The organism is Mariprofundus erugo (genome assembly GCF_005818865.1).
GTDB classification, from domain to species: Bacteria; Pseudomonadota; Zetaproteobacteria; order Mariprofundales; family Mariprofundaceae; genus Mariprofundus; species Mariprofundus erugo.
On record NZ_VBRY01000002.1, the window covers coordinates 1 to 113,470 of the forward strand.

Annotated in this window: 120 protein-coding genes, 1 tRNA gene, 1 other RNA gene and 2 pseudogenes; 77 read left to right on the plus strand and 47 right to left on the minus strand. The window is 56.5% G+C overall.

The features are described 5' to 3' along the window. Nucleotides 1–154, minus strand: a pseudogene (locus tag FEF65_RS01890) (IS5/IS1182 family transposase); the annotation flags it as partial. Between the two features lie 40 nt (nt 155–194). On the opposite strand from FEF65_RS01890, the gene FEF65_RS01895 reads away from it, so the two are divergent. Next, nucleotides 195–656, plus strand: a complete 462-nt coding sequence (locus FEF65_RS01895) for an SDR family NAD(P)-dependent oxidoreductase (protein WP_274595446.1) — start codon at nt 195–197, stop codon at nt 654–656. Between the two features lie 35 nt (nt 657–691). Here FEF65_RS01895 and FEF65_RS01900 read toward each other — a convergent pair whose 3' ends face one another. The 3 genes from FEF65_RS01900 to FEF65_RS01910 all read right to left on the minus strand — a co-directional run bounded on the left by FEF65_RS01900 (nt 692) and on the right by FEF65_RS01910 (nt 4,744). Next, nucleotides 692–2,518: an MFS transporter gene (locus tag FEF65_RS01900; RefSeq protein WP_138238108.1), complete on the minus strand. Its 1,827-nt coding sequence runs from the start codon at nt 2,516–2,518 to the stop codon at nt 692–694. A gap of 78 nt (nt 2,519–2,596) precedes the next feature. Then, nucleotides 2,597–3,577 (minus strand): glycoside hydrolase family 130 protein, encoded by a 981-nt coding sequence (locus FEF65_RS01905; protein WP_138238109.1) that lies wholly within the window; start codon nt 3,575–3,577, stop codon nt 2,597–2,599. A gap of 252 nt (nt 3,578–3,829) precedes the next feature. Further along, nucleotides 3,830–4,744 (minus strand): DMT family transporter, encoded by a 915-nt coding sequence (locus tag FEF65_RS01910; RefSeq protein WP_138238110.1) that lies wholly within the window; start codon nt 4,742–4,744, stop codon nt 3,830–3,832. 103 nt (nt 4,745–4,847) lie between these two features. Between FEF65_RS01910 and FEF65_RS13345 the strand changes: the two genes are divergently transcribed. Continuing rightward, nucleotides 4,848–5,003, plus strand: coding sequence for a hypothetical protein (locus FEF65_RS13345; protein WP_161595157.1), 156 nt, complete (start codon nt 4,848–4,850; stop codon nt 5,001–5,003). A 32-nt stretch (nt 5,004–5,035) separates the two neighbouring features. Here the strand turns inward: FEF65_RS13345 and FEF65_RS01915 are convergent, their stop codons facing one another. Next, nucleotides 5,036–5,314, minus strand: coding sequence for a peptidylprolyl isomerase (locus FEF65_RS01915; RefSeq protein ID WP_138238111.1), 279 nt, complete (start codon nt 5,312–5,314; stop codon nt 5,036–5,038). Nucleotides 5,315–5,428: 114 nt separating this feature from the next. Here FEF65_RS01915 and FEF65_RS01920 point away from each other — a divergent pair, with 114 nt between their 5' ends. Further along, nucleotides 5,429–6,220, plus strand: a complete 792-nt coding sequence (locus FEF65_RS01920; RefSeq protein WP_138238112.1) for an HDOD domain-containing protein — start codon at nt 5,429–5,431, stop codon at nt 6,218–6,220. Between the two features lie 15 nt (nt 6,221–6,235). Here the strand turns inward: FEF65_RS01920 and FEF65_RS01925 are convergent, their stop codons facing one another. Beyond that, the gene (locus tag FEF65_RS01925) at nt 6,236–7,150 is read right to left on the minus strand and encodes a radical SAM protein (protein WP_238701116.1); all 915 of its coding nucleotides are present in this window, start codon (nt 7,148–7,150) and stop codon (nt 6,236–6,238) included. A 94-nt stretch (nt 7,151–7,244) separates the two neighbouring features. On the opposite strand from FEF65_RS01925, the gene FEF65_RS01930 reads away from it, so the two are divergent. After that, nucleotides 7,245–7,790: a M48 metallopeptidase family protein gene (locus tag FEF65_RS01930; protein WP_138238114.1), complete on the plus strand. Its 546-nt coding sequence runs from the start codon at nt 7,245–7,247 to the stop codon at nt 7,788–7,790. A gap of 49 nt (nt 7,791–7,839) precedes the next feature. Beyond that, complete coding sequence (locus tag FEF65_RS01935) at nt 7,840–8,259, plus strand: CoA-binding protein (protein ID WP_138238115.1); 420 nt, start codon at nt 7,840–7,842, stop codon at nt 8,257–8,259. Between the two features lie 20 nt (nt 8,260–8,279). Here the strand turns inward: FEF65_RS01935 and FEF65_RS01940 are convergent, their stop codons facing one another. From FEF65_RS01940 to prmA, 3 genes are all read right to left on the minus strand, one after another. Continuing rightward, entirely contained in the window at nt 8,280–8,615 is a 336-nt protein-coding gene (locus FEF65_RS01940) for a DUF167 domain-containing protein (RefSeq protein WP_162847937.1), read from the minus strand. 56 nt (nt 8,616–8,671) lie between these two features. Next, entirely contained in the window at nt 8,672–9,361 is a 690-nt protein-coding gene (locus tag FEF65_RS01945; RefSeq protein ID WP_138238116.1) for an HAD family hydrolase, read from the minus strand. 115 nt (nt 9,362–9,476) lie between these two features. Next, nucleotides 9,477–10,328, minus strand: a complete 852-nt coding sequence (gene prmA, locus FEF65_RS01950) for a 50S ribosomal protein L11 methyltransferase (RefSeq protein WP_138238117.1) — start codon at nt 10,326–10,328, stop codon at nt 9,477–9,479. Between the two features lie 48 nt (nt 10,329–10,376). Between prmA and FEF65_RS01955 the strand changes: the two genes are divergently transcribed. The 11 genes from FEF65_RS01955 (at nt 10,377) to FEF65_RS02005 (ending at nt 19,573) form a co-directional block, all read left to right on the plus strand. Next, nucleotides 10,377–11,096 carry a ferredoxin reductase domain-containing protein gene (locus FEF65_RS01955; protein WP_238701117.1) on the plus strand — a complete coding sequence of 240 codons (720 nt, stop codon included), beginning with the start codon at nt 10,377–10,379 and terminating at the stop codon, nt 11,094–11,096. 4 nt (nt 11,097–11,100) lie between these two features. After that, on the plus strand, nt 11,101–11,595 hold the full coding sequence (gene ruvX / locus FEF65_RS01960; RefSeq protein WP_238701118.1) for a Holliday junction resolvase RuvX: 495 nt from the start codon (nt 11,101–11,103) through the stop codon (nt 11,593–11,595). Then, the gene (gene pyrR, locus FEF65_RS01965; protein WP_138238118.1) at nt 11,592–12,101 is read left to right on the plus strand and encodes a bifunctional pyr operon transcriptional regulator/uracil phosphoribosyltransferase PyrR; all 510 of its coding nucleotides are present in this window, start codon (nt 11,592–11,594) and stop codon (nt 12,099–12,101) included. Before ruvX ends, pyrR begins: the two co-directional genes overlap by 4 nt. Further along, on the plus strand, nt 12,098–13,030 hold the full coding sequence (locus tag FEF65_RS01970; RefSeq protein WP_138238119.1) for an aspartate carbamoyltransferase catalytic subunit: 933 nt from the start codon (nt 12,098–12,100) through the stop codon (nt 13,028–13,030). Before pyrR ends, FEF65_RS01970 begins: the two co-directional genes overlap by 4 nt. Continuing rightward, on the plus strand, nt 13,027–14,328 hold the full coding sequence (locus FEF65_RS01975) for a dihydroorotase (protein ID WP_138238120.1): 1,302 nt from the start codon (nt 13,027–13,029) through the stop codon (nt 14,326–14,328). The genes FEF65_RS01970 and FEF65_RS01975 overlap by 4 nt, the downstream gene beginning before the upstream one ends. Then, complete coding sequence (locus FEF65_RS01980) at nt 14,321–15,181, plus strand: dihydroorotate dehydrogenase electron transfer subunit (RefSeq protein WP_138238121.1); 861 nt, start codon at nt 14,321–14,323, stop codon at nt 15,179–15,181. The genes FEF65_RS01975 and FEF65_RS01980 overlap by 8 nt, the downstream gene beginning before the upstream one ends. A 67-nt stretch (nt 15,182–15,248) precedes the next feature. Then, the gene (locus FEF65_RS01985; protein ID WP_138238122.1) at nt 15,249–15,863 is read left to right on the plus strand and encodes a trimeric intracellular cation channel family protein; all 615 of its coding nucleotides are present in this window, start codon (nt 15,249–15,251) and stop codon (nt 15,861–15,863) included. Between the two features lie 38 nt (nt 15,864–15,901). Beyond that, nucleotides 15,902–16,393, plus strand: coding sequence for a SixA phosphatase family protein (locus FEF65_RS01990; RefSeq protein WP_138238123.1), 492 nt, complete (start codon nt 15,902–15,904; stop codon nt 16,391–16,393). A gap of 14 nt (nt 16,394–16,407) precedes the next feature. After that, nucleotides 16,408–17,679 carry a TAXI family TRAP transporter solute-binding subunit gene (locus FEF65_RS01995; protein ID WP_138238124.1) on the plus strand — a complete coding sequence of 424 codons (1,272 nt, stop codon included), beginning with the start codon at nt 16,408–16,410 and terminating at the stop codon, nt 17,677–17,679. Continuing rightward, on the plus strand, nt 17,679–19,040 hold the full coding sequence (trhP, locus tag FEF65_RS02000; RefSeq protein ID WP_138238125.1) for a prephenate-dependent tRNA uridine(34) hydroxylase TrhP: 1,362 nt from the start codon (nt 17,679–17,681) through the stop codon (nt 19,038–19,040). Before FEF65_RS01995 ends, trhP begins: the two co-directional genes overlap by 1 nt. 95 nt (nt 19,041–19,135) lie before the next feature. Further along, on the plus strand, nt 19,136–19,573 hold the full coding sequence (locus FEF65_RS02005; protein WP_138238126.1) for a tellurite resistance TerB family protein: 438 nt from the start codon (nt 19,136–19,138) through the stop codon (nt 19,571–19,573). On the opposite strand, the gene FEF65_RS02010 is transcribed toward FEF65_RS02005, so the two are convergent. Together FEF65_RS02010 and acs are read right to left on the minus strand one after the other, a co-directional pair. Further along, nucleotides 19,539–22,295 (minus strand): hypothetical protein, encoded by a 2,757-nt coding sequence (locus tag FEF65_RS02010; RefSeq protein ID WP_238701153.1) that lies wholly within the window; start codon nt 22,293–22,295, stop codon nt 19,539–19,541. The two genes, FEF65_RS02005 and FEF65_RS02010, sit on opposite strands and share 35 nt — an antisense overlap. Before the next feature lie 63 nt (nt 22,296–22,358). Then, nucleotides 22,359–24,302, minus strand: a complete 1,944-nt coding sequence (acs, locus tag FEF65_RS02015; RefSeq protein WP_138238127.1) for an acetate--CoA ligase — start codon at nt 24,300–24,302, stop codon at nt 22,359–22,361. Nucleotides 24,303–24,409: 107 nt separating this feature from the next. Between acs and cutA the strand changes: the two genes are divergently transcribed. The 8 genes from cutA to FEF65_RS02055 all read left to right on the plus strand — a co-directional run bounded on the left by cutA (nt 24,410) and on the right by FEF65_RS02055 (nt 28,311). After that, the gene (gene cutA / locus FEF65_RS02020) at nt 24,410–24,739 is read left to right on the plus strand and encodes a divalent-cation tolerance protein CutA (RefSeq protein ID WP_138238128.1); all 330 of its coding nucleotides are present in this window, start codon (nt 24,410–24,412) and stop codon (nt 24,737–24,739) included. Nucleotides 24,740–24,826: 87 nt separating this feature from the next. Continuing rightward, on the plus strand, nt 24,827–25,579 hold the full coding sequence (locus FEF65_RS02025) for a cytochrome c biogenesis CcdA family protein (protein ID WP_138238129.1): 753 nt from the start codon (nt 24,827–24,829) through the stop codon (nt 25,577–25,579). A gap of 61 nt (nt 25,580–25,640) precedes the next feature. Beyond that, the gene (locus FEF65_RS02030) at nt 25,641–25,925 is read left to right on the plus strand and encodes a hypothetical protein (RefSeq protein ID WP_138238130.1); all 285 of its coding nucleotides are present in this window, start codon (nt 25,641–25,643) and stop codon (nt 25,923–25,925) included. Beyond that, on the plus strand, nt 25,922–26,215 hold the full coding sequence (gene zapA / locus FEF65_RS02035) for a cell division protein ZapA (RefSeq protein WP_138238131.1): 294 nt from the start codon (nt 25,922–25,924) through the stop codon (nt 26,213–26,215). Before FEF65_RS02030 ends, zapA begins: the two co-directional genes overlap by 4 nt. Continuing rightward, nucleotides 26,201–26,377: non-coding RNA, 6S RNA (gene ssrS / locus FEF65_RS02040), on the plus strand. The genes zapA and ssrS overlap by 15 nt, the downstream gene beginning before the upstream one ends. A gap of 23 nt (nt 26,378–26,400) precedes the next feature. Beyond that, complete coding sequence (locus FEF65_RS02045) at nt 26,401–26,985, plus strand: 5-formyltetrahydrofolate cyclo-ligase (protein WP_138238132.1); 585 nt, start codon at nt 26,401–26,403, stop codon at nt 26,983–26,985. Next, a complete protein-coding gene (locus tag FEF65_RS02050) occupies nt 26,970–27,764 on the plus strand; it encodes a TIGR00282 family metallophosphoesterase (protein ID WP_162847938.1) in 795 nt (264 codons plus the stop codon). Before FEF65_RS02045 ends, FEF65_RS02050 begins: the two co-directional genes overlap by 16 nt. Before the next feature lie 163 nt (nt 27,765–27,927). After that, nucleotides 27,928–28,311: a hypothetical protein gene (locus tag FEF65_RS02055; protein ID WP_138238133.1), complete on the plus strand. Its 384-nt coding sequence runs from the start codon at nt 27,928–27,930 to the stop codon at nt 28,309–28,311. Nucleotides 28,312–28,683: 372 nt separating this feature from the next. Here FEF65_RS02055 and rpoD read toward each other — a convergent pair whose 3' ends face one another. From rpoD to rpsU, 4 genes are all read right to left on the minus strand, one after another. Next, nucleotides 28,684–30,666 carry an RNA polymerase sigma factor RpoD gene (gene rpoD / locus FEF65_RS02060; RefSeq protein ID WP_138238134.1) on the minus strand — a complete coding sequence of 661 codons (1,983 nt, stop codon included), beginning with the start codon at nt 30,664–30,666 and terminating at the stop codon, nt 28,684–28,686. A gap of 4 nt (nt 30,667–30,670) precedes the next feature. After that, nucleotides 30,671–32,404 carry a DNA primase gene (gene dnaG / locus FEF65_RS02065; protein WP_138238135.1) on the minus strand — a complete coding sequence of 578 codons (1,734 nt, stop codon included), beginning with the start codon at nt 32,402–32,404 and terminating at the stop codon, nt 30,671–30,673. 43 nt (nt 32,405–32,447) lie between these two features. Beyond that, nucleotides 32,448–32,885, minus strand: coding sequence for a GatB/YqeY domain-containing protein (locus FEF65_RS02070; RefSeq protein ID WP_170304406.1), 438 nt, complete (start codon nt 32,883–32,885; stop codon nt 32,448–32,450). Nucleotides 32,886–33,035: 150 nt separating this feature from the next. After that, a complete protein-coding gene (gene rpsU / locus FEF65_RS02075; RefSeq protein ID WP_138238137.1) occupies nt 33,036–33,251 on the minus strand; it encodes a 30S ribosomal protein S21 in 216 nt (71 codons plus the stop codon). A 150-nt stretch (nt 33,252–33,401) separates the two neighbouring features. Between rpsU and murJ the strand changes: the two genes are divergently transcribed. The 3 genes from murJ (at nt 33,402) to FEF65_RS02090 (ending at nt 36,261) form a co-directional block, all read left to right on the plus strand. Continuing rightward, entirely contained in the window at nt 33,402–34,988 is a 1,587-nt protein-coding gene (gene murJ / locus FEF65_RS02080; RefSeq protein WP_138238138.1) for a murein biosynthesis integral membrane protein MurJ, read from the plus strand. Further along, nucleotides 34,978–35,778, plus strand: a complete 801-nt coding sequence (locus FEF65_RS02085; protein ID WP_138238139.1) for a 3'-5' exonuclease — start codon at nt 34,978–34,980, stop codon at nt 35,776–35,778. Before murJ ends, FEF65_RS02085 begins: the two co-directional genes overlap by 11 nt. A gap of 75 nt (nt 35,779–35,853) precedes the next feature. Next, nucleotides 35,854–36,261, plus strand: coding sequence for a VOC family protein (locus FEF65_RS02090; RefSeq protein ID WP_138238140.1), 408 nt, complete (start codon nt 35,854–35,856; stop codon nt 36,259–36,261). 29 nt (nt 36,262–36,290) lie between these two features. Here the strand turns inward: FEF65_RS02090 and FEF65_RS02095 are convergent, their stop codons facing one another. The 7 genes from FEF65_RS02095 to FEF65_RS02125 all read right to left on the minus strand — a co-directional run bounded on the left by FEF65_RS02095 (nt 36,291) and on the right by FEF65_RS02125 (nt 43,324). Next, entirely contained in the window at nt 36,291–37,259 is a 969-nt protein-coding gene (locus FEF65_RS02095) for an HDOD domain-containing protein (RefSeq protein ID WP_161595158.1), read from the minus strand. A gap of 110 nt (nt 37,260–37,369) precedes the next feature. After that, entirely contained in the window at nt 37,370–37,822 is a 453-nt protein-coding gene (locus FEF65_RS02100; protein WP_138238142.1) for a copper chaperone PCu(A)C, read from the minus strand. An 18-nt stretch (nt 37,823–37,840) separates the two neighbouring features. After that, nucleotides 37,841–38,434, minus strand: coding sequence for an SCO family protein (locus FEF65_RS02105; RefSeq protein WP_161595159.1), 594 nt, complete (start codon nt 38,432–38,434; stop codon nt 37,841–37,843). A 69-nt stretch (nt 38,435–38,503) separates the two neighbouring features. Next, entirely contained in the window at nt 38,504–39,031 is a 528-nt protein-coding gene (locus FEF65_RS02110) for an MEKHLA domain-containing protein (protein WP_138238144.1), read from the minus strand. Further along, the gene (gene glyS, locus FEF65_RS02115; protein ID WP_138238145.1) at nt 39,015–41,087 is read right to left on the minus strand and encodes a glycine--tRNA ligase subunit beta; all 2,073 of its coding nucleotides are present in this window, start codon (nt 41,085–41,087) and stop codon (nt 39,015–39,017) included. The genes FEF65_RS02110 and glyS overlap by 17 nt, the downstream gene beginning before the upstream one ends. Continuing rightward, a complete protein-coding gene (locus FEF65_RS02120) occupies nt 41,084–41,944 on the minus strand; it encodes a glycine--tRNA ligase subunit alpha (RefSeq protein WP_138238146.1) in 861 nt (286 codons plus the stop codon). Before FEF65_RS02120 ends, glyS begins: the two co-directional genes overlap by 4 nt. Before the next feature lie 69 nt (nt 41,945–42,013). After that, nucleotides 42,014–43,324 carry a DEAD/DEAH box helicase gene (locus FEF65_RS02125; RefSeq protein ID WP_138238147.1) on the minus strand — a complete coding sequence of 437 codons (1,311 nt, stop codon included), beginning with the start codon at nt 43,322–43,324 and terminating at the stop codon, nt 42,014–42,016. Nucleotides 43,325–43,401: 77 nt separating this feature from the next. Here FEF65_RS02125 and FEF65_RS02130 point away from each other — a divergent pair. From FEF65_RS02130 to FEF65_RS02185, 12 genes are all read left to right on the plus strand, one after another. Beyond that, nucleotides 43,402–43,478: transfer RNA gene (locus FEF65_RS02130), tRNA-Ile, on the plus strand. A gap of 186 nt (nt 43,479–43,664) precedes the next feature. Then, the gene (locus tag FEF65_RS02135) at nt 43,665–43,904 is read left to right on the plus strand and encodes a BolA family protein (protein ID WP_138238148.1); all 240 of its coding nucleotides are present in this window, start codon (nt 43,665–43,667) and stop codon (nt 43,902–43,904) included. Next, complete coding sequence (grxD, locus tag FEF65_RS02140; protein ID WP_138238149.1) at nt 43,901–44,227, plus strand: Grx4 family monothiol glutaredoxin; 327 nt, start codon at nt 43,901–43,903, stop codon at nt 44,225–44,227. The genes FEF65_RS02135 and grxD overlap by 4 nt, the downstream gene beginning before the upstream one ends. Before the next feature lie 152 nt (nt 44,228–44,379). Beyond that, nucleotides 44,380–45,777, plus strand: a complete 1,398-nt coding sequence (gene rpoN, locus FEF65_RS02145) for an RNA polymerase factor sigma-54 (RefSeq protein WP_138238150.1) — start codon at nt 44,380–44,382, stop codon at nt 45,775–45,777. Nucleotides 45,778–45,852: 75 nt separating this feature from the next. Then, entirely contained in the window at nt 45,853–46,416 is a 564-nt protein-coding gene (gene hpf / locus FEF65_RS02150; RefSeq protein WP_138238151.1) for a ribosome hibernation-promoting factor, HPF/YfiA family, read from the plus strand. Nucleotides 46,417–46,432: 16 nt separating this feature from the next. Beyond that, complete coding sequence (locus tag FEF65_RS02155) at nt 46,433–46,870, plus strand: PTS sugar transporter subunit IIA (RefSeq protein ID WP_138238152.1); 438 nt, start codon at nt 46,433–46,435, stop codon at nt 46,868–46,870. Next, nucleotides 46,870–47,814 (plus strand): HPr(Ser) kinase/phosphatase, encoded by a 945-nt coding sequence (gene hprK / locus FEF65_RS02160; protein ID WP_138238153.1) that lies wholly within the window; start codon nt 46,870–46,872, stop codon nt 47,812–47,814. Before FEF65_RS02155 ends, hprK begins: the two co-directional genes overlap by 1 nt. 3 nt (nt 47,815–47,817) lie before the next feature. After that, nucleotides 47,818–48,699 (plus strand): RNase adapter RapZ, encoded by an 882-nt coding sequence (rapZ, locus tag FEF65_RS02165; protein WP_138238154.1) that lies wholly within the window; start codon nt 47,818–47,820, stop codon nt 48,697–48,699. After that, a complete protein-coding gene (locus tag FEF65_RS02170) occupies nt 48,696–49,109 on the plus strand; it encodes a PTS sugar transporter subunit IIA (protein WP_138238155.1) in 414 nt (137 codons plus the stop codon). Before rapZ ends, FEF65_RS02170 begins: the two co-directional genes overlap by 4 nt. Then, entirely contained in the window at nt 49,102–49,371 is a 270-nt protein-coding gene (locus FEF65_RS02175; RefSeq protein WP_138238156.1) for an HPr family phosphocarrier protein, read from the plus strand. The genes FEF65_RS02170 and FEF65_RS02175 overlap by 8 nt, the downstream gene beginning before the upstream one ends. Beyond that, nucleotides 49,371–51,077, plus strand: coding sequence for a phosphoenolpyruvate--protein phosphotransferase (gene ptsP / locus FEF65_RS02180; RefSeq protein WP_238701119.1), 1,707 nt, complete (start codon nt 49,371–49,373; stop codon nt 51,075–51,077). The genes FEF65_RS02175 and ptsP overlap by 1 nt, the downstream gene beginning before the upstream one ends. 82 nt (nt 51,078–51,159) lie before the next feature. Further along, complete coding sequence (locus FEF65_RS02185) at nt 51,160–51,834, plus strand: hypothetical protein (RefSeq protein WP_138238158.1); 675 nt, start codon at nt 51,160–51,162, stop codon at nt 51,832–51,834. A 10-nt stretch (nt 51,835–51,844) separates the two neighbouring features. On the opposite strand, the gene FEF65_RS02190 is transcribed toward FEF65_RS02185, so the two are convergent. After that, nucleotides 51,845–52,537 (minus strand): sulfite exporter TauE/SafE family protein, encoded by a 693-nt coding sequence (locus FEF65_RS02190; RefSeq protein ID WP_138238159.1) that lies wholly within the window; start codon nt 52,535–52,537, stop codon nt 51,845–51,847. Beyond that, nucleotides 52,537–52,713 (minus strand): cbb3-type cytochrome oxidase assembly protein CcoS, encoded by a 177-nt coding sequence (gene ccoS / locus FEF65_RS02195; RefSeq protein WP_138238160.1) that lies wholly within the window; start codon nt 52,711–52,713, stop codon nt 52,537–52,539. Before ccoS ends, FEF65_RS02190 begins: the two co-directional genes overlap by 1 nt. A gap of 223 nt (nt 52,714–52,936) precedes the next feature. On the opposite strand from ccoS, the gene FEF65_RS02200 reads away from it, so the two are divergent. Further along, on the plus strand, nt 52,937–53,323 hold the full coding sequence (locus tag FEF65_RS02200; RefSeq protein ID WP_238701120.1) for a c-type cytochrome: 387 nt from the start codon (nt 52,937–52,939) through the stop codon (nt 53,321–53,323). 73 nt (nt 53,324–53,396) lie between these two features. Here FEF65_RS02200 and FEF65_RS02205 read toward each other — a convergent pair whose 3' ends face one another. The 7 genes from FEF65_RS02205 to ccoN form a co-directional block, all read right to left on the minus strand. Beyond that, nucleotides 53,397–55,874: a heavy metal translocating P-type ATPase gene (locus FEF65_RS02205; protein ID WP_138238161.1), complete on the minus strand. Its 2,478-nt coding sequence runs from the start codon at nt 55,872–55,874 to the stop codon at nt 53,397–53,399. Then, a complete protein-coding gene (locus FEF65_RS02210; protein WP_138238162.1) occupies nt 55,875–56,375 on the minus strand; it encodes a FixH family protein in 501 nt (166 codons plus the stop codon). 95 nt (nt 56,376–56,470) lie between these two features. Next, nucleotides 56,471–57,871: a cytochrome c oxidase accessory protein CcoG gene (gene ccoG, locus FEF65_RS02215; RefSeq protein WP_138238163.1), complete on the minus strand. Its 1,401-nt coding sequence runs from the start codon at nt 57,869–57,871 to the stop codon at nt 56,471–56,473. 277 nt (nt 57,872–58,148) lie between these two features. Then, nucleotides 58,149–59,012 carry a cytochrome-c oxidase, cbb3-type subunit III gene (gene ccoP, locus FEF65_RS02220; protein WP_138238164.1) on the minus strand — a complete coding sequence of 288 codons (864 nt, stop codon included), beginning with the start codon at nt 59,010–59,012 and terminating at the stop codon, nt 58,149–58,151. After that, nucleotides 58,996–59,220 carry a CcoQ/FixQ family Cbb3-type cytochrome c oxidase assembly chaperone gene (locus FEF65_RS02225; protein WP_138238165.1) on the minus strand — a complete coding sequence of 75 codons (225 nt, stop codon included), beginning with the start codon at nt 59,218–59,220 and terminating at the stop codon, nt 58,996–58,998. The genes ccoP and FEF65_RS02225 overlap by 17 nt, the downstream gene beginning before the upstream one ends. Then, nucleotides 59,213–59,854 (minus strand): cytochrome-c oxidase, cbb3-type subunit II, encoded by a 642-nt coding sequence (ccoO, locus tag FEF65_RS02230; protein WP_138238166.1) that lies wholly within the window; start codon nt 59,852–59,854, stop codon nt 59,213–59,215. The genes FEF65_RS02225 and ccoO overlap by 8 nt, the downstream gene beginning before the upstream one ends. A 9-nt stretch (nt 59,855–59,863) precedes the next feature. Beyond that, nucleotides 59,864–61,282: a cytochrome-c oxidase, cbb3-type subunit I gene (gene ccoN, locus FEF65_RS02235; protein ID WP_138238167.1), complete on the minus strand. Its 1,419-nt coding sequence runs from the start codon at nt 61,280–61,282 to the stop codon at nt 59,864–59,866. Between the two features lie 204 nt (nt 61,283–61,486). Here ccoN and bioB point away from each other — a divergent pair, with 204 nt between their 5' ends. After that, nucleotides 61,487–62,473, plus strand: coding sequence for a biotin synthase BioB (gene bioB / locus FEF65_RS02240; RefSeq protein ID WP_138238168.1), 987 nt, complete (start codon nt 61,487–61,489; stop codon nt 62,471–62,473). A 96-nt stretch (nt 62,474–62,569) separates the two neighbouring features. On the opposite strand, the gene bioD is transcribed toward bioB, so the two are convergent. The 4 genes from bioD to FEF65_RS02260 are packed head-to-tail and all read right to left on the minus strand — an operon-like array spanning nt 62,570 to nt 65,940. Further along, nucleotides 62,570–63,202: a dethiobiotin synthase gene (gene bioD / locus FEF65_RS02245; protein ID WP_138238169.1), complete on the minus strand. Its 633-nt coding sequence runs from the start codon at nt 63,200–63,202 to the stop codon at nt 62,570–62,572. Further along, nucleotides 63,199–64,077 carry a malonyl-ACP O-methyltransferase BioC gene (gene bioC, locus FEF65_RS02250; RefSeq protein WP_138238170.1) on the minus strand — a complete coding sequence of 293 codons (879 nt, stop codon included), beginning with the start codon at nt 64,075–64,077 and terminating at the stop codon, nt 63,199–63,201. The genes bioD and bioC overlap by 4 nt, the downstream gene beginning before the upstream one ends. Then, entirely contained in the window at nt 64,074–64,799 is a 726-nt protein-coding gene (locus tag FEF65_RS02255) for an alpha/beta fold hydrolase (protein WP_138238171.1), read from the minus strand. Before FEF65_RS02255 ends, bioC begins: the two co-directional genes overlap by 4 nt. Further along, a complete protein-coding gene (locus FEF65_RS02260) occupies nt 64,792–65,940 on the minus strand; it encodes an aminotransferase class I/II-fold pyridoxal phosphate-dependent enzyme (RefSeq protein ID WP_138238172.1) in 1,149 nt (382 codons plus the stop codon). The genes FEF65_RS02255 and FEF65_RS02260 overlap by 8 nt, the downstream gene beginning before the upstream one ends. 19 nt (nt 65,941–65,959) lie before the next feature. Here FEF65_RS02260 and FEF65_RS13575 point away from each other — a divergent pair. The 4 genes and pseudogenes from FEF65_RS13575 to can form a co-directional block, all read left to right on the plus strand. Continuing rightward, nucleotides 65,960–66,166, plus strand: a pseudogene (locus FEF65_RS13575) (double zinc ribbon domain-containing protein); the annotation flags it as partial. A 9-nt stretch (nt 66,167–66,175) separates the two neighbouring features. Then, the gene (locus tag FEF65_RS02265; RefSeq protein WP_238701156.1) at nt 66,176–66,718 is read left to right on the plus strand and encodes a ComF family protein; all 543 of its coding nucleotides are present in this window, start codon (nt 66,176–66,178) and stop codon (nt 66,716–66,718) included. Continuing rightward, a complete protein-coding gene (grxC, locus tag FEF65_RS02270) occupies nt 66,715–66,975 on the plus strand; it encodes a glutaredoxin 3 (RefSeq protein ID WP_138238174.1) in 261 nt (86 codons plus the stop codon). The genes FEF65_RS02265 and grxC overlap by 4 nt, the downstream gene beginning before the upstream one ends. Before the next feature lie 5 nt (nt 66,976–66,980). Further along, entirely contained in the window at nt 66,981–67,640 is a 660-nt protein-coding gene (gene can, locus FEF65_RS02275) for a carbonate dehydratase (RefSeq protein ID WP_138238175.1), read from the plus strand. Nucleotides 67,641–67,719: 79 nt separating this feature from the next. Here the strand turns inward: can and rsmA are convergent, their stop codons facing one another. Then, nucleotides 67,720–68,514: a 16S rRNA (adenine(1518)-N(6)/adenine(1519)-N(6))-dimethyltransferase RsmA gene (gene rsmA / locus FEF65_RS02280; RefSeq protein ID WP_138238176.1), complete on the minus strand. Its 795-nt coding sequence runs from the start codon at nt 68,512–68,514 to the stop codon at nt 67,720–67,722. Nucleotides 68,515–68,943: 429 nt separating this feature from the next. Here rsmA and rpmE point away from each other — a divergent pair, with 429 nt between their 5' ends. From rpmE to rlmN, 24 genes are all read left to right on the plus strand, one after another. After that, nucleotides 68,944–69,156: a 50S ribosomal protein L31 gene (gene rpmE, locus FEF65_RS02285; RefSeq protein ID WP_138238177.1), complete on the plus strand. Its 213-nt coding sequence runs from the start codon at nt 68,944–68,946 to the stop codon at nt 69,154–69,156. 17 nt (nt 69,157–69,173) lie between these two features. Beyond that, on the plus strand, nt 69,174–69,482 hold the full coding sequence (gene rplU, locus FEF65_RS02290; RefSeq protein WP_138238178.1) for a 50S ribosomal protein L21: 309 nt from the start codon (nt 69,174–69,176) through the stop codon (nt 69,480–69,482). 3 nt (nt 69,483–69,485) lie between these two features. Beyond that, entirely contained in the window at nt 69,486–69,734 is a 249-nt protein-coding gene (rpmA, locus tag FEF65_RS02295; protein ID WP_138238179.1) for a 50S ribosomal protein L27, read from the plus strand. 187 nt (nt 69,735–69,921) lie between these two features. Continuing rightward, nucleotides 69,922–70,980: a GTPase ObgE gene (gene obgE, locus FEF65_RS02300; RefSeq protein WP_138238180.1), complete on the plus strand. Its 1,059-nt coding sequence runs from the start codon at nt 69,922–69,924 to the stop codon at nt 70,978–70,980. After that, nucleotides 70,977–72,155 carry a glutamate 5-kinase gene (gene proB / locus FEF65_RS02305; RefSeq protein WP_138238181.1) on the plus strand — a complete coding sequence of 393 codons (1,179 nt, stop codon included), beginning with the start codon at nt 70,977–70,979 and terminating at the stop codon, nt 72,153–72,155. Before obgE ends, proB begins: the two co-directional genes overlap by 4 nt. 6 nt (nt 72,156–72,161) lie before the next feature. After that, nucleotides 72,162–73,433, plus strand: a complete 1,272-nt coding sequence (locus FEF65_RS02310; RefSeq protein WP_138238182.1) for a glutamate-5-semialdehyde dehydrogenase — start codon at nt 72,162–72,164, stop codon at nt 73,431–73,433. Nucleotides 73,434–73,476: 43 nt separating this feature from the next. Further along, nucleotides 73,477–74,487, plus strand: a complete 1,011-nt coding sequence (nadD, locus tag FEF65_RS13580) for a nicotinate (nicotinamide) nucleotide adenylyltransferase (protein WP_238701122.1) — start codon at nt 73,477–73,479, stop codon at nt 74,485–74,487. Continuing rightward, complete coding sequence (locus FEF65_RS02325; protein WP_138238183.1) at nt 74,484–74,933, plus strand: 23S rRNA (pseudouridine(1915)-N(3))-methyltransferase RlmH; 450 nt, start codon at nt 74,484–74,486, stop codon at nt 74,931–74,933. The genes nadD and FEF65_RS02325 overlap by 4 nt, the downstream gene beginning before the upstream one ends. A gap of 41 nt (nt 74,934–74,974) precedes the next feature. Then, a complete protein-coding gene (locus FEF65_RS02330; protein ID WP_238701123.1) occupies nt 74,975–76,096 on the plus strand; it encodes a murein hydrolase activator EnvC family protein in 1,122 nt (373 codons plus the stop codon). 92 nt (nt 76,097–76,188) lie between these two features. After that, a complete protein-coding gene (locus FEF65_RS02335; RefSeq protein WP_138238185.1) occupies nt 76,189–77,514 on the plus strand; it encodes a S41 family peptidase in 1,326 nt (441 codons plus the stop codon). Between the two features lie 39 nt (nt 77,515–77,553). Continuing rightward, a complete protein-coding gene (locus FEF65_RS02340; protein ID WP_138238186.1) occupies nt 77,554–78,561 on the plus strand; it encodes a divergent polysaccharide deacetylase family protein in 1,008 nt (335 codons plus the stop codon). Then, nucleotides 78,558–79,199 (plus strand): DUF502 domain-containing protein, encoded by a 642-nt coding sequence (locus tag FEF65_RS02345; RefSeq protein WP_138238187.1) that lies wholly within the window; start codon nt 78,558–78,560, stop codon nt 79,197–79,199. Before FEF65_RS02340 ends, FEF65_RS02345 begins: the two co-directional genes overlap by 4 nt. Before the next feature lie 44 nt (nt 79,200–79,243). Then, nucleotides 79,244–80,242 (plus strand): L,D-transpeptidase Cds6 family protein, encoded by a 999-nt coding sequence (locus FEF65_RS02350; protein WP_138238188.1) that lies wholly within the window; start codon nt 79,244–79,246, stop codon nt 80,240–80,242. After that, entirely contained in the window at nt 80,226–81,503 is a 1,278-nt protein-coding gene (locus FEF65_RS02355; protein ID WP_138238189.1) for a L,D-transpeptidase family protein, read from the plus strand. The genes FEF65_RS02350 and FEF65_RS02355 overlap by 17 nt, the downstream gene beginning before the upstream one ends. Further along, nucleotides 81,500–82,615, plus strand: a complete 1,116-nt coding sequence (locus tag FEF65_RS02360; protein ID WP_138238190.1) for a DUF484 family protein — start codon at nt 81,500–81,502, stop codon at nt 82,613–82,615. Before FEF65_RS02355 ends, FEF65_RS02360 begins: the two co-directional genes overlap by 4 nt. Beyond that, the gene (locus FEF65_RS02365) at nt 82,605–83,495 is read left to right on the plus strand and encodes a tyrosine recombinase XerC (RefSeq protein WP_138238191.1); all 891 of its coding nucleotides are present in this window, start codon (nt 82,605–82,607) and stop codon (nt 83,493–83,495) included. Before FEF65_RS02360 ends, FEF65_RS02365 begins: the two co-directional genes overlap by 11 nt. Nucleotides 83,496–83,694: 199 nt before the next feature. Then, a complete protein-coding gene (gene leuC / locus FEF65_RS02370; protein ID WP_138238192.1) occupies nt 83,695–85,098 on the plus strand; it encodes a 3-isopropylmalate dehydratase large subunit in 1,404 nt (467 codons plus the stop codon). A gap of 12 nt (nt 85,099–85,110) precedes the next feature. Beyond that, complete coding sequence (leuD, locus tag FEF65_RS02375) at nt 85,111–85,752, plus strand: 3-isopropylmalate dehydratase small subunit (protein ID WP_138238193.1); 642 nt, start codon at nt 85,111–85,113, stop codon at nt 85,750–85,752. A 96-nt stretch (nt 85,753–85,848) separates the two neighbouring features. Then, nucleotides 85,849–86,826, plus strand: a complete 978-nt coding sequence (locus tag FEF65_RS02380) for a cytochrome-c peroxidase (RefSeq protein WP_138238194.1) — start codon at nt 85,849–85,851, stop codon at nt 86,824–86,826. Then, entirely contained in the window at nt 86,823–90,311 is a 3,489-nt protein-coding gene (locus FEF65_RS02385) for a response regulator (RefSeq protein WP_138238195.1), read from the plus strand. The genes FEF65_RS02380 and FEF65_RS02385 overlap by 4 nt, the downstream gene beginning before the upstream one ends. Beyond that, a complete protein-coding gene (locus tag FEF65_RS02390) occupies nt 90,308–91,342 on the plus strand; it encodes an HD domain-containing phosphohydrolase (RefSeq protein WP_138238196.1) in 1,035 nt (344 codons plus the stop codon). The genes FEF65_RS02385 and FEF65_RS02390 overlap by 4 nt, the downstream gene beginning before the upstream one ends. Nucleotides 91,343–91,351: 9 nt before the next feature. Beyond that, nucleotides 91,352–92,329: a diguanylate cyclase domain-containing protein gene (locus tag FEF65_RS02395; protein WP_138238197.1), complete on the plus strand. Its 978-nt coding sequence runs from the start codon at nt 91,352–91,354 to the stop codon at nt 92,327–92,329. Nucleotides 92,330–92,431: 102 nt separating this feature from the next. Then, a complete protein-coding gene (locus FEF65_RS02400) occupies nt 92,432–92,776 on the plus strand; it encodes a 4Fe-4S dicluster domain-containing protein (RefSeq protein WP_138238198.1) in 345 nt (114 codons plus the stop codon). A gap of 70 nt (nt 92,777–92,846) precedes the next feature. Further along, on the plus strand, nt 92,847–93,908 hold the full coding sequence (gene rlmN / locus FEF65_RS02405; protein ID WP_138238199.1) for a dual-specificity RNA methyltransferase RlmN: 1,062 nt from the start codon (nt 92,847–92,849) through the stop codon (nt 93,906–93,908). 4 nt (nt 93,909–93,912) lie between these two features. Here rlmN and FEF65_RS02410 read toward each other — a convergent pair whose 3' ends face one another. After that, entirely contained in the window at nt 93,913–94,575 is a 663-nt protein-coding gene (locus FEF65_RS02410) for a Crp/Fnr family transcriptional regulator (RefSeq protein ID WP_138238200.1), read from the minus strand. Further along, a complete protein-coding gene (gene ampD, locus FEF65_RS02415; protein WP_138238201.1) occupies nt 94,572–95,114 on the minus strand; it encodes a 1,6-anhydro-N-acetylmuramyl-L-alanine amidase AmpD in 543 nt (180 codons plus the stop codon). Before ampD ends, FEF65_RS02410 begins: the two co-directional genes overlap by 4 nt. A gap of 159 nt (nt 95,115–95,273) precedes the next feature. Between ampD and FEF65_RS02420 the strand changes: the two genes are divergently transcribed. Further along, nucleotides 95,274–96,182, plus strand: a complete 909-nt coding sequence (locus FEF65_RS02420; RefSeq protein WP_138238202.1) for a cation diffusion facilitator family transporter — start codon at nt 95,274–95,276, stop codon at nt 96,180–96,182. Next, complete coding sequence (locus FEF65_RS02425) at nt 96,179–97,084, plus strand: secretin N-terminal domain-containing protein (RefSeq protein ID WP_138238203.1); 906 nt, start codon at nt 96,179–96,181, stop codon at nt 97,082–97,084. Before FEF65_RS02420 ends, FEF65_RS02425 begins: the two co-directional genes overlap by 4 nt. Nucleotides 97,085–97,359: 275 nt before the next feature. On the opposite strand, the gene FEF65_RS02430 is transcribed toward FEF65_RS02425, so the two are convergent. Next, nucleotides 97,360–97,644 carry an EF-hand domain-containing protein gene (locus FEF65_RS02430; protein ID WP_138238204.1) on the minus strand — a complete coding sequence of 95 codons (285 nt, stop codon included), beginning with the start codon at nt 97,642–97,644 and terminating at the stop codon, nt 97,360–97,362. 131 nt (nt 97,645–97,775) lie between these two features. Between FEF65_RS02430 and FEF65_RS02435 the strand changes: the two genes are divergently transcribed. From FEF65_RS02435 to FEF65_RS02460, 6 genes are all read left to right on the plus strand, one after another. Continuing rightward, nucleotides 97,776–98,609, plus strand: coding sequence for a thymidylate synthase (locus FEF65_RS02435; RefSeq protein WP_138238205.1), 834 nt, complete (start codon nt 97,776–97,778; stop codon nt 98,607–98,609). Between the two features lie 110 nt (nt 98,610–98,719). Further along, entirely contained in the window at nt 98,720–99,313 is a 594-nt protein-coding gene (locus FEF65_RS02440) for a sigma-70 family RNA polymerase sigma factor (RefSeq protein WP_138238206.1), read from the plus strand. A 1-nt stretch (nt 99,314) separates the two neighbouring features. Beyond that, on the plus strand, nt 99,315–99,560 hold the full coding sequence (locus FEF65_RS13520; RefSeq protein WP_176582337.1) for an anti-sigma factor family protein: 246 nt from the start codon (nt 99,315–99,317) through the stop codon (nt 99,558–99,560). 243 nt (nt 99,561–99,803) lie between these two features. Next, nucleotides 99,804–101,957 (plus strand): FAD-dependent oxidoreductase, encoded by a 2,154-nt coding sequence (locus FEF65_RS02450; RefSeq protein WP_138238402.1) that lies wholly within the window; start codon nt 99,804–99,806, stop codon nt 101,955–101,957. A gap of 47 nt (nt 101,958–102,004) precedes the next feature. Then, nucleotides 102,005–102,241 carry a GDCCVxC domain-containing (seleno)protein gene (locus FEF65_RS13710; RefSeq protein WP_138238207.1) on the plus strand — a complete coding sequence of 79 codons (237 nt, stop codon included), beginning with the start codon at nt 102,005–102,007 and terminating at the stop codon, nt 102,239–102,241. Nucleotides 102,242–102,371: 130 nt separating this feature from the next. Further along, a complete protein-coding gene (locus FEF65_RS02460; protein ID WP_138238208.1) occupies nt 102,372–103,409 on the plus strand; it encodes a methyltransferase domain-containing protein in 1,038 nt (345 codons plus the stop codon). A gap of 157 nt (nt 103,410–103,566) precedes the next feature. Here FEF65_RS02460 and gltX read toward each other — a convergent pair whose 3' ends face one another. The 8 genes from gltX to FEF65_RS02500 all read right to left on the minus strand — a co-directional run bounded on the left by gltX (nt 103,567) and on the right by FEF65_RS02500 (nt 113,156). Continuing rightward, nucleotides 103,567–104,955, minus strand: coding sequence for a glutamate--tRNA ligase (gene gltX / locus FEF65_RS02465; RefSeq protein ID WP_138238209.1), 1,389 nt, complete (start codon nt 104,953–104,955; stop codon nt 103,567–103,569). A gap of 123 nt (nt 104,956–105,078) precedes the next feature. Next, nucleotides 105,079–105,405 carry a hypothetical protein gene (locus tag FEF65_RS02470; RefSeq protein WP_138238210.1) on the minus strand — a complete coding sequence of 109 codons (327 nt, stop codon included), beginning with the start codon at nt 105,403–105,405 and terminating at the stop codon, nt 105,079–105,081. A 134-nt stretch (nt 105,406–105,539) separates the two neighbouring features. Continuing rightward, nucleotides 105,540–106,325, minus strand: a complete 786-nt coding sequence (locus FEF65_RS02475; RefSeq protein WP_138238211.1) for a methyltransferase domain-containing protein — start codon at nt 106,323–106,325, stop codon at nt 105,540–105,542. A 170-nt stretch (nt 106,326–106,495) separates the two neighbouring features. After that, nucleotides 106,496–106,807, minus strand: coding sequence for an RHS repeat domain-containing protein (locus FEF65_RS02480; RefSeq protein ID WP_138238212.1), 312 nt, complete (start codon nt 106,805–106,807; stop codon nt 106,496–106,498). 352 nt (nt 106,808–107,159) lie between these two features. Beyond that, entirely contained in the window at nt 107,160–107,447 is a 288-nt protein-coding gene (locus FEF65_RS02485; RefSeq protein ID WP_138238213.1) for a hypothetical protein, read from the minus strand. Further along, a complete protein-coding gene (locus FEF65_RS02490) occupies nt 107,444–108,121 on the minus strand; it encodes a hypothetical protein (protein WP_138238214.1) in 678 nt (225 codons plus the stop codon). Before FEF65_RS02490 ends, FEF65_RS02485 begins: the two co-directional genes overlap by 4 nt. Nucleotides 108,122–108,902: 781 nt before the next feature. Beyond that, the gene (locus tag FEF65_RS02495; RefSeq protein ID WP_138238215.1) at nt 108,903–109,262 is read right to left on the minus strand and encodes a hypothetical protein; all 360 of its coding nucleotides are present in this window, start codon (nt 109,260–109,262) and stop codon (nt 108,903–108,905) included. A 3-nt stretch (nt 109,263–109,265) separates the two neighbouring features. After that, complete coding sequence (locus FEF65_RS02500; RefSeq protein ID WP_138238216.1) at nt 109,266–113,156, minus strand: RHS repeat-associated core domain-containing protein; 3,891 nt, start codon at nt 113,154–113,156, stop codon at nt 109,266–109,268. Nucleotides 113,157–113,470 lie beyond the last annotated feature (314 nt).

Consider the following 113,470-nt stretch of genomic DNA (forward strand, 5'->3'; position numbering starts at 1 on the left):
CGCCCGAATAACGGGCATGAAATGCCGACAGATCAAGTGAATCAACCGTGTCATTAATGAAATAGGCAAGGTGACCCGAAGGCAGCCAATCCGATAACGATGGCGGCAACAACAGCGACTGATCAGGGTGGTAGGGGCGATAACTCGTACTCATGCTTCATCCTAAACATGAATCATACGATCAGCACTAGCTTCTGCCGCGCAGACTCCTAGCCCCCAGTCATCTGACACAAACCTTTCTGCCGGCCATGCAGCAACGCGGCTTTGGTCGCATTCTCAATATTGCCTCAACCGCAGCCTTTCAGCCGGGGCCGGGCATGGGCGCCTATTTTGCCAGCAAGGCCTACCTCCTCTCCTACTCCGAGGCGCTCGCATTTGAACTGGAGGGAGGGGCTGTCACCGCCACCTGCCTCTGCCCCGGCGCGACCGAAAGTGAGTTTTTCGCTGTTGCAGCCATGGAGGATTCGGGCCTGGTGAAGGGAAAACTGCTGCCAACCGCTGCTGATGTCGCAGCGCTGGGCTATCGAGCCATGCAGAAGGGGCAGACACTGGCCATCCATGGCATCTTCAATCGTCTGCGCATACAGTCACTGCGCCTGGCCCCCCGGCGCATCGTCACCGCCATTACGGCAGCTATTTTAAAAAGAGAGCGCTGATCCACCATGACAGATGGCCCTGCGGCCACCCTCACTCATCCCTGACGCCGGCAATGCAGCTGCGACTGAATTTCCACCACCCGCTCGCGACTGAGCGGATAGCGCCACATCGATACCATCGCCAAACCAAGAAACAGCAGCGGAATGGCCAGATAGGCCACCCGCACCTTAAGCAGGGTATCATCGGTCAGCATCGACTCCTGCCCGACCACACCGGCCCAGGCCAGCAGCGCGCCACTGCCCAGTGCGACAATACCGATGGCTGTCTTGTAGACCAGCGCAAAAACAGCACTGTACACGCCCTCGCGCCGATGACCGGTATCAAGCTCATCCTCATCACAGATATCAGCAGCAAATGAGCCATTGACCGCCCAGCAGGCGCACAGTCCCCATGCTGCCACCACGACAGGAATGATCTGCAGCCACGGGTGCTCCGGCGTGAACAGCCACCAGCTGGAAGCATAGCCGACCATCGAAATGGACAGCCCGGTCAACAGAATCACCTTTTTATCGACACGGCGGCCGGCCCAGGCAATCAGCGGCATGGCAAGAAACTGACCGGTCACCTGAACCACTGTCATCGCACCACCAATCTCGGCCGCCAGCAGTTTGTCGCCCAGACATACATAATAGATCCCGATATAGGTCATAAACGGCAACGAGAAAAACAGCCCCATAAAAACGGCAAAAACAGATCCCATCAGCATGCGGAAGCTTTTATTGGCCGCCGTCAGCCGGATCGCCCTGAGCAACGGCAGGTGCTCTTTTTGTGCATCCTCACGGTGGGCAAAACGCTCCCGACACAGCAGTGCCGGGACCATCGTGGAGAGCAGCACCAGCAAACCGATCGCCGCACCGACAAGACGCACACCGGTCACCTCATCACCACCCAGCCATGCGCCCAGCTGTTGCGACCAGAGATAGAGGTAGCCCACCAGCAAACTGGCGCAAAATGATGCAACCAGCCGGTATATTTGCAAATTGGTACGTTCGGCGTAATCGTCGGTCAGCTCAATACCGAGCCCCGAGTAGGGAATGACAAATACAGAGAAGCTGAAATAGAAAAGCAGGCAGACCAGCGCAAAGGCAATAAACATCTGCAATGACGAATATGAGGTGATACCGGCACTCTGTAACAGCGGCACATCCAGCACATCAGCTGCCGGCAGGACACGAAGCACAACGTCCCCCTTGCTTGCTGCCGTCGCCGAAACCGTCACTGTCCCGCCTGCCTGCCAGTTCGCGGCAGTCAACAAAAGTTCCGCAGGCATCACCGTCACACCACGATCGCCACCATCATGGTCTGCCAGCTCAACCCTCAACCGGACATCGTGTTCGGGGGCGTGCAACAGGGCAACGGTGAACGTCCCCTGCTGTCCAGGCGCAACCGTCAGCTCCTTGAGGCTGACGCCATACCACTCCCGCGCATCGTGCTGACCATGGACGCCAACAGCTGCCTGTGTGACCGCATGATCCTGCGCCTGCAGGTGAACCGTCACCAGGCGAGGCAACTGCGGCATCAGCGCTGGCAGAAACCAGACCGCTGTAAAACAGAGCGACATCAATATCGATCCCGCAAACATCCACGGCCGCCGCCGCCCCCATCGTGAGCGGGTACGATCCGTCAGATTGCCAACGATCGGATCAATCACGGCATCGGCAATTCGCGAAACCGCCATCGCCAGACCGATGGCCAGCGTACTGAAGCCGAGTGCCACATTAAAGATGGGAAAAACCAGCGACAAAATTGCTGAGTTGGCAATATTTTCGCCAAAGCCACCCACCCCCCAGGCGAGCTTGCTACGCACCGGCAACCTTCCGGCGGCCGGTGGCGGAGCAAGCTCTGCGGGACGGGATTCCACAGACAAACGCTAGAACCTGTTCACACTGATTTTAATGGCCTTGCGCCGGCCACCATTTCCAGTGCGTATAGACACGCGCTAGTTACCCGCCTTCAGATGATCCACCACAGCCTCGGCAGTGGTAAAACAGAGTCCGGTCACCGTATCGGCACAACCATAATAGATGGCGATGCGACCGCTCGGGGCATCGGTCAGGGCGGCACAAGGGAAGGTCACATTCGGCACATCACCCACGCATTCATACTGCTCCCACGGTGCGATGAGGAATTTCTTCGAACGATGAATCACCTTCCATGGCTCTTCCAGATCAAGCAGGGCAGCACCAAAGCTGTAGACAAAACCGTTACAGGAGGTGAGCACGCCATGATAGAACATCAGCCAGCCTTCGCTGGTTTCAATCGGGATGGGGCCTGCACCGATCTTTGTCGATTGCCAGCCATCACTACGCCCCATCACATGACGGTGGCAGCCCCAGTGAATCATATCCGGGCTCTGACTGATAAAAATATCGCCAAACGGCGTATGACCGTTATCGCTGGGGCGGGACAACATCATATATTTGCCATTAATACGGCGCGGGAAAAGCACTCCGTTACGATTAAAGATCAGGAATGCGTTTTCAAGCTGATGGAACTCCCTGAAATCCTTCGTCCATGCCACACCGATGGTCGGGCCATGATAGCCATTACACCAGGTCACATAATAGCGATCCTCGATCCACACCACACGCGGGTCATAGCCATACTCCCAGCGGGTGACCTCCGGGTCCGGATTGATGAACTGAATACGCTCCGGGGTAATCTGCCAGTTAATGCCATCATCACTGAAGCCCACATGAATCTGCATCTCGCGGGCAGTGGAGTCACAGCGGAACACACCGGCAAATTTGCCGTTGAACGGCACCGCCGCACTGTTGAAGGTGCTGTTGGCACCCACAAAGGGATTGCGCGGAATGATCGGGTTATGACTATAGCGCCACACCACCTCTTGCGAGCCCTCAGGCTTATCTTCCCATGGCAGGTTGGGTAATGCATCGCCAATCACTTTTATCTGACTCATCTCAGTTCCTTTCTGCATGTCTTATAGGAAGCGCGGACTTCATCCTCGCTTCCGGACAGGCCATGGACGGCCTGTCAAAACCAGGCACTTACAGGAAAAGGAAACATCGCACTTTTCCCTTTTCCTGCTGAATAACTACCGGGACGCAGTGATTCAGGTACCATCTACACATTTACCGTGCCGATTATGACAGCCGCACAGGCAAGGTCCACAGTCGAGCCCCGCCGGTCATGCCCCCCCCATATGAAACGCTCAGCCCTTTCGTACGCCCAGCATCGACACCCCTCCAATAACCAGCAGGGCTCCGACCATCTGCATCCATGTCGCCGTCTCCCCCAGCAACAGCACAGCAAGCCCGATGGTCATCACCGGCCCCAGCGCTCCGACCACCGAAGCCGTGCCTGCCCCTACTCTCTGAATCGCGGCAGCAAGCAAAAATGCCGGTATGACCGTGGAAAAAACTGCCATGGCAAAACCGTAGCCATATACAGGCAGTGGCTGCTGGAAATCCGTCAGCTGCCGCAGCAGAACGAACTGGATCAATGCTGCGAGGCATGAAACAATCATCGCGTAAGCGGTAAAACGCCTGGCGCCGATTTTAGGAATCATCTCGCCACTGCCAATCAGAAACAGCGCATAACTGATGGTCGCTGCCAAAACCAGCAGTACACCCCGCCATGTATCGGCCCCTGAGAACTGAACATCGTGATACATGGCAATGGCAATACCTGCATAACATAACAGCAGCGCCATCACCTCCTCTTTACCGATTTTCTTACCTAAAAACAGTGCCGAGAAAATGACTACAAAGGCGGGGTAAACGAACAGAATCAGACGCTCCAGCCCGGCCGTAATGTATTGCAGCCCTGCAAAATCGAGCATACTCGACAGGTAGTAGCCGATCAGCCCCAGTATCAGGACCAGCAACATTGACCGCATCCCGACCGGCGCACTCGCCTTGCGCTCCTCAAGAAGCGCAATCACGATAAAAAATGGCAGGGCAAACAGCATACGCAACATCAACAGTGTCACCGCATCGACACCATACCGGTATGCCAGTTTTACAAAAACCGCCTTCATCGAAAAGCCAAGTGCAGCACCAACTGCCAGCATCAAACCGGCCAGACGGGGGCGTGAGGCACGCATATGGAATAATGAACGGAACATGGGCAACTCCTTTGTGAGGGAGCAACCGCGAGGCAGCAATCTATGTATGCGGGTGATCGATGAAGAACACTGGCAATACGCGATACACTACCGCGATTGCCGTGTGATGATTACAAACTCAGGTAAACGTCAGACAAGCGACAGCGCAGCCGATGGCAAAACACGCCATAGCCAGTGCGCTTTATTGAATACCCGTGAGTTGATCATGGTGACGTACTATGGTGATGACTCAACCGCTGTCCACACACAAGCCGATTGAGGACACCGGCACTGTGGCCGGAAGCCACACGTTCAGTTTCTGAAGTAAACAACCACCAGATGATAGCCGAACTGCGTTTTAATCGGCCCGTGCACCTGCAGCAACGCCTTTTTGAAAATAACCTGTTCAATCGGCCTGACCAGCTGACCGGGATAAATCTCGCCCAGGTCACCATCCCGCTTTCTCGACGGACACATAGAAAACCTGCGTGCCAGCCTGGCAAATGGCTCACCATTGGCCAGACGTTCTTTCAACACTTCAGCCTCAGCCTTCGTTTTCACCAGAATATGTTTTGCCATCGCACTTCGCATTCATACGAGTTCTTCAGCAGGCGCAGTCGGATGTCAAGACGGGGGTGGAAGCAAGTGGCATGGCACATGCTGGTACACGGGGATCCACCCCGATGATATTTGCAGGAGAGCCTGATGAACAGCATCGCGCCGATAGAGATGATCAAACATATTGATGCGCTGCCCGCACTGCCGGAGCACTACCTGGCTATCAAAAAGGTGATTGCCAGCCCGGAATATGAGATGAGTGCACTGGTCAGGGCAATCCGGCCCAATCAGACCGTTTCAGCCACCATTCTGAAATGTGTCAACTCAACCTTCTTCAACCCTGTCGGCGCCCCGATCGCGGATATCAGCAAGGCCATTGCCCGGCTGGGACTCAGGCAAACCGAACGACTGGCGCTGACGTCAGCCCTGATGGATGATTTCGGCACCCCCACCTCAAAAATAAAAACGCGCACGTTCTGGGCCCATGCCTATGCCGTCGCCCTGATATGTGAGCAGTCCGCCACCGCTCTTCACCTCAACCCTGAAGAGATGTTCAGCACCGGACTGTTTCACGACATCGGCCACCTGATTCAGGCCATCATCTGCGATGCGTCATTCTTTGAGGATGGCGAGAGCTGCATGAGTGATGCAGAGCGCCATGCCGCTGAAATCGAGCACTGCGGCATCAGCCATGCTGAACTGGGCGCTGCACTATTGCAGCAGTGGAATTTACCTGAATCCCTGTGTCAGGCCGTCGCCGCTCATCACGATGTCGATAGCGACATACTGCCCGCACGCCTGTGCCACATGGCCGACAACGAATCCCTGCAGATCATTGGTCATGAAACAGCATTCTCCGCCATTGAGTCCCTGATAAAAGAGCGCTTCACCCCCTGCATCAGCGAAGTGCTGAGTCGCTATGGACTCAGCAGCAGCTGATACATCCGCCACACACTACATGCCGCGCAGATACCATGGCCTGAGTTGCTGCTCGCCACGCATCGCCCGCTTGAGCTCAGCCAGCAGCTTTTCACGATCTCGCGGCAGATTGCCAGCCAGAGGGAATGCGTTGGATGCATGATCGGAACGGAATATCAGCGGCCGATTGAGGCCGGCAATCAGTCGCGCCTGCTCCCTCAGCATCCCCTGATCGTCCTGACACAGAAAGGGTTCACCGAATTTCTGATAAAACTCTCCGGCGATTGCAGGATCGACATACAGTTGCAGCGTGGACAGATAGTGAACCGGTGCCTCATTTAACAGCGCAATGGTCGCATCGATATGCTCCTGCCAGTATTGCTGGCCCCCGAGCCCCAGAATCACTGTTGCGGAAACCCTGATCCCGGCAGCAGATGCCGCCTGTATCGCCCTGGCAATGCCCTCCGGACTCGCCCCTTTACTCGTCTTGCGCAGCATCAGCGCGGAGCCCGATTCAATCCCCAGATAGAAGAGCCGCAGTCCCCGCTCCTTCAGCCATCTCAAATGCTGTGGCGACTTGTTCAGAATATTGGCCGGTGTGGCATAACATGAAACCCGGGCAAGCCCCGGCAGCCATACATGCAGGGCATCGAGAATGGCCAGCAACTGTGGCGTTGGCAGGCTGAGTGCATCTCCGTCGGCGAGAAATACCCGCCGGGTTTCAGGCCGGATGCGCGCCGCCTGCTGAATATCATTGATAACGGCCTCAAGCGAGCGCTGGCTGTACGGCTTGTCGCGGTACATCGCGCAAAAACTGCAGCGGTTAAAACTGCACCCCAGTGTTGCCTGAATCACCAGGTTATCCGCCTCCGCCGGAGGCCTGTACAATGGCATATGATAATGCAGTGGCATGACCGCATACTTGGTCCAGCCGACCGCATATGCATCCACTTTTTACATTGGAGACAAGCCGTCCTGTGCAGAGCCTCGATTGCAACGACAAAGGCAATTCCGCCGGTCACCATAAACAACTAGGCTGCAGGCCATGCAGCCACACGCCTCTCCAAATTACCTTGCCGGCTACCCGGCAGAGCTGACTGATCAAATCAAACGCATGATCGGGCAGAAACAGCTGGCCGACTGGCTGCTCCGGAAATATCCGTACACGCACAGCATCCGTAGCGATAAGGCTCTTTATGATTATGTGATGACCATCAAAAGCAGCTACCTGCGCAATGCCGGCAACATCAACCGGGTCGCATTCGACAAGTCACTGCACATCACCCGCAATGCGCTTGGCATCCACACCAGCAAATCACAGCTGCACGGCGGTAAACTCAAAGCCAAGTGTGAGATTCATGTCGCCACGATGTTCAAGGATATGCCGGCGGAATTTCTGCGTATGATTGTGGTGCATGAGCTGGCTCACATGAAAGAGAGTGATCACAACAAGGCGTTTTACAAGCTCTGCTGCAATATGGAGCCAGATTATCACCAGCTGGAGTTTGACCTGAGAGCCTACCTCACCTGGCTGGATGCCGGTGGAGAAGCGCTGTGGAGCCATCGGCAGCCACCCTCACAGGTGGCCTGAGGCACCAGCTCCCCGATCACACGTAATATTATATAGAGAGAGGCAGGGCATGCATCACTGGCACAATCCGAACCATCCCGAGCTGACCGTACTGCTGCGCGAAGCAAAAACCATTGCCATCGTTGGCTGCTCTCCGAAACCGGATCGCCCCAGTCACCAAATCGCCGCATTTCTGCAGAGCCGCGGCTATGATGTGATCCCTGTCCATCCGCAGGCCAAAACCATTCTCGGCCAGAACGTTTATCCATCGCTGGCGGAGATTCCCGTCACCGTGGATATCGTCAATGTATTCCTGCGGGCCGCATCCACGCCGGCTGTTGCCGAAGAGGCTGTCCGCACAGGCGCCGGAGCACTATGGCTGCAACAGGATATTATCAGCGATGAAGCATACCGGATTGCCACCGGGGCAGGACTCACCTGCATCATGGATCTGTGCATCGCCGTCATGCACCGTCTGCTGCTGCGCTGAACAGCTCCTGACGAAACAGCTTACTGCGGCTGTTCCATATCTTTTGCCAGAAACTTGCCGATCACGGGAGGCAACAGCACAGGGGCGTGGATGCGCAACTGCTTGTTAACGTTTTTTCGGCCAAAGACCACTTCAATCGCTGCGGGAAGCACGCCAAATCTGGGCGCCAGAAAACGGACCATATGATCGGTGGCCTGCCCCCTGACCGGAGCCGCGGTCACACTCACCTTGAGCTGATGCCCCTGCACCTTGCCGATGGCATCCTTTTTCGCGCCCGGAGTACCGAGAATATTGAGCACCAGTGTATCGCCATCCCAACAACAGAACGCTTCCATGACCGTTCTTTTTTTTGCCATCACCTCTCCCTGCCCGAATCGCGGCTGCGACCATTCCGACCACATCAACAAACCAGTTATGACACAGCACTCAATGCCAGCGATGAAATCAGGGCGGCAGGAGCGGAGTAGTCACGGTGCAGACAGCTGACACCGGCCTGTCGCAACAGCTCTGTCCGCTCGCCTATACCGACAAACTCATAACCGAGAGCCGCTGCAGCCTTCATATCCCACAAACCATCACCAAAGTAGATGACCCGATCAAAAGAGGGGATGCCGACAGCATTGCCTGCCCTGCGGGCCGCTGCTGTCATGATGTCTGTCCGGCTACAACCATCCTCCGATGAAGCCATCTGAATACCATCCACATCGATACCACTGGCGGAAAGCTTAAAGCGCGCTTCACTTAACCAGCAGCCGGTCGCAAGTGACAGCGTGACACCATCAAGCCCCCGCAGGTAATCAAGAAAATCCGAGGCACCGGCAACCTCGCAAAACAGCTCCGGCGAGTGCCGATAAAGCGCCTGCAAGCGCCGCAGCATCCTCTGCTCAACCGCCTGTATCATGGCCGCATCTGCATCCTGGCCCAGGTGACAGCGAATGGCCTGAGCCGTAATGCCGTGCGAAGTCACATGCTCATAGCTGTGCCAGTCCGTATTCACCCCGGAGCAACCGGTCGCATCAAGGAATGCTCCGGCATAGGCCTGCTGATCATACGCATACGATTCAGTCAGCGTACCATCGATATCGAACATGATGAGAACCATTCACCCTCCCGATCATCTTCGATCATTCTCCCTCATCGGTACAAGACAAGGCAAGCGCGCAGAAAATCGGCGCAGCACTGATTCACTCAGCACTGCGCACAAACGCATGCAGGGATTACGGACGCACAAGCTCCACCGATGCCCACTCTTCCTGAGAGTCGCGACGCACCTCAACCAGCCCTTCGGCGATATAGGCTGCAGCCACATCATCCACCTGCGTTGTCAGCAGCCCGGAAAGAATCAGGCGCTGGTCAACACAGGCTGCCAGTTCCGCCGCCATCCAGACAAGCGGAGCAGCAAGAATATTGGCAACCACCAGCTCAAACCGGCGTGCCGGCGGTGTATCATCAAGCTGCACCTCCAGTTCAACCCCGTTGATCAGGGCATTTTCACGACAGGCCTCAACGGAATCGGTCTCCATATCGATGGCCAGCGCCGAGGCGGCCCCAAGCTTGAGAGCTGCGATGGCCAGCAGACCTGAGCCTGCGCCCATATCCAGCAACGTTTGCGGCGCCTGCTCCCGGCATACCCGCTCGATCGCCTCAAGACAAAGACGTGTGGTCGGATGGGTACCTGTACCAAAGGCCATGCCCGGATCAAGCACGATATCCACGCGCCCGTCACTCGGCCCGTCACAGAAGGAGGGGCGCACCCACAGGCGCTCACCGACCGGCATGGCATGCCAGTCTTTCTGCCAGGCGGTTTCCCAGCCCTGTCGCTCCAGTGTTGTCAGTGTAAAGGATGTTTCATCCATGCCTGCCAGCAACATGGCTGCCGCAAGGCGCCCGCGACTCGCCTGCTCATCTTCATCCATGGCAAACCAGGCGATGTATTCACAGTCGCCGCTATCCGCCTCTGTTTCAACCGCCTGCCCCAGCGCCTGCAGCGAAATGGCCAGTTCATCAAACGCCTCTTCCTGCATAAGATCGGCTGAAATACGCAATTCCAGGCATTTTGCTGCTTGCATCTTTGGTCCCCCTTCGTTCCAATACTGCCTCTTGATGGAGGTTAGCTGGTGCGCAATTGTTCTTCTTATCGCATGCGGGTCAAAGAAAATATCCGCATTGTCGACCCGGCCTGCGGGGATACCGTGATGCAGCTGGTACTGGAGCCTGTCGATGGCTCTCAGGTTAAGCCGTTTACTGCAGGTCAATTTGTGCGCATTGCCGTTCCGGGTCTCAAGGAACCTGCTCCTGGATATTTTGCCATCGCATCCGGTCCTGAAGTCACCTCATCATACGAGTTCTACATCAAGAATGCCGGCCCCCTGTCGGCTCACCTCTGCGCACTGCAACCGGGCGATGAGCTCGATCTGGAGGGCCCGATGGGAAAAGGCTTTAACCTCGAGGCCTATAAAGGATCGGACATCTACCTGATCGGAGTCGGCACCGGCATTGCGCCTCTGCGCAGTGTCTGGAGCCATATCATTCATCACCGCAGTGATTTCGGTAAAGTGGCCATTTACGCAGGCTTTCTCACCTCTCTGCATCAACTGCTGACCGATGAGCTGACCGACCTTTCGCACCATGGCATTGAAGTCTCCATTACCCTTGAGACCGGCCATGAAAACTGGGATGGCCCGATCGGCTATGTTCAGCATGCGCTTGAACAGGATGACATTGATGGCAGCAATGCCATTGCCTGCCTGGCCGGCATGAGTGCGATGGTGGACGCATGCACCGAAACGCTGCATCATCTCGGCTTTGATGACAGCCGCATCCTGCTCAATTACTGAACCTGTGACCGACAACAGTCGGACCGATGGCGGCATCGCTCCTCAAGCCCCTCTGCCACCTGCTTTTTCCACCCCGTTGCTTGCACTGGATATCGGCACCATACGCATAGGCGTGGCTGTCTGCGATCGTCTCGGCATCAGCTGCCGTGGCGTCACCTGCCTGATGCGCCGTGATACGGGCTGGCCGAAGCAACTGGGCAAGCTGGTCAGCGAGTATGGTGCCAAAGGTATCGTCGCCGGACTACCGAAAAACATGGATGGTACAGAGGGCGTACAGGCAGCCGATGCCCGTAGCGCCGTGAAGGAGCTTGGCCGTCACCTGAAACTGCCTGTTGTATTTCAGGATGAGCGACTCTCCAGCTGGACCGCCAAAGAGCGTTTATACGGGCAGGGGCTCAGCGAGAAAAAAGTAAAAGAGCGACTCGATCAAACTGCTGCTGCCGTCATTCTGGAAGACTTTCTTTCCGCCCATCCGGGCATTGCGGGGAAATATCGTTGAGTACTGTATTATATGATCATCTGGCCGTTGAGGCGGCCATTGCCAGCATGACCGATGCGATTCAGGGCGACTGCATTCACCTGATCGGCATCCATCGCGGTGGCGCACTGGTCGCAGATGCGCTGCAGGCCCATCTCGAGGCACGCGGCACAAAGGTCTGCCGTGGCAACCTGGACATCTCGTTCTACCGGGATGATCTGGACTCGGCCGGCCCGAACCCCGAAGTAAAATCATCACAGCTGCCATACGACTTTAACGGCCAGACCATCTGGCTTGTCGATGATGTGCTCTATACCGGCCGCACCATTCGCGCAGCCCTGGGCGAGCTGTTTGACTACGGACGCCCTGCTGCTGTCAAACTGGCCGTACTGATCGACCGTGACGCACATGAGCTGCCCATTGCAGCCGATCTCGTCGGCCTGCATCACAGCGCCGACAAAACCAGCTCGATCAAACTGATCACGGATGGTCCGTGGCATATTGAACAACGCGGAGTAAAGGCATGAAAGGCATGAAACACCTCTTCGGCATCGCCGGACTTGAGCGGCATCAGATCGAATATCTGGTCAACCTCGGCGACTCCTTCATTGATATTAACCGGCGCCCGATTAAAAAAGCTCCGACCTTGCGCGGCAAAACCATCATCAACCTGTTTTTTGAGAACTCCACCCGTACGCGCACCAGCTTTGAAATCGCCGGCAAACGCCTCTCGGCCGATGTCATTAATATATCCGCCTCAACCAGTGCAACCAAAAAAGGGGAGACGCTGCTGGATACGGCCCTGACGCTTGCCGCCATGCAACCGCATGTCGTGGTCATCCGTCACTCACTGGCCGGCACCTGTGAGTTCCTCGCCGAACACCTGGAGCATACGGCCATCGTCAATGCCGGTGACGGTGCACATGAGCACCCTACCCAGATTCTGACCGATCTGCTGACGATGAAGCAGGCATGGGGCTCTCCTGAGGGGAAGGTCATCACCATTGTCGGCGATATCAGTCACTCACGGGTCGCCCGCTCACACCTGCTGGCGGCACCGAAAATGGGTTATCGCATTCGCCTTGTGGCACCGAAAACGCTGCTGCCATCACAGGTGGAACGTTACGGCTGCGAAGTGTTCCATGACTTTGATGCGGCGCTGCCCGGCTCCGATGCAGTCTATATGCTGCGTGTGCAGACCGAGCGACTGACGGACAGCTGCAGCTTCCCATCGATTCGCGAATACCATGAAGCATACGGTCTGAACATGAAACGCCTGCGCGCTGCCGGCAGTGATTGTCTGGTCATGCATCCCGGCCCGATGAACAGAGGCGTTGAAATAGCCACCGATGTTGCCGACTCACTACAAAGCAGGGTACTGGATCAGGTGGAAATGGGCGTTGCCATCCGTATGGCAGTACTGACCGCCATGTGCGGCGGAGGAGAAACAGAATGATCCTGCGGATTCAGAACGGACACATCATTGACCCGGCCAACGGCATTGACCGTATTGCCGATCTCTGGGTCAGAGATGGCGTTATTGCCGCCATTGGCGAAAGCGACTGCGGACCGGCAGACCAGACCATTGATGCCGGCGGCTGCATTGTCTGCCCCGGCCTGATCGACATGCATGTGCACCTGCGTGAACCCGGCCAGGAATGGAAAGAGGATATCGCCTCCGGTTCCCGCGCCGCCGTTGCCGGCGGGGTCACCTCGATGTGTTGCATGCCCAATACCGGCCCGCACATTGATCATGCCGGTATCGCCCTGCAGATTATTGCCAGGGCAAAACAGGTCGGTTTGTGCAACGTCTATCCGATCGGAGCCGTCACCAAAAACCTCGATGGCAAGGAGCTGACCGAAATGCGCGAGCTGTCGCGCGCCGGCTGTGTCGCCTTCTCCGACGACGGCATGCCGATCTGGCACGCCGGTGTCATGCGCAAATCGCTCGAATATGCAGCAAGTTTCGGTTTTATGATTATTCAGCATGCCGAAGAAAAAATGCTGACAGGCAACGGTGCCATCAATGAAGGCTGGGTATCCACCCAGCTGGGCGTCGCCGGTATGCCGGCCGTCGGCGAAGACTCGATGATTGCCCGCGATATCATGCTGGCTGAACTCTCCGGCGCCCGTTATCACGTGGCCCATATCTCCACCAAAGGTGCCGTAGAACTGGTGCGTCAGGCCAGAGGCAAAGGGCTGAAGGTGACGACAGAAGCCGCTCCCCACCACTTCGCACTCACCGAAGAGGCTGTACTCGGTTATAACGCCGATGCAAAAATGAGCCCGCCACTGCGCACCGAAGAGGACAGGCTGGCTGTCATCGAAGGTCTGAGAGACGGCACCATCGACGTCATTGCCACGGATCATGCCCCGCATCACGAAGATGACAAACGCTGCGGCCTCTCCTGCGCAGCATTCGGTATTGTCGGCCTGGAAACGATGTTGCCACTCTCCCTGCAGCTGGTTCGCGATCAGGTGCTGGAGATGCCGCGCCTGCTGGCCACCATGACCTGCAATCCGGCCCGCCTGCTGGGCCTCAAGGCTGGCACACTTTCCATCGGCGCTGAGGCAGACATCTGCATCTTCGATCCGGAAAAGAAGTGGACACTGGACCGCAAAAAGCTGTTTTCAAAGGGCAAAAACACCCCGTGGCATGGCATGGAGATGACCGGTCAGGTCACTCACACCATCAAGGCAGGGCAGCCTGTTTTCAGTCATGGCGCCATCGTCGGGGAGGCTGCATATGAGTAATACCATCTTCGAGGAACAGGCGACTGTCCTCGCTCATATCACCCATCCCGGCGATCAATTTGTGCTGCGCCTGCAGGCGCCGAAAACGGCCCTCACAGCAAAGCCCGGCCAGTTTGTTCACCTGCGCGTATCACCGGAGCGGGCGCTGCGCCGCCCCATCTCGATTATGCTGACCGATCCGGAGAAAGGTACCGTTGACCTGCTCTATAAAGCGATTGGTGAGGGCACCCGCCTGCTCACTGAGCGCAAGTGCGGTGATCTCATTCCAATGCTCGGCCCCATCGGCCAGCCATTTGACCTCTCCGATCATGACAAGCGTTATATTCTGATTGGCGGCGGAGTGGGTATACCACCGATGATCTTTGCCGCTGACCATCTGCAGGGCAAGGCCGACTGCATCGTCTTTGCCGGCTCGGAAGTTCCCTTCCCGTTCGCCCTGAAACCGGCGACCACCCTGCTACCCGGCATCCAGGGCAACACCATCCTGACCATCTCCTCACTGGAGGAGCGCGGCATTGATGCCCGCCTTGCCAGCAACGCCGGACTATATGGCTGCTACCAGGGGCATGTACCGGACCTGGCCCGCACCTACCTCTCAGCCCTCTCCGCACAGGAGCGTGATCGCTGCGTACTGCTCTCCTGCGGGCCGCACCCGATGTTGCATGCCGTTGCACGACTCGGGCGCGACATGCAGCTGCCAACGTTCCTCAGCCTTGAAGAGCATATGGCCTGTGGCATTGGCGGTTGCGCCGGCTGCGTGGTCAAAACCATCGAGGATGGACGGGAAAAGTATCGCCGCGTCTGCGTCGATGGCCCTGTCTTTGCGGCCGACCTGCTGCCTGAATTCGCCTGAAACCATGGCAGCAGATCACTGCGATCTGCTGCCTGTCTGAACTCTCCCTTCTACAGGATATAAACAGATGCATACCCCTCTGCCCGTGGCCATTGATGCGCTGGACCTCTTCGGTACCGCCGTCTTTGCCATGACCGGCGCCTTGCGCGCCATGAGCAAGCGCCTTGATCTGATGGGGGCAATCGTGCTTGCTGTCGTCACAGCCCTTGGCGGCGGCATGATGCGCGATGCCCTGATCGGCCGCCATCCGCCGGCCGCATTTGTCGATCAGAGCTATCTGCTGATTGCCATTGCCGTCGGTGTGTTTACATTTTTCTGGGGCAAACGGGTACGCGAGCAGGAAAGCTGGCTGATCGCCTTTGATGCCATCGGCCTGGGCGTATTCACACTGGTGGGAGCATGGATTGCCGATGAAGCAGGGCTGGCACCGGTCGGCATCCTCTTTATCGCCATGCTGACCGCCACCGGTGGCGGCGCATTGCGCGCCATGCTGGTGTCAGAAATCCCCTTTATTCTGAAAAAAGAGATCTACGCCTCGGCCAGCCTGCTCGGTGCGCTCTGCTATCTGCTCATGCGTTACCTGCAGGCGGATGCCAGCCTGATGATATGGAGTGTCATTATCATCACCTCCGGCATGCGACTGATCGCCTGGCGCTGCAATATTCACCTGCCACGGGCCTGACGTTTGAACCATCCGGGCAGCCGCCGTAGTCTGCTGCCATGAAAACCCTTCAGCTTATCCGTCACGCCAAATCAGACTGGGATGATATCACCCTCAGCGACTTTGACCGGCCCCTCAATCAACGCGGCCAGCAGGATGCCCCTGAAATGGGACGACGCATAGCCGGCAAAGCCATGTGCCCTGATCTGCTGATCAGCAGTTCGGCAGTACGAGCCCGCACCACAGCCACCCTGATCGCCGCCACCATGCACTATCCGGCCGAAAAGATTGTTCTGCATGATGAGCTCTATATGGCAACGCCATCCACCATGCTGCGCATCATTCGTGCAAGCGATGACAGCATCGGCCACCTGGCACTGCTGGCGCATAATCCGGGCATGACCGAACTGGTTGAACGGCTGACCCGTCAGCCATTCGAAAATGTTCCCACTGCAGGCGTGATCACATTGACCGCCCCTGTCACCAGCTGGAGTGAGGCCGGCTGCCGCTGGAATATCGTTGATTTCGACTACCCTAAAAAACGTAGTTAACCACTTCACCAACCGTGCTTGCCGATAAACTTAAAACCCTGTTGCCGGCGCTGTTGCTGCTGCTTGCCGGCTTTATCCTCGCCTATCAATTTGTGGATCCCGCACCACCCAGCCACATCACCATTGCCACGGGGCAACCGGATGGTGCCTATGCCCGTTTTGCCAGCCAGCTTAAAGAGCAACTGGCATATCAGGGCATCACCGCTGACATTCAATACAGTGCCGGCTCCCTGGATAACATTGCCCGCCTGCAACAGGGCAAGGCTGATATCGCCTATGTACAGAGCGGGCTGGCCGACAAGAGCAGCGGCCTGGAATCACTGGGCAGCATGTACGATGAGCCGTTATGGATATTTCTGGCCAACGGTGTTCATGCCACACTGCTGCGCGACATGAAAGGACTGCGCCTGGCCACCGGACAGAGCGGCAGTGGCAGCTATGCACTTGCCTCCATGCTGCTGAATGAAAATGGTGTCAGCACAGATAACAGCCACTGGCTTCCACTCCCTCCCGATGAAGCGGCCACTGCCCTGATCTCAGGCAAGGCCGATGTCGCATTCATGGTCGGAGCTGCAACGTCCGCTGCCATTGCCCGCCTGGCATCGGCCAGGGATATCCGGCTGATGAATATGATACGGGCCGACGCCTATACACTGCGCCACCGCACCCTGAGCACCCTGTTGCTGCCGCGAGGCACATTGAATCCGGCTGAGGATCTGCCGGCTACCGATACCCGCCTGCTCGCTCCTGCTGCCACACTGCTGGTCAATCCGTCGCTGCACCCTGCGCTGCAGGACCTGGTGTTGCAGGCTGCAGCCACGATCCATGGCGCGGGCAACCTGTTTTCCCCGGCAGGCGCATTTCCATCCGCCTACCGCTCGGGTCTGCCTCTTAGCCACTCGGCCGAGCGCTATTATCGTGCGGGGCCTACGTTTCTGCAGCGCTACCTGCCGTTCTGGGCCGCCACCATGGTGGACAGACTTAAGGTCATGCTGCTGCCATTTATTGCCCTGCTGATTCCCCTGATCAAGGTGATGCCCCCCCTCTATCGCTGGCAGGTTCGCTCCCGCATTTACCGCTGGTATGGCAAGATCGCAGACATTGATCATGCCCTGAGCGCAGGGTTATCGATCGAACAGTTGCACAGCCTTGTCGCAGAACTTGAACACCTTGAAGATGAAGTCCGCAAAATACGTGTGCCCTTATCCTATGCCGATGAGTTGTATGATTTGCGCCTGCATCTGGCACTGGTTCAGCAGCAGATTGACAAGGCGAGGAGTAAGTAATGGCAAAAAGAAAAGAGATCGAGTTGCTGGCCCCGGCCGGCACCATCAAAAACATGCGATATGCCTTCGCTTTCGGGGCGGATGCGGTCTATGCGGGACAACCACGCTACTCACTGCGCGTCCGCAATAACGATTTTCAGCTGGATAACCTGAAAACCGGCATTGATGAAGCCCATGCACAGGGTAAAAAGTTCTTTGTTGCCAGCAACCTTCTGCCACACAACAACAAGCTGAAACATTACCTCGACCATATGCAGCCGGTCATTGATATGGGGCCGGATGCACTGATTATGGCCGATCCGGGCCTGATCATGATGGTACGCGAACGCTGGCCGGAAATGCCGGTACATCTGTCGGTACAGGCCAACACCATGAACTGGGCCGCAGTAAAATTCTGGCAGTCGGCAGGTATTTCCCGCATCATCCTTTCGCGTGAACTGAGCCTGGATGAGGTCGAGGAGATCCGTCAGCAGTGCCCTGACATCGAGCTTGAGGTGTTTGTGCACGGCGCTCTCTGCATGGCCTATTCCGGACGCTGCCTGCTCTCCGGCTATTTCAATCATCGTGACGCCAATCAGGGCTCATGCACCAATGCCTGCCGCTGGGAATATGGCATGGAAAAAGCGGCGGAGGATATATCCGGCGATATTATTCCGATTCAGGTGCTCGACGGACTCAATGCCCAGCCATTCGCCGAGTGCGGCAATACCGAGCGCCACCCGCTGGCAGACCGGGTCTATACACTCAGCGAACCCAACCGTCCGGATGAGTCGATGCCTGTTTTCGAAGATGAACACGGCACCTATATTATGAACTCGAAAGACCTGCGAGCCGTGCAGCACGTCGAGCGACTGGTACAGATCGGTGTTGATTCACTCAAAATCGAGGGGCGGACCAAATCACACTACTATGTCGGACGCGCCACCCAGGCCTATCGCCAGGCCATTGATGATGCGGTTGCCGGCAAACCGTTTGATACATCACTGATGCATCAGCTTGATGCCCTGGCCAACCGCGGTTACACCGATGGTTTTTATACCCGCAAGCGCGCTTCAGCCTCACAAAACTACGAAACGGGCAACTCCACCTTCGAGGTACAGCGCTTTGTCGGTGAAATATCCGGCTACGATGAGGCAACCGGCATGGCTGAGGTCATCGTTAAAAACAAGTTTGCCATCGGAGACTCGGTTGAGCTCATCGACCCGGCAGGCAACCGCACATTTACCATTGCCTCGATCAATGATGCCCGTTACGGCAACCCGATGGAGGTCGCACCTGGCAGCGGTCATGTGGTCCGCATTCCAGTACCTTGCAAGCCGGATCCGCATGCCCTGCTGGCCATCAACATCCGGCACGCATAACAGAGGGAAAATGCCCCTCGCAAACCACGGGTGGTCATACGCATGACCACCCGTGACCGCTGATCTGCATATAGATGCTCGAACACGGAGGAACCATGATCGCCACGCTCAAACGCATATGGAAACAGGGAACCCCGACAACAACCAGTCCCCATGATGCGGAGCTGGCTGTCACTGCCCTGATGGTTGAGGTCATGCGCATGGATGACAAACTGGAGGATGCCGAGCACCAGCGCATTATCAGCAATCTTCAGAAACGTTTTGCGCTGACACCGGCTGAAATCACCCCTCTGATCGAGCGTGCCCGCCGCACCAGCGCCAGGGCACTGGATATGCATCAGTTTACCTCCGTGATTGTTAAATCATTCACAACAGGTGAGCGCGTCCACATCCTGGCTGAACTGTGGCAGGTCGCGATGGCTGATGGCGAGATTGATCCGTATGAGGAGCAGCTTATCCGCCGCATTGCCGAACTGTTCGGTCTGGATCACCGTCAATTCATTGAGGCAAAGCTGGAGGCTGCTGCGAGCTGAGCGGCAGCTCGGTTTCCACCCGGATCGAACTGATTTCGGCCCCTTTTTCACCGGCAGTCGACCAGATCGGGAAAATGCGTTCAGCAGCAATGTCATGCCCCTCAACCAGATAGCGTGCGATAATCTTCTGGCTCTGCTGTATACGATGCAGCTCCTCCTCCGTCATGGCGGCAGCCGTCCATTCAGGCCGCAGATTCACCACCATGTCAGGATGAGCCCGCAATTTCCGCACCACCTTGCGCAAACGCTCCCGCTCATTAAATGAAAGCGGCGTACTATCCCGCAGCCGGATTCGCGTCTCCAGATGGCTCCTCTCCCTGGCCATCGAGGCATCGACCACCGGGTGCTGCTCATGCATGCCGTCACGAAGTGCCGCCAGCAATCCGTCACCGAATGTGTCGACAGATAAATCGGCCCAGCGCCCGCGTTGCTCAAAGCTCAGAGCCGCCACACCATGTTCATCCTTCAACCCGGCCAGCAATTCAACCGTTTTATAGCCGGTTCTGGCCAGGAGCGGATCAGAAGGCGTCTCCTGAGCATTAAAACGTCCCCCCGTCAGTCCGAGTGTTACCTCACTGTGCCATTGCCCCGGCTCCAGTTCATCCGCATCCACACTGACCTCAGCACTCAAGCGACCGCGAACCAGAGCCGGCATACCGGACAAACGCATCCAGTCATGCAAAAAAAATGGCAGCGCATGATCGATAGTTGCGCGTCCCTGCATTCGCTCCACCCTGGAAAGCAGATCCCACTCCCCCTGCAGGGTAAAGTGACTTCCGCCAGCAATGCCATCGATGCGCGTTGGCGCCCATGCCCCCGGCTCAATATGGTGCATTTCAAGATCGATATTCTCGCCCCAGCGCGCATCACTCTGACCGACGCTGAAAGTGCCCTGCTGCCAGTGCAGACTGTCAATGTGGCAGCCACTTTCCTGCAGCGCCGTCACCCACCATGGACGGCGCCGGACCGACGCATCGGTGCCTCCCCCCTGCACGGTGGCAGAGAGCGGCTGCAAAGCACCTGTATAGTGCCACCCCGTCGCCTCCAGAGAGGCAATCTGCTGAAAGGGAAGCCCCATTCCGACCGGGCCGAAACGGGCATTCACGTGATCGGCAGACCAGGTATTGCCGCTATGCACAAGATCAAAGTCCCTGGCACCGGCTTCCCCCTGCATACGCCACTGCTGATTGCGGATTGCGACTGTGACATCAAGATCGACCTGACCGGCCAGACTGGCATCCTGCCGCTCATAGACACGCAACGGCAGCAGTGCCCTCAGCCCCTGCAGCGGCACATTGCGTCCGCGCACACTGAAGTCGGCAGTATCCAGTGCCCGCTGCCCTCGCTCTGCCCGCCCCTGCAAATGCCAGCTCACGTCGCTGTCTGCGTCATCTGCACTATCCAGCTCGAACGATAACGGGCCATGCTCAGGCCAGTTTCCCTGCCCGCTCAAACCTGCCAGCATCACCTTGCCATGCGGCAGGGAGAACGCCAGCATCATATTGCTCACCCCCATCGGGCCCATGCTGATCTGCCAACCGTCATCTCCGGCTGCAGCTGCTCCGTTGCGGGCGGTATCGAGTACCAGCCGGGAGTCTTCAAGCTCCGCACTGCCTATATCGAGTTGTCGCTGCTGCGTATCCAGCGAAAGTTGCTGATAGTTGACCCGGCTCCAGTACCATGCCGATGCGCCGCCGGCAGCATAGGTGAGATCGTACAGCGCCCCCTTGTCACTACTGACATGCCACGCCCCCGGCCGCCCCTGCCAGTGCAGAGCCCCGTCGAGATGGCCCGCAGTCAGCTGACGCCCGGACAAAGAGGGAAAATGCTCTGCCCACGGCCGCAATGGCCAGGCATCGGCATCGACATCACCCACCCAGCTGTCATCACCACCACTTACGTCCCACTTCAAACGATGGGTACGTACACTGCCTGCCGATGTTTGCAGCCGCATCTGCCCCTGCACGCGATTGCGCCCGCTCTGACCGGCAACATCTGAAACCACACGGTCCCATGCCAAATCGCCGGCCAACTTGCCGGCGATGACTTTCAAGCCGAGCAGTCGCGCCAATGCTGCCGCATCCACCTGCTGCCAGTTCATCCTGATCTGGCTGTGAGCCGAATCCCGTCGAAGCCAGGAGGCATCCAGACTCCCCCCCTGCGGCAAACCGGCAGATGCCGCCACTTCACGCTCATAGGCACGTGTTTTCAGGCTCAGCGAGATGTCGCCGACAAGGAGCCCCTTACCTTTCCCCTGTACCGGATATAAATTCAGTCGCCCGTCATGCAGATCAAAAGCGCGGGTAGCATTCCATAACTGCAACAGTCTGGGCTCATCCAGCCAGCTGCCGTCTCCCACCGGTATATGCAACGATGCATCCACGCCACTGACCGACACACTGGCAATGCGGGGGTGACTGCCGGTCAGCAGCTTCGGGTTGGCATGAATGAGCATATGCGCAATGGCAAGCGTGTCATCACCCTTGTGCAGGCGGATCTGTTGCAGAACCAGCCCGTTGCGCAACAGATGATAACGCACATCACCGATCTCCACGCCGGCATCCCGGCCCCACTGCAGAATCAGCTGACCGGCCTGTTGCTGGGCCTGCTGCTGCACAGAAAGGTGCATACCGATGGCAAGCAGAGCCAGCACAGCGATTGTCGCCAGATACCAGCGGGCACCGGCCGGAAATATGCCGACAGGATGATAAAACAGACGCATCCGTTTCAACAGCGCACCATCAGCACAACCATTTCCGCAAACCGGCGCAGCACAGACAGGAGATCACACCCGTTGTTGCAACTGCTCGATCACCGTCTGATCTTCCAGTGTCGAAATATCATCGGTGATCTCGCGACCGGCTGCGATATCCCGCAACAGTCGCCGCATGATTTTTCCTGAACGTGTTTTTGGCAGACTGTTGGCAAAACGAATGTCATCCGGTCGGGCAATTGCGCCTATCTGGCTGACCACGTGCGCCCGCAACGCAGCCGCCAACCCCTCGGTGAATTCACCCTTCAACACCACAAATGCACATATACCTTCGCCCTTGAGTTCATCCGGACGCCCGACGACAGCGGCTTCAGCCACCTGATGGTGCGACACCAGCGCTGATTCAATCTCCATCGTACCCAGGCGATGACCGGACACGTTTAACACGTCATCCACACGCCCCATGATCCAGAAATAACCATCTTCATCGATGCGCGCACCATCACCGGCAAAATAGTAACGGCTGCCAAACTTGCGCCAGTAGGTATCCACGTAGCGCTTCTCATCCCCCCAGATGCCGCGCAGCATCGATGGCCACGGCTGCCGCAAGACCAGCAAACCGCCATCACCAATCACCGTATGGCCGAACTCATCAACAACCGCGGCATCAATGCCCGGCAGCGGCAGCGTCGCCGAACCGGGCTTGGTCGGGGTGGCAAAAGGCAGCGGAGCAATCATGTGACCACCGGTCTCCGTCTGCCACCAGGTATCGACAATCGGCAGCTTCTCCTTACCAATCACCCGGTAATACCACATCCATGCTTCAGGGTTGATCGGCTCACCGACCGTACCGAGTACCCGCAATGATGAGAGGTCATATTTGGCTGGCCACTCGTCGCCCGCCTTGATCAGGGCCCGGATTGCCGTCGGCGCGGTATAAAAGATCGATACGGCATGATCTTCACAGATCTTCCAGATACGGCCCGCATCCGGCCAGGTCGGCACGCCCTCGTACATCAGCGTGGTACCACCACAACAGAGTGGGCCATACACAGAGTAGGTGTGTCCTGTAATCCAGCCGATATCGGCCGTACACCAGAACAGATCTTCAGCCGGATTAAAATCAAAGCTCCAGCACATCGTCAGACGTGACCACAGCAGATAACCGGCCGTCGTATGCAGAATACCTTTCGGTTTACCTGTCGAACCGGATGTGTAGAGAATAAACAGCGGGTGCTCAGACTCCACCGCGAGCGGCTCACACTCGGCCGGCTGCACATTCAGCGCCTGATGCCAGTCGATATCCCGCCCGGGCACGGTCGGCACCTCATTGCCACCATGGCGAACCAGCAGCACATGGCGGACCGTGTGGCACCCTTCGCTCAATGCCTCGTCGACATTCGGCTTGAGCGCATAGACGGCACCGCGACGACTTCCCCCGTCGGCAGTGATCACCAGCCTGGCTCCGGCATCTTCAATACGGTCACGCAGGGCAAGCGATGAAAAAGCACCGAACACGACAGAGTGAATGGCACCGATACGGCTGCATGCCAGCATCGCCACCGCAGCCTCGGGAATCATCGGCATATAAATCACAACCCGGTCACCGGCCTTAATGCCCAACTCGCGCATGGCATTGGCCGCCCGACAGACGTCCGCCAGCAACTCGGTATAGGAGATTCTTCTTACCTGACCGGCCTCGCCCTCCCAGACAATGGCCGTTCTCTTTCCAAGACCTGCTGCCACATGACGGTCAAGACAGTTCTCGGAGACATTCAGCATCCCCCCTTCGAACCAGTGAAAGAATGGCGCCTTTTCACGGTTAAGCACACGTGTAAACGGCTCACGCCAGAGCAAATGCTGGCCGGCAAGGTCACCCCAGGTGCCATCAAAATCATCAGAAAAACGTGCTTTCAACGCCTCATAGGCGGCCAGCGACGGAATATAGCCCTGATGGCCGGCAGGCGGCTCAAAACTTCGATTTTCTTCCAGTACACTTGTGATCGCTTCAGACATGGCATTCCTCCTGTTGCATTTCTAACAGCAGGATTCAGCAACCACAACCATACCAGCCGCACGGCATCTGCTTACAGACACAGCAAACGGATGCTATCGTTGCCGGCATGGCTCACATTTCCATCATTCAGACCACGCTCGGCAGCCCGGATGATGCCGAAAAGATCACCACAGCACTGCTGGATGAACACCTTGCTGCCTGCGTCCAGACATCCGGACCGATCATTTCAAGCTATCGCTGGCAGGGCAACATCGACAACAGCCGGGAGTGGCGACTGACCATCAAAACCACCGAGGCGAACTGCCCTGCAGTCGTCAGCTGGCTTGAGGCACACCACCCCTATCAGACACCGGAGATTATCTGGCAGAGTCTCGGCTGCACCGACGCTTATGCAGCATGGTGCCATGATTCTGTCAGGCAGGAGCAGGGCGAATAAGACTGCTTGCCCGCAAGCCGCGAATCACTCAGCCTAGCTGATCATCTGAAACGCAGCTTTGCATCAAGCCACCGGGAGTCGCAACACATGATCGAGGTCACCTTTGCAGGCGCATTTATTGCCGGACTGCTCTCATTTTTATCCCCCTGCGTACTGCCGCTGGTACCTGCCTACCTCTCCTACATCTCGGGGGTCTCTGTCACCGAATTAAGACGCCAGGATGAATCTGAAACGGTTCGCCGCCATGCACTGGCCCAGTCACTCTGGTTTATTGCCGGCTTCAGCCTGGTCTTTATTGCACTCGGAGCATCGGCCTCGCTGATCGGACAGTGGATGCTGATGCACATGGCTGTACTCGGCAAAGCCGCGGGTGCCATCATTATCATTTTCGGCCTGCACTATGCCGGCATTATCCGCATCAAGCTGCTGATGATGGATGCCCATTTCGACACCGGCGGCATCAATGCCCGCCATGGTACGGGTGCCATGATACTCGGAGCAGCCTTTGCCTTTGGCTGGACGCCATGTATCGGTCCCATTCTGGGCGCCATTCTGGCCGTTGCCGGTGCCCAGGCTGAAATGACCCATGGCATCCTGCTGCTGGCAACCTATTCACTCGGACTGGCCATTCCGTTTATGCTGGCAGCGCTTGCCACCGACAGTTTTCTGCGCTGGACACAGATGTTCAAGAGCCACTTTTCTCTGATCGAAAAGATATCGGGACTCCTGCTGATCATCGTCGGCCTGCTGATCTTTCTGGGTAGCTTCAGCGTCATTTCCGCCTGGCTGATCGAATGGTTCCCGGCTCTTGCCGACCTCGAAAGCAAGCTCACGCCATAAGCGCACATCGCCATATTTCTGACGGTTGACCAGGAGTAAAACTGGTGATTCAATATCAACCATGCAGAACAGCCCACAACACGAACTGGAACAGCGTATTGCGCTTCTGACAGAATACCTGACAGAAATACGCCGCAATATGGAAAAGCTGATCGCCGATAACCATCGTATGCGAGAAGTGGTTCGTATTGCCGAAAGTGAATTGCGCAAGCGTCGTGACCAGGCTCAGCAACGTGAACACGAGCTTGAAAGCCTGCAAAATGCACGTCTTGAAGCAAAAGCGCGCGTGGAGCAGGTTATGGAAAAGGTTGAGGAACTGATGTCAGGTCAGGATGATGCAGCATGAGTACACCGGTTGAAATCTCACTGATGGGCCGCACCTTCTCGATTGTTTCCGACGAGGACCCGGAACGCGTCAAGGCCTCTGCAGCACTGGTTCAGCACAAGGTTGAAGAACTGAGAAAAATGGGCGCATCTGTCGCATCGGATCGCCTGCTGGCGCTGGTCGCGCTCAATCTGGCCGGCGAACTGATTGCCAGCCAGCACACCCGGGTCGACGGCCTTGATGGCTTGATCACCAGCCTCGACCATGTAGTATCACAGGCAGAAGGTTTAGCGAAAGCGCCCCTGCGTTGAGCAAATGGCATTCATGTTGCCTGAGCCGATACTTGTCGAACGGGAGCCCCGCTACTCCGGTTGTGTGCGTCCCTGCAGAGGGATACCTTTTACCGGAGTGCAGCGCCCACCTCTTGTTAGAGGGTTCGACAACGCAGTGCCACACCTCAACGCGGGGGCGCCCCTTCCCCTGATGGCGCCATCTGATGCCTGAGCAACACCATCCCATCGACAAGTCAGCCATGCGCCGGCTGGCCCTGGAAGCAAGACGATCAATTCCGCCCGAGCAGCGTGCCATCTGGTCCTCCGCTATCTGCGCACGACTGCGCCAGCTGCTCGCAACAGAGAAACCTGCCGCCCTCCTTACCTACCAGGCCCTGAGCGAAGAGGTCGATACGACCCCGTTGTTCCATAACAGCGATGTTCAACTCTACACCCCGGTCACCCACCGTCATGATCACATGGAGTGGCGACACACCCATGCCGGCTCTTCACGTCAAAAAGGGATATTCGGCGTCAACGAGGTCAGCGATGGCCCGCTATGGGGCAGCGCATGCGGGAAAACGATTCTGGCCTGCCCGCTTGTTGGCTTTGACCGCCGTGGCAATCGCCTTGGCATGGGTAAAGGCTGCTTTGACTACTGGCTGGCTGAGCACCGCAGCGCCATCAGCATGGTGATCGGCCTTGCCTTCTCATCTCAGGAGGTCGCACAAATCCCTGCAGAAAGGCATGATGCGCCACTGGACTATGTCATCACTGAACTGGAGATCATCGCGTGCCCTGCAGACTGAATATTCTTATTATCGGAGACATCATTGGCCGAGCCGGCCGACGGGCACTGGAAGAGCACCTGCCCCGCCTGATCGATAAATATTCCATCGACTTTACCGTTGCCAACGGTGAGAACCTTGCCTCCGGCTTCGGGCTGAACAGAAAAACAGCCGATGAGGTCTTCTCGCTCGGGGTCGATGTACTGACCAATGGCAATCACTGCTGGGATCAACGCGAGTTTCTGCTGCTCTGCGATGAGGATGATCGTTTTGTGCGCCCGATGAATTTTTCATCCCATGCCCCCGGACGTGGCTGGACCGTACTTGAAACGGCCGCCGGCCATAAGATCGCCGTCATTAATCTGATTGGCCAGATCTTCATGGGCCCATGGGATTGTCCGTTCGCCGCAGCCGATCGGGCTCTGGAAGAGATTCCGGATGATGTCAGCGCCATTGTGGTGGACATGCATGCCGAGGCGACCAGTGAAAAAATGGGCATGGGCTGGTATCTCAATGGTCGAGTCTCGTGTGTTTACGGCACTCACACCCACGTCCCCACCTGCGATGAAACAATCATGCCGGGCGGCACGGCCTATCAATCGGATATCGGCATGACCGCCTCTTATCAGTCAATTATCGGCATGAAGGTGGAAGGCGCCCTTAAACGCATGGTAGAACGACTGCCACAACGCTTTGAAGCCGTAGAGAGAGGCGCCAGCATCTTTGCCACGGTTGTCACCATTGATACCTCCACCCGCCGCGCCACCAATATTCAGCGCATCCATATTCCGCCCGCATGAGAGAGTCAGTCACAAAACTCCCGTCCGGGCCAAATGATCAGGAACTTTCTGAAGAAACCGGCATGAGGAATAAACACTCTCAACAAATTTACGCAGGATGTGCCACCGTACCCCGGCACCAACCACCTGCGCAGCCCCTGCATGCTCACGATGGAATATATTGATGAGCAGCGGACCGCTTGAGCTTGAAGGTCATGGAGACAACCTCCACGACCACATCGACACCAGCTTCATTGAAGAGGGACTGAACTCCCTGATGGAGGAGTCGCTGCTCATCGCTTATGAGCCTGAAAAAACGCCACTCCGCCATGACACCAACGCAGCAAGCCCATTGCCGTCCCGGCCTGTCGCGCCTCCACCGACACAGCCACTTCCTGTCATCTGGCTGTTAATCGCCCTGTTGCTGCTCACCGGTGCGATCGGCGCCACATTCTGGTCTCTGCAGGAGGAGACAAGTGCAACAGGCAAAGACCGGAATACCCCTATCGTCAAACAGACCCGAGGCGGCACCAATAATTTCTCGGGCATGCCTGCCCGCATGCCATAAAAAAAGGCTCATCGCGCATTAGCGGAAATATCGCTTGAAAAAAGTTTTGATACCCTGGCAGCGACAAGATGCTTTTAAAGGGACACGACTACTCTGCTAAAGCAGAGCACGCCCCTTTCTTTATCGGTAAAGAAAGGGGCGAAAGAAAGCCGCCCCCGATATCTTTGTCCTGCGGATTCCCTCATACGAGCCATTCACTACAGCCGCTGCATCCGCAGCTCGTTTCTGTAGTGAATCACTCTGTTCGGCAAATCTATAAGGGGGAGAATCAAGCTGCATCAGCTCATCTTTACCAGCACCGGCCCCGGACTTCCGCGATGAACCAAAAAAAAGGGAGCACAACGGCTCCCTTTTTTTCTTCCGGTTGCTGCGTTAACGCACAGACTCGGGCTGGGTTGGCAGGTCAGCCGCATCCGCAAAGGTCTTCAGCTTCTGACAACGGGATGGATGGCGCAGCTTGCGCAGCGCTTTAGCCTCAATCTGACGGATACGCTCACGCGTAACGCCAAACTGCTTACCCACCTCTTCAAGCGTATGATCGGTATTCATACCAATACCGAAACGCATACGAAGCACCTTCTGCTCACGGTCTGTCAGATTCTCCAGCACTTCCAGCGTCGCCTCGGCAAGGGCGGCACTGATCGTCGCATCCAGCGGATTCTCGGCGTTATCATCCTCGACAAAATCACCCAGCTGGGAATCTTCATCATCACCGATCGGGGTTTCGAGAGAAACAGGCTCCTTGGCAACCTCAAGGATCTGCAGCACCTTGTCGACAGGCAGCTCAAGATGCTCGGCCAGCTCTTCCGGCGTCGGCTCACGACCGATTTCCTGAGCAATCTGACGCGATACGCGCATCATCTTGTTAATGGTTTCGATCATATGAACCGGAATACGGATGGTACGCGCCTGATCGGCAATCGAACGGGTGATCGCCTGACGAATCCACCAGGTGGCATACGTGGAAAACTTGTAGCCACGACGCCACTCGAATTTCTCCACCGCCTTCATCAGACCGATGTTACCTTCCTGAATCAGATCGAGGAATCCAAGACCACGGTTGGTGTACTTCTTGGCGATTGAAATCACCAGACGCAGGTTGGCCTCGATCATCTCTTTCTTGGCCTGACGCATCTTGGCTTCGCCCATGGTCAGCTTACGGGCGACATCCTTGAGCTCCTCAACCTCCATCTCGGTTTCCTGCTCGACACGACGCAAACGGCGCTGATTTTCCTTGATCTTGCCGGAAACCTCTTCAATCGCCTCAACCCAGCCAGCATCGCGATGCTGGCGAACCAGATCATCGAGCCAGCGCTCATTGGTTTCATTCACCGGGAAGGTCTCAAGAAACAGCTTGCGGGGCATCCTTGCCTTAAGCGCAAAGTCACGCACCGTACGCTCAAAGCGACGAACTTTTTCAACAGCATTTTTGAAGCGCTGTACCAGCTGATCCAGCTGCCGCTGTGAAAATGGAATCGCCACCAGCTCAATCAGCATGGCATCCATCACCTGACGGCTGAGCTGCAAAAGCTCCTTGTCGTCCGGCTTTTTAGCCAGCTTCTTTTTCACTTCGATAAACTCGTCGTGCAGCCTCTTGGCCTCGGCAAAGTGGACCAGCGCCTCTTCCAGCTGCTCTTCCTTGGTGATCACCGTTTCCTGCATCGGTGTACCATCAGGTGTCGCGGTACGGGCACGGATCGCTTCGTTTAACTGCTCGCCATCCAGCTTGGGTTCGATTTCGATCGGCTCATCGTCATCGTCCTCACTGCGGCTCATGCGATTCTCATATTCCTTGATCGCTGCCGAGTTGACGACTTTTTCGTCAATATCGATGATATCACGGAAATTCGGCTCTTCACCGAGTTCCAGCGCCTCATCACGGATCTGCACAATCCGCTCACCCAGCATCATGATTTCGCGGAATGTGGATGGACAGAGACAGATGGCCTCATGGACCTGCATCCGCCCCTCTTCAATACGGCGGGCAATCTCGATCTCGCCCTCGCGGGTCAACAGCTCAACGGTACCCATCTCGCGAAGATACATACGCACAGGGTCATCAATACGGATCACCGTACCCAGCTGTGATGTATCAGCCCTGAGCGCAGAATCCTCCTTGCGCAGGCGATCCTTGCGCATGGCATAGGCACCGGTAGGGGCGCGCTCGGGATCCACGACCTCAACACCCATCTCGGTAAAGACGTTGATCAATCGCTCAATGCGATCGGCACTGACCAGATCAGCCGGCAGATGCTTGCTCAAATCATCGTAGGTGATGTAACCGGCCTGTTTACCTTTGGCCATCAGACTCCCGAGTTCACGGATGCTGACCTGTTCCTGATTATTTTTCGACATGCGGTTATGCTCCTGTAGTACCCAGCTGTTCTTTGAGCTCCTGCTGCTGTTGCTGCAACTCGCGCAAGCGCTTTTGCAGCAGCACGGATTCCCCCAACCCTATTCCGCCTCTCATACGACGACGGATATCGTTGGTCTCCATATCCAGCAACAGACTCCTGTATTCAATCTCATGAACGGCTGCCTGATTGATCCAGCGAGAAATCATTTGTTGATCATCGGGAAAGGCCCGGATCAGTTGTCTCGCGATATCGGTATCTTTTGCTTCGGCATCCACTCTCATCGAAAAAGCGCGCGAGTATATAGCATGGATAGTCGGCTTATCAATAAAAAAGTTCATCGCCGCAGAAGAAAGACGCTCCAGGCGCGCAGGCTCCTGCAGCAACCCTGCCATAAATCGCTCTTCCACAGCATTCAGCACAACGGCCGCACGCTGAACCGGCTTCGGCGCCTCAACCCTTGCAGGGCGACCTCGCGACTGCAGCGCAAGGCCGCTCACCCGCTCTGCCTCCTGTCGCCAGACCTGCACCAGATATGGATCAGCCATAGCAGCAAGCATCGCATCCGCTTTTTTCGCCATCACAGCACGCCCTTCAGCGCCCTGCCCGGCCAGTAACTTCAACCCGTAAATCCAGCTTTCCAGCACCGGCAATGCATCCTGTTCAAGGCGACGACTGAATGCCTCCGCCCCCTCCTTGTTGAGCAGGGAATCAGGGTCCTCCCCCTCGGGCAAATAGAGAAACTTCGGGGAAAATTCCGACTTGAGCAGCGGCAGCATCCGCTCCAGTGCACGCCAGGCCGCCTGACGACCGGCACGATCACCATCAAAGCAGAAAACAGGTGTATCACAAAGACGAAGGATCTCACCAATCTGCCCTTCACTGGTGGCGGTCCCTAGCGGAGCCAAACCGATCTTCAAGCCGTGAGCCGCCATCGCCAGCACATCCATGTAGCCTTCAACCACCACCAGCTGCCGGCGTTTACGAATGGTATCGCGATGTTCAAAAAAACCGTAAAGAAGCTCGGATTTATGGAAATAGGGCGTCTCGGGGGAGTTCAGGTATTTCGGCTCCCCCTCCCCAAGCACGCGCCCGCCGAAACCGGCAACCCGCCCCCGCCGGTCGCGAATCGGAAACATCAACCGGTCACGAAAACGGTCGCCATAGCCCCGATCACCCTTGAACAGCAAGCCCACACGCTCAAGCTTTGCATGGGTCGCAGCATCCGTGCCGAACACCTTATCCATAAAGCCATAGCCCTGCGGGGCATAGCCCAGACCATACTCACGAACAATCGCCGGCGGCAACAGCCGCTTCTGCAAGTATAACAACGCATTGGCACCGGCCGGTGTATTCAGTGCCGCCGCCATGGCCGAAGCCGCCCGTTCAAGCAGGCGAAAATCCTCCTGCTGGCGCAGATCATCCGTATGACTTGCATGCGTATCCCGGGGCAACTCCAGCCCGGCCTTGTCGGCCAGATACTCGACTGCCTCGGGAAAGCTGTAGCCATCATGCTCCATCAAAAACTGGAAGGCACCGCCCCCCTTGCCACAACCGAAGCAGTAATAGAGCTGCCTGTCGGGCGACACCGAAAACGAAGGGCTTTTTTCATGGTGAAACGGACATAGCCCCATCAGATTGGAACCTGACCGTTTCAACTCGACATGCCGCTGAATCAGCTCCACCAGATCGGAGCGTGCCAGAACCTCATCAAGGAAGGTGGGGGAGAAGTTCGCCATACCCGGCTTTATATAGTGTTGACCTGCGTGAATTGCAAGGCGCTCAGCCCAGGCGCTGCTTCACAATTGCAGAGAGCTTGCCCATATCGGCACGTCCCTGCGCTTTGGCCTTGACGATATTCATCACCGCACCCATTTCGCGCATGCTCGATGCGCCTGTCTCGACAACGGCAGCTTCAATGATCGCAGCCAGCTCTTCATCCGACAGCGGCTCGGGCATATAGGCCTGAAAAATCGCCGCCTCAAGCAGCTCCTTCTCTTCAAGATCCGCACGACCAGCCTCGGCATACTGGCGGGCGGCATCATTGCGCTGCTTGACCAGGCGGGAGAGCACAGCCAGGGACTCATCGGCCGCCAGCGCATGACCCACCTCGATCTCCCGATCCTTGATCGCCGCACGCAACATACGGATCGCGGAGAGTCGCACCTTGTCGCCGGATTTCATGGCTGATTTCATATCGTCGGTTAACTGTTGCAGCATGGTATTCTCCATCGGTTGATTGCTTGTTGAATTCACACAATGCACAGCCACCGGGCTGAAATGGCGCTGCCGCATTGCCAAAATGATCAAATAAAAATGCCGGACACGAAGGCCCGGCATCTTTATATGTTGTGTCACATATGGGCGATTTTAGTAATCGCGGTTTTCACGCATACGAACACGGCGCAGACGCTTCATCAAACGCTTGCGAGCTGCCGCCTCCTTACGCTTGCTGGCGATAGAGGGTTTTTCATAGGCTTCACGACGACGGCACTCAGCAACAACACCGCCCTTTTCCACCTGCTTGCGAAAACGCTTGAGAGCAATCTCAAACGGCTCGTCAGGATTCACTCGAATTCCTGGCATATTAAACATCACCCCCTTCAGGCGCACCCAAAAACTTGTTAAAACGATCCGGCATCTGCTCAGGCAGACACTCGCCCTTCCACTTCCGGGCCGCTAGGCTCGCAAACCTCTCCCGACAACGAGAGTGGCGATCAGAAAGGGCGGCGGATTATGGCAACTGGTGAAAACAAGTCAAACAAGAGTTCCGGCAGCAATCCGTCTCTGCTGAGAATCGCATCAAAAATCGGTGGCTGGACCATGCTGTCGCGCATCCTTGGCTTTGTCCGGGATATCCTGCTCGCACGCGTGCTCGGTGCAGGCATGCTTGCCGATGCATTTTTTGTAGCCTTCAAACTCCCCAATTTTTTCCGCCGCATGTTTGCCGAAGGCACCCTGACCGTAGCACTGGTACCGGTGCTCTCCGATGAGCGACTCAAGGGTGAGGAACAGGCCCACCGCTTCCTCAATGCTCTGGCCACCCTGTTGCTGATCGCTGTCACCGGCTTTACGATCATCGGCATCCTGCTGATGCCGTGGCTGCTCTACCTGTTTGCCCCCGGCTTTGCCGACGAACCGGAGCGCTGGGCCATGTCGCTGCAACTGGCCCGCTGGATGTTCCCCTATCTTGCCATGATTTCACTGGCCGCCATGGCGTGGGCCGTACTCAACACATACAAACAATTTGCCGTCCCTGCAGCCAGCCCCGCCCTGCTCAATGTCGCCATCATCCTTGCCGCTGTCGTGATTGCTCCGCAGTTTGATAATCCGGCCCATGCTCTTGCCATTGGCGTCGTGCTGGGCGGCTTCCTGCAGCTGGCCATCCAGTTTCCGGCATTACGACGCATCGGCTGGATCCCCCGGCTGAGTCTTGATTTCCGCCAGCCGCCGATTGCAGCCACCATGGCCCTTTTCGGCCCCGCCGTCATTGCCATTGCCGCCGTACAGCTCAACATTCTCGTCGGCACCATTCTGGCAACCCTGCTCGATACAGGAGCCGTCTCCTATCTCTATTACTCTGATCGCATCGTCCAGCTGCCATTTGCCCTGTTCGGCATCGCCATGAGCACGGCGCTGCTACCAACCATCTCGGCCCATCTCTCCGCTGGTAATCAGCTTGCCGCCGGAGAGGATCTGCGCTCAGGCCTTGCCTGGCTCAGCTGGATCACCCTGCCGGCAGTAGCCGGAGCCCTATATCTGGCCGAACCGATTGTTGTGACGCTGTTCGAGCGTGGTGCCTTCACCCATGCTGACAGCATCGCCACCGCCCACACACTGCAGGCCTATGCCATCGGCCTGATTGCATTCTGCTGGGTAAAGCTGCTGGCCTCCGCCTGTTATGCGGGCAAGGATGCAAAAGCCCCCATGCGCTATGCCAGCATCAGCGTAGGTGTGAACATCGTACTGGCCATCAGTCTGATGCAGTTCTGGGCCTATGTCGGCCTGGCGCTGGCCACTTCACTGGCAGCATTCGTCAATGTGGCCATGCTCTACCTGCGGCTGACAAAAACGTATGGACCGCTGCTTACCGGCACAACGCTCAAACGACTCGCCAGTGCAACAGCAGCAAGCACCCTGATGGTGCTGTGCATGGCAGGATTCGAACAGGCCGTACCATTTCCTGCGACGGGAACCATGCAGGCAGCCTGGCTCTCGGCTATCATCACCGGTGCTGTCGGCATCTTTTTTGCCGCCGCCCTGTTGATGGGCGAGCGGGCATTTCTAATGCGCTTCATCAAAAGGAGAGGCCATGCGTCGTGACATTATTGTATTTGATATCGAAACGATCATTGATGCGCATGCCGCCCGGCGCCTGCTGCGCCAGGAGCAGCTGAGCGATAGCGAGGCCCGCGATGCTCTCACCGATTACTTTCTGGAGAAAACGGCCGGCCGCAATGACTTTCCCCGCCAGCCGTTTCATCAGGTGGTTGCCATCTCCTACGGCCACCTGATCCGCGAACCCGGCGAGCAGGGCCAGGAGCTGGTGATTCGTCAGCTGGCCAGCGGCGGCGATAAAAACAGCAGTGAAAAAGAGCTGCTGGAGGGCTTTTTTCATCTGATCGATACACGTGCCCCGCAGCTGGTCAGCTTCAACGGACGGGGTTTTGATATCCCGGTGTTGAAATACAGGGCGATGAGCCATGGCCTCAGCTGTCCGCGCTGGTTTAAAGAGGGCGACAAATGGAACAACTACGACGCACGCCACAGCGATTATCACTGCGACCTGCTTGAACTGTTTTCCGACTTCGGTGCATCTGCACGCTGCTCCATGGATGAGGTTGCCGCTGTATTCAATATTCCCGGCAAACTGGCAACCGATGGCAGTGCTGTGCGCACCATGTTTGAAAGCAAACAACTGGATGCGATTCGTAATTATTGCGAAACCGATGTACTGACCACCATGCTGCTGTTTCTGCGCCAGCAACTTTTTTGCGGTGCGCTTTCAAACGGCGCCTGTGAACGTGCCACTCTCGGCATACGCCACTATCTGGAAGGCGAATGCGAAAACCGCCCGCACCTGGCCGAATACCTGCAGGCATGGGAGACATAACCAGAACGGCTGATTCATTGACACCCGGCCAATCATCAGCGCACAACGAAAAAATCATCCACCAGGGAGCATCATATGAAAGCGCGGATCAGCATGATTACCCTTGCCGTTCACGATATGGATCGCGCCGTACGCTTCTACGAACAGGGACTGGGCTTTCCGAAAATGGAGTCCCCGCCGGAGGTGGCGTTTTTCACACTCAACGGCAGCTGGCTGGGCCTGTTCGGCCACGCAGCACTTGCTGAAGATGCCAGGGTGTCAGCCGAGGGCAGTGGCTTCAACGGCTTCGCGCTGGCCCACAATGTCGCCTCGGAGGCGGAGGTGAGGCAGGTGATGGCACAGGCAGAACAAGCAGGAGCCACCGTGACCAAACCGGCGCAAGAAACCTTCTGGGGTGGCTATGCCGGCTACTTCAAGGATCCGGATGGCCACTTATGGGAGATCGCATACAACCCGTTCTTTCACGTCGGACCGGCAGACTGAGACAGCCTGCCCCCGCACCACACGGAACATCAGAACTCAATGGCAGCCACGCGCGTCAACTCCGCACTCACACGCTTGTCATTCATGATTTCGCCAAGCGTTGCCTTTGACAACATGCCGGCAAAGCTTGCATGCGGAAACATCAGGCCGGGATTACCACCGGCAAAACCCAGCCTGATCGCCAGAAGATCGGCCAGATAAACGGCAAGCACCTCAGCCCTCACCTCCTCCGGCACAGTATCCGCACTGCTGTGTCCGGGATGGTGGTGATAGATGATGCCCTGTACAATTTTTTCAGGCAGCTCCCAATGCGTTGCCAGCAGCACCCCCAGATCGATATGGGTACAGCCGAAGCGGGCGCACTCATAGGCAAGGTGCCCTTTTTCCGGATCAAGGGTCGCTGACTGCATAAACTGGGTAAACAGATCAAAACTGATCCTGCCAACATCATGAAACAGACCTAACGTGGCAGCCTCATCACCATCACAACCGGGAATATAGCGGGCAACGATTTCCGCCAGCGCGGATACGGCCATGCCGTGTTTCCAAAGTGTGCGGGCATGATACTCTTTGCCTTTACTGGCAATATTCGATGAAAAGGAGTGACGGGCCACCACACTTCTTGTCAGTGAGTGGCCAAGGTGGGAAATCGCCCGTCCGACATCATTGATCGGGGTGCGCAAACCGAAGCCGGCCGAGTTGACACTGCGCAACAGTGTGGCCGCCAACACCGGATCGCTCTTGATAATATCAGCCAGCTGCTGGTTCGATGCACCTCTGTTACAGGCACGCTGAAAGGCATCCCATAAGGCCGATGGCAACGATAACGAGTGAATACTGTTTTGATAAAGGGCCAGGCGTGTCGGACTTCCGGCCATGGGCAACAACTGCGAATAAAGCGTACAACTGTCATCCAGCGGCAGCATAAACTGTGCGGGCACATCTGCAGGCATCGTAACCTGCCCTGCCCCGGGATATTGGCTTGCCTGATCCTGCATAACGACTCCTGTCAGTTGTGTCATCCGTACGATGAGCAACTGACAGGCCAAAAAAGCATCTCAACCACGCCCCGACAGACGCAGAGTGCATCGATCAAAAAAAGAGGGGCTTAGTGCATGCCGCCATGGTGACCATGATTCATCCTCATGTCGCGTACTTCAGCTGCCACCGGCAGCACCTCTCCGCTCGACAGCTGCAGATTCAAAGTAATACGCTCTCCCGATTTCAGCGGCTGATGCAGCCCCATCAACATCACATGTGAACCACCCGGCGCAAAAATGGCCTCGCCTCCGGCAGGAATATCGACTGCCGGCAATGCGAACATCATCATTCTGGCTCCATCCATACGCATACCATGCAAGCCCGCAGCATCCACTGCATCACAGCTGATTCCGACAATGCGCAGCGCCTCCCTGCCCCTGTTCTCCACCGTCATGTAAGCGGCCGTATCTTTCGCCACAGGCGGTGGCAATCGCACCCATGCATCACTGACCACCAGCTCGGCAGCATGGGCAACCGGCATACAGACAAACAGCATCAGTGCCACAATCATCTTTTTCATTTTACGCGCCCCTTTTACTCAACGCAGCCACAGCCGCAACTGCTCTGCAATCACAGCTGCAGAGGTTTTTTCATCAAAAAGACCGGCCACCTTGCCATCCGGGTTAACCAGATAAATAAATGTCGAGTGCTCGACCGCATAGGAGGCATCTGCAGGCTGATCCGGCACCGCATAATCGACCCGCCAGGCTGCCGCCACCTTGTCGAGCAGGGCAGGTGTACCCGTTACACCCTTGATGCGGGGATCAAAAAAACGGGCGTATTGATCCAGCTTGTCGGGCGTGTCCCTGCGTGGATCCACACTGATAAAAATGCCGGCAACACGATGCTTCAATGCATCACCCGCCTGTTGCATGGCAGCAGCCATCACCCCCAGCGCCATCGGGCAAACATCCGGACAATGGGTATAACCGAAATAGATCAACACAGCCTTGCCGCGGAAGTCATGCAGGGCCAAAGGCCCTTGCGATGACTGCAGCTCAAAATCGCCCCCCATATTTTTCAGTGCAGAGGGAATCACCGGCTGCGCAGCAAACTGCTGCCAGAATATAACCACCAGAACTGCGACGAGCGCCAGAACGGTGACACCATATTTAACCAACGACTTATTCATGACAGCAACCATATCGTTTCATCAGCGCATGATCCATGCAACACCACCCGATACCGCCCACAGGCGCTGTCAGTCAAGGTCTCGCCAGTGACTGAACATCGCAGCCTGCCCGCAATCACGACCATGCTGATCAAGAAGATTCCAGACAAGTGCCTGCTCAATGCGAAAGCGCTGGCCACCGGCGGCAATACGAATGCCCGAATAGTCATCAATATAGCCATGCGCTGACACCCGCTGCAGCAGGGCATCCCGCTCCGCCCGGGCAAGCGGCTCGGCTGAGTAGCGCGATGGCAAACCAATGATTTGTGACCAGCCCATGGCAAAGCGCTGCTGCGCCGCACGATTGGCGTAGTTGAACAGAGGATCAGCCCCTGTGCCATGCGATAACAGTGCAAACGGTGCCTCGTAAACGGCACGGGCAAAGGCAACGTCATCCAGGCCCGCACTGTTTAGACCCTCGCCCCGCCAGTGACACAGGCTGTCACTGATCAAACGGACGTGTTGCCAGAGAAAACCGCTGGAGTCATCCGGCTCCGGCGGTTTTCCGGCAACAGCATCATCGCTGGCGAACACCGGACGGTTAAAGACGGGAGACATCCGCCAGATTCAGGAACAGCCCTCTTAACTGAGCCAGCAAGGCCAGACGATTCGCCCGCACCGCCTCATCTTCCGCCATCACCATCACATCATCAAAGAAGCGATCGACCGGCTCACGCAATCCGGCCAGCACATTCAGCTGCCCCGCAGGATCAGCCGGAAATGCTGATTGTGCTGCCACCAGACTCTCATGCAATGCCTGTTCTGCCGGCTCGATCAGCAGCGACGCATCCACATCACCACCACTTTCGCCCGCCTTCTTCAGAATATTGGCAATGCGCTTGTTGGCTGCAGCCACGGCCCGGCCGGCTTCTGAATCAGCAAAGCCGGAGAGCAGCTCCGCTACCGCCACACTCTGATGCATCGGGCGCTCATGAGATGCCCCGATAGCAGCCTCCAGTGCACTGCGCGAATAGGCAGAGGTGCTCATGCCCAGCCAGCGATCCTCGATAAACTGACGAACCGCCGCCTTCGTCGCGGCATCAATCGTGATGGTGACACGCTGCTGATTCCACTGCTTGGCCGCCTCATCAATGACACGGGAGAGCGTCATGGCAACCGGCATATCACCGGCCTCAAGCAGCCGGATCAACCCGATCGCCGCCCGGCGCAATCCGTACGGATCGGCACTGGCGGTCGGAATACGCCCGATATGAAAATAACCGAGCAGCTTGTCGGCGCGCTCGGCAATACCGATGGCGCGGGCAATCCGGTTCGGCGGCAATGCATCCTCGGCACCGGCCGGGGCATAGTGATGCTCCACACCGGCGGCAACAGCTTCATCCTCGCCATCCATGCGGGCGTAAATACCCCCCATATAACCCTGCAGCTCAGGAAACTCGCCGACGAGACCGGTGGTCAGATCCGACTTGCACAAGTGGGTCGCACGCTGGGCATCGTTGGCATCGACCGCGAGCGCTTTGGCATTATCCAGCACAAAGGCGCGCATACGGCCCACCTGATCACCGACCATACCGAGACCATCCTGGAACACGATGGTGGAAAGCTTCTCGACACGCGCATCAAGCGTCTGTTTCGGATCGCGATCAAAATAGAAGGCAGCATCCGCCAGGCGGGCGTTCACCACCCGCTCGTTACCCTTGGCCACTGCGGCAGGCTCTTTCGAGGCAATATTCGCCACTGCAAAAAAGACATTGCTGGGCTTGCCACCGGCATCACGGGTGGAAAAGCAGCGCTGGTGATGCTTCAGCTCAATGCGACTCACCTCAGCCGGCAAACGCAGAAAATCAACACTGTAACGACCTGTGATCACATGCGGCCATTCGGTCAGATCGGTGACCTCGTCAAGCAGGTCAGCATCCTCGACCAGTTCAACCCCTGCTGCCGTTGCGGCTGCAGCCAGCTGCCCGCCGATTGACTGCTTGCGACGATCGCGGTCGGCCAGCACATACTGCCCCTCAAGCCAGCCGAATGGATCGGCAACATCGATCTCGCCTGTACTGCCATGCACGCGATGGCCGCGTGACACACGACCTGTGGTTACGCCGGCAAAACTGAAATCGATCACTTCATCACCAAGGCGGGCAACAAGCCAGCGCACCGGACGAATGAATGCATCGGTACGCGCCTCACCATCCTGCCACTGCATCTGTTTCGGGCTTGGCAACTTGCGCAGAATGCCGGGCATCGCTTCGGCAAGAATTTCAGCCACCGCACGCCCCTTCAGCATGCGCACGGCTTTCATATAACGGCCTTTACCATCACCCTTGTCGGCCAGTTCAAAGTCATCCAGCGTCAACCCTGACTTGTTGGCAAAACCGTGCGCCGCACCTGTTGGCTTGCCATCAGCATAAGCCACCCGCTCAGGCGGCCCCCAGATCGTCTCTTCACTGTCAGCCTGCAGCAGGGGAACCGATGCCGCGTGCAGCAGCAAGCGACGCGGGGTTACGCCAAGGCACAACGCCTCAGGGGCCACACCGGCATCCAGCAACAGCTTTTCAACGGCCTCTTTCAGAGCCGCGCCCATGCGTGGCGCCACACCGGCCGGAATCTCTTCTGTACCAATTTCAATCAACAAAGGTTTCATATTACTCATGCATCCACCCCCGCATAGGCACGTGCAACGGTACGGGCAAGCCCCCTGACGCGACCGATAAAGCGCTGCCGTTCAGCCACGGAAATCGCACCGCGGGCATCCAGCAGATTGAATGCATGTGAGGCTTTCATCACCTCTTCATAGGCTGGCAGCACCAGGTTGCTCTCGGTCAACCGTTTGCACTCGCCTTCCGCGTGGTCAAACTGCTCGTGCAACCAGGCGGTATCGGCCAGATCAAAGTTGTAGCCGGAAAACTCCACCTCATTACGATGGAAAACATCACCATACGTCACTTTTTTACCATCGTCGGATTCTACCCAGACCAGGTCAAATACATTTTCAACGCCCTGAATATACATTGCCAGTCGCTCAAGGCCGTAGGTAATTTCACCCGGCGTACGCGACAGCTCTACACTGCCAACCTGCTGGAAGTAGGTGAACTGGGTAATTTCCATACCATTGAGCCAAACCTCCCAACCCAGCCCCCAGGCGCCGAGCGTCGGACTTTCCCAGTCATCCTCGACAAAGCGGATATCATGTACCTCCGGGTCGATGCCGATCGTACGCAGTGAGTCCAGGTAGAGTTCAAGAATATTTTCCGGTGCCGGTTTCAGAATCACCTGAAACTGGTAGTAGTGCTGCATGCGATTGGGGTTCTCCCCGTAACGACCATCGGTGGGGCGACGACAGGGCTGCACATAGGCCGTGCGCCAGTCCTTCTCATCAAGCACTCGCAAAAAGGTGGCCGGGTGAAAGGTTCCCGCCCCCATCGAACAATCATACGGCTGCTGCAGCACACAACCGCGTTTGGCCCAGAACTGCTGCAATGTAAGAATCAAATCCTGAAACGTTAGCACGAAAACTCCCCGAAAAATGTAAACTGCAAGCCTAGCTGCGCATACAGAGGCTTGCCAGAATTGACGATGTTATTTCTTGTCCTGTCCATGACCGGATGAGCGGCCGCGTCGCCGTCTGTTATTACTGCGAGGTCTGGCACTGCCCGGCTTGTCATGATTATTTTCGGCTCTGTCACCCTCGCCCATACCTTCGGCATGCGCATCCGGATGCGTTGGCTTGCCAATATCAAGCATATCCTCGGTAATCACCGACAGGGGGATGCGACGCTCCACATAGGCCTCGATATCCGGCAACCCGAAACAGAAACGCTCACAGGAGAAGGAAATTGCGGTACCCGTCGCACCGGCACGAGCCGTACGTCCAATGCGGTGAACATAGTTCTCGGCATCTTCGGGCAGGTCATAATTAAATACATGGGTGACGCCATCAATATGCAGCCCGCGACTGGCGACATCCGTAGCCACCAGCAGCTGCAACTTGCCTTTGGTGAAGTCTTCAAGAATCCGCACCCGCCTGGCCTGCCGCACATCACCGGAAAGAATACCAACAGAAAAACCGTAACGGGCCAGATTGCGGGCCAGCCGTTCACCCGTGCGTTTCTCATTGATAAAGATCATGCCCCGCTCAACCGATGACTCACGCAACAAATGAATCAGCAACGGCAGCTTGTCATCCATAGCCGTGTGATACATCGTTTCAGCGATACCGGAGGCGGTAATTTCACCCTCTTCACCGCGCAATTTCACCGGCGAATTCATATGCTCGTAGGCAAGCTCCATCACCCGATGGGAAAGAGTGGCGGAAAACATCAGTGACTGGCGCTCATCGAACTTCGGCAGGCGACGCAGCATAAAGCGCAAGTCCTTGATGAAACCAAGGTCAAACATGCGATCAGCCTCATCAATCACCAGCATCTCGGTCAATTTCAGATCATAGGCTTTTTTCTTCAGATAATCGATCAATCGCCCCGGTGTACCAATCAGGATATCGACCCCGTCAGCAAACCCTTTCAGCTGCTTCTCATAATCAACACCGCCATAAACCGTGTGAATTTTGAGGTTGGTAAATTGCGCCAGTTTCTGTGCATCGGAGGAGATCTGGATCACCAGCTCGCGTGTCGGTGCGATCACCAGAGCCCTGGGATGGGTCCCTTTGCGGCCGGGCTTCGGCTCTCTGGTTAACAACTGGTTGATAGTGGTAATCAGAAATGTCGCCGTTTTGCCGGTGCCGGTACGGCCCTGTCCGGCAACATCCTTGCCGGCAAGTGTCACAGGCAATGCCGTTTTCTGCACATCGGTCAGATGGGTAAACCCCAGTCCGTTAATACCCTGCAACAAAGGCTCGGGAAGATTCAGTTCTTGGAAGGTTGTCGGATTCATGTCGCGAAGCGTACGCTTGTGACGATTGCCATGCCACTGCGGGCTGATTATGCTCCGCGCCTTTCCTGCATAAACAGGGGCTCATGGCGCAATTGGTTAGCGCTACCGGCTCATAACCGGTTGGTTCTAGGTTCGAGTCCTAGTGAGCCCACCAGTTTCCCCGGATACGAAACCGGAGTCTGCCGGACAGGGAGGAATCGCAGCACGCAGGCAGATCAAGCTAGCCCCCTGATTTCCCGGCAGGTCACAGATTGATGTGACCGAGGATCAGCCGGCCGGCCACTGCCCGCTCGACGATTTCACCCGGTACGTCACTTCGAACAAGAACAACAGGATGCACATGATACCGACAACGGAACAAATCGCCGACATGGTTCGCCGCCAACTTCCCGATGCACGGGTTGAGGTGCGCCTTTACGCCGGTGATGACCACTTCGAAATGAGTGTTGAATCAGCAGCATTTGCCGGAAAGTCACGTGTGGCCCAGCATCAGATGGTTTACGCCGCACTTGGCGAACACATGAAACAGGCCATACACGCACTGGCTCTGAAAACATCCACACCCAAGGAGAGCGCATGACCAGCCCTGTACTCAAGCAGATCGACAAGATCGTCAAGGAAAACAACGTCGTGCTATTCATGAAAGGCACCCCCGACTTTCCCCAGTGCGGCTTCTCTCAGCGCGTGGCAGCCATCCTCAACACATACGACATTCCATATGCAGCCGTGAATGTACTGCTTTCAGACGAGGTTCGTCAGGGCATCAAGGACTACTCGGACTGGCCGACCATTCCCCAGCTCTATGTAAAGGCCGATTTCATCGGCGGCTGCGACATCGTCTCCGAAATGCATGCAACCGGCGAGCTGAAAGAGCTGCTGGCCCCCTTGAAAAAAGACGTCTGAACACGTATCCTCTGACTTGCGTTGAAGAACACTGCGATCAGACTTAAAAGGATATCGATGCTGACCAGAACTGTTGTACTCCATTCCGCCTGCGGTGCTCGTCCGGCCACAACAGCGATCTGCAATCCGACATCCGGCATCTCAACAGACTCATGCAGACAAAGCTAACCCATAAACTTGGTCAGCGCCTTGCCCTGACGCCCCAGCTGACCCAGAGCCTCAAGGTCCTGGCCATGAACAGCATGGAGCTGGATGCCTACCTGGAAGAGTCGGTAGAATCCAATCCCATGCTGGAGATGGAGTTCAACGAAACTCCGGTTGCAGATGCCGCCGGCCAGCAGCATGCGCTGGAGGTTGCCGAGCAGGAGCAATGGAAAGAACAGGGCGATGACCGCTGGGAGGCCATGTACTCGACCGCCGGTCGCGATGACTTCAGCGAACGAGAACCACTCTGGCAGCAGGAGCAAAGCCTCAGCGAATCACTGCATGAGCAGATAGACCGCCAGCCGATGACTGACGACGAGCGCAGGCTCGCCCACATGCTGATCGACTCGCTCGATGATGATGGCTACTTCCGCAGCGACCCGGCTGATTTTGTCCTTGAAGTTGCCGATCAGATCAGCACGGATGTGGAGACGGTCGATGGCATCCTGCATCGCATCATCCACCAGCTCGAACCGGTCGGCATTGGCGCACGCGATCTGACCGAATGCCTGCTGCTGCAGCTGGACTGCAACCAGGAGATTGATGTCTGGGTAAAGCGGCTGCTGCTCCATTTCCCCGACAGCCTGCAGATGAGCGACAATGAGCTGGCAACGGCTGCCGGCTGTGATGCTGACACCATTCAACAGGCCCGCCAGCGCATGCGCCGGCTGGACCCGTTTCCCGGCCATGGACTGCGCGGCCAGGAAAACTATTACATCCGCCCCGAGATTGTCTTTCGCCGCAACAGCAACAATGAGATAGAGGTGGATATTCCGGGCAGCAACTGGCGCGGCATCCGCCTGAACGAGCAGTGGAAAGAGCATGAGTGGAAGGGACGGGACAAGGAGTTCATGTCCCAGGCCATGAAAGAGGCCAAGTGGCTGCTGCATGCACTCGATCAGCGCAGTGAAACACTGATGAAGGTGGCCCTGTGTCTGGCCAGTCGCCAGCGCGCCTTTCTGGAATTCGGCGTCATGGGCCTCAAGCCGCTGACCCTGCAGGATGTGGCAGAAGATGTCGGCCTGCATGAGTCAACCATCTCGCGCGTAACCAATGGCAAATATGCCGACACCCCCATCGGCATTATAGAGTTAAGACGATTTTTTTCCGCCGGTTTGCCTACCCGCGGAGGCGGCACAATTTCTGTTTACCGTGTGCAGCAACGGGTGAAGGCACTGATTGATTCAGAACCGGTAGGCCGGCCCATCTCGGACCAGGCCATTGCCGATCGACTACAGGCAGAAGGCATAGAAATTGCTCGTAGAACTGTGGCCAAATATCGTGAACAATTAGGGCTGTTACCAAGCAGCCAGCGGAGGCGCGCGACAAAAGCACGCCACCAGTAGTGCGCCCTGTTTTTCGGCGCATGTTAAGGCGCTCCTGCAGCTTCAGGGGTGCAACAACACAACGGAGGAACGAATATGCAAGTATCCATCACCGGTCGCCATGTGGAGCTTTCCGAGCCATTGAAGGCCTATGTCACGGACAAATTACAACACCTGAAACACTCCTTTGATCATGTTATGGACGTACATGTCGTGCTTTCAGTTGAAAAGTTCCGTCAACGCTGCGAAGTCACCATGCAGGCCCATGGTATCAATATCCATGGCAGTGATGAGACCGAGGACATGTATGCGTCCATTGACGGCGTCGTCGACAAACTGAACAGACAGCTCAAGCGTTACCGCTCCAAGCTGCACAGACATCAGTCCGGCGGTCAGCGTGAAGGACGCCTGATCAAGGTATCACATCGCATTCTTGATGTCGCAGCCGAGCGTGAAGAGCTCAGCGAAGATCATCAGCCGGCAACACTGCGTCACGAAACCATCGATGCCAAACCGATGTCCGTTGATGAAGCCGTCATGCAGCTTGAGCTTGGCAGCCGCGATCTGCTGTTTTTCACCAACGGCCAGACCGAGCAGCTGAACGCCGTGTATCGTCGCCCTGACGGTACTCTTAGCTGGATTGAACCGGAATCAGTCTGAGCAGATAGCAGCTGGTATGCTATTAACTGCAGAGCACGTTCTGCTTAACTCGACTGCTGACAGCAAACGCGCTGTCATCACCGAGCTGGCAGAGGTTCTGACATCAATAGATCCGGACCGCGTCATGGAAGTGGTGATGGCGCGCGAGCATCTGGGCAGTACAGGTATCGGCCATGGGGTAGCCATCCCCCATGGCCGCATGCCGGATCTTGCCGCCCCGATGCTGGCTCTGGCCCGCCATATCCATGGCGTCGACTTTGACGCCATTGACGGTGAGCCCGTTCACATCATCGTCATGCTACTCGTTCCCGACTCGGATGACCGGCGCCACCTTGAGCTACTGGCACAACTGGCAAGAAACCTTCAGCAAAGCAGCTTCAGGGAACAGGTCATGCAAGCAAAAAACAGCAGAGCCCTGAGCAACCTCTTCAGCGAACGGATTATCGCCCGATAATGCAGCCACTGCGCCGGATCACGATACGTGAACTGCTGGCTGCGCAGGGCAAGGCCGTGAAAATGCGCCTGCTGGACGGGGAGGCCGGGCTCGACCGCTATATCGACCATCCCCGCATGCAAAAGCCATCGCTGGCCTTTGCCGGCTTTATCCAGAACCTGAGCGACTACCGCCTGCAGGTCATCGGACAAACCGAACTGCAATATCTGGCAACCCGCTCGCCCGAAGATCAGCGTCAGGCAGTCAATGCCGTCTTCGACCTGCGCCTGGCCGGCGTGGTTGTCACACGCAACCAGATGCCGCCGGACATCATTCGAGAAGCGGCACGCCGTACAGATACGCCCCTGATGATCTCAGAGCTGCCATCATCCACATTCATGACCAACCTGATGCTGTTTTTATCGCATTACATGGCCCCGATGACCTATCAACACGGCGTCTACATGGACATCTTCGGGCTGGGTGTACTGATCACCGGCTCAAGCGGTATCGGTAAAAGTGAAATCGGACTGGAGCTGATCTCCCGCGGCCATCGCCTGATCGCCGATGACATGGTGCAATTCTCGCGTATGAGCCCGGGCGTGGTGGTGGGCCGCAGTCCTGATGCTCTGCGTTATCACATGGAAATTCGGGGACTCGGCATCCTCAACATTCGTGACCTCTATGGTGCCGCCGCCATCACCGATGCAAAACGTCTGAGCCTCGTCGTCGAAATGGTCGCCTGGGAACAGCTGGCACCGGAGGACCGCGTGCTGGGTGAGGAGAGTGAAACCGATATCCTCGATGTACACATCCCCCGTGTTCCGATCCCCATCCGTTCCGGACGATCACTGGCCGTACTGGTTGAGGTAGCCACCCGCAATCAGCTGCTTAAACAGCGCGGCATTCACAGCGGTGAGGCCTTTGTACAATCACTACAACATCGCATTGAGCAGGGAAGGTAGGCAATGATACTGATCAGCGGGCTCTCCGGGGCCGGGAAAAGTACAGTGTTACATGCACTGGAGGACAGTGGCTTCTTCTGCACGGATAACCTGCCGGTCGAAATGCTGCGTGAATGGTCGGTGCTGATGCAGCTGCGCAAACAACCGGCGGCCGTTTGCCTTGATGCACGCAGCGGCATGAACACACAGCTGCTGCATGATGCCGTCGCTGCCGTACTGGTTTCGGATGACTGGCAGCTGCTGTTTGTCGAGGCGGAGGATGCTGTACTGCAGCGCCGCTTCTCCACCGTGCGCAGACGCCACCCCTTTGCTCCGGGCGGTGATCTGATGCAGGCAATTCAGCTGGAGCGGGAAAGCCTGACCCCGATCCGGGATATGGCGCATCTTGTCCTCGACTCCAGCCACCTCACCCCTTACGAGCTGGCAGAAAAGGCCGATCTGTTCTGGCGCCGTCCGGAGATGCAGGTCAACCGCATGTCCTGCACGGTCATGTCATTCAGTTACAAGAACGGTCTTCCTCCGCAGGCGGATGTGGTATTCGACATGCGCTTTCTGCCGAACCCGCATTACCAGCCGGAACTTCGCTCGAAAACCGGCTGCGATGAAGATGTCATCACCTTTCTGCAGCAATATCATGAGGTCTCAGAGGCCGAACTGCGCATTCGCAACTGGCTGGAGCTGGCATGGCCACTGATGCAAAAAGAACGAAAACATTACTTTACCATCGCCATGGGCTGCAGTGGCGGTCGCCACCGCTCTGTCTACATGGCCGAAAGAGTGGCCTCCTGGATCGGACAGCAGGGCTGGCTCACCCCGACCATCCAGCATCGGGAACTCGGCATCGTTTATAGCAGGGAAAGTGATATCCACGGAGCCCGCCAGTGATCGGTATTGTCATGATCGGCCATGCGCGCATTGCCAGCCAGATGAAGCATGCATTGCAACATATTCTCGGCGAACAGCCACTGATTGCCGCCGTCGATATTACCGAAGAGAGCAGCCTTGAGTCTGTTTCCGAGCTGTTGCGCACTAAAATCCGCTCCTGCGACGTCGGCGACGGCGTTTTGCTGCTGGCAGATATGTTCGGAGGCACGCCATGCAATATTGCCATGGGCTGCCTCAAGGCCGGCCATATTGAAGTTGTCTCCGGCTTTAACCTGCCACTGCTGATCAAGGCAGCAACCATGCGCAACAAGGTCGAAAGTGTGGCTGAACTCGCCGGCCATGTGGTGGATGCAGGCAGACAATACATCCGCCTTGCATCGGATATTGCCATCGGAGGTGGTCGTGTCTGAACGACGTGTACGCATCTGCAACAAGCTCGGACTGCATGCCCGGGCATCCGCCAAACTGGCCAGCGAAGCCAGTCACTTTGCTTGCGAGATCTCGTTACAACGCGATGACATACGGGTTAACTGCAAAAGCATCATGGGCATCATGATGCTGGCTGCCAGCAAGGGTACCGAACTGCTGTTGTCTGCAGAGGGCGATGACGCGGAAGCCGCCCTCAATGCCCTTGAGGCACTGGTCAATGATCGCTTCGGGGAAAGCGAATAGTGGAGCAATACTGCCCCCCTTTGCGCCCGCGCAGCGAAGGCAGGGCTGTTGCCGGCAGCTCCGGCATTATTATTGGCCGGGTAAAAAAACTGTCACACGGCCTTCAACCAATCCCCGAGCGCCGTCTGGCGACAGAAGAGACCGGCCAGGAAATTCGCCGCCTGCAACTGGCGGTTGAAGCCGCGATTACAGAGATTGACCAGCAGCGCCTGCATCTGCGACAGCTGGGCTCACAGGATCCGCTGATGGTGCTTGATGCCCACCGTATGATGATTGCCGACCCAGAGCTCACCCAGCAGGCCATCTCCCGCATTAATTCCGAATGCATCAATGCCGAGTGGGCCCTGCGTCAGCAGATGGATGCCATTCAGCAGCTGTTTCGTGAGTTTGACAATGCCTACCTGCGTGGCCGTGAGGATGACATTGAGCAGGTAGGACAACGGATTCTCTGCCAGTTAATGCAACGCTCGCATGAGCTTCCGGCAGATCTTGTCCCTGACAGCGAGGAGCAGCAGCCGCTCATTTTTGTCGGTGAAGATTTTAATATCAGCGACATTGTACGGATGTGGCGTCAGGGCATCTCCGGCATTGTCACCGAGCAGGGGGGCGTGGATGCCCACAACATCATTGTTGCCCGTGGCATCGGCCTGCCGGCACTGATTGGAGCCGCCGGCATCCTGGATGAGATGGAGGATGGTGACCTGCTGATTCTCGATGCCGAGCAGCGCCAGTGGATTCTTAATCCGCCGCAGGAGGAGCAAACCGGTTACAGCCGCTTTATTGAGGCCGTCACCAGCAATCGCCGGGGCCTTGCCGCCTATGCCATGCAGCCATCACGCAGCCTCAATGGCCGGGAGATGCGTCTGATGGCCAATATTGAATTTATCGAAGAGCTGGATGTAGCCGACCAGATCGGCATTGATGGCATCGGCCTCTTCCGCAGTGAATTTCTCTTTCTCAACTGCAAGCTGCCACCCGATGAGGAGCAGCAATACCGCTACTATGCCGCCATTATACGGCGCATGGCAGGCAAGCCTGTCACCATGCGACTGCTGGATATTGGCGGCGACAAATCATGGCTCCAGCAGCAGGATCAACATGAGCACATCAGCTACGGTGGCAACAACCCCTCCCTTGGCCTGCGCGGCATCCGCCTGCTGCTACGTTGCCGCCAGCTGCTGACCACCCAGCTGCGCGCCATGCTGCGAGCCGGCGAAGAGGGGCCTTTACATATACTTGTGCCTATGGTCAGCAATTGTGATGAAATGCAGCAGGTGCGTGCGCTTGCCATGCAGATCCGCAAGGAGCTGGGACTGCAAAGCCCGCTCTCCATCGGCACCATGATCGAGGTACCTGCTGCCGTCATGATTGCCGATGATCTCGCCAAAGTCAGCGACTTCTTCTCCATTGGCACCAATGATCTGATTCAGTATACCCTGGCTGTCGACCGCTCCGATGAAGGGGTGGCCGATCTCTATCAACCCGACCACCCGGCCATTCAAAAGCTGATATATCAAACGGCGCTGGCCGCCAAACATGCGGGCATCCCCATCTCTGTGTGCGGGGAGCTGGCAGCACATCCTGACTGGACCGAAACATTCCTGAACCTGGATATGCATGCGCTCTCCATGAGCCTGCATAACATTCTGCCAGTCAGACGCCTGCTGAGCAGACAGGTTTACACACCACTGCTGCCGCAACGGTAAACACCGTTTCCATGGCAGCGCACTGCCATTTCCTTCAGCATCCCCTGATTCGCGATATGCAGCAAACCGCCAAGGAGAGATCATGACCCGTGAGACTAAAACGGCAGGCAATGACCGCATGGGAGTATGGATGCTGCTCGCCGTCGTGGTCATCACAGCCATCCTGTTTTTCTGGACATCGAATCATTATCAACATGACAAGCCGGGACCTGCAACCTATGTCGATCAAAACGGACGCCTGCATGTACTGGGCATCACGCTTGGCGAAACAACGCTGCGCCAGGCTGAGACCATCCTGCAAAGCAGAAGTGACGTTGCCCTCTACATCTATCCTGCAGAACACCCGAAAGCAGGCATGAAGATGGAGGCATTTTTTCCTGCCATTGCCGACCATACAAAAGTCGTCCTGCTGCTGGATATGGATCAGGCGACATTGCGCGATATCGAAACACGCGCAACCGTGCCCCACCTCTATCCGAATGAGGTCGCCCGCATGAATCTGGCTCCGGCCGACAGCAGCGATGCCTATAACCGGGTCATCCGCGAATTAACGCTGATTCCGAATCTCAACCTTTCCGCTGCGGCACTGCAGGCACGCTTTGGCAAGCCGGACCGCATTGACCCATCTGATCCGCAGGGGACACAATACATCTTCAATGCCATTGGTCTGAATGCCGTAATCAGCAGCGAAGGAATGCCCACACTTCACTTTCAAAATCCACCGCAGCCCACAACCCTTTCAGCGCCACAATCCTGATTGCGTTCGCTCAACCCGCCATCGTGTGCATGGGATGAACATGCATGACCGTCCGCACCACCATCATCACACCCAGCACCAGAATCATGACCGCCGCCGCACGCATCGCATGTAAGCGCATGGCCGATGTCATACGACGAAAGAGCGATGGGACCAGCATCATGGCAGGAATCGTCCCCAACCCGAACAGCACCATCATAATCGCCGCCAAAGCCGCATGACCGGCCGCCAGCGACAATGACAGGGCCGCATATACCAGCCCGCAAGGCAGCAAACCGTTGGCAAGACCGAGCAGATACCAGCCGCCGGCACCGGCGCTGCCCGCCACATGCTGGGCCAGCCTGACAAGCCCCAGATGGCGGGCAACCCATCCGCTCAATCGTCGCAACGGATCCGGCAGCCAGCCTCCCAGATTCAGGGCAAATACAATCATCAGAGAACCCGCCAGAATGGCGAGCAGGCGCTGCACCATATCGCCACCGAAGGTGTGCAGTGCGGCACCGGCGACACCGGCCACAAGCCCCAGCAGGGCATACGTGGTCACCCGCCCCAACTGATACAGCAGCAGCCCCGACCACCATACCCGATCGCGACTCAGGCTTACAGCACTGACCAGACCACCGCACATACCGACGCAATGCAGGCTGCCCATAAACCCCATCGGCAGCATCAGCATCACCGCAGACAAAAGAGACTCTGTCATCAGCGTTCTTCCGGAGGCTGTTTCGTGCTGCCATTCATATCATCATCATCGAGAATCCGGTGCGCCGGCCCTTCCATATCCTCATATTGCCCGTTCCTGACTGCCCAGAAAAATACCAGAACACTCACCAGCCCCAATAAAATCATACCCGGAATCAAACCATAGATCACACTCATTACTTTCCCCCGGGAACAGACTGATTCATACGGCGCACTCCTTGCCGGATTTGGCGGGCGTTGCCGCCACCAGGTTTACAGCACAATGCAACGCCCTGGTTGCTGTCATGGTAGTATGAACGGATGTGCCCGACAATATATCAACAGAATCTAATATCTTCATTGACGCAATCCCTCCCCCCTTCTAAAATGGATCTCGCACACATCTTAAGGAGGTTTCCCTATGATGAAACAATCCACCATCGCCATGGCTGTTGCAGCCGTACTGCTCGCCGGCTTCAGCGCAGCGGATGAGGCGACGGCAGGGCCCGAGAGTAAATGTCAGGCCTGCCACACCTTTGACAAGGGCGGTAAACATAAAACAGGCCCCAACCTTTTTGGCATTGTCGGGGCAAAGGCCGGCAGTACCGATTTCGGCAAATACAGTGATGCATTGAAAAATGGCAACTGGAGCTGGAACGATGAAAACCTGAAAGCGTGGGTATGTGACTCCAACAGCGCCATTAAATCACTGACCGGCGATGAACATGCCCGCACAAAGATGGGCAAACAGAACAAATGCGGTGATGATGGTGATGCCATTGTCGCCTATCTGAACACACTGAAATAACCCCCGGAGCAGAGCCGGACAGAGCCACCGGCCTTCTCCACCCGGGCTCCGGTGTTCCGACGCCGGGGCCTTTTTATTGCCGCTGCATATGACGCCTGATCAGCACCGCATTGCCAATCACCAGCAACGAACTCACCGGCATGGCAAGCGCTGCAAACACCGGTGTCACCATCGCAGCCATCGCAGCTGGTACCAGCATCAGATTATACAGCAGTGAAAGAGCCAGGTTCTGCCGCACCGTCTTCAGAGTTTGCCGGCCAAGTGCAATCGCCCAGGGAACCTTTTGCAGGTCGCTCCCCATCAGCACGATATCCGAACACTCCATCGAAACATCCGTCCCGTTCCCCATGGCCATACTGATATCGGCAAGCGCCAGTGCCGGCGCATCATTGACACCGTCACCCGCCATCAGCACATGCTCGCCCTGTTGCTGTAAGGCTGCCACCTTGCGTGCCTTCTCCTCCGGCAATACCCCGGCAACCACCTCCATACGGACATCTTCTGGGCCCATCAGCGCCTGCTTCAGATGATTTGCCGCCGCCACTGAATCACCGGTCAGCAACGTCATACCGACTCCCCGCTGCGCAAGCGTGCGGATCAGCTCCACCGCCCCCTCACGCAGACGATCCTCAACACGCAGCAATCCCAGCAGCTGCTCTCCCTGCGCAACAAACACCGCAGCAGCCATGGTCGATTCAATCGCCTCTGCTGCCGCACGCATCGATGCATCGATCATCACCCCCTGACGCTCCATCAGGCGCAGATTACCGACCCATATCTGCCCCTCACCGCCGGCAGGCATGCCACCAACCCCAAGTCCGGGCAGCAGCACCGGTTGATGACAGACAGGAAAGGCAAGCCCCTCCGCCTCAACTGTTGCACAAATCGCCAGCGCCAGCGGGTGGGAAAAATGGCGCTCTACTGCCGCTGCTGCTTGCAGCACCGTTTCTCTGCCCGCCTCGCCCCTCACCTCGGTCACACGCATGCGCCCTTCTGTCAGGGTTCCTGTTTTATCCAGCACGACATGGGTCACTGCAGAGAGCCTTTCCAGCGCCTCACCATTGCGTACAAGCACCCCGTTTTTTGCAGCCACACCGGTACTGACAGCAATCGCCATCGGTGTGGCCAGGCCAAGCGCACAGGGACAGGTAATGATCAGAACCGCTGTTGCCGCCAGCAACGCCTTGCCGCTGTCCTCACCCCACCAATATAGAAATGTCGCTGCCGCCAATAGCAGAGTGGCCGTGACAAACCATGGTACGATACGATCGGCCAACTGCTGTACCCTGGCTTTTGTCCCTTGCGCCGACTCCACCAGGTGAATAATTCTGGCCAGTACCGTATCCGCACCGGCCTGCTCCACCCGCATCACCAGCGCCCCCTCACCATTCACGGTACCTGCAGCCAGACGGCAGCCGGCATACTTGTGCACAGGGCGTGACTCACCGGTCAGCATCGCCTCGTCAATATGTGATGAGCCCTCCTCTACCACCCCGTCTGCAGCAATTTTATCGCCGGGCCTGATACGCAGCAGATCACCCGCAACCAGTTTACGGACTGCAACCCGCTCTTCACCATCCTCCGTTAAACGGGTTGCCAGACGAGGCTGAAGCTCCAGCAAACGTAACGTTGCCGACGATGCGTTGCGGCGCGCTATCGCCTCCAGGTAGCGGCCAATCAGAATCACAAACAGGAATGAAACGACCGTATCAAAATAGACATGCTCCCCCTGCTGCAGCGTCTGCAACAGCGAGTAGCCATACGTCGTCACCGCACCAATGGCGACCGGCAGGTCCATCCCCGGTCGCAACCGCACAAGCCCGCGCCAGCCGGCCAGCAGGATAGGCCCGCCCGAATAGAGCAATACCGGTGTCGCAATCGCACAGCTGACCCAATGAAAGAAATCACGATATTCGCTGCTGATACCTGAAAAGGCGCCGGCATACAGTGCAATGGATATCCACATGATGTTCATCGCACCGAAGCCGGCAAAGCCAAGGCGGAACAACAGCTTCCGGTTTTGCTCTTTCAGAACACCCTCAACCGACTCCAGGTTGAAAGGAATCGCCGCATACCCCAGCGCCGCAAGCCGCCGCATGATATCGGAAATCAACAGCTTCTCGCTGTGCCAGCGGACAAACAGGCGATGGTGGACCAGATTCACCTCGGCCAGCATCACCCCGTCCATACCGGCCAGTGCTTTTTCGATTAACCAGGTACAGGCGGGGCAATGAATCCCCTCCACCATGAGGTTTGCCTGGCAGCTGCCATCGGCAAGTCGGGTGATAAAATCCTGCTGCACCTCATCAAGCTCATACTGATCGATATCAGCAGGCAGATCCGGAGGCGGAGCCATGGCGGCCTCCTGCTTCTGCACCCTGCTGTAAAAGCCCTCAAGGCCGGCCTCATGAATCACCCGGCATACCTCAAGGCAGCCACTGCAGCAGAACAGCTGCATCTCACCGGCCACCTCACCGCTGCAGGCTGAAGCCCCTGTCGCCGTAAGTCCGCAGTGAAAACAGCTATTCCGGGAGTGGCTCAGATCAGGCACTCACTTTTCAACAAACAAGCGTGCGGCCGTATCAAAGTGCTGTCCGTCCAGATCAATGCGGGCAAGCAAATCCCAATGCCCCGGCAGAGGAAAGGCCACAGGTGCGCTAAAGGTACCGGCATCGGACAGTGACAACTCGGTACGAAAATCATTGGCTGCATCACTCGGACGATACGCTGTCAGCACCACCTTGCCGGCGCGGACCGGCTGCCCCTGATGGTCCATCACATAGAGACGACAGGGCACCGGGTCATGTGCCCGAATTTTATCGGGTAACATCAGTTGCAAACGCCATGCGGAAGCGGCCGACTTCTGCTCAACCAGCTGATCGTGGAAGTAGCTTTTGCCCTTTTCATAATAATCATTCACCACCAGGTTCGGCGGGGAGATAAATGCATAGGCTATGAAACCGGCATTCACGGCCACCGTCACAGCAATCACGGCAAGAATGCCTCGCAACCACGGGTTCTTGAGATCCTGCTTTACCTGTACACTCAACATTTGCCTCTCCTCTTCACTCAGTGAAGCATTGATTCATTCAGCAACTCGTACCTGACCAGGCCACCACCCAAGCCAGTGCATCAGCACCTGTGCAGCTATCTGCCACCCGGGGCCATAAACACAGACTCATACTCCATGCGGATATGCGGAGATTCAACACTTTCCAGAACAAAATTGACCGTGACTTTTTTTGCCGTCAACGCACCCGGGTGTGCTACCAGAAACAGGTGAGCAGGGATCATTTTACCAGGCTCAAGCACGATCTCCTGACCACCGTCGACAATGGCAAGACCCGTTGCTCCGCTGAGAGACACCTGCATATGCAACGTCGCCGGTGTTTTATTCAATGCCTTGACGGTGTATCTGTTTTGAATATCGCCATTGCTCATCTGGATATACAACGGTTGCCTTTCATGCACAATCGACAGTTCAATCGGTGGAATATGAGTCATCCCGTAGACGATGCCGCTTACAGCCAATAAAAAGATCGTACAATAGGTGATGACACGCGGACGCCTGAATAATGGAGGCAACACCTCTCCGGCCATCTCTTTTCTGGATGCATAGCGAATCAGGCCACGGGGCCTGTCCAGCTTGTCCATCACGCTGTTACATGCGTCAATACACATACCACAGGTAATACAGCCCTCCTGCATCCCCTCGCGAATATCGACACCTGTCGGGCAGACACCGACACACAGCCGGCAATCGATACAATCCCCGTTCCCTTTATCCTTTGCCTTGCCACGTGGCTCGCCACGCATCTCATCATAGGTCGGCAACACGGTATCCTTGTCGACCATCACACTCTGAATACGGGCATAGGGGCAGAGCCAGAAACAGACCTGTTCGCGCATAAATCCGGCAAACACATAGGTACCGAACACAAACGCCGCCAGTACCACCCATGCAACGGGTGGCGCATCCAGCGTCAGATATCGCTGCCAGAGCTCGAATGCATCGGTAAAATAGGCTGCAAACGTAATACCGGTAATCACTGCCATCAGTAACCAGATCGCATGTTTAAGCAACTTCAGGCGCAATTTTCTGGCACTCCATGGCGCCTCATCCAGCTTTCGGCGCTGCACCGGATTTCCTTCGATTTTGTCTTCAATCCAGGTAAACCAGTCCGTCCATACCGTTTGGAAACAGAAGTAGCCACACCAGACACGGCCGGCCACGGCAGTCACACCGAACAGGGTCATGGCCAGTAAAATCAGGACCAGCGACAACATCCAGATATCCTGCGGCCACAAGGTTATGGAAAACAGATGAAACTGCCGTTCGGGTATATTGAACAAAATTGCCTGATGGCCATCCCAACGCATATAGGGCGTAAGAAGATATAACACCCACAACACGGAAGCATACCATTTATAGCTGCGAAAACGGCCCGGCATTCGCTTTGCATGGATGGTTTCGCCACCGGTATTCACATGCCAGTGAACGGCATCCTTATACATCTGTTCTACGGGTTCCTGCTCGCGTTCTGACATTTTTAAACTCCTGAGCATACTGGGCATGCGAGACATTATATATCAATACAATAATTTAATCTCCGGAAAAGGCAGATTCCGCCGCTTTGCCACACCTGCTCTGCACATACGAAAAGGGGAGGCCAAAACCTCCCCTCCCCCTGTTTAACCGCACGAATTAAACATCATCCTTGCTGCCGATAATTTTGAAGAAACGGTAGCCCAGATAGCCGATGACCAGAATCGTCCCGGCCAGAGAGATAATCACACTAATGACGACTGCATCCATTTCCGACTCCTACTTCCCGCCACCGAACTCATGCACCTTGACGGCCAGCATCTTGATAGCCTCAGGCGACAATTTGCCTCCGAAAGCAGGCATGATCGCAATGCGGGTATTGGCAACACCCTCCTGATTCACGCCATAGCGGATCGTACGCAAAACCTCATCACGACTGCCACCAAAGCGCCAGATACCATCCGTCAGGTTGGAGGCGCCGCTGCCCAGTTCATTGATGGCACCACCAGCCGCATTCTCTCCATGGCAACCAGCACAACCGGTATCATTGAAAAGAGCCAGCCCTTCCGGGGTCCCCTTTCCTTCTGCCGAGGCAATGACGAAATCAGCCAGCTTTTCGATATCTGCCTCATCCACCATACCCTCATGCGCCGGCATATCACCACGACGCCCGTCCGTGATGGATTCGATAATCGTGTTGATATCACCGCCGTAAAGCCAGTCGTCGTCAGCAAGACTCGGGAACAGCCCCGGAGCCCCCTCACCGCCGGCACCATGACAGGCAGCACAGTTATCGCCGAAAATGGCCTTGGCCGATGACTCGGCAAAGCTGCGCAGCCCTGCATCGGCCAGCAACGCCTGCCCATCCATCGCCGCAACCTTCTGCAGATAGGGGGCCTTCACCTTGTCATTCTCGGCAACCGCCTCCTTAAGCTCCTTGATCTGGGTCCAGCCAAGAATGCCTTTGGTTGCCTCGTGGACGAGCGGGATCGATGGATAAAGAATGAAATAGACCACACACCAGATCCAGCTGGCATGAAACGTAATCATCCACCAGCGCGGCGGGGGATTGGTCAACTCACGGATTCCATCCCACTCATGGCCCGTATCCGGGGCATGTTGCGGCTTATTTTGTTTGGCCATGTCCAACCTCCCTCTTCATATCCTCATCATGGTTATCGTTTACAAAATCACGGTACTGTTCAAACCGGTCCCGATTTCCCGGCCTGAAGATCCATACGTAGAGAGCAAACATCAGCACAGAAAGCACCAGCACAATGACCAGTCCGACCCAGTCGGCCCGGGTCATTGCCTGCCAGTCGGTAAAGAAATATTCGCGCAAACTATTCACGATAATCCTTCCCTTCCTCGAACTTCACCATCGTACCAAGCACCTGCAGATAGGCGACGATGGCATCCATCTCGGTCTTGCCTGTAACAGCATCGGCAGCACCGGCAATATCAGCGTCAGTATAGGGGACGCCGACCATCCTCAGCGCCTTCATTTTCTTGCCCGTCAGCGATGCGTCGATCTGGTGATCTTCGAAAAACGCATAATCCGGCATCACCGACTCAGGTACGAGCGAACGAGGAGCCCGCAGATGTTGAATCTGCCATGCATCGGAATACTTGCCGCCCACCCGGGCCAGGTCCGGACCGGTACGTTTGGAGCCCCACTGGAACGGATGGTCATACTTGGACTCCGCCGCCAGAGAGTAGTGTCCATAACGCTCTTTCTCATCACGGAACGGACGAATCATCTGCGAGTGGCAGAGATAGCACCCCTCACGGATATAAACATCACGCCCCTCCAGCTCAAGCGCTGTATAGGGGCGGATGCTGTCCTCATCCTTCGTCAGCTTCTCGATGGTGTTGTCGAGATAGAACAACGGTACGATCTCCACAATACCACCGATGGAAACCACGATGGCGATCATGATCAGAAAGCCCCAGACGTTTTTTTCGAGTTTTTCCTGGAATGACATGAGAGCCCCCTAGACCCGAACTGCGGCAGGCTTTGGCTGATCCGCAGTGCGAATAGTCATGATAACGTTGTAGAGCATGATCAGGGCACCAAACAGCACCAGCAGACCACCCACGGATCGCAATACATAGTAAGGATGCATCGCCACAACGGTTTCAGCGAAGGTATAAGCCAGGTTGCCGTAGTCATCGGTCGCACGCCACATCAACCCCTGCATGATGCCGGAGACCCACATCGCACAGACATAGATCACCGTACCGATGGTATGAATCCAGAAGTGAGTATTTACCAGGCTGACCGAGTAAATTTCACGCCCCCACAGGCGCGTCACCAGATGGTATATCGCACCCACGGAAACCATCACCACCCAGCCCAGCGCACCGGAGTGCACATGGCCGATGGTCCAGTCTGTATAGTGAGAGAGTGCATTCACCGTCTTCAGTGACATCACCGGCCCCTCGAAGGTGGACATGGCATAAAACGCCAGCGACACAACGAGGAAGCGCAAGACGTAGTCATCACGCAATTTGTGCCATGCTCCCGAAAGCGTCATCAGGCCGTTTACGGCACCACCCCATGACGGAACGATCATGGCCAGCGAAACCGCTGCACCCAGAGAACCGGCCCAGTCGGGCAGCGCGGTATACTGCAGGTGATGCGCGCCCAGCCAGACGTAGCCGAACATCAGCGCCCAGAAGTGCAGCACGGAGAGCCGGTAGGAGAAAATCGGCAGGTCCGCCTGTTTGGGAATAAAGTAATACATAATACCGAGGAAGCCGGCGGTCAGGAAGAAGCCCACCGCATTGTGGCCCCACCACCACTGAATCATCGCATCATGTACACCCGAGAACAGTGAGTAGGACTTGGTCATGGTGACCGGAATAGCCAGCGAGTTGACCACATGCAGATAGGTAATCATCACCATCATGCCGAGGAAGAACCAGTTGGCCACATAAATGTGCGAGGTCTTCCGGTTCACGATCGTCATAATGAAGTTAAACATGTAGGAGAGCCAGACGACGGCGATAAGAATATCAATCGGCCACTCAAGCTCCGCATACTCCTTTCCCTGAGTCCAGCCCATCGGGAACGAAATCACCGCTGACACAATAATCAGGTTCCAGCCCCAGAAGGTGAACCATGCCATCCGGTTACTCCAGAGAGGCACAGCACAGGTTCGCTGAACCACATAGAAGGCCGTCGCCATCAGCGTACAACCACCAAAAGCAAAGATCACTGCATTGGTATGCAACGGGCGCAGACGCCCGAAGGTAAGATATTCATTCAGATTGAGCGTCGGGAACGATAATTGCCATGCAATAATATCGCCCACCAGTGCTCCGACGACCAGATAAACCACCGCGCAAAGCGCAAATGCCTTTACAATCGTCAGGTTATAACCCGGATTTTCTGTGGGATGTCCTGCCACTTTCTCCACCTCCTGATGTCAAAAAGTATATTTGTGATTCTAGTTTTAAAAATCACCTTGTACACCCCCTTTATTACGACTGACCACCTTGCAAATCAGCCGCAAATGTGCTAACAGAATCCTCCTTTCAGACCCGATTTTTGCGCCCGCGAACAGTTCCGTTTACCATACGCGGCGATACGGTTAACCGACAGGAGATTTAGCATGCGTCACGACTGGAGCGTCGAAGAGATAGAGGCACTGTTTGCACTGCCATTTAATGACCTGATGTTTCGGGCTCAGCAGGCACACCGCGCCCACTTTGATGCCAATGAGGTACAGCTCTCCACCCTCCTCTCCATCAAAACAGGCGGTTGTCCGGAAGACTGTAAATATTGCCCGCAATCATCGCGCTACAACACCGATGTCGAATCCGAGCTGCTGATGAAGAAAGAGCAGGTCGTCGCCGCTGCCAAAGCAGCAAAAGAGAAAGGCGCATCCCGCTTTTGCATCGGCGCTGCATGGCGCGAACCGAAAGGACGTGCATTTGAACTTGTTTGCGACATGATCAGTGAAATCAAGTCCATGGATATGGAGGCCTGCGCCACTCTCGGCATGCTGTCTGCCGAACAGGCGGCCCGACTGAAAGAAGCCGGACTGGATTATTACAACCACAACCTCGACTCCGCGCCGGAGTATTATAAAGAGATCATCTCCACCCGCACCTACGAGGAGCGACTCGACACCCTCAAACATGTGCGTGCCGAAGGCATGAGCATCTGTTGCGGCGGCATTGTCGGCATGGGTGAAAGCCGCCGCCACAGAGCCGGCCTCGTCGCCCAGCTGGCACGCATGAGCCCGCACCCGGAGTCTGTACCGATCAACATGCTGGTGAAGGTGGAAGGCACCCCCGTTGCTGAAGACGAGCAGTTTGCCGGCACACTCGATAACTTCGAGTTCATTCGCACCATTGCTGTTGCACGCATCACCATGCCAGCCAGCCATGTACGCCTCTCTGCCGGCCGCGAAACCATGAGCGAAGAGATGCAGGCCCTCTGCTTCCTCGCCGGTGCCAACTCGATTTTTTACGGCGAAAAACTGCTCACCACCGGCAACCAGGATGCAGAACATGACCAGCAGCTGTTTGCCCGCCTGGGCATCCGCCCGATGGAGAAGCCCACCCCGTCCTCACGTCGCATGGCCAACGCCTGACAGCGACCGACAACAGCAAGAGCCCCGTCTAATGCCGGGAGGTGCCGAGACGCTCTGCACCTCCCGGCGACAACGGACAAACATTACGGGGAATCGTTATCCCGGCTCCGCCCCGTAACCAAGCAACTCAACAGCACATCCGGCCGGGACAAACGGAGCAACAGCCTGACGGGTCGGCAACAGCCAGCGCTCATCAGCCCTGGTGGCGGCATTTAAAATCAGGCGCACAGGCTGCCGCCCCATCGCCTTTAATGCTTCCAGTGTCAGCAACGTATGATTAATAGCGCCCAGCCTGCAACCGACCACCAGCCAGAGCTCGCAGTCACCCATGGTAGCAATCCAGTCACGGACCAGCCAGCGCCCGGTGAGCGGCACCATCAACCCGCCGACCCCTTCAATGAGACACACCTCTGCATCCTGCCGGCGCTCTGCACACCACTGCAAAAGCGCATCCGGGTCGATCTCCACCCCTTCATCCGCCGCCGCCTGCGAAGGAGCCGCCGGAAGAGCAAAGCGGTAGAAACTGATATCATCCGGATTACTTATCCGCTGTGCATCCAGCAACGCCTGCACATCCTCGTTACCACCCGCCTCATCCAGACCACATACAACCGGCTTGAGGGCCAGGGCAGAGACACCATCGGCAAGCAGCTGACGAATCGCTGCAGCTGTCACCCACGTCTTGCCGGCACCGGTATCTGTTGCCGTAATAAAAATGCAGCGACTCACTGACCAGCCAGCTGAATCGGAATCACGTGCTCACCATGCTCATAGCCGCCCTCTTTATACCAGGCCTGTCCGTAAAGGGCTTCAAACGTGGCCCGCAAGCGACCGTCCTCCATTTTAAAACGATCCGGATAGCGCTGCTCAAGCTCCCGGATCAGTGCCCTGCCATAGAGCCCTGCCCGGCGACCACGAATCGCAGCCGCCGAGGCCCCCAACCCTTTCAGCTCACGCACCAGCGCCATCACATCGGGGTAGGTCAGGGTAAACAGATCACTGTCGGTGACCGGCAGCTCAACCGGCAACTTCATCAGGGCATCGCCCAGACTCATGACATCAGGAAACGGCAACACATGGCCGGCCCGTTCAGACTCGATCGATGCCAGTGTCTGACGCAGCTCGGAGAGAGTACGGCGACCGAAGGTGGAGAAGAGCATCAGCCCGCCGGGTGCCAGCACGCGCCGCATTTCCGCCAGCATCAGCTGCGGATCCCCCACCCATTGCATGGCAAGGTTGGAGCAGACCAGATCAAAGCTGCCTGATTTAAAGGGCAACACAGCCGCATCACCGCCAACATGATGGTGCCGCCCGTGCCAGGGCATACGACGTGCATGATTGGCCCGGGTCTGTTGCAGCATCGCAGCGGACAAATCAAATGCAACAATCGCGGCTTTTTTATAACGCCCTCGCAACAGACGGGTGAAATAGCCGGTGCCACAGCCAATATCGAGAATCCGTTTTGGCTCAATTTTAATGAAATCGAGATGCGCCAGCAGCCTGTCACCAATCTCCCGCTGCAACACCGCATGCACATCATAGGTGCTGCTGGCAGAGGAGAACGAACGCCCTACCTGACGTATATGAATATGGGTCCGATTCATGATTGCTGCCACCATCGTTTCAAAAGTGTGTTAAATTCATCTGCCCTGGTCAAAAACGGGGCATGCCCGCAAGCCCCGGGAAAAAACAGATCGTTACTATGCATCTGCCCTGCCAGCCAGCGCCCAGCCGTCACCGGCACGATGGCATCCTGCTCTCCATGCACCAGCAGCGCAGGTTGCTGCGGCAGCGACTGGCGCAAATCAAGCGCCGCCAGCAGCTTCATCCCTTCGGCAAGCCCCGCCGCCGAAGTACGCTGCTCCCGATCCACCGCCATGCGGGCAAGCTCGTTGTAGTCAGCGCGCGACCACCCGTCCCCATGCAACATCAGGGCGAAAAAACGATTCAGCGTCTTTAAAGAGGCTGAAGCCGCTGCTTCGGCAAAGGCGGAAAACACAGCCTCGTCACAGCCGTACAACCAGCCATCACCCACCCGAAAACGGGGCGTGGTTGCAATCAAAGCCATGCTTGCCACCTTATCAGGAAACCTTTCCGCCAGCGCCATTGCCAGCATGCCGCCAAGTGACCAGCCAACCAGCGTACAGGCTTCGTCAGGAAGCTGTTCCGCCAGCACATCCACCCATGCTTCCGCATCCACATCCGGAGCACCGCCATGCCCCGGAAGATTCAAAAACAGGCCATCAGGAAAGCAGGCGCGCTGCTGAAACCAGACCTGACGCGATTGCGCCCAGCCGTGCAGAAAAACCAGTCGCCGCTCAGCCATCGCCATGCTCCATAGCGGATTTCAAGGCGGCAATCAGGCCATCGATCTGCTCATCGGTATGCGCCGCACTGAGGGTAATGCGCAGCCGGGATGTCCCCTCCGGCACGGTTGGCGGGCGAATCGCCGGCACAAAAAAACCAGCTTCCGCAAGCCGGGCAGACATAGCCAGAGCCGCAGCATCCTCTCCGATCAGCAGCGGCTGAATCGCTGTTTCCGAAGGCATGAAGCCCAGTCCGCCGATACCGGCACGAAACCTGGCCAGCTGCCGATGCAACTGCTGCACCTGCTCGCCGCGCTCAATCAGGGCCAACGCCGTTTCCGCAGCAGCAATCACGGCAACAGGCAGCGCTGTGGAATAGATCATCGTCCGCTGTCGCTGCCGCAAGCCATCAATCAGCTCTGCAGGCCCAAGAATAAAAGCCCCGTAGCCACCAAATGCCTTGCCGAATGTCCCCACCTCGATAAGCCGGGGATGACCGGCCACACCATGCAGGGCGGTTAACCCGCGCCCGTCACGCCCCAGCGTACCGGTACCGTGGGCATCATCGACCACCAGCAGGGTGTCATGCGCCTCGGCCAGCGCCAGCAGCGCGGGGATATTGGCGCAATCGCCATCCATGCTGAACACGCCATCAGAAACAATCATGCGCCGCTCAGCAGGATGGCGGACAAGCAACCCGGCAAGCTGCGCCATATCAAGATGATGAAAACGATGAAGGGATGCACCGGAGAGGCGCGCGCCATCCACCAGCGAGGCATGGTTCAGGCGATCGGCAAAGATATGGTCGTGGCGCCCGGCCAAAGCCTGCAACAAACCGATATTGGCAAGCATACCGGAGCCGACAAGCAGACAACTCTCAAAGCCTTTCCACCTTGCCAGCTTTGCTTCCAGCCGGTGCATCAGCGGATCGTCACCAGAGACAAGCCTGGAGGCACCGCTGCCAACCGCCTCCCCCAGAGCACCGCGCGCTCCCATACAAACCGCTTCATGCGTACTCAGGCCGAGGTAATCATTACCGGCAAAATTAATCAGCCTGCGTCCGTCCTCAAGACAAAGCTCAATACCTTCACGCCGGCAGGCCGGGAAACGGCGTCGACGATATTCAGGGAGTGGTTCAAACCAATTGCGTGCATCCGGCATGACGGGCATGCTGGTCGGCATGTCAGGGCTGTCAACCAACGTCGCTGTAATAGTTAACGGAATACGCCGACTGCTATTTCCGCCCGCCTGCCTGTTTTGCCATACCGACCTTGAACAGAGAGACGGCTGCTGCCCGGCATGCCTGGACCACATCCACATCTGGCCTGTTCACACATGTCAGCACTGCGGCATCATTCTGCCGGCCGGGATCACACCGGGCCCATGCGGGCGCTGCATGCAAAAGCCTCCCGTCCAGCAACAGACCATCAGCCTGTATCAGTATCAGGACACCGTTCGCGATGCCATCCTTGGCTGGAAACTGCAAGGCAATGAAGCCGCCGTTCGCTGGTTGCTACAGACTGCATCCCCTCGCCTGCAGCAACTGATTGATCGCAATGATCTGTTACTACCGGTTCCGGCCCCGCTTGATCGCATGCGCCAAAGCGGCCAGCACCATGCTGCCAACCTTGCCCGCTGGGTCGCCGGCGAATGCGGTGCGGAAATGGAGTGGCGACTGCTCCGCCGTCAGGGTAGCCAGGCAAGGCAATCCACCCTCTCCGGCAAGGCACGCAGAAAAAACCTGCGCAAGGCATTTACACTTGCCGACCAGCACCGGGAATTGCTGCAAACCGCGCATGCAAAAAGACTCTGGATCATCGATGATATTTTCACTACCGGCTCAACCGTGCATTATGCGGCGCTCGCTGCAGCAAAAACGGGCTTGCCGGTATCAGTACTGACACTGGCCAGAACACGCCACAGAGGATCATCGATATGAGTAAGGTAGAGATATATTCGGGCGACTACTGCCCATACTGTGTGCGCGCCAAGGCGCTGCTTAGCAAAAAAGGGGTCGCCTTCACTGAATATAATGTGCAGCTGCAGACAGAGCTGCGCAGCGAAATGCTCAAACGCTCGGGCGGTGCCCGCACCATCCCGCAGATATTCATTGATGACCGTCATGTCGGCGGCTGCGATGACCTCTACGCCCTTGAGAAAAAAGGCGAACTGGATCGCTGGCTGCAGGGTTCATAACCATCATGACAACCCCGTTAACGCTACTGGAAAACAACAAGGCCTGGGCGGCCAGCTGCCAGCTGAAAGACCCGCTGTTCTTCCAGAAACTGTCAGCCCTGAATTCCCCTGAATTTTTATGGATCGGATGCTGCGACAGTCGCGTACCGGCCAACGAAATCATCGGCCTGGAACCGGGCCGGGTATTCGTTCACCGCAATGTGGCCAATCAGGTATCACACACCGACCTGAACTGCCTGTCAGCGGTACAATATGCCGTCGATGTACTCGGCATCAAACACGTCATCATTACCGGCCATTATGACTGCGGCGGGGTACGCGCAGCCATGACCGGCCAGCACCATGGCATTGTCGACAACTGGATTCGCAGTATTCGCGACACCTACATGCTCAACCACGATGCACTGGAGCCACTGGAGGAGAGCAAACGACTGGATCGCCTGTGTGAACTCAACGTCATGCGACAGGTCGATAACATTTGCCATACCCGCATTATTCAAAATGCATGGGAGCGTGGCCGCGAGCTTTCTGTTCATGGCTGGATCTACCGCCTGAAAGACGGAATCCTGCGCGATCTCGGTGTCACCAAAACATCTCCGCAGGATGTAGCCCCGCTCTATCGCGTCACCGGCAGTGCCGACTCAAGCTGGCCGGCAGTCAGTTGAGGAGATGCTGCTTTCTTTACTTCCACGCCGGAAGCACCGGATCGACCAGCGCTTCTCAGGACATCATTAAAAGTGCCAACTACGCTGGCGGCAACGCCGAAAGCAGACCCGTGATTTTTACCCATGCATGATAATCAAGCTGCTCGGGACGATGACGGGGATCTATGCCGACAGCCTCAAACTGCTCAGCACTGATCTCACCCCTGAAGTTATTCGCGATCGTTTTTCGCCGGTGAGCAAAGCCCTGTCGCACAGCTTTCTGCAACTGCGCATAATCACAGGGTGGAATCCTGTGGTGCGGCAGCAGCACAATCACCGCTGAATGCACCTTTGGCGGGGGAGAGAACGCACCCGGCGGCAAGGTCAGCAGCCGTTTCACCTCGTAGTGATGGCGCGCCAGCACCGACAGACCACCATACACCTTGCTGCCAGGCTCGGCACAAATGCGCTCTGCAACCTCGCGCTGGTACATCAGCACCATACCGCCATCCAGTGGCACGGATGCGAGCATGGCTGTCAGCGGACCACTGAGGTTATAAGGAAGGTTGCCGGCAATCCACTGTGGCGCCGCCTGTTCCACGGCGGCAAACAGCAGCTTCATCACATCGCCATGCATAACCTGCAAACCCGGCCGGGTCACAGCACGCTGTTGCCAGTGAGCGGCAAAGCGGTCATCCATCTCAATGACAGTCAGCTCACCGACCCGCGCAAGCAATGCCTCGGTGATCGCCCCGGGCCCCGGCCCGATCTCTATCACACGACTGCCTTCGGCCACCGCCCCGGCAATGCGCCGGATCGCCTGCTGATCCCTTAGAAAGTGCTGTCCCAGCGCTTTTTTTGCCCGCAATGATTCGCCCGTCTGAAATTCATCCATTCCGGCAAGCTAACGCGCATACTTTTCAGCGAACAGAACAATATTATAGAGATCATCTGCATCGCTGCCGGGATCACACCAGACAGCAAGCCGTGGCCCTGCATGCACAGCCGCGAGCAGGGATGCCCCTCTTCCATCGACAGAGGTCCGCTTTAGTCTGCATATGTAATAAGCGAACACCCCACTTATTACATATGTATACAACGGAAATGAGGTATTGCGATGCACCGATGACACAGTGAACCAGCAACACCATTGACAACACCCCGCCCTGTGCACGACCATGCCGCCGAAATTCGGGGACAGCTTTTCACCCTTAAACAGCATGGAACGCCCTCTTTCCGGGGTGCACCTGTTTTTTGTTCTTGATTAATAGCTGCAGGAACGCTAGAAATCGCGCCCCTTTTAAATTCGACGGAGAAACACAACGTGAAAGCTGACATTCATCCTGAATACCTCGCATCCAAGGTAACTTGTTCATGCGGCAACACATTTGAGACTCGCTCCACCACCGGTGACATCCGAGTGGAAGTGTGTTCATCCTGCCACCCGTTCTACACCGGCAAGCAGAAAGTTATGGATACCGAAGGTCGCGTTGAGCGTTTCTACAAGAAATACGGCAAGCCTGCGAAGGCAGCCTGAGGCTATTGGAGTTATAGATGTACGCTGTAATTAAAACCGGTGGCAAGCAGTATCGTGTACAGAAAGGCGATATGCTGCGTGTCGAAAAACTCAATGCAGAAACTGGCAGCACAATCACCTTTGATGACGTACTGCTCGTAGGTGCAGGCGATGCAATCAAGGCAGGCAAAGATGTTGCCTCCGCACAGGTCACTGCAGTCGTGACTGAAGAAGGCCGCGGTCAGAAGATCGTTGTATTCAAGAAGCGTCGCCGCAAAAACTATCGCCTGACCCAGGGCCACCGCCAGAGCTATACCTCTGTGCGCATCGAAAGCATCAAGGAGTAAACCATGGCACACAAGAAAGCGGGTGGTTCCAGCCGGAACGGACGCGATTCCAACGCCAAGCGTCTTGGCGTAAAGAAATACGGCGGCGAAGCTGTCATTGCTGGCAACATCCTCGTTCGTCAGCGTGGCACCAAGATTCGTGCTGGTGAAAACGTAGGCTGCGGTCGCGACCATACCCTGTTCGCACTGACCGACGGCAAGGTTGAGTACTTCAAGAGCGCCGGTCGCACGACCGTTCGTATTGCCCAGTAAGGCTACTAAAGCCTCAAAGTATTCAGGGGTGCGCTGGTCGCACCCCTTTTTTGTTTGGCAACTTTCACCACGGAAGCAAACAGGGAAAGAGTGAGACCGGACAGCGATGCTATTGAGAACAGCCGCAATGCATGTACCCTACCTCCCCTGTGCTTTGTGGATCAGACTATTTATGGTGTAATGCAGCATGCGTTTTATTGATGAAGTCAGAATAGAAGTCCGCGCCGGCAACGGCGGCAAGGGGTGCTCCTCCTTCCGACGGGAGAAATACATCCCCAAAGGTGGTCCGGATGGCGGCGATGGCGGCCGCGGAGGCCACGTCATTCTCGTGGCCCGCACCAATAAAAACACGCTGCAGGAACTATACCTTCGCAAACGACTGATCGCCAAAAATGGCCAGCAGGGTATGGGCTCCGACTGCCACGGCAAAAATGGTGAAGACATTGTCGTTGAAGTACCGGTCGGCACCATGGTACGCGATGAAACAGGCCATCTTCTGGCCGACCTGTCGGAAGCAGACATGCGCTTTGCACTGGCACGCGGCGGCGCCGGCGGCCTCGGCAATGCCCGTTTCGCCACCAGTACCAATCGTGCCCCGCGCTACTGCCAGCCGGGTGTTGAAGGCGAGCACGGCATCCGTTTTCTTGAACTCAAACTGATGGCCGACGTTGGCCTTGTCGGACTGCCCAATGCAGGAAAATCAACGCTGCTGGCACGCATCTCCAATGCACGCCCGAAAATCGCCGACTATCCATTCACAACCATCAAACCGATGCTGGGCCAGGTCTTCATGGACGATGGCGACGGCTTTGTCGTGGCTGATATTCCCGGCCTGATCGAAGGTGCCCACGAAGGGCGTGGACTCGGCGACCGGTTCCTCCGCCACATCGAACGCACCGCCGTCCTCCTGCACCTGGTCGATGCCGGCTGTGAAGATGGCAAATCAGTTGCCGAGCAGATTGAGGAGATCGAGACAGAACTCAAGGGCTACAGCGGCACACTGTGGAACAAACCACGTCTGCTGGTCCTCAACAAAATCGATGCCCTGCTCGATGACGAGCTGGAAACAGCCATGCAGCAGGCGCATGCAACCGGCCTGGAAGTTGCGGCCATCTCAGCCGTGAGCGGTATCGGCGTGAAGCCGCTGTTGCGGCGCATTTATGAACAGGTGCTGCAGGACCGCCACAATCGCCTGGAAGCAAAGCAGCCGGAGGCACCACAGTCAGGGGAGTCTGACGAGGCATGATCCACAGCAGGTCTGAGCTGGCGCGCACCCGCAGGGTCGTGGTTAAAATCGGCAGCTCATTGCTGGCAGATGCCACATGCGGCATTCGTCACGATGTGGTTGACCGGCTTGTCGATGAAATGGCTGCCATGATTGCCGACGGGACAGAGGTACTGGTTGTCACCTCAGGCTCTGTCGCACTTGGCCGCGTATGCCTGGACTGGGTTGACCGGGAACTGACGGTCCATGAAAAACAGGCTGCAGCGGCAATCGGCCAGCCCCGGCTGATGGACGCCTATGGCAAAGCCTTTGCCCGCCATCATCGCACAGTCGCCCAGATGCTGCTGACCAAGGATGACCTTCGCCACCGACGTCGCTACCTCAATGCCAGCAATACCAGTGAAACACTTTTTGCCGCAGGCGTAGTTCCTGTCGTCAATGAAAATGACACGGTTGTGGTGACCGAAATCAAATTCGGTGACAATGACAGCCTTGGCGCCCTGGTCAGTCTGGTCGTCGATGCTGACCTGCTTGTACTGCTCACCGATGTGGATGGCCTTTACAGCGCCAATCCGGCCACCCACCCCGAGGCGGAGCGTATCGCAATCGTACCCCATCTGGACGAACGCCATGTGGCCATGGCCGGTGATGCAGGCTCCTCGTTCGGCACCGGCGGCATGGCCAGCAAGCTGACTGCCGCAAGAATCGCCACACGCGGTGGCGTGGCAACCGCCATCATCAGCGGCAAGAAACCGGGGGCACTGACCCGATTACTGGCCGGTGAAGATGAGGGAACGCTGTTTCTCTGCGGCACTGATCGCCAGACCCGTCGCAAACACTGGATCTCTGAACTGTTGCGCCCGGCTGGCGAGATCCATATTGATCAGGGTGCGGCAAAAGCCGTATGTGCATCTGGCAGCAGCCTGCTACCGGTCGGCGTCACTGCCGTACATGGCGTCTTCGACAAGGGCGAATGCGTTGAAATCATCGGCCCGGATGGACTGATCGGACGCGGTCTGTGCAACTATACGGCGGAAGAGATGCGCAAGATCATGGGTCGCGCAAGCCATGAAATCGAGGCAATTCTCGGCTACCGGGACTTTACCTCACTGATTCACCGCGACAACCTGGTACTTTCAGGTATCGCTGCGGGCAATACCGAGCCGCTCGCAACCACAGTAAATGGAGGGGAGTAACCAGCGATGGTGGAAACTGATGCAACGAAGATCATGACAGCCCTGGGTAAGCGCGCCAAAGCCGCTGCTGCTGCCATGCGGATGACCAATACCCAGCATAAGGATGCCGCTCTGCGCCTGGCCGCGGCCGTTATTCGCCGCGAAATGACAGAGATTCTGGCCGCCAACGCCATGGACATGAAGGCCGCACAGGCCAATGGCCTGGATGCCGCATTACAGGACCGGCTGCTGCTGACATCCGACCGGGTCGATGCCATGGCCGAAGGGCTGGAGCAGGTTGCAGCCCTGCCCGACCCCGTCGGCGCCATCGATCAGCTCCGCTACCGTCCGTCCGGCATTCAGGTTGGCCATATGCGCGTACCTCTGGGCGTAATCGGCATCATTTATGAATCACGCCCCAACGTGACCGCCGATGCCGCAGCACTTTGCCTGAAATCGGGCAATGCCGCTATTTTGCGTGGCGGCTCTGAAGCCATTCACTCCAACCGCGCCATTGCCGCCTGTCTCCGCCGTGCGCTGGTCGATACCGGCCTCTCTCAGGATGCCATCCAGCTGATCGACTCTACCGATCGAGCCATGGTCGGCGCACTGCTGCAAAGCGATACATTTGTCGATGTTATCATCCCACGCGGCGGCCGCTCCCTGATTGAACGGGTGAGTGCCGAATCACGCGTACCTGTCATCAAACACCTTGATGGCATCTGCCATGTTTATGTCGATGCCGCAGCCGATGCAGCCATGGCACTGAAAATCGCCCTGAATGCAAAAACCCACCGTTATGGCGTCTGCAATGCAATGGAAACCCTGCTGATTCATCGCGATGCCGCAGCAACAAACACGGCTCCGATTGTCCGGGCCATGATTGACAAGGGCGTCGAGATTCGCGGCTGTGAACGCACCCGTGAGCTGTGTGCCGATCTGAATGTCGGCATCGCCACCGATGAGGACTGGGCAACCGAATATCTTGCTCCGATCCTCTCCGTTCGCATTGTCGATGATATCGATGCAGCCATTGCCCACATCGAGGCCTACGGGTCCGGCCACACGGAAAGCATCGTGACCAGTGACTATGAAGCAGGTCAGCGTTTCCTGCGTGAGGTCGATTCCGCATCGGTCATGTGGAATGCAAGCACCCGCTTTGCCGATGGCTTCGAATATGGACTGGGAGCTGAAATCGGCATTTCGACCGACCGCCTGCATGTACGCGGACCGGTCGGACTGGACGGCCTCACCACCCAGAAGTGGATCGTCCTCGGCCACGGTGAAATCAGACAGTAGTGACCTGCCTGACAAGTAAATCCCCCTCTATCGGACCCGACAGGTGCGCATAGGGCTTTTCGGCGGCAGCTTTGATCCGCCTCACAGCGGTCACCAGGCCCTTGCACAGGCAGGGGTTGAAAAGGCAGGTTTTGACGAGGTCTGGGTCATTCCGGCCCACCCGGTCCACAAACAGCTCTCCGGCTGTGCGGATCGGGCACTGCGACTGCACTGGCTGAAGCAGATTTTTGCGGATTCACCCCGGATTCGGGTGATCGACTGGGAGATCAATCTTGCCGCTCCCAGCCCGACCATCGAAACACTGCGGCGATTCAGCCGGGAGCAGCCCGATGATGAGCCATGGCTGATGCTCGGGGCCGATGCATGGCATGGATTGACAGAGTGGCGTGAATACCCGGCCCACATCCCCCTGTGTAATGTGGCTGTATTCGCCCGCCAGGGAGAACCGCCCCCGACCTCCCACCCGGGCTGGCGGGAGGTCACTGAGGCTCAGGCTGAAGAAAACGGATGCTGGTGCCTGATACCGGCATTGTTGCCGGATATATCGGCCACATCGCTGCGCCGGGATGCCGCTGCCGGCATCACATTGAAAGGGCGGGTGCCGGAAATCATCCGCAGCAGCATTGAAATGGCATACAGATCGGAGTCGCCGGAGCAACAAACGTTGCTGCGACAGAACAAAGGAGAAAGTGAGAGCATGGCAAAGGATCAGGAAATACTGGAGGAGTTGACCACCGCTGTGGTTGAGGCCCTGGAAGATAAAAAGGCAACCGATTTGCTGGTGATCGATGTGCGTGGTCGTTGCGACTTCACCGATCGCTTCGTACTGGCATCGGGTCGCAGTGACCGTCAGCTCAAGGCTCTCGCTCAATCTGTCAGTGAAGTTGCCCATCGCTACACCCTGCCGGCAAAAATCGAAGGACTGGATGCTGCCGAGTGGCTGCTGATCGATCTGGGAGACCTGGTTGTTCACCTGTTTTTGCCGGAGGTCAGGGAAAGCTTCCAGCTTGAACGACTCTGGGCGGCCCCCGCCGGAGCCAAATCAGCGCTGTGAAACTGCGTTTGCTGGTGGTCGGCAAGGGCGCGCGTGAACTGGCGGAGTTTGAATCCCGCTTTGATCAGCGAATGCGCTCCTTTGCCTCACTGCAGGTCATTGAACTGCCTGAAGGCCGCGCCCGCCAGACAGCCCAGCGCAAACAGGAAGAGGCAAAACAGATTCTGGCGCAGGCAGGCAAAGGCTTCATCCTGTTTGACGAACATGGATCCATGCTTGGCAGTACGGCCTGGGCGGAGTATCTGGAACGTTTGCCGGGCAATGCCCAGCTCGACTTTGTCATTGGCGGCGCCGATGGCGTGGCGGATGAAGTTCGCCGGCAGGCAGGCGCCTGCTGGAGCCTCTCCCGACTGACCCTGCCTCACCAGCTGGTCCGTGCCATCGTGCTTGAGCAACTGTACCGGGCATTCACCATTATCCAGGGACACCCCTACCATCGCGTATGAATATGCGGATCCTGCTTCGCCTGCTTTTGGCCCTTCTCCTCATGCCTGTATACATCAGCCCTTTCCCGGCAGAGGTATCGGCAGAGACAAGTACTGAGGAGAAAATTGCCAAAATCAAGCAGGAGCGCACCCGCCTGGCCAAAATTCAAAAGGAGCTCACTGCCGAGCTGGGCGATATCGGCGATGAGCTGCACGAGCTGGATAGCGCACTGATTGCTGCCCGGCGTGAAAATCGCGAGGCGCAGGCCAATATCGACCAGGCAGATCGCAAGCTCAATAACCTTGAAGCAGAACGGCAACGCCTGCAACAGCATATCAACACACTCAGACAGGCCATGCTCGACGAAATTGCCGCCGCATGGCAGCGCGCCAGCCACTCATCCGCATGGATGGGGGTTCTGACCGGCGTCCCGGTCAGTGACATCCCCCACCGTCGCTACCTGCTGAGCCGGGTGATGCATTCGCAAAAGCAGGACAGGCAGGAATATCTCTCCAGCATCGAGCAACTGGCCAACCTGGAGTCATCGCTCAGACAGCAGCGCCAGGAGCTCGCCAGCCTGCAGCAGGAGAAACAGCAGCTGCAACAGAAGCTGGAAAAAGAGTCCGCCAGCAAACGCCGTCTCGCCCATCGGGTTAAAGAGAAGATGAAATCGGGCAAACGCATGGATATGCAGCTGGCCAAAGAGGAGAAAGCGCTGCTCCGCCTGCTCGACGGCCTCGCTCAGGAGGTCATTGTCGCCGATAATCAGGTCACCTCAACCCAGCAGATCCGCAAACGCAAAGGCGGACTGGCATGGCCACTGAAAGGGCGCATCGTTACCGGCTACCACAGCCGTCCCGCCCCCGACATGCCACCACTCGATGGTGTACAGCTGCAGCCTGCGGCCAATGGCGACAAGGTCAGGGCCATGGCTGCAGGCCAGGTGCGCTATGCCGACTGGTTCGGCGGCTACGGCCTGATGGCCATCGTCGACTACGGCGATGGCATCCTTGGCGTCTATGCCCACAACGACGTGCTGTACAAACAGCTGGGCGACTGGGTTGAGGAAGGGGAAACACTGGCCGACTCGGGCAGCACCGGCTGGGTGAGCAAGCAACTGCTCTACTTCGAAATCAGGGACCGGGGCCGCCCGACTGATCCGAAACGCTGGTGTCGGCACTGATCGGCTGGCAGGTTGCGACCTTGCAAAAACAATCGAACCAGCCATTGCTTTGAACCGGTTTGAATGATGGTTGTGACATTATGGAGAAACCTATGTCTTTAACGCTACGTCGAGTGCTCCTGAGCGCCTCTGCTGTTTCCCTGCTTGCTGTTGCCGTGGTGGCATGGCAGCCAGGATCAGGCTATCAGCAGGCGGACGCAGCAACGGACTATCAGCAGCTGCAGAAATTCTCCCGTGTCATGGAGATGGTCCGTCAGGCATACGTTGAAGAGGTCAGTGATGAGAAACTGATCGACGGCGCCCTGACCGGTATGCTGGCCAGTCTCGACCCTCACTCCACCTATCTCGACAAAGAGATGTTCAAGCAGATGAATGTCGACACAACCGGCGAATTTGGCGGCCTCGGCATCGAAATCTCCGCAGCTGAAGGCGGCATTCGGATCGTTTCCCCGATTGAAGACACCCCGGCCTATCGTGCCGGCATCAAGGCCGGTGATCTGATCATCAAGATTGATGATGAGCTTGCTCGTGACCTTTCTCTCGCCGAAGCGGTGAAAAAGATGCGCGGCAAACCCGGCACCAGCATCACCCTGACCATTTTCCGTCAGGGCGAAGATGCCCCTAAAGAGGTTGCCATTGTCCGCGCCGTCATCAAGGTCAAATCAGTCAAGGGTGACCTGCTGGCCCCGGGCTATGCCTATCTGCGCATTACCCAGTTCCAGGAGCGCACGGATACCCTGCTCAGGCAGCAAATCAGTGAGCTGAAGAAACAGTCCGGCGGCAAACTCGCAGGTGCGGTGCTTGATCTGCGCAACAATCCGGGGGGGCTGCTCAATCAGGCAGTTGAGGTATCGGATATGTTCCTCGACAAGGGCAACATCGTCAGCACCAAGTCCCGCGCCGGCAAGAGCATGAGTTTTGACGCCCAGCCGGGTGATGAACTGGACGGCCTGCCACTGATTGTACTGATCAATAACGGCTCGGCATCGGCCTCCGAAATCGTCAGTGGCGCACTGCAGGATCACCACCGTGCGGTATTGCTGGGTACTCGCAGCTTCGGCAAGGGCTCTGTCCAGTCGGTCGTACCTCTTTCTGATGGTACCGCCATCAAGGTGACCACGGCGCTCTACTACACCCCCAGCGGCCGTTCTATCCAGGCAACCGGCATCGATCCTGATATCATCGTCGAGCAGCAGCTGGTCAAGCCTGTCGCCCAGGACAAGCCGGAGATCCCTTCCGTATCGGAAAGCAACCTCAAGGGCCACCTGAGCAATGGCAACCATGGCAAACCGGCCGCTAAAAAAGCCCCTGAAGCCACTGGCGATGCAAGTGACGAAATGAAGAAACGGCTGGAGCTGGACACACAACTACAGCGTGCCCTGGACCTGCTCAGAGGGCTTCACGCCCTCAAAGGGTGAGCGAGGTTCGCACCTCCGCTGATCACTGCCGACTGACTGATGGCTGCTAAAAAAGGGCAACAGCCTTTATGGCTTCCTATTGCCCTGTTTCTGCTGCTGCTCGTGCTGGTGGGCGTTGCGGTAGTACTTGAGCTGGGCGGATCGAACAAACAGTCACGGCCGCCTGTCTCACAGCACGTAACACCGCCGCCTGCCCATCATGCGACCCGCCAGCCGCAGCCTGCGGCCCCGCATGCGCCTGAACCGGTCAGGAAAACTGTACCGCCACCCACACCCGCAGCGCCGGTCGCCGAACCGGCTGCACCGGTGCCGGTCATGCCGGTGACACCTGCAACCGGCATCGCATTCATTCTCGACGATGCCGGCTACGACATCCCTGCCCTGCAACGCCTGTTACGGCTGAACATCCCGATCGCTGTCTCTGTGATCCCTGATGCCCCGTTCGCCCGCAAATCGGCTCTGGTGGCCCATCAGGCCGGCCAGATGGTCATGCTGCACCTGCCGATGGAGCCGGAGAGTGAAAAATACAGACTTCGAATGAGCCCTGCATTTCTCGCCTCGACCATGGACAGAACAAAAATTCGCAGCACTTTTCTGCATGACCTGGCCCTGGTCCCCTATGTTGAGGGGGTCAACAACCATATGGGCTCGGCCCTGACCCAGCTGCAACAGCCCATGCAATGGGTCATGCAGGTCTGCCGTGAAAAGGGACTGTTTTTTGTCGACTCCAAAACCAGCCCGCACAGTGTGGCTGCCCGGGCAGCATCAGAAGCAGGCATCGAACGGGCCTCCAGAGCATTCTTTCTTGACCATGATGTAGAGCCGCTGCCACTGAAGCAGGCATGGGAAAAGGCCCGCACATGTGCCAAAGCAGGCCGGCGCTGCATAGTCATCGGCCATCCGCACCCGGAAACGGTTGCTTTTCTGGAGCAGAATTTAACGGATGAGGACCGTGCCCATATCGTGCCGCTGCGTAGCATGCTAACCCCGGCCAATACGCCGCCGCACCTGGAGTCCATGGTTCCCGAAGGATATGAAGAGCCATGAGCCTGCTACGCAGATACCTTTTAGCCGGCGTGGTAGCCATGATGCCACTGCTGGTTGTCGTCGCACTGGTCAACTGGCTGCTGGAGGTTTCTGACAAGGCTCTTGCCCTGCTGCCCGAGGCCTATCAGCCGGAACTGCTGCTCGGAGTCACCATACCGGGAGCCGGGATTTTTCTGGCGCTGTTAACCATCTTGCTGGTGGGCGCCATGACCAGCCACTTTGCCGGTCGCCACCTGATGCACCTGATTGATCGGCTGATGGGACGCATTCCGCTGGTTCGCACGGTTTACAAGGCAACCCGCCAACTGCTTGAGGCCATTTTCAGCGACAGCTCGAGAGCGTTCAGCGAGGTGGTACTGGTCCCGTTTCCGAACAGTGACAGCATGGTCATCGGTTTTGTCACCGGCGATGCCCCACTGCCGCTTGCCGCGGCACCAGACGTCGAATGCGCCCACCGCATTTCTGTATTTATTCCATCCACACCGGTTCCGACCACCGGCTGGCTGCTCTTTGTCGAGCCGTCAACGCTCGTTCATCTGGACATTTCCATCGAGGAAGGAATGAAGCTCGTCCTTTCAGGAGGGACACTGAAAAGCCCTCCACAACAGAAACAGGAACAAAACAGCGATCTCCAGTAATCACAAGGGCTTGTAGCTTTTCTTCACCCCGCTACGATTCCCGCATGTCAGAAAAATTCCCGGTGCTATTGCTACTTGCAAGTTTGCTATGCTTCCCCGCATCCGGGCAGGCAGGCCCATCCACATCGACAACAACGGCCGCCTCGCAGCAACAGACGACGACAGCCGATTTGAAGGCCCGTATCAGCAAAAACCCCGAAGATTATCATGCGTGGTTTGAACTTGGCGTATTACAGGCCAGTGCACATCAAATGCAGGATGCAATCACCGCATTCCGGCAGGTGATCGCCCTGCAGCCATCTCTGGCCGAGCCACACAACAACCTGGCAGTCATCTACAACGAACTGGGCAAATGGCAGGAAGCGGTTGATGAACTTGAGGTATCGCTTAAACTCAATCCCCAGTACACCACAGCCTATATGAATATCGGCGACATGTATGTCAAACTGGCTGCCGATGCCTATAAAAAATCACTGGAAACACATGACCGCAGCGATGTGAGAATACGCTACAGCCGCCTGCTGCATATCAATGATCCCGAACCTGCCCTGCCTGAAGCAACACCGGAATCCGCACATAAACGCCCGCAACCACAACCGGCACAGGCCGTAGCAGCACCGCTGCCAACTGCACAGCAGCCCGTTTCAGAAGCCCCCGCACCAACAGATGTTTCACATGAAACCATCGCCGGCAGCCTGCCCGCCACCCATGATATCCTGTCGGCGGTCGAAGCATGGCGACTGGCATGGAGCAACCGCGATACAAACGGATATTTTGCCGCATATGCAGACAATTTTGATCCCGGCAGCCAGTTCAGCTCCATCGATGAGTGGAAAAAAAGCAAGGCCAGAATCATCAACAGCAAAAAATTCATCCGGGTATCTCTCGACCATATTGAGGTAGCAGCCACCCCCGGAGATGAATTCCGGGTCAAATTCCTGCAACGCTTCCGGTCGGACAACTTCAGCAGCGACGACAAAAAAGAGCTGCTGCTTAAACAAACCCCGGATGGATGGAAGATCGTGCATGAAGCTACATTGTAAGCGTTACTGCTATAGCCTGCTGGCCATACTGGCGCTGGTACCGCTCTCTGCAGCCGCCATGGCGGAACCGAATCAGTGGGATCACGTATCCCTCGCCCTGCAAAACGGCCAGGAGGCTGCTGTAAAGAACCTGTCCGCACAGGAACGGCTGGTGCTGCAGGCCACTCTGGCACTGAAGACGGAAAAACCTGCGCAGGCCCTGCGCCTGCTTGCCAGCGCCGACAAGGCCAGCGATCCGCTGATTTCACTGCTTGAAGCAGAGGCCCGCCGCCAACAGGCCATTGCCGCTGTGCGCGAGGCGGGAGGGAGCGGCAAAGAGGTCCAGATGCTGGCCTCAGCCGACCTTAACAGCGGACTCGGAGAGGCCGATGCCCGTCTGAATGCATTTATGGACCGGCTGGATCCGATCGAGGGAGATCCGGTCGATATTCTGCAACCGGGCCCGGATGTCGCCAGCATCTTCATGTTCGACAAGGCCCGCAGCCGCATGTTCGTGTATCAGCCGGCAAAAGACGGCACGCTGAAAAAAATCACCGATGAGTATGTCGTGACCGGCTCCGTGAAGGGCGACAAACATCACGAAGGTGACGGCCGCACCCCCAATGGCGTCTATCGCTTCATCAAAAAACTGCAAGGCAAGGATCTGCAACCGATGTACGGCCCGGTTGCCTTCCCCATTGACTACCCCAACGAGCTGGACCAGCTGCATAACAAGGATGGCTCCGGCATCTGGCTGCACGGCTATCCGATGGATGTCAGTCGCCGCCCGCCACAGGATACGCTCGGCTGCTTCTCGCTCTCCAACAACCGCCTGCTCGCCATGGCCAAACATGTCAGTCTTGGCAAAACCTGGGTCGTTGTCGGTGAGAACCTTCGCTTCGACAATCGCAGCGATAAACAGCAACTTACCGACTCGATCAAACGGGATATCGAAGCCTGGCGACGAGACTGGTCCTCCCTGAACACCGATGCCTACCTCTCCCATTATCACAAGGCATTTCACTCCGGCAACCGCAACCTTGCCGCATGGAAGAGTTATAAACACCGGGTCAATGCGGGCAAAACCTTTATTGATATCAATCTGAGCGACTTAACCCTGATGCATGACCCCAACCGCTGGCCGGAAGGCGAAGTGGCTGTCGCCGAATTTGTGCAGCACTATCGCTCCAACAACTTTGCTGACGCGAGCAAAAAGCGTCTCTATCTGGCCAGACCGGATGCCGCCAGCCCATGGAAGATACTGCTTGAGGAGTCTCTGTGAGCGCCGAACATACAGCAGACAAGGTCAGTGACCTCTCTACCCGACGCCTGCAGAAAATGGCGGATGAAAACCGTGAGCTGAAGGCCTATGTCGCCGAGGTCATGCAGCGACTTCGACAGAATGAACAGCTTTTTTCGCGTATGTTCGAGCTTGAATCCCAGGTCCTCAAGGCAACCGACCCCGAGGATCTCTGCTTCACCCTGTTGCGCGGGCTGCGTACAGGATTCGATCTCGACATGGTCCGTTTCTGGCTTGATCGTTCAAGCTTCATGGGCAGCCATAAACTGGACGGCCTTTCGGACAGGGACCTTGTCTGGATCGAAAACGGCGAGATCAGCCACATGGGGCTGTCCCGCAAACGGGTTTGGCTGATGCGCCTGTCACCGGACACGCCGTTTGCCTGGCTCAATGCCCGTGATGGCCACCTGGGCTCCATCGCCCTGCTCGTACTCGGCGATCCTGACCGGCCGTTTGGTGTACTCGGCCTTGGCTCTGTAGAGCGTGATCGCTTCGCACCTGATCAGGGCAGTGATTTTCTCCAGCATCTGGCCCAGGTCGTGGGACTGACCATGGAACACGCTGCCGCCCAGGAGCACCTGGCCCGCCTGTCTGTTACGGACTCCGTCACCGGCAGCCATAACCGTCGTTTCCTGCAACCCCACAGCCATCAGCGGCTGTCACAATGGTTCGGCCCTAACAGCACGGTGACCTGCCTTTACATTGACATCGATCATTTCCGCAAACTTGTCGAACGATCCGGCGAAGCTGCAGGTGACCGCGCCCTGACCACCGTGTGCACGATGGTGAGAAAGTTCGTGCGTGCCAGTGACCCGCTGATTCGCATGGACGGGGATGAGTTCGTCCTGTTTATGCCTGGAATCACTGAAGAAAAAGCGCGCGAAATTGCCGCCCAGACGGTGCAGGCCGTTGCCGATATCACACTCGAGTCGGATCACAGCCTCAGCATCAGTGTCGGCGTCGCACTCTCGCGACCGGCCCAGGACATGACCGTCAAAGCACTGATAGCAGAGGCAGACCAGGCGATGTATGTCGCCAAAGCCCTTGGCGGCAACCGCCATGAAGTCGCGGATCACCCTCAGGATGGCCACTGACTACACAGAGGCCGTAGCGGCCTACCTGCATGAAATGACCCATGTGCGGCTGGCCTCGACCCATACCATTGCAGCCTACCGCCGTGACCTCGCCTCATTCGGAAAGAGTTGCGGCCCCATCGGGGTCGACCGGATCAACCGGGCGCAGATTCAGGACTGGCTGGTCAGCGGTCATGCCGCAGGCCTGTCGGCGGCAACCCTCGCCCGCCGCCTCTCAGCTCTGTCAGGTTTTCTTGATTTCGCCGTAACCGGCGGGCTGTGCGCCGCCAATGCAGCCGCAGGTATCCGCCCGCCGAAAAAGCCGGCCCGACTCCCCCGCACCCTGCCTCCTGAGCAGACGGCAGCCCTGCTGCAGCCTGAGGATGGCCATCATGAACAGCGTGATCTGGCTCTGCTGGCGGTCATGTATGGCGCCGGCCTGCGCGTATCTGAAACGGTCGGCCTTGATCTGGATGCCATCAACCTTTCCTCATGCGAGCTGCGTGTCTTCGGCAAGGGCCGGAAGGAGCGCATGGTGCCGCTTCCGAAAGGAGCGGCCGAACTGCTCGGCCACTGGCTCGATGAGCGCCTGCTGGGCCCCGTCCGTGATCCGCAGGCCGTTTTCCTCAACCGCTTCGGAGAACGGTTATCTGCGCGCAGTGTCCAGCGCATGCTTAAAGCGCGCGCACTGGCCAGCGGAGCCGACACCTCCGTGACACCGCACCGCCTTCGCCACTCCTTTGCCACCCACCTGCTTGCCGGTGGCGTCGACCTGCGTGCCATTCAGGAGCTGCTCGGCCACGCCTCACTCGGTACAACTGAACGCTATACCCATCTGGATATTGCCCGCCTCACCGAGGTGTACGACCAGACTCACCCGCGCGCAGGCCGCCGAGACTGAAAACCTTGCCCGAGGACAACGCTCCGGATCGTCCCGCGAGCCGCCAATACCGATACAGCGCTGCACTTTTCAGCCGGACTTGCTGATACGGAAAGAGATAAGCGGCTGTGAAGAGGCCACTTCTATATTGCCACCTTCAACGCTATGGTTGCGCGCGAATGAAATGCAATAGACACGGTTTCATTTGATCGGAGTGACTATGGGAATGACACTGTTTGACAAGGTTTGGCAGCAGCATGTTGTCAAAGACAATGATGATGGCTCAACACTGCTCTACATCGACCGCCATCTGGTCCATGAAGTGACCAGTCCGCAGGCGTTTGAGGGCTTGAGACTTGCCGGGCGCAAGCCATGGAAGGCAAGCGCAGCTGTGGCCACTCCTGATCATAATGTACCCACAACCGACCGGGCCAAAGGCATCTCCGACCCGGTTTCCCGTGCCCAGGTTGAGGCACTGGATGCCAACTGCCACGAATTCGGCATCACCGAATTCGGCATGAACGATGTTCGCCAGGGTGTTGTGCATGTCATGGGCCCCGAGCAGGGGCTGACACTGCCCGGCATGACCGTGGTCTGTGGCGACTCGCACACCTCCACGCATGGTGCATTCGGTTCAATCGCCATGGGCATCGGTACATCCGAGGTTGAGCACGTACTCGCCACCCAGTGCCTGATCCAGAAGCATCCGAAGATGATGCGTATCAATATTGACGGCGACCTGCCAGCCGGCATCACCGGCAAGGATGTGGCACTGTTCATCATCGGAAAAATCGGCACGGCGGGCGGAACCGGCTATGCCATCGAATTCTCCGGTGCAGCCATTCGCTCTCTCTCCATGGAAGGACGTATGAGCCTGTGCAATATGGCGATTGAGGCAGGTGCACGCTGCGGCATGGTTGCCGTGGACGACGTCACCATCGACTACGTCAAAAATCGTCCATTTTCACCGAAAGGTGATGACTGGGCTACCGCCGAAACAATGTGGCGCAAGCTGCGCTCGGATGCCGATGCTGTTTTCGACAAGGAGCTGAGCTACAGCGCGGCCGAAATCGAGCCTCAGGTCAGCTGGGGTACAAGCCCGGAGATGGTACTGCCCGTCACCGCTGCAATTCCGGAGCTGAGCGCTGCCAGGGATGACGTACAACGTGAAAGCTGGAGCAGGGCTCTGGCCTATATGGGGCTGACATCGGGCACTCCGATCCATGCAATCCCGGTCGACAAGGTTTTTATCGGCTCCTGCACCAATGGGCGCATCGAGGATTTCCGCGCCGCCGCAGCCATGATCAAAGGCAAGAAAATCGCCGCCAATGTTAAACAGGCGCTGGCTGTACCGGGTTCAGGCCTGGTCAAGCAGCAGGCTGAGGCAGAAGGGCTCGACATTATTTTCCGTGAGGCGGGCTTCGAGTGGAGAGAGCCGGGCTGTTCGATGTGTCTGGCGATGAATGCCGACCGGCTGGAGCCGGGCGAGCGTTGCGCTTCCACCTCCAACCGGAACTTTGAAGGACGTCAGGGCATGGGCGGGCGCACCCACCTGGTCAGTCCGGCCATGGCCGCTGCAGCCGGTATTGCCGGTCACTTCGTCGATATTCGCGACTGGTCATAAAGGGAGTCAGACATGCAGGCATTTACAACGTTGAACGGACTGGTGGCACCGATGGATCGTGCCAATGTCGATACAGATGCAATCATTCCGAAGCAGTTTCTGAAAAGCATCAAACGCACCGGCTATGGTCCGTTTCTGTTCGATGAATGGCGCTATGAAGACCGTGGCGAGCCGGAGATGGATTGCAGCCAGCGTCCAAAGCGGGCGGACTTCGTGCTCAACCAGCCTCGCTTCCAGGGCGCAAGCATACTGCTTGCCCGTGAAAACTTCGGCTGCGGCTCCTCGCGTGAGCATGCACCGTGGGCCATTCTGGACTACGGCTTCAGTTGCGTGATCGCACCGAGCTTTGCTGATATTTTCTACAACAACTGCTTTAAAAACGGCATTCTTCCGATTGTTCTGGATGAAAAGATTGTCGACCGGCTGTTCCGTGAATGCGCAGAAAGTGAAGGCTATACGCTGTTTGTCGACCTTCCCGCGCAGACGGTTTCAACCCCGACCGGTGAGTCATTTTCCTTCGAAGTGGATGCATTCCGCCGTCACTGCCTGATCAACGGGCTCGATGATATCGGACTGACTCTGCAGCATGCGGATGCCATCCATGCCTATGAGCATGCCCGCCGCGCCACTGCCCCCTGGCTGTTTCCGGCCTGAGTCCCTGGCCCGCTGCAAGCGATGGCTCTGCAGCGGGCTGACTGGCAGCCATCTTGCTTCAAACTCAAATGCCACAACATATGGCTGGAGGCTTGAGTGAAAACCGGTTTGATGATTTGCCTGACACTGATTCTTGTCTGCGCCCGATCCGGCATCGTCCTGGCGCAGAGTGAACGCACCATTTCGGAAATTATGCCGCTGGAGATGCCTGCCGATCTTGATCCGGCAAAGATTACGCTTGGTAAAAAGCTTTTTCATGAGACCAGGCTCTCCGGCGATAATTCGATCAGCTGTGCCCATTGCCACGGCCTCGATACCGGCGGTGTCGATAATCTGAAGCACTCCTTCGGCGTCAACGGAGCCGAGGGGGGTATCAATACGCCAACGGTTTACAACTCCGGCCTCAGCATCGCCCAGTTCTGGAACGGCCGGGCGGCGACCCTTGAAGATCAGGTCAACGGCCCCACTCACAACCCCATTGAAATGAATTCAAACTGGGACCAGATCATCGGCAAATTGAAGGATGATCCAGCCTATGTCGCTGCATTCAACGCCATCTATGGGGAAAACGGATTAACCGCAGATCATATCAGAAACGCAATTGCTGAATTCGAGCGTTCACTCGTCACCATCGACTCGCCCTTCGATCGCTATCTTCGAGGCGACAAAAACGCACTGAGCGAACAGGCCCGCAAGGGTTACGAGCTGTTCCGCTCCTATGGCTGCATCTCCTGCCATCAGGGCGCCAATGTCGGCGGCAATATGTTTCAGGTACTCGGTATCTTCGGTGACTACTTCAGGGACAGAGGCAACCCGACCGATGCCGACCTCGGCCGTAAAGCCATCACCGGCAAGGCCTCAGACCTGCATAAATTCAAGGTGCCGAGCCTGCGTCTGGTCACACTGACGGCCCCCTACTTTCATGATGGTTCCGCCCAAACCCTGCCTGAGGCCATTCACGTGATGGTCAAATATCAGCTCGGACGGCAGATCTCTGATGCCGATACCGCCCTGATCATCGAGTTCCTCAAATCACTGGTTGGAAAACTGGAGCCGGCAGGTGACAACCCGTGAAATCGATTCGTATGCACCTGATGTTTGTGGCCATCTTCAGCCTGGCCTTTGTCTACCTGAACTTTGCTCCTGACCATACCGATGGCGGCATCAAACAACATGAACGGGTGATGGCAATCCTCGACCATATCACCGACCTCGATAACAGCTTTGATGAAAAGATTCTGATGGTGCGCACGGCCATTCTGAACAACTACGATGTGTTCATCGAAATCAATAATGCCATGGAGAAGCAAAAGGAGCGGCTGGACCATGAAGAGGCCAACGACACATCCAGTGATAGTGCGGCATTCAGGGAGGAGCTAGCCAGCCTGTTTCAGGCCGTTGACGAAAAGTCAGCGCTCATGGAGCAGATGACGGCAGACCGTGCCATCTTTTTAAACTCCCAGCACTACCTGCCAGTGGCAGCGGCCACATTGATGGACATGCTCGACAGCACAAACCGCCCCCGATTAAACGGCATTGTCAGCGGGCTTTACCGCTATGTCGCCATGCCATCACCGAGCCTGAATCGGTCACTGCGTGAGCAGATGGCGGGCTTCGAGCAGCAAGCGCTGCCTGAAGAGACGCGCGCACTGGTCAAGAATCTTTTTATGCATGCCGAAGTCCTGCTCGGCAAAGGCTATGCAGTCGATGCACTGGCCCGGGAAATCCTCGATATTCCAACCACCACACACATTGAAAAGCTGGTCCGGCTGCAGCAACAGAGACACAGCCGCCATATTGAGAAAAGCGAGCGTTTCACCACTATCCTGATCGCCTTTGCACTGCTGTTACTGTTTTATATTCTGGTCATTATTTACCGCCAGCAGAAAATGGCCGAGGAGCTCAAACAGACCCTGTCGGAGCTCGAATATCAGAAGTTCGCCCTTGATCAGCACTCCATTGTCGCGGTCACCGACAAGGCGGGAAGAATCATTTATGCCAATGATAAATTCTGTGAAATCAGCCAGTACAGTCGCGAAGAGCTGATTGGTCAGGATCATCGCCTGCTCAACTCCGGATTTCATCCCGGATCATTTTTTGTCGAAATGTGGAAAACCATTGCCAGCGGCCAAACCTGGCATGGCGAGGTCAAAAACCGCCGCAAGGATGGCTCCTTTTACTGGGTTGAAACCAGCATCATCCCCTTCCGCAATCAGCAGGGAGCCATTGAGCGCTATGTTGCAATCCGTACCGATATCACCGCCCGCAAGGAGGCCGAGGAGAAAAGCGCCTCGCTGGCCCGCTTCCCGGCCGAAAACCCCGCCCCGATCATGCGGGCCGATGCCGATGGCAAGTTGATCTATGCCAACAAGGCCAGCTCCCACCTGCTGAATTTCTGGCAAATTTCGGTCGGAGACCGACTGCCGGAAACCATTTATGCATCATGCCTGCAGGCGCTGGATGAAAAACGGCATACAATCATGGAGCTGCGTTGCAACGAACGCTACTACGAAATCGATTACTCATCGGTCAATAATGCCAACGATGTCAACATGTATGGTCGCGACGTCACCGCTCTCAGGGAGGCACGAGACCAGGCGCTGGAGTCATCGCGCATGAAGTCGATGTTCCTCAGCACCGTCAGCCACGAAATACGCACTCCGATGAATGGTATCATCGGCATGACCGACCTGTTGCTGGATACCGACCTTGATGCCGATCAGCGCGAGTTTGCCAAGACCGTGCACTCCTCAGCCCAGGCGCTGCTCACCATTATCAATGACATCCTCGATTTTTCCAAGATTGAATCCGGTCATTTCCAGATCGATGCAACCGGTTTTTCACTGCTTTCGGTCGTCGAGGGAGCGGCGGGCGTCGTCGCGATCAAGGCACGGGACAAAGGGCTTTCTCTACAAACCTATGTGGATCCGGCCATCCCCCCCTACCTCACAGGCGACCCCGGACGCCTGCGCCAGGTACTTCTCAATCTTGCCGATAATGCGGTGAAATTCACCGAAAGCGGAGAGGTCCAGATACAGGTCACCCCTGTCATGATCGACTCCGATCATGTACGGCTGCGATTTGCCGTCAAGGACAGCGGCATCGGACTGAGCAAGGAGGTCCAGTCCCGTCTGTTCCAGCCATTCGTGCAGGCCGATGGCACGACCACCCGCAAATATGGCGGTACAGGGCTCGGGCTTGCCATCTGCAAACGCATTGTCGAGCTGATGCACGGCTCTATTCACCTCGACAGCGAGCAGGGCATGGGGGCCACATTCTGGTTCGAGCTCGACCTGCCTGTTGATGCCGAACTGAACCGGCAAAAACCTCAGTTTAACATCCGGCACCTGCAAGGCAGCAGCGTGCTGGTAGCCAATGCCGATGCCAATGACTGCTTCATTCTTGAGCGCTATCTCGGCTCATGGGGTGTTCATGTCATCTCGGTTGCATCAGGCAGTGAGGCTCTGGCACTGATTCGGCAGGATCATACCCGCACCATTCAGCTGGCTATTGTAGCCACACACCTGCCGGACATGAGCGGCCTGGAAATCACGGCTGCCCTGCAAACGCTGACAGGCCAGATGCCGGTAATTCTGTACACCGGTTGCGACTCGCCTGAGTTGCGCAACCGCGCGCTGACATCGGGCATCCATGCCATTCTGACCAAACCGGTGAACATGTCACATCTGTTTGACTGTATCGCCACCGCACTGGAACCTGACAACAGCAAGCCCTCCCGGGAGCAGGCAACTGATCCGCAAACAGACAGCTCCGGCGACATACCGCGCTTTGACGGCATATCCGTGCTGCTGGCAGAGGATAACGAGGTCAATCAGCGCGTCGCCCAGATGCACATGCAAAAACTTGGCTGCCAGGTTACCATCGTCGCCAATGGTGAAGAGGCCTTCCGGGCTGCCGCAGCAAACCATTTCGACATCCTCTTTATGGATTGCCAGATGCCTGTGATGGATGGCTTCGAGGCAACCAGAAAGATTCGGGCCCATGAAAGCGAAAACGGCGGCCACCAGCTGATTGTGGCCATGACTGCCAATGCCATGAAAGGCGACAAGGATGCATGCCTGAAAGCAGGAATGGATGACTACATCAGCAAACCTGTTTCCTTCGACAAAATTGCTGCCGTGATTGAGCAGCGCGTGGCCAGGCAGCCCGCCAACACGGACGGAAACGCAGACACGGCTGCACCACCAGCACAGAGCTGCCGTATCAACCTTGACCAAATGCGCGACCTTTTCGGCGATGACAATGAGGCAATCCGCGAAATATTGCAGTTGTTCGAGTCCTCGATGCAGCGCATTGTCAACGGAGGCATGGCCGCCGCCCTCAGGGATCACCATGGCGAGGCCCTCTACGCCCTGGCCCACGAGCTGAAAGGCGCTGCTGCCAATATCGGAGCCGATGCGATTGCCGACATATGCCGAAAAATGGAATCGCAGGCAAAAGCAGAGACCTGGCATGATATCGCCATCTGTCTGCAGCAGTTGCAATCAGCATTGCTTGAGCTTGCCGCATTAATTCTGCCCCTGGATGAGCAACCATGAATATACTCATTGTTGATGACAACCCAACCAATGTCATGTTGCTCAAACACATGATTGCCCGACTGGATGAGTGCACGCCCATCTGCTTTACCGATGCTGCCAAAGGACTCGCCTGGTGCGAGGAAGAAAAACCGGATCTGTTGCTTGTCGACTATATGATGCCCGATATCGATGGCGTCGATTTTATTCGCCGCTTCCGCAAGCTGTCGCACTGCACAGACATACCGGTCATCATGATTACTGCGGAGGAGAGCAAGGAGGTGCGCTACCTGGCCCTTCAGGCCGGCGCCAACGACTTTCTTAACAAGCCGATCGATAAAACCGAGTTTATCGCCCGAACCAACAATATGATTCGACTGCGAAAAAACCAGTTTCAGCTGGCCAACAGAGCCGAATGGCTGGCCAAGGGCATCAAACGGGCGACCGAAGAACTGCTGCAACGGGAGCGGGAAGCACTGTTGTTGCTCTCCAAGGCGGCTGAATACCGCGACCCTGAAACCGGAGCCCACCTCAACCGCATGTCTCACTACTCCCGCCTGATTGCCCGCAACCTGGGTTTTGGCGAGGCTGAGCAGGAGATCATGCTGGAAGCATCACCGATGCACGATGTCGGCAAAGTAGGCACGCCTGATGATATCCTGCTGAAGAAGGGCCGCCTGACACCGGAAGAGTTCGAAGTCATGAAACAGCATGCCATTTGCGGCTACAACATTCTCAAACAGGGCAGCTCACGCCTGATGCAGGTAGCAGCCGAAATTGCCGCCACCCATCACGAAAAGTTCAATGGCACCGGTTATCCGCTTGGGCTGGCAGGTGAAGATATTCCGCTGCGCGGCAGAATCGTCGCTGTAGCGGATGTCTTTGATGCCCTGACATCAGAGCGCCCGTATAAAAAAGGGTGGCCGGTTGAACAGGCGCTTGAATTCCTCGAAAATGAGCGGGGAAAGCATTTTGACCCTCAGTGTATCGACGCCTTTCTGCTCAGTTTAGATGAAGTACTTGAAATCATGAACCGGTTTCAGGAGCAGTAGCCCCCCTTTATGGCCGAACTGCGCCCGATTGTGTTGCTGGTGGATGAACAAAAACTCGTTCACTCGCTGGTTGCCTCCATGCTGATAAAAGCCCCCGATATTGAACTGCATCATTGTTATGAGAGCGACAAGGCCGTTGCCATGGCTGAGCACATCGGGCCAACGGTCATTCTGCAGGATCTGCAGATGGCTGGCATCAGCGGTATGGAGCTGCTGCAGGAATACCGCAGCCGCACCGCCATTGCCGAGGTGCCGGTACTGATGCTTTCAGCCACCACCGCACCGGAGGTCAAAGCCGAAGCATTTGCCCGTGGAGCCGATGACTACCTCGAGAAGATGCCGCACCCGATCGAAATGATTGCCCGTATTCGCCACCACAGTCGCGCCTATACCGATCACCTGGAGAGGGCTGCAGCCTTGCAGGCACTGGAAAATGAACGGCAAAAACTTGCCGAGGCCAACCTTGCGCTGGAACTGCTCAGCTCCCTTGATGGCCTGACCGGCATTGCCAACCGCCGCTATTTCGATACGGCCTTTGAGCGGGAATGGCAGCGGGCCATGCGTGAAACAGAGCCAATCTCGCTGTTCATGATCGATGTCGACTACTTTAAAAGCTACAACGATAACTATGGTCATCAGGCTGGCGATGAATGTCTGCAACGTGTGGCCAATGCCCTGGCCGAAGTACTGCAGCGCCCGGCTGATATTGTCGCCCGGTATGGTGGCGAAGAGTTTATTGCGCTCCTGCCCGGCACCCATTCACGCGGCGTATTGCAGGTGGCTGAAGTCATGCGCAAAGCGGTCATGGCCCTGCAACTGCCGCATGCCCACTCCCCTGTCGCAGCGGTCGTCACTGTCAGCATCGGCCTGGCAACCGTACTGCCCATGCTCAAACATGAGCCGACCGAGCTGATCGCTGCCGCTGACCAGGCCCTCTACGCAGCCAAACGTGATGGTCGCAACCGTGTGATCAGCAACGGTTTTTAGTCACTGTTGCCACACAACCCGGCAATCGCCCCGACAGTAGCAATGTGGCCCGACCCTGTGCTAGGGTGCGCAGCCTGAATTATTTTCGCGAGGTAATTGGTCATGGCTTTTGTTGTCACCCAGCTTTGTAAGGATTGTGTTGATACCGCATGCGTAGCTGTATGCCCGGTGGACTGCTTCTACCAGCCCAAGGAGATCTCCGAAGAGACCCCGAATATGCTCTACATCTCTCCGGAAGAGTGCATCGACTGTGCCGTTTGCGAGCCGGAGTGCCCGTGGGAAGCAATCTACCCTGAAGAGGATGTACCGGATGTATTTGCCTCCGATATCGCCCTGAACGAGATGGCGGATACAGATCGTGATCTGTTCGAACTGGCCGAAGTCAAGGACCATGAACCACCAACAGCCGATGAAATTGCGGCCAACAAAGCCAAATACGGCCTCTGATCAACCACAGCACCGAGTTCTGACGCATGCGCAGCCACCACTGCGCATGCGTTTTTCTTTTTAGCCCGCGATGACTTCACCTGTCCCGATCAATGGCATGGACTATGAGCAGCTGCTCGCCCTGTGCGATGCAGCCGCCGTAAGTCGCGCGCACGCGGATAACCTGCGCGCAGCCATCTTTCGCCACTATCAGACCGACTTTTCTGCCATGGCTGAGCTGCCAAAACGGCTGCAAAGCTATCTGGCGACCCGCACATTCCTGCTTGAACCGGCCTGCACAGCCATGCGACAGGCCGATGATGGCACTCGCAAGCTGCTGCTGAGCATGAGTGACAGCAAAGAGGTTGAAACGGTACTGATCCCTGCCGCCGGCCGGCTGACCCAGTGCATCTCGACCCAGGTTGGCTGCGCTGTCGGCTGCACCTTCTGCCTGACGGCTACGGCAGGGCTCACCCGCAATCTGAGTGCAGCCGAGATGGTCGCAGAGGTGATGGCAGGGCAGCGCATCAGCGGCAAACAGGTACGTAACCTGGTGCTAATGGGCATGGGCGAACCTCTGCATAACTACGACGAAGTAGCCCGCTTCCTGCGCATCGCAACCGATCCGAAAGGCATGGCCTTCTCACCCAATCGCGTCACCCTCTCCACCTCGGGGCTGGTGCCGGCCATGCAGCGGATGATCAGCGACAACCTGCCATGTAATCTGGCTGTATCCCTGAATGCCACGACCGATATCGTTCGCGATCAGATCATGCCGATCAACCGCAAATACCCGATCGCCATGCTGCTGGAAACCGTGCGTGACTATATTGCCGCTCGCGGCAATAAACGCGTGCTGATCGAATATGTTTTACTGGCCGGCGTGAATGACACCCTTGATGATGCGCATCGTCTGTGTGAACTGATGGCCGGAACCGGCTGCACCATCAACCTGCTGCCATTTAACAGCTATGAAGGTCTCCCGTTCCGGCGACCGGATGATGCGACTGTCTCGGCCTTCCGCGCCGTACTGGTAGAGGCAGGTATGGTCGCCGTCGTACGTGAGTCGCGGGGGCGGGATATTGCAGCTGCCTGCGGACAACTGAAAACAGAGGTGATGCAACGCCGGGCAGGTAAAAACAGAGCAGACTGAACCGCTACACCTGCTCGGTAGCCAGTCGCTGCAAGCCAGCGGTATCCGCCAGAATCACCTTGCCACGGCTGAGCGCCACATAACCATGACGTTCAAAATCCTTCAGAATGCGGCTGATCACCTCACGGGCGGTACCCAGCTCGGTTGCCAGCTGTTGATGCGTCAGTTGTAACGCGTGACTGCCGGCGTCCAGCTCAAGCAGCCGGCGGGCGAGACGAACATCCATCCGGCCAAAGGCGACATCCTCAATCAGCGCCATCAAATCGGCGATACGATCGGATATCATGGCAAGCGCAAAGCGGCGGAAGCCGGGCTCTGACAACAGCGCATCAAAACGGGCCGCAGGCAACAGCACCAGCTCTGTATCCTCCTCGGCTACACCTTCGGCAGGATAAGCCCTTCCCGCCAGCAGGCAGGAGGTGGTCAGCATGCAGGTCTGTCCATCCTCCACCCGGTAGAGCACAATTTCACGCCCCTCCCTGTCCATCTTCTGCACCCGCACAGAGCCTCGCATGACAAAGACGTATCCCTGGCAAAGATCACCATCACGAAAGAGCACCGTTCCCTTCGGCACACGAGCCAGATGCAGGTGAGTCAGCTCGGCAAGCACGGATGCCGGCAGGCCGGCAAGCGCAGGAAAAGACGATGCAATCGCAGCCTCGGTCATAACAGCTCCAGTTTACAGTTTTTGATCCGGCTCAGTGAGCGTGAAAAGCGTTGCCAGTCCCACTGTCGGCCCGGATCCCACTTCCGACCCGGCGCAACATCCTGATGGCCAACAATATGATCCGGAGTAATCTGCGGATAGCGCTGCATCAGGGCCCGGCATACACGGGCGACTTCCCGGTACTGCGCCTGTGTGAACGGTACCCGCTCATCGCCAACCATTTCAATTCCGATGGAAAAATCATTACAGCCGTCACGGCCGTTCCATGTCGATACACCGGCATGCCAGGCGCGCTCATCGCAGGCAACAAACTGTGTCACCCTGCCACTGCGGCCAACGACAAAGTGGGCCGAGACCTTCAATCCCTCCAGATCGGCAAACGAAGGCTCTGCCCGACAATCAAGGCAGCCCGTAAACAAAGCCTCAATATAGTGCTCGTCGAACTGACCATCCGGCAGACTGATCGCATGCAGCACGATCAGGTCGATCAGAGTCCCGGCGGGCCGCTCATTCCGGTGAGGAGACACAAGTGTACGCATCGCCTCATCATGGGCACTGTCGCCATGCTTGTCATGCCCGAATCAATGGTTGCATCCGGGGATATGGATTTATTGCCTCCTGGCAAAAACAATCTGCAAAGTGATACCCATTGTCACACCACCCTTTATTATCACCCGATTTACGTCCAAAATAGGGCGATGGTGACAAGCTCCCCTGATAAATCAGCGCAACTGATGCGCATGGCGACCTATGCATCGACCGGTGTCGCACTGGTGCTTATTTTAACCAAAACCATCGCCTGGATGATGACCGACTCAGTCAGCCTGCTGGCAACCCTGATTGACTCATGCCTTGATGCTGCGGCATCGATTCTCAATTTGCTGGCCGTACGCCACGCACTGGAGCCCGCCGACAAGCAACACCGATTCGGTCATGGCAAGGCTGAATCGCTGGCGGGTCTCGGCCAGTCAACGTTCATTGCCGGATCCGCCCTGTTTCTCTGCTTTGAGGCCATCGGCCGCATGTCCCATCCGCAACCACTTGATGCCGTCAGCGTCGGTATCGGCGTCATGCTCTTCTCCATTCTGGCCACACTTGGCCTGGTCTTTTTCCAGCAGTATGTGATTCGCCAGAGTGGTTCAACTGCCATCAAGGCGGACCATCTGCATTATAAAACCGACCTGATCGTCAATGCGGCCGTCATACTGGCCCTGATACTCGCCTCTTACGGATGGCCGGGCTTTGATCCCGTCTTCGCTATTGCCATCGCCGGCTATATTTTCTTCAGCGCCTGGGAAATTGCCCGTGAGGCACTGGATCTGCTGATGGACAGGGAGCTTCCCAATGAGCGCCGCACCCGCATCAAGGAGATTGTGCATGCCCATCCACAGACACGCGGCATTCATGATCTGCGCACCCGCAAATCCGGCATGACCGAGTTCATTCAGTTGCATCTGGAGCTGGATGGCGATTTAACGCTGATGCAGGCTCATGCCATTGCCGATGATGTGGAGAACCGGATTCTCGCAGAGTTCCCCGGTGCGGAGGTGATTATTCACGAAGATCCACACGAACTGATCGAGCCGCGCCCGGAGTTTTTGCCATGAAAAGACACCTGTTTCTGCTACTGTTAGTGCTGCTTCCACTGACCAGCGCACGTGCAGCAACCGATGTAGTCACCGTTGATTATCTGCCACTGGAAGAGGCGGCGGCTGCCGTACGCAGCCAGCTGTCACCCGCTGGCACGGTATCGGCACTTGCCTCACGGCGTATGCTCGTCATTGATGATGATGAGAGTCACCTGCAAAAAGCCCGCGCGCTGCTGAAACGACTCGACAGCGCACCGGAACAGTACACTGTCCGCATGACACTGGCCGACAGCAGCAGCAACCGGGATAGCAGACGCGACATCAGCGGCAGCGCACAGGCAGGAGCCCTCCCCGGCGGATGGATGCGCATACAGATGCACAACCAGCAAAACCAAAGCATGAACAGCCAGCAATTTTCATTGCTGTTAAGCGCCGGCCAGCCGGCCAGCATGGAGGTCGGCACCATCGAAGCGGTCGCCGATACCCGTACCTGGCTCAGCGCTTACGGCATTGTACAGGCGCAAGGGGTGGAGCTGATACCGGTGACCTCCGGCTTCCGCGTTAATGCCCGTCCCGCCGGCAATGATCAGGTCCACATCCGCATCACCCCGTGGATGCAGCGCATGACCACTCAGGTACAGGGCCAGCATGAGATACTGATAGACCTGGGCTCCACTGCCGCTCCCGGCCTGCCTCCGGGACAGGTCGACAATATGCGGATGAACGCCACGCCCACCACACAGAGTCAGCGCATTGATATCAGCGGTGCGGCTACCGAACTCACCATCCCGGTCAATGAAGAGGTGGAAATTGCCGCCTCAAATGGTGAGGCCAGCCAGCTCGGTGAAGCACTGTTAAGTCGTTATTCAAGCACCGGCCGGAGAAACTTTGTCATCAGGATAAGCGTCAACCGCCATTAAGGAATCGCTGATTCATCCAGCGATTCCGTGCGGGCCATGGACGGCTCGCCAAATCAGACACGTAAGTGTTTGACTTGTAAGTAAAGGCAGAATGACTCGGGCATCATACCCTCGCCCTGCGGGCGGCCTTTGGCCGTCCAATCGGCTTCCTGCCTCTTTGTCACGCTTTTGCCTTTACGGACTGATTTTTGCCAGGAGGGCAATAAATCAGCATCTCCTTAAGGAGCTGCTGATTCATCCAGCGATTCCTTGCGGGCCATGGACGGCTTGCCCGATCAGCGCTGTAAGCGGTAGCGCTCGGCCTTTCGCTCAAGCCAGAACTGGCGATATTCGTCTTCACTGACCTCGCCGTCATGATTGGCATCCATCTGGGCAAAACGGTCCTGTGCCTGCTGCTCAACCATGGCGTTGTATTCATCAAATGAAACGGCACTGCTGGCATCCGTATCCAGTGCCATAAAGGCATCGACAACCTTGTCGGTGGATGTTTTCTGCGCAGCCCAGGCTGGCGTAGCCATGACAACAACCAGCAGAATGGCGCTTAAACTCCGAACAGACATACTCAATCCTCGCATTGCCGTGGGTGACGACAGACGGCATCATAGCCGATGAGATTGCCACAAGTCCATGCACGGACAGTGTGGTGGCAGCAGCACAGCAGCAGTAGTGATATTCATCCGATGGGGAGAACATGCAGGCTTATCTTGACCTTATGCGCCATGTGCGCGATCACGGCACACAAAAAGGTGACCGCACCGGTACAGGTACGAAATCGGTATTCGGCCACCAGATGCGTTTTGATCTCGCCGCCGGATTTCCGCTGGTTACCACGAAGAAGATTCACCTGAAGTCGATTATTCATGAGCTGCTATGGTTTCTCAAAGGCGACACCAACACCCGTTACCTGACAGAAAACGGTGTCACCATCTGGAATGAGTGGGCGCTCGAAAATGGTGATCTTGGCCCGGTCTATGGCTACCAGTGGCGCAACTGGCCAACCCCTTCAGGCCATACCATTGACCAGATCAGCGACCTGATCGAACAGATCAAATGCCGGCCCAATTCCCGCCGCCTGATTGTCTCTGCGTGGAATGTCGCCGATCTGCCGGATGAGTCGATCAGCCCGCAGGCCAATGTGGAGCAGGGAAAAATGGCGCTGGCCCCCTGCCATGCCTTTTTCCAGTTTTATGTTGCAGATGGCAAGCTCTCCTGCCAGCTCTATCAGCGCAGTGCCGACATTTTTCTCGGCGTGCCATTTAATATCGCCTCCTATGCACTACTGACCATGATGATTGCCCAGGTGTGTGAACTTGAGGCCGGCGATTTCATCCATACCTTTGGCGATGCCCACCTCTACTCCAACCACAGTGAGCAGGTTGAAACCCAGCTGAGCCGCAACTGTTTGCCATTGCCATCGATGCGGCTGAACCCGGACATCAAAAACATATTCGACTTCACCTATGACGATTTCGAACTCATCGGTTATGAAAGCCATCCGGGCATCCGGGCTCCCATTGCCATTTAGGGAGGTACTGATTCATGGCCATCCCGGCGGGCCACCCATCAGCGGCATGGCGGTGATCATCAGCCATCGTTTGCCGACACCTGTCCGCAACAGGTGTGAGCAGGCTGCACATGGCACATGAGCCAGCAAGCGCTGAATGGCAACGCGTTGAGGAGTGGATTGCCGACCATGGTGACTACCTTTATCGCTTTGCCTGCTCGCGCTTAAACGGTGATCGGGAGACCGCCCTTGATCTTGTTCAGGAAACACTGCTCGCCGCATGGAAGGCGCACCATCAGTACCAGGGTTCCTCCTCCCTGCGCACCTGGCTGACAGGCATCCTGAAACACAAAATCATCGATCATATGCGCGCCCGCTCGCGCATGGAAAAACTGGCCGACGATGTCAGCAACGATCCAGCCTCCGACTGGTTTGGCACGGATGGTCACTGGCATGAATCACCAAAAACGTGGAGTGCTTCGCCCGAAGCATTGTCGGAAAACCGTGATTTCGACAACATCCTGAAGGCCTGCATGGACAAACTCCCGCCCTTGCAGGCGCAGGTATTCTTTTTTCGCGAAATGGATGGTGATAGCAGTGAAGATATTTGTAAGAATCTCTCTATCTCACCGTCCAACTTTCATGTGCTGATGCACCGGGCCAGACTGTCGCTGCGCCATTGTCTGGAGCTGCACTGGTTCGGACAACAGAGGAAAAACAGCTGATATGTATACATGCAAACAGGCCAGCCGCATTGCTTCCGATGCGCTTGATCGCAAACTGACATGGTATGAGTGGCTCAATCTGAAGCTGCACCTCGCCATTTGCGCCATGTGCAGAAATTTTGAACAAAACATTCACCTGCTTGCATCGACAGTGAAAAAGCCGGACGACACCGCCGCAGTGACACTTTCTGCTGATGATCGGGAGCAGCTCAGAAAAAACATTCAATCCATCCTGGAAAACAAGTGACCCGATGCCCGCAGCTGTGCCGAACCGGTCACATCATATGTAAGAACCGCGACCTCTCTGCGACTACATGCATATGACAACCGTAAAGATGGAGCCTCCTGTCGATGATATACGGCACAAACCACAAGACTCCCCCCGACAAGATGGCTGATGAAACGCTGTCAGGTGATTGTCATTGAGGATTGAACCATGGGCTTCAGCACAGATGCCATCAGGCAAGCACAAAGTACCACGGCCTCGCTCATGAAAAGAAGCGTACTCGCCCTGTCGCTCGCACTGCTTGTCGGGCTGTTTTTTTACTTCGACCTGCAGCAACTGCTGACCCTCGATAGCGTCCGGGAACGACTGGCCGGGATTGAAGCCTGGCGGGCATCAGCCCCGCTCACCGCCGCGTGTCTGTTTTTCATGGGCTATATCGTGGTCGTTGCGCTCTCCCTGCCCGGTGCGACCATCATGACACTGCTCGCCGGAGCGCTGTTCGGACTGGTTACCGGTACCATCATCGTCTCATTTGCCTCAAGCATCGGTGCGCTGCTCGCATTTCTGGTCGCGCGCTACCTGCTGCGGGATACGGTGCAAACGAAATTCGATGGCGAACGCCTGCAGACGATCAACGAGGGCATTGCCCGGGATGGTGCCTTTTATCTGTTTACGCTGCGCCTGATCCCGCTCTTTCCCTTCTTCCTGATTAACCTGCTGATGGGGCTGACCACCATTCGCGCCACCACCTTTTACGGGGTCAGTCAGATCGGCATGCTGGCCGGCACCATCGTATATGTGAATGCAGGCACCGAGCTGGCACAGCTGGAGCATCTGTCAGACATCCTGTCGCCCTCGCTGCTGCTCGCATTTGCCATGCTGGGACTATTGCCATGGCTGGCCAGGAGGGTGGTCGCCATCATGCAACAACGACGTATCTATGCGCGCTGGCAGAAACCGGCCCGCTTTGATCGCAACCTGATCGTCATCGGCGCCGGTGCCGGCGGGCTGGTCTCCGCCTATATCGCAGCGGCGGTAAAGGCAAAAGTCACCCTGATTGAGGCCGGAAAAATGGGCGGTGACTGCCTCAATGGTGGCTGCGTACCTAGCAAAGCGCTGATCCGCAGTGCAAAGCTGGCGCATCAGATACGCCATGCCGATCGCTTCGGACTGACCAACAGCGAGCCCGCCTTCTCATTTAAACAGGTGATGGCGCGGGTGCATGCGGTCATCAGTCAGGTGGCCCCGCACGACAGCATCGAGCGCTATACCGCCCTTGGCGTTGAGGTCTTGCAGGGCTATGCCCGCATCATGGATCCGTGGACTGTGACCGTCACCCATGACAACGGCGAGGTACAGCGGCTGACCACACGCAGCATCGTGATTGCCACCGGCGCCCGCCCGTTTGTCCCGCCGCTGCCGGGCATCGATGCAGTCGGCTATCTGACCAGCGATACGCTGTGGGATGCATTGGCCAAACTGGATCAGCCGCCAAAACGGCTGGTTGTGCTCGGTGGCGGCCCGATCGGCTGCGAACTGGCCCAGTGTATGGCCCGCCTGGGCTCCGGCGTTACAATGATCGAAATGGCGCCCCGCATCATGATCCGTGAAGATGAAGAGGTCTCCGCACTGGCCGCCCGCGCACTGATTGCAGATGGCGTCCGCCTGTTCACGAATCACAAGGCGCTACGGTGCGAAATCAGCGAAGGGCGAAAGTATATCGTCATCGCGCAGTCCGGAGAGGAGAAAAGGATTGAATTTGACCAGCTGCTCTGCGCCGTCGGGCGGACGGCACGCCTTGAAGGCTACGGTCTGGAGGAGCTGGGCATCAAAAGCGGGCGCACGATCAGCACCAACGCATATCTGGAAACGCTCTATCCGCATATCTATGCCGCCGGCGATGTCGCCGGTCCATGGCAATTCACCCACACCGCCGCCCATCAGGCCTGGTATGCGACCGTCAATGCGCTGTTCGGCCACCTTAAGCGTTTCAAAGTCGATGACCGGGTGATTCCGTGGAGCACATTCATTGATCCGGAGGTGGCGCGCGTCGGCCTGAACGAGCAGGAGGCGAAAGAGAAGGGGATCGCTTGCGAGGTCACCCGCTATGATCTTGCTGATCTGGATCGGGCCATCACCGATGGTGCCGCCTGTGGCTTTGTGAAGATACTTACAGTCCCCGGCAAGGATCGCATCCTCGGCGTTACCATCGTCGGCGAACATGCCGGTGAGCTGCTGGCCGAATTCGTACTGGCCATGAAGCACAACCTTGGCCTGAACCGCATCCTTGCCACCATCCACACCTACCCCACCTGGTCTGAAGCCGGCAAATATGCGGCCGGCGAATGGAAGCGGGCTCATGCACCACAGAAATTGCTGCGCTGGCTGGCTCGCTACCACGCCTGGCGCCGGGGTTAACGACTGATGCCTGATTCAGTCCCCGGATCGTCATAAGGAGACTCCCTGTGTCCCATCACGTCATAACCCTGTCGACCATCACCTGCCCCGCATGCGGACACAGTAAACAGGAGACAATGCCCACCGATGCGTGCCAATGGTTTTATGAGTGTGAATCATGCCACCTTCTGCTCAGACCAAAGCCCGGTGATTGTTGCGTATTCTGCTCTTTTGGCGACATCCCGTGCCCGCCTGTTCAGCAACATCACGGCTGTTGCCAATCCGGTCACAGCAGCGCGTCATAAAAAGACACACCGCTTGCACGGGGCCGGTCTGCATACCCCATACTGTTCAAGCGATGCAGAATCGTTACATTGCTTGAGCACCGTGATCGATTTATCACAACACACCACTGTCATGAACACGAGGAAACATATGCATCACGTAGTGAAGGATTATTACGGCAAGGAGCTTGGCAGCTCGGCCGATCTGAAAACCAATGCCTGCTGCGATGCCAGCGCTGTACCGGCCTGGCTGAAACCGTTGCTGGCCAATATTCACCCGGAAGTGTTATCGCGCTACTACGGCTGCGGTCTGGTCTGCCCGCCATTGCTCGAGGGGTGTCGCATACTGGATCTGGGCTCCGGCTCGGGCAGGGATGTCTATGCATTATCTCAACTGGTCGGCCCTGACGGGCTGGTAGTCGGGGTGGATATGACCGATGAGCAGCTGGCCATTGCCGAGCAACACCGCGCCTACCATGCCGAACGCTTCGGCTATGACAATGTCCGTTTTTTGCACGGCTATATCGAGAAACTGGATGAGCTGGATCTTGAGCCCGGCAGCTTCGATGTGATTGTCTCCAACTGCGTCGTCAACCTGTCACCGGACAAGGCTGCCGTATTGCGTGGCGTGCAGCGGCTGTTAAAAGAGGGCGGGGAATTCTATTTCTCCGATGTCTATGCCGACCGCCGTGTGCCGGAAGCGGTCCATAACGACCCCGTACTGTATGGTGAGTGTCTGGGCGGAGCCCTTTACTGGAATGATTTTTTACGGCTGGCCAAAGCGAACGGCTTTACCGACCCGCGACTGGTCGAGGATCGCCCGCTGGAAATTACCGATCCGGAACTTGCCTCCCGTGTTGGCAGCCTGCGCTTTTTCTCGGCCACCTATCGACTGTTCAACATCGCGGACCTTGAAAGTGACTGTGAGGACTTCGGTCAGGCAGTCATCTACAAGGGCAGCATTCCTGAACATCCGCTAAGCCTGATGCTCGACAAACATCACGATATCGAAACCGGCCGCGCATTTCCCGTGTGCGGCAATACATGGCGCATGCTGAACGAGAGCCGCTTTGCCGGCCATTTCGACTTCATCGGCAATTTCGACCGCCACTATGGCCTGTTTGAAGGCTGTGGTGGCGGCCTGCCATTTGATACCGACAAGGCCACCGCCTCATCATCCTGCTGTTAAGGAGATGCTGATTTATTGCCATCCTGCAGCTCACCGGGCGACGGAAAAGCCGTCCATGGCCCGCACGGAAGCACTGACAGATCAGCGATTCCTTAAGAACCATCAAACCGGCCGGAGGGATTCAGATCTTAACTCCGGCCGGCTTACGCCTCTGTGATCAGCCCTTCAGCGCAGCGATGCCTGCACGCAAGCGGGCAAGGGTCTCGTCCTTGCCAAGCAGATCCAGCGTCAAATCAATCGGCGGCGAAACAGGGCCACCGGAAACAAGGATGCGAACCGGCTGGGCAAGCTTGCCCATATTCACCCCTTCTGCCTCACAGATGCTCTGGATCTGCGCATGCACTGCGGCTCCCGAATAATCCTCCATCGCTTCAATGGCGCTGATAAAGCTTTCCAGCAGTGGCCAGCTGCTATCCCGGAAGTTCTTTTTAACCGCCTGTTCCTGATAGGAGGTCGGAGCAACATAGAAAAAGCGAGCGCCTTCGGCCAGCTCGACCAGATTCTTTGAACGCTCCTGCAGCGCAGGAATCACAGCGGCCAGATCAGGCCCCGCAGCCGTATCCACCGCCAGCAAGCGAGCCACTTCATCGACAATGGCTGCAGCATCCGCCTCTCTCAACCAGTGAGCATTGAGCCAGTCGAGTTTCTGCTGATCAAAACGGGCAGCCGCCTTACCGACCTGCTCCAGTTCAAACAGCTCGATCATCTGCTCACGCGAGAAGACCTCTTCATCGCCATGTGACCAGCCGAGTCGGGCCAGATAGTTATTTACAGCCTCTGGCAGATAGCCCTGTTCACGGTACTCGGTAATGGCCACGGAACCATGCCGCTTGGACATTTTGGCACCATCCGGCCCGTGAATCAGCGGGATATGAGCAAACTGCGGAATCGGCAGCCCCAGCGCCTGATAGAGCTGAATCTGACGCGGCGTATTATTGAGGTGATCGGAACCGCGGACCACATGGGTAATCGCCATGGCAGCATCATCGGCGACCACAGCCAGGTTATAGGTTGGCGTCCCGTCACTGCGCAAAAGGATCAGATCATCCAGCTCGGCATTCGGAAAGCTGACATCGCCCAGCACCAGATCATGGACAACGGTTTCGCCCTCATCAGGCGAGCGAAAACGCACCACAAAGGGGGCATCTGCCGGGCGATCAGAACGGTGACGGCAACGGCCATCATACATCGGTTTTTCGCCTGCAGCCCTCTGCGCCTCGCGCATTTCATCAAGCTCTTCCTTGCTGCAATAACAACGATAGGCATGGCCCTCTTCCAGCAGCTGTTCTACAGCAAGCACATGCTCGGCCTGACGGGCCGCCTGAAACACCGGCTCACCATCCCAGTCCAGCCCGAGCCATTTCAATCCGTCCAGAATCACCTGAGTTGCTTCATCGGTAGAGCGTTCCCGGTCAGTATCCTCAATACGAAGTACAAACTGACCACCATGATGGCGCGCATACAGCCATGAAAACAGTGCGGTGCGGGCACCGCCAATATGCAGCATGCCGGTTGGTGATGGAGCAAAACGGGTACGTACGGTCATCAAACTCTCCTCAATCTTATAAACAGGGCGGCGCAGGATAGCCTGCATTACGGTACAATTCACGAATCTCGATCAGCAGCAAACATGCCTCGATTTTCGCCGCCACAGCGGCACAAACGGCGGTTAATGAGCCGGCGCAGTCGTTGCTGCGGCCGGAGCCTGGGGCGTATCGGTCGCTGCTGCCGGGGTGGCGGGTGATGTAACCGCATGCACAGACGTCTGCTGCATACGCTCTGTCGCCTGCCGAACCGAAATTTCATCCGTCATGGCAGGAATCGTCACCCAGAGACCGGTGGCCAGTGTCAACAGAATCACACCGGCAATCCAGCGGTTCAGGCGAAAGAAACAGAGCAACATCATCAGCACCGCAATAGCGAGCACAATCAGCAACACGGTTTCCACATAAGGGAGAACCCCGACCGGAAGATTGTAAACAATGGAATGAATCATGGTATCTCTCCTGCCACACATAGCGCACGTTGAATACAGGCAAGCCTCAGCCTGCCAGCCATACATTGCAATATGCAGACGTCACGACACTGCGGGAGAAAAGCCCCCTGTACAGAAAGTGGCAACGGCGTTCATCATCCGGCCACACCTTTTCTGGCAATCAGGTGCAGGTACCGCCCCATATATAGAAATGGTTCCTGCCTGGCATATTTAAGCTCGATGCGAACCATCTCTTCGCTTGTTCGCATGCCATGCACCCTCGGCTCCATATAGTCGTGAATCACACGAACGCCGGCCCTGCCCAGCAGGTCAAAATGCCAGTCGGCCAGCCACGCCTGAACGTCAGCAAGTGAATGCGGATGATATGGGGTCAGCCCGCTCCCCTCGCCGCCCTGATGTTCACTCTCGGCCTTGCGCCAGTTACCCCGGATCAGGTTGCGGAATATCAGCGCATCGCGATTGTAGAACATCAGTGAAAGCCCTCCGCGAGGAGTGATCAGCTGCAACAGCTGTTGCAGTGTCTGTTTCGGCTCGGCCAGCCACTCCAGCACCGCATGAAACAACACCAGATCAAACTGGCCATGCTCCCTGACATTCAGCATCTGCACGGGCCCGTGAATAAAGGTGACCGATGCCGAAGGTAACGCCTCTGCAAAGGTGGCCTGCGCCTGCCGCACCATGGTTGCGGACAGATCGGCAAGCACCAGCTCATGACCAAGCTCTGCCAGCTTCAGCCCCATTTGCCCCAATCCGCAACCGGCATCAAGAATGCGTAATGGCTTGCCTGCGGTAAGCTCCGGCAGGGTATCGAGCAAATGCTGCCAGATGACGGCCATACGCAGCTCGCCTTTGGCACTGCCATAAATATTACGCACAAAGCGCTCATATAAATCATCAAAATTGCGATCAGAACGAATCATCTCACCACCGGAAAAAGATCACTGCCCACTTCAGCGCGCATACTGCATCAGCCATGCCTGGACTGATACGGGCACACCACTGTCATGCAGGAGGCATCTTTGCGTATAGGGGGCAGGACTTGTTTCGCGCATTTTCATCGGTGGATTTAATGATGCGACTCACCGTTGAATTAAGAGTCAATAACAACAATACCGAAGCCTGGCACCGCTGTTAGATGGCCGAACTCATTCGAGCTGTTCGCCTGCCAGATCATCGCACCGGTCGCCGCATCGGTCACCGATGTCATATGAAAGAACGGGCTGTAGTTTTGCTTCACCGTGAGGCCGGTCGGATAGGTGATGGTATCGACCCGGCCCAAACTGTCGTAGCCGGTCGATACACTATAAAACTGGCCACTGATCGTCGTATTGCTTGCCGCAACCCGACCGAAGCACTCATACACATACGACCTGGACGCCATACCGCCGCGCTCGCTGCTCAACGCACCGATCCCTTATGGGAAAAAAATTCAAGGCGACTTCAAACCCAATTCAAATACCCATTTGTCATGCCTGACCCGGTTATGATTTGTCATGCCTGACCCGGCTATGACCTCAAATTCTATCCGCAACGGTCTGGCCAAGAGAGCACGCTAACATCAACAATGCGCGAAACGAGTCCTGACCCCTTTTTCTAAAAGTCCTTTCACCTGATCACTACTCAGGCTAATCTCGTAATCGGCCATCTGCTTTCTCTCCTTGGTTTTTGATGTCTCGCAACACCAAAACTAACGGAAAGCAGGTGGCCACCCACCCATCCTGAATTTACAGCACTATTGGGACTCAACCCTGACCTTATAAAAAGAAACGAACCAATAAAACAATAACAACACCCATCAACAAAATTACATTCAATACAAATGAGAGCAGGCGAATTTTTCGATTACTTTTGGATGGGCTTAAATGTCCAGCATAACCTGCATAGAATTCCTCTCCTCTCAAGTATCCCTTAATAACCAAAATACAGAAAAATAGAAAACCAGAACTAGCCCAATAGAAAAGATCTACATCCCTTTTTGCCAAGAGTGACAACAATAGCATTACCCCAATAATCAAGACTAATATTTTGATGTTGCCATTCATTTATCAGGATCCGGTAGGCCTGCTATTTGATCAGTAATAATGGCCGTGCGTGTGCCGACTATATGGCCGGCCATTATACTGGCCTGATATCCTCCTGCTTTTCCAAGTAAAAAAGTCGCCACTTTTGAGGGATCATTGGTTACGTAATAATGGGCCGTGGCAGTAGCACCAGATAAAAAGTCCATTGCTACAGAAATCCTTGCCACAACGGCAAGTGGCCAAGATAAAATGGCAAAAACTCCGCCTGCTACTTCTAGTTTTTGCGCAGCTGTTGTTTTTGGCAGATCATACCCCATCGCTTTCCTCATCGCATAAGCATTAGCTTCTGCATGAGATGCAAAATACCCATTCCCATGGAATTCATCATTGAACAACCTCTGGAAAGCTCCTGTCTGGAATCCACTCCAGAAAGATCCGCCTGTCATATTGGATGCAACACCGGCTATTGCTCCTGCAATCGCAACTCGGGCAAACATATGGCCAAATGTATCCCCTTCAACTCCAAACTTGCCTCCACCGATACTTCCCGAAAACTTTGCAATGCCCGCAGTGAAAAAGCCTGTTCCAAAATTGCCGCCCTGAACATAATTCATCGTTCCGCCAGCCACGCCATTGGCCATTACACCTGCAAATGTACCGAATTGATCGCCTATCCCTCCAGCACCGGCAAACATAGCCCCGCTTATTCCACCCAGGACCGCACCTTCAATACTCCCCGTATTGATAAACCCTGCAATCGATCCCGCTAGCATGCAAGGCCTCGGGGTCAGGACTCGTATCGTGCATCGATTAGCCGAAGGGGATGCGCAAAACGAGTCCTGACCCCTAAGATCTGCTTGATGACTTACTGACAAGATAGGGCCAATACCACCCCGGATTGGTCGTTAGATCATTATAACAGGTCGATGATATCGTACCATCAGCGCGATACTCATAGGTGTTTCGGCCGAACCCGTCATAATACCAGCGGGTTGTCAGCCCGTTTGGTCCCGTCAGGCTACTTTTTACAGGAAGGGGTCAGGACTTGTTTCGCGCATTTTCATCGGCGGATTTAATGATGCGACTCACCGTTGAATTAAGAGTCAATAACAACAATACCGAAGCCTGGCACCGCTGTGGCACCGCTGTGGCACCGCTGACTAAATACCGAAGCCTGGCACCGCTGACAATCTCTGAAAGCGGCAGATGCCTCAACAACTGCTTCCGCTTCGGAATCCCTACCGTTGCACCACTCCCGGCTACCTGCAACCGACTTCTGAACAGATCCTTATGGGAAAAAGATTCAAGGCGACTTCAAACCCAATTCAAATACCCATTTGTCATGCCTGACCGGGTTAGTCATCGGCAATCAATCTAGCAGGTTCAAGTCCCGAGAGGCAGGGCCAGGCCTTGAATGGCGGATCGGATAAAGTGGAAGGGCAAAGATAAAGGGTAACGTCCCCTTTATCTTTGCGCCTACATGTTTTTTTGGCAGGCGGCTGGAATATTTCCTCCAAATTGAATAACTTTATTCACCCTCATCAACCCATCATAATTTAACGCAAATCCATCCAGTTTTTCATTTTTGACGCCTCCAAGAAAAATAATGAAAATGTGCTCATAAGGAGATTTTGTCCGATGAAGATATTCAGCCTCTAATTGTTTTAGCACTGGTTCCGGTGCATCCACCCAGTATTCCTTAGCTTCACTACATACGTAAACAGAGTTCACGCCTTCGCCCCATGTATAAAACGCTTCAATTTCTTTTGAGGGATTGGCGCAAGCGGTCAGCTGCATAAAAGAGAATAGCATAAGTAAAACCCAAAATTTCTTCATTCACTAGTACCTCATTGGATTCAACGAGCTTCCATTAGAATCATGTAATTTTATATGGACATGGTTGGTGATTCCTGGATACCGTGGGTTAAGATCTTGAGCAATACCAATATAGGCACCGGCCTCAATTGACTTACCAATCATTGCGTCAGCAACATCTACATACCAAATAGTAGCCTCTACACCATTAGAGGCACGAATCACTATCCCATCATAAGCTTTGGTTCCTTGATAAGGATACGAACGCCGTACAATTGTACCCTCGATTGGCGCGACAACGTTTTGCCCCGCTTCAGAAATAAAATCAATACCATCATGAGTTCTGTTTCCGCGCGGTGCTCCATATCCCCCATTACCCCATTTATCATCCCCTCTAACGCCCATACCAGTAGGGCTCTTTAATAACCTTGCCTCATCATTCAGCAACCTCGCAAAAGCAGCGCCTTGGAATCCATCCACGAACTTCCCGCCGGACGCACTTGCTGCAACTCCGCCGAGTACGCCAGCAGCAGCAACTCTAACAAATATGTCGCCTTGAACATCGCCAGTTCCGCCGAATCCGTCAATAGTACCTGCGAAAGCACCATTGACGAACCCTCCTATCATGCCTGAGGCCATGTCTCCGCCGCCCATGGCTGACATTAGCCCCCCGCCAAAAGCATGCGCAACCCCCTTGCCGAGCATTGCTCCAAATCCATCCCCGAAGTTTGCACCGTGTAAGGAACCAAAATATGCGCCGCCAACTGCACCAATTAGTGCACCTTGTAAACCACCACCGCTTAGCGCCCCCATTAGGCCACCAGTAATTGCTCCTGCAGCAATTGATCCCATTTCCAAGTATCCGATAAGATAATATTGCTGAAAGGCAAATGCTGCTGCAATCATTGCGAACGGTTTTACCGCCTTCCACAAATTTCCCAGGCTCCAGTGCCCCGATGGATCGGTATATGCCAGCGGATTATTGAGCACATAGCTGTAGCGATTAAACGCCTGCATATTGCCTGCCCCCGGAACCACGGTATCCGCCGAGATGAAGCGGCCGAGGATCGGATCGTAGAGTCTTGCATTCATGTTGATCAGGCCGGTGGAGGCATCCATCTCGTGGCCGGTGAAGCCGCGCGTGGTGTTGGTTGCGCCCATGGCTTTGGCCACTCCTGTGACCGGATCGACCGGCAGACCGAAGACATCAAAGCGCAAGCGCTCGATTACGGCTCCCATCGCATCGGTGATCACGCTGATGCTGCCCAGATGATCGCCATGCATATATTTCGTGCTGACCATGCCGTTCACATCCTCGATCGAGGCCACCAGCTTGCTGCCGGCATAGACATGCGCCACATCCTTGCGGATGCCATTCATCACCGTACGCTCAAACAGCTTGCCGATGTAATGTGTCTCACTCGTGGGTGTCGTCTGGCTGATACGGTTGTGCCCGGCATCGTAGCCATAGCCGGTATATCCGTTCGCTGTACTGATCCCCAGCGGTTTGTTGAAGCTGGTCCAGCTGTAGGTCCGACCGGCTCCCGCCAGCATATTGCCGTTGGCATCGTAGCTGTAACTGGACGCACCGGCCGTTTGCACCGCATGCGGGTGATACGGATCGTAGACATAAGCGCCCACATCGGATTTGCTGGTGATATTGCCAATGGCATCGTATTGATAAGTCTTCTGCAGCACACCGACTGCATCGCGCACATTGAGCAGGCGATTAAGGCTGTCGTACTCGAACCTCTCCGTATAGTTCATCACGCCATCGGTGCGGAACAGCATGTTACCGATAGCGTCATAGTCATAGGACCAGTTCTGGATCGTGCTCCCGTTCACACTCGACTGCTGCCCGGTCAACACACCGCGCACGGCATCATAGGTGTGGGTGGTCGTAACACCGTTACCGAAGGATTCCGAGGTCAGGTGGCCGAACTCATTCGAGCTGTTCGCCTGCCAGATCATCGCACCGGTCGCCGCATCGGTCACCGATGTCATATGAAAGAACGGGCTGTAGTTTTGCTTCACCGTGAAGCCGGTCGGATAGGTGATGGTATCGACCCGGCCAAAACTGTCGTAGCCGGTTGATACACTATAAAACTGGCCATTGATCGTCGTATTGCTTGCCGTAACCCGACCGAAGCGGTCATACACATACGACCTGGACGCCATACCGCCGCTCTCACTGCTCAGCGCACCGATCCACTGCGTATCATAAACCCAGCTGCTGGTTCCCTCGCTTTCCGTACGGGAGGTCATGCGTCCCAGAGCATCATAAACCATGGCGGCAGACTGGCCCTTCGCATCCACCTGCAAAATCAGATGACCAAGCGTATCGTAATCGTAGCTCCAGCGGCCCATATCCGGATCGACCATACCAATCTTGCGACCACGAATATCGTAGCTCATCGTTGTCACATGGCCTGCCGCGTCCTTCGTCTCAGTAAGATTACCAAAAGCATCATAACTGTAGGTCATCCTGCCGCTGGCCGCATCGGTGACGCTGACAACCTTACCCTGGCTGTTTTTTACCGTTGTGGTCGTTTGCCCCTGCGCATTGGTCACAGTCGTAGTCAGTCCATTGTAAGAGGTGCGCGTAGTGTTTCCAGCAGGGTCGGTGACGGTCACGGGGCGCCCCAATGCATCGAAGCTGTAGCTGGTCCACATGATACTTGCCATACCGTCCTGATAGGTGTCCGTTTGCAGGGATAATTGCCCCTTGCCATCGTACTTTTTGACCCTGATCAGCCAGTTACCCGCCAAATCCTTGTCATAATAGTTGTATAGCTCACGCCCATAAGCATCCGAATATAGGTATTGTGGGCTCTTGCCACTTGATGATTTAAAAATAACCGAACCCCAATACCAGCCGGGATTGGTCGTTCTGTCGTAATAGTAAATCGATGAAATCGTACCATCGGCACGATACTCATAAGTATTTCGGCCAAACCCGTCATAATACCAGCGGGTTGTCAGCCCGTTTGGTCCCGTCAGACTACTTTTTACGCCGAAGCGGACATCCCATGTATAGGTTTCCTTGTGCCCGAGTGCATTGGTGGTTGAGACAGGATACTGGCCATTCAAGTCGTAGGTGACCGTCGTCACATGCGGCGTTATGCCTGCTCCGCTGACAATCGTTTTTGTGCGATTTCCAAAACTGTCATAAGCATATTCGGTTATCTGACTCAGTGCCGCATTGTCTGGCTCAATCCGCTCAAACTGTAACAGCCCATTGCTGAAGTAATCGAAACTGCTGGTGCGGGTTTGGCTGTCCGTCGGAGACGAACTGGTTACGGTCGCTTTTAACAGGCGACGAATCTTCCAGCATGCAGGATCAACCGGCGTACAAATATCTGTATCGCTATAGATATTCTGAACGCTTTTGCTGTAACCATCGGTTGTCGTTGCGCTGCTTGCCAGCAAATGACCGAAATCATCATACGAGGAGGTGGTTGTTTCACTGCCAAGCAGGGTTCCGTTCAGGTCCCAGCGACTGGAACTGGTTGAGGCCGCATATGCGAAATTACGGGTGCCGCCGTTGTATGATTTGGCGGCCCACGCAGTCGAGATTTGTGACAGCATTCTGCTACCAAGTGAGGTGGTTACAACCGTAGGTCTGCCCTGAAAAACAATGTCTTGAGCATATCCGGTCGTTGTCGCAATGCCGGTCTGCTCATCGGTCTGGATCACATGGGCAAAACCACGGAACTCCTGCTTGCTCGCCACATATAGGCCTCCGCTATAGGCATAGGATGAGGATCGCGTCTCCACACTCGTACCACTGGTCGCCACACGGCTGACGGTCCAGGGCCTCGGGGTCAGGACTCGTATCGTGCATCGATTAGCCGAAGGGGATGCGCAAAACGAGTCCTGACCCCTAAGATCGCATATCGGGACCCCATCGGGCATCTGTTGATACCTGATGCAAACATTCGGTTCATCGCGGAAGTCCGGGAGCCAGTGCCGGTAAAGATGAGCTGATGCCGCTTGATTCCCCCTTATAGATTGGCCGAACAGAGTGATTCACTACAGAAACAGGCTGCGAATGCAGCCGCTGTAGTGAATGGCTCGCATGAGGGAATCCGCAGGACAAAAATATCGGGGACGGCTTTGCCGCCGCCAGGGAGCGGCAGGATGCGGCGAGTCAAATCGGGCGCGCAAGTGCTTGATTTGTAAGCAACTGAAAAATGACTCGGGCATCATACCCTCGCCCTGCGGGCGGC

Excerpts from the sequence above, each read along its gene's own strand:
- FEF65_RS02425 (WP_138238203.1), top strand. The coding sequence starts at position 96,179 with ATGAAAAGACACCTGTTTCTGCTACTGTTAGTGCTGCTTCCACTGACC.
- FEF65_RS01980 (WP_138238121.1), top strand. The coding sequence starts at position 14,321 with ATGAGTAATACCATCTTCGAGGAACAGGCGACTGTCCTCGCTCATATC.
- rsmA (WP_138238176.1), bottom strand. The coding sequence starts at position 68,514 with ATGGATGAATTTCAGACGGGCGAATCATTGCGGGCAAAAAAAGCGCTG.
- FEF65_RS01970 (WP_138238119.1), top strand. The coding sequence starts at position 12,098 with ATGAAAGGCATGAAACACCTCTTCGGCATCGCCGGACTTGAGCGGCAT.
- bioC (WP_138238170.1), bottom strand. The coding sequence starts at position 64,077 with ATGAATCGGACCCATATTCATATACGTCAGGTAGGGCGTTCGTTCTCC.
- FEF65_RS02500 (WP_138238216.1), bottom strand. The coding sequence starts at position 113,156 with ATGCCCGATGGGGTCCCGATATGCGATCTTAGGGGTCAGGACTCGTTT.
- FEF65_RS02430 (WP_138238204.1), bottom strand. The coding sequence starts at position 97,644 with ATGTCTGTTCGGAGTTTAAGCGCCATTCTGCTGGTTGTTGTCATGGCT.
- FEF65_RS02010 (WP_238701153.1), bottom strand. The coding sequence starts at position 22,295 with ATGCGTCTGTTTTATCATCCTGTCGGCATATTTCCGGCCGGTGCCCGC.
- FEF65_RS02210 (WP_138238162.1), bottom strand. The coding sequence starts at position 56,375 with ATGTTGAGTGTACAGGTAAAGCAGGATCTCAAGAACCCGTGGTTGCGA.
- FEF65_RS02005 (WP_138238126.1), top strand. The coding sequence starts at position 19,136 with ATGATCGCCACGCTCAAACGCATATGGAAACAGGGAACCCCGACAACA.
- FEF65_RS01935 (WP_138238115.1), top strand. The coding sequence starts at position 7,840 with ATGCATCACTGGCACAATCCGAACCATCCCGAGCTGACCGTACTGCTG.
- FEF65_RS02355 (WP_138238189.1), top strand. The coding sequence starts at position 80,226 with ATGAAGCTACATTGTAAGCGTTACTGCTATAGCCTGCTGGCCATACTG.
- FEF65_RS02475 (WP_138238211.1), bottom strand. The coding sequence starts at position 106,325 with ATGATTCGTTCTGATCGCAATTTTGATGATTTATATGAGCGCTTTGTG.
- FEF65_RS01910 (WP_138238110.1), bottom strand. The coding sequence starts at position 4,744 with ATGTTCCGTTCATTATTCCATATGCGTGCCTCACGCCCCCGTCTGGCC.
- rpoN (WP_138238150.1), top strand. The coding sequence starts at position 44,380 with ATGCAGACAAAGCTAACCCATAAACTTGGTCAGCGCCTTGCCCTGACG.
- gltX (WP_138238209.1), bottom strand. The coding sequence starts at position 104,955 with ATGACCGTACGTACCCGTTTTGCTCCATCACCAACCGGCATGCTGCAT.
- rpsU (WP_138238137.1), bottom strand. The coding sequence starts at position 33,251 with ATGCCAGGAATTCGAGTGAATCCTGACGAGCCGTTTGAGATTGCTCTC.
- murJ (WP_138238138.1), top strand. The coding sequence starts at position 33,402 with ATGGCAACTGGTGAAAACAAGTCAAACAAGAGTTCCGGCAGCAATCCG.
- grxC (WP_138238174.1), top strand. The coding sequence starts at position 66,715 with ATGAGTAAGGTAGAGATATATTCGGGCGACTACTGCCCATACTGTGTG.
- ccoO (WP_138238166.1), bottom strand. The coding sequence starts at position 59,854 with ATGTCATTCCAGGAAAAACTCGAAAAAAACGTCTGGGGCTTTCTGATC.
- FEF65_RS02055 (WP_138238133.1), top strand. The coding sequence starts at position 27,928 with ATGAGCAGCGGACCGCTTGAGCTTGAAGGTCATGGAGACAACCTCCAC.
- FEF65_RS02100 (WP_138238142.1), bottom strand. The coding sequence starts at position 37,822 with ATGAAAAAGATGATTGTGGCACTGATGCTGTTTGTCTGTATGCCGGTT.
- FEF65_RS01975 (WP_138238120.1), top strand. The coding sequence starts at position 13,027 with ATGATCCTGCGGATTCAGAACGGACACATCATTGACCCGGCCAACGGC.
- FEF65_RS02410 (WP_138238200.1), bottom strand. The coding sequence starts at position 94,575 with ATGACCGAGGCTGCGATTGCATCGTCTTTTCCTGCGCTTGCCGGCCTG.
- FEF65_RS01985 (WP_138238122.1), top strand. The coding sequence starts at position 15,249 with ATGCATACCCCTCTGCCCGTGGCCATTGATGCGCTGGACCTCTTCGGT.
- can (WP_138238175.1), top strand. The coding sequence starts at position 66,981 with ATGACAACCCCGTTAACGCTACTGGAAAACAACAAGGCCTGGGCGGCC.
- proB (WP_138238181.1), top strand. The coding sequence starts at position 70,977 with ATGATCCACAGCAGGTCTGAGCTGGCGCGCACCCGCAGGGTCGTGGTT.
- FEF65_RS01920 (WP_138238112.1), top strand. The coding sequence starts at position 5,429 with ATGAACAGCATCGCGCCGATAGAGATGATCAAACATATTGATGCGCTG.
- hpf (WP_138238151.1), top strand. The coding sequence starts at position 45,853 with ATGCAAGTATCCATCACCGGTCGCCATGTGGAGCTTTCCGAGCCATTG.
- bioB (WP_138238168.1), top strand. The coding sequence starts at position 61,487 with ATGCGTCACGACTGGAGCGTCGAAGAGATAGAGGCACTGTTTGCACTG.
- FEF65_RS02365 (WP_138238191.1), top strand. The coding sequence starts at position 82,605 with ATGGCCACTGACTACACAGAGGCCGTAGCGGCCTACCTGCATGAAATG.
- FEF65_RS02350 (WP_138238188.1), top strand. The coding sequence starts at position 79,244 with ATGTCAGAAAAATTCCCGGTGCTATTGCTACTTGCAAGTTTGCTATGC.
- FEF65_RS02095 (WP_161595158.1), bottom strand. The coding sequence starts at position 37,259 with ATGCAGGATCAGGCAAGCCAATATCCCGGGGCAGGGCAGGTTACGATG.
- FEF65_RS02330 (WP_238701123.1), top strand. The coding sequence starts at position 74,975 with ATGCCTGTATACATCAGCCCTTTCCCGGCAGAGGTATCGGCAGAGACA.
- FEF65_RS02105 (WP_161595159.1), bottom strand. The coding sequence starts at position 38,434 with ATGAATAAGTCGTTGGTTAAATATGGTGTCACCGTTCTGGCGCTCGTC.
- FEF65_RS02420 (WP_138238202.1), top strand. The coding sequence starts at position 95,274 with ATGGTGACAAGCTCCCCTGATAAATCAGCGCAACTGATGCGCATGGCG.
- FEF65_RS02495 (WP_138238215.1), bottom strand. The coding sequence starts at position 109,262 with ATGAAGAAATTTTGGGTTTTACTTATGCTATTCTCTTTTATGCAGCTG.
- FEF65_RS02185 (WP_138238158.1), top strand. The coding sequence starts at position 51,160 with ATGACCCGTGAGACTAAAACGGCAGGCAATGACCGCATGGGAGTATGG.
- FEF65_RS02485 (WP_138238213.1), bottom strand. The coding sequence starts at position 107,447 with ATGAATGGCAACATCAAAATATTAGTCTTGATTATTGGGGTAATGCTA.
- FEF65_RS02335 (WP_138238185.1), top strand. The coding sequence starts at position 76,189 with ATGTCTTTAACGCTACGTCGAGTGCTCCTGAGCGCCTCTGCTGTTTCC.
- FEF65_RS02435 (WP_138238205.1), top strand. The coding sequence starts at position 97,776 with ATGCAGGCTTATCTTGACCTTATGCGCCATGTGCGCGATCACGGCACA.
- FEF65_RS02085 (WP_138238139.1), top strand. The coding sequence starts at position 34,978 with ATGCGTCGTGACATTATTGTATTTGATATCGAAACGATCATTGATGCG.
- FEF65_RS01990 (WP_138238123.1), top strand. The coding sequence starts at position 15,902 with ATGAAAACCCTTCAGCTTATCCGTCACGCCAAATCAGACTGGGATGAT.
- obgE (WP_138238180.1), top strand. The coding sequence starts at position 69,922 with ATGCGTTTTATTGATGAAGTCAGAATAGAAGTCCGCGCCGGCAACGGC.
- FEF65_RS01905 (WP_138238109.1), bottom strand. The coding sequence starts at position 3,577 with ATGAGTCAGATAAAAGTGATTGGCGATGCATTACCCAACCTGCCATGG.
- zapA (WP_138238131.1), top strand. The coding sequence starts at position 25,922 with ATGAGTACACCGGTTGAAATCTCACTGATGGGCCGCACCTTCTCGATT.
- dnaG (WP_138238135.1), bottom strand. The coding sequence starts at position 32,404 with ATGGCGAACTTCTCCCCCACCTTCCTTGATGAGGTTCTGGCACGCTCC.
- FEF65_RS02390 (WP_138238196.1), top strand. The coding sequence starts at position 90,308 with ATGAATATACTCATTGTTGATGACAACCCAACCAATGTCATGTTGCTC.
- prmA (WP_138238117.1), bottom strand. The coding sequence starts at position 10,328 with ATGCAAGCAGCAAAATGCCTGGAATTGCGTATTTCAGCCGATCTTATG.
- FEF65_RS02045 (WP_138238132.1), top strand. The coding sequence starts at position 26,401 with ATGCCTGAGCAACACCATCCCATCGACAAGTCAGCCATGCGCCGGCTG.
- FEF65_RS02260 (WP_138238172.1), bottom strand. The coding sequence starts at position 65,940 with ATGCCGGATGCACGCAATTGGTTTGAACCACTCCCTGAATATCGTCGA.
- acs (WP_138238127.1), bottom strand. The coding sequence starts at position 24,302 with ATGTCTGAAGCGATCACAAGTGTACTGGAAGAAAATCGAAGTTTTGAG.
- glyS (WP_138238145.1), bottom strand. The coding sequence starts at position 41,087 with ATGAGTAATATGAAACCTTTGTTGATTGAAATTGGTACAGAAGAGATT.
- rapZ (WP_138238154.1), top strand. The coding sequence starts at position 47,818 with ATGATACTGATCAGCGGGCTCTCCGGGGCCGGGAAAAGTACAGTGTTA.
- rlmN (WP_138238199.1), top strand. The coding sequence starts at position 92,847 with ATGACTTCACCTGTCCCGATCAATGGCATGGACTATGAGCAGCTGCTC.
- FEF65_RS02460 (WP_138238208.1), top strand. The coding sequence starts at position 102,372 with ATGCATCACGTAGTGAAGGATTATTACGGCAAGGAGCTTGGCAGCTCG.
- FEF65_RS02440 (WP_138238206.1), top strand. The coding sequence starts at position 98,720 with ATGGCACATGAGCCAGCAAGCGCTGAATGGCAACGCGTTGAGGAGTGG.
- FEF65_RS02135 (WP_138238148.1), top strand. The coding sequence starts at position 43,665 with ATGATACCGACAACGGAACAAATCGCCGACATGGTTCGCCGCCAACTT.
- FEF65_RS02190 (WP_138238159.1), bottom strand. The coding sequence starts at position 52,537 with ATGACAGAGTCTCTTTTGTCTGCGGTGATGCTGATGCTGCCGATGGGG.
- FEF65_RS13520 (WP_176582337.1), top strand. The coding sequence starts at position 99,315 with ATGTATACATGCAAACAGGCCAGCCGCATTGCTTCCGATGCGCTTGAT.
- FEF65_RS02400 (WP_138238198.1), top strand. The coding sequence starts at position 92,432 with ATGGCTTTTGTTGTCACCCAGCTTTGTAAGGATTGTGTTGATACCGCA.
- FEF65_RS02125 (WP_138238147.1), bottom strand. The coding sequence starts at position 43,324 with ATGAATCCGACAACCTTCCAAGAACTGAATCTTCCCGAGCCTTTGTTG.
- FEF65_RS01945 (WP_138238116.1), bottom strand. The coding sequence starts at position 9,361 with ATGGTTCTCATCATGTTCGATATCGATGGTACGCTGACTGAATCGTAT.
- FEF65_RS01940 (WP_162847937.1), bottom strand. The coding sequence starts at position 8,615 with ATGGCAAAAAAAAGAACGGTCATGGAAGCGTTCTGTTGTTGGGATGGC.
- FEF65_RS02340 (WP_138238186.1), top strand. The coding sequence starts at position 77,554 with ATGGCTGCTAAAAAAGGGCAACAGCCTTTATGGCTTCCTATTGCCCTG.
- leuC (WP_138238192.1), top strand. The coding sequence starts at position 83,695 with ATGGGAATGACACTGTTTGACAAGGTTTGGCAGCAGCATGTTGTCAAA.
- FEF65_RS02255 (WP_138238171.1), bottom strand. The coding sequence starts at position 64,799 with ATGGCTGAGCGGCGACTGGTTTTTCTGCACGGCTGGGCGCAATCGCGT.
- cutA (WP_138238128.1), top strand. The coding sequence starts at position 24,410 with ATGGCTCACATTTCCATCATTCAGACCACGCTCGGCAGCCCGGATGAT.
- FEF65_RS02025 (WP_138238129.1), top strand. The coding sequence starts at position 24,827 with ATGATCGAGGTCACCTTTGCAGGCGCATTTATTGCCGGACTGCTCTCA.
- ccoP (WP_138238164.1), bottom strand. The coding sequence starts at position 59,012 with ATGGCCAAACAAAATAAGCCGCAACATGCCCCGGATACGGGCCATGAG.
- FEF65_RS02070 (WP_170304406.1), bottom strand. The coding sequence starts at position 32,885 with ATGCTGCAACAGTTAACCGACGATATGAAATCAGCCATGAAATCCGGC.
- FEF65_RS02090 (WP_138238140.1), top strand. The coding sequence starts at position 35,854 with ATGAAAGCGCGGATCAGCATGATTACCCTTGCCGTTCACGATATGGAT.
- rpoD (WP_138238134.1), bottom strand. The coding sequence starts at position 30,666 with ATGTCGAAAAATAATCAGGAACAGGTCAGCATCCGTGAACTCGGGAGT.
- FEF65_RS02030 (WP_138238130.1), top strand. The coding sequence starts at position 25,641 with ATGCAGAACAGCCCACAACACGAACTGGAACAGCGTATTGCGCTTCTG.
- FEF65_RS01930 (WP_138238114.1), top strand. The coding sequence starts at position 7,245 with ATGCAGCCACACGCCTCTCCAAATTACCTTGCCGGCTACCCGGCAGAG.
- FEF65_RS02155 (WP_138238152.1), top strand. The coding sequence starts at position 46,433 with ATGCTATTAACTGCAGAGCACGTTCTGCTTAACTCGACTGCTGACAGC.
- hprK (WP_138238153.1), top strand. The coding sequence starts at position 46,870 with ATGCAGCCACTGCGCCGGATCACGATACGTGAACTGCTGGCTGCGCAG.
- leuD (WP_138238193.1), top strand. The coding sequence starts at position 85,111 with ATGCAGGCATTTACAACGTTGAACGGACTGGTGGCACCGATGGATCGT.
- ccoS (WP_138238160.1), bottom strand. The coding sequence starts at position 52,713 with ATGAGTGTGATCTATGGTTTGATTCCGGGTATGATTTTATTGGGGCTG.
- FEF65_RS02310 (WP_138238182.1), top strand. The coding sequence starts at position 72,162 with ATGGTGGAAACTGATGCAACGAAGATCATGACAGCCCTGGGTAAGCGC.
- FEF65_RS02490 (WP_138238214.1), bottom strand. The coding sequence starts at position 108,121 with ATGTTTGCCGGTGCTGGAGGGATAGGCGATCAATTCGGTACATTTGCA.
- grxD (WP_138238149.1), top strand. The coding sequence starts at position 43,901 with ATGACCAGCCCTGTACTCAAGCAGATCGACAAGATCGTCAAGGAAAAC.
- FEF65_RS02450 (WP_138238402.1), top strand. The coding sequence starts at position 99,804 with ATGAAAAGAAGCGTACTCGCCCTGTCGCTCGCACTGCTTGTCGGGCTG.
- FEF65_RS02265 (WP_238701156.1), top strand. The coding sequence starts at position 66,176 with ATGCAAAAGCCTCCCGTCCAGCAACAGACCATCAGCCTGTATCAGTAT.
- FEF65_RS02200 (WP_238701120.1), top strand. The coding sequence starts at position 52,937 with ATGATGAAACAATCCACCATCGCCATGGCTGTTGCAGCCGTACTGCTC.
- rpmA (WP_138238179.1), top strand. The coding sequence starts at position 69,486 with ATGGCACACAAGAAAGCGGGTGGTTCCAGCCGGAACGGACGCGATTCC.
- FEF65_RS02345 (WP_138238187.1), top strand. The coding sequence starts at position 78,558 with ATGAGCCTGCTACGCAGATACCTTTTAGCCGGCGTGGTAGCCATGATG.
- trhP (WP_138238125.1), top strand. The coding sequence starts at position 17,679 with ATGGCAAAAAGAAAAGAGATCGAGTTGCTGGCCCCGGCCGGCACCATC.
- rplU (WP_138238178.1), top strand. The coding sequence starts at position 69,174 with ATGTACGCTGTAATTAAAACCGGTGGCAAGCAGTATCGTGTACAGAAA.
- FEF65_RS02470 (WP_138238210.1), bottom strand. The coding sequence starts at position 105,405 with ATGATTCATTCCATTGTTTACAATCTTCCGGTCGGGGTTCTCCCTTAT.
- ampD (WP_138238201.1), bottom strand. The coding sequence starts at position 95,114 with ATGCGTACACTTGTGTCTCCTCACCGGAATGAGCGGCCCGCCGGGACT.
- FEF65_RS02395 (WP_138238197.1), top strand. The coding sequence starts at position 91,352 with ATGGCCGAACTGCGCCCGATTGTGTTGCTGGTGGATGAACAAAAACTC.
- ccoG (WP_138238163.1), bottom strand. The coding sequence starts at position 57,871 with ATGTCAGAACGCGAGCAGGAACCCGTAGAACAGATGTATAAGGATGCC.
- FEF65_RS02110 (WP_138238144.1), bottom strand. The coding sequence starts at position 39,031 with ATGTCTCCCGTCTTTAACCGTCCGGTGTTCGCCAGCGATGATGCTGTT.
- FEF65_RS01915 (WP_138238111.1), bottom strand. The coding sequence starts at position 5,314 with ATGCGAAGTGCGATGGCAAAACATATTCTGGTGAAAACGAAGGCTGAG.